The organism is Humitalea sp. 24SJ18S-53, assembly GCF_050632385.1.
Taxonomy (GTDB): domain Bacteria; phylum Pseudomonadota; class Alphaproteobacteria; order Acetobacterales; family Acetobacteraceae; genus Humitalea.
The window spans coordinates 339,902-453,421 of sequence record NZ_CP192599.1 but is presented as its reverse complement, the minus strand read 5'-3'; the positions used below and the strand labels follow the sequence as shown (position 1 = coordinate 453,421).

At 68.3% G+C, this 113,520-nt stretch carries 99 protein-coding genes and 1 tRNA gene (1 of these 100 running past the window's edge); 41 read left to right on the top strand and 59 right to left on the bottom strand.

Features of this window, described 5'->3' with window-relative positions:
* Positions 1-118: 118 nt before the first annotated feature.
* From ACQW02_RS02120 to ACQW02_RS02100, 5 genes are all read right to left on the bottom strand, one after another.
* The gene (locus ACQW02_RS02120) at positions 119-352 is read right to left on the bottom strand and encodes a hypothetical protein (RefSeq protein ID WP_431283631.1); all 234 of its coding nucleotides are present in this window, start codon (positions 350-352) and stop codon (positions 119-121) included.
* A 107-nt stretch (positions 353-459) separates the two neighbouring features.
* Positions 460-1,749: a hypothetical protein gene (locus ACQW02_RS02115; protein WP_431283630.1), complete on the bottom strand. Its 1,290-nt coding sequence runs from the start codon at positions 1,747-1,749 to the stop codon at positions 460-462.
* A gap of 3 nt (positions 1,750-1,752) precedes the next feature.
* On the bottom strand, positions 1,753-6,219 hold the full coding sequence (locus ACQW02_RS02110; protein WP_431283629.1) for a hypothetical protein: 4,467 nt from the start codon (positions 6,217-6,219) through the stop codon (positions 1,753-1,755).
* Position 6,220: 1 nt separating this feature from the next.
* On the bottom strand, positions 6,221-8,968 hold the full coding sequence (locus tag ACQW02_RS02105) for a hypothetical protein (protein WP_431283628.1): 2,748 nt from the start codon (positions 8,966-8,968) through the stop codon (positions 6,221-6,223).
* A gap of 16 nt (positions 8,969-8,984) precedes the next feature.
* On the bottom strand, positions 8,985-12,158 hold the full coding sequence (locus ACQW02_RS02100; RefSeq protein ID WP_431283627.1) for a DUF6603 domain-containing protein: 3,174 nt from the start codon (positions 12,156-12,158) through the stop codon (positions 8,985-8,987).
* Here ACQW02_RS02100 and ACQW02_RS02095 point away from each other — a divergent pair.
* Together ACQW02_RS02095 and ACQW02_RS02090 are read left to right on the top strand one after the other, a co-directional pair.
* A complete protein-coding gene (locus ACQW02_RS02095) occupies positions 12,054-14,879 on the top strand; it encodes a LodA/GoxA family CTQ-dependent oxidase (RefSeq protein ID WP_431283626.1) in 2,826 nt (941 codons plus the stop codon). The two genes, ACQW02_RS02100 and ACQW02_RS02095, sit on opposite strands and share 105 nt — an antisense overlap.
* Positions 14,863-15,948: an NAD(P)/FAD-dependent oxidoreductase gene (locus ACQW02_RS02090; protein WP_431283625.1), complete on the top strand. Its 1,086-nt coding sequence runs from the start codon at positions 14,863-14,865 to the stop codon at positions 15,946-15,948. The genes ACQW02_RS02095 and ACQW02_RS02090 overlap by 17 nt, the downstream gene beginning before the upstream one ends.
* 136 nt (positions 15,949-16,084) lie before the next feature.
* On the opposite strand, the gene ACQW02_RS02085 is transcribed toward ACQW02_RS02090, so the two are convergent.
* Genes ACQW02_RS02085 through ACQW02_RS02060 form a run of 6 tightly spaced genes read right to left on the bottom strand, consistent with a single transcriptional unit; the run spans position 16,085 to position 22,285 of the window.
* Positions 16,085-16,753: an amino acid ABC transporter permease gene (locus ACQW02_RS02085; RefSeq protein WP_431283624.1), complete on the bottom strand. Its 669-nt coding sequence runs from the start codon at positions 16,751-16,753 to the stop codon at positions 16,085-16,087.
* A gap of 4 nt (positions 16,754-16,757) precedes the next feature.
* Positions 16,758-18,419: a class I adenylate-forming enzyme family protein gene (locus tag ACQW02_RS02080; RefSeq protein WP_431283623.1), complete on the bottom strand. Its 1,662-nt coding sequence runs from the start codon at positions 18,417-18,419 to the stop codon at positions 16,758-16,760.
* Positions 18,416-18,826 (bottom strand): Zn-ribbon domain-containing OB-fold protein, encoded by a 411-nt coding sequence (locus ACQW02_RS02075; protein ID WP_431283622.1) that lies wholly within the window; start codon positions 18,824-18,826, stop codon positions 18,416-18,418. The genes ACQW02_RS02080 and ACQW02_RS02075 overlap by 4 nt, the downstream gene beginning before the upstream one ends.
* Entirely contained in the window at positions 18,823-19,971 is a 1,149-nt protein-coding gene (locus tag ACQW02_RS02070) for a thiolase family protein (protein ID WP_431283621.1), read from the bottom strand. The genes ACQW02_RS02075 and ACQW02_RS02070 overlap by 4 nt, the downstream gene beginning before the upstream one ends.
* On the bottom strand, positions 19,971-20,837 hold the full coding sequence (locus tag ACQW02_RS02065; RefSeq protein WP_431283620.1) for a transporter substrate-binding domain-containing protein: 867 nt from the start codon (positions 20,835-20,837) through the stop codon (positions 19,971-19,973). The genes ACQW02_RS02070 and ACQW02_RS02065 overlap by 1 nt, the downstream gene beginning before the upstream one ends.
* Before the next feature lie 26 nt (positions 20,838-20,863).
* Entirely contained in the window at positions 20,864-22,285 is a 1,422-nt protein-coding gene (locus ACQW02_RS02060) for an MmgE/PrpD family protein (protein ID WP_431283619.1), read from the bottom strand.
* A 139-nt stretch (positions 22,286-22,424) separates the two neighbouring features.
* Here ACQW02_RS02060 and ACQW02_RS02055 point away from each other — a divergent pair, with 139 nt between their 5' ends.
* Entirely contained in the window at positions 22,425-23,210 is a 786-nt protein-coding gene (locus ACQW02_RS02055) for a GntR family transcriptional regulator (RefSeq protein ID WP_431283618.1), read from the top strand.
* Positions 23,211-23,213: 3 nt separating this feature from the next.
* On the opposite strand, the gene ACQW02_RS02050 is transcribed toward ACQW02_RS02055, so the two are convergent.
* Positions 23,214-23,900, bottom strand: a complete 687-nt coding sequence (locus tag ACQW02_RS02050; protein WP_431283617.1) for an RraA family protein — start codon at positions 23,898-23,900, stop codon at positions 23,214-23,216.
* A gap of 95 nt (positions 23,901-23,995) precedes the next feature.
* On the opposite strand from ACQW02_RS02050, the gene ACQW02_RS02045 reads away from it, so the two are divergent.
* Positions 23,996-24,967, top strand: a complete 972-nt coding sequence (locus ACQW02_RS02045; protein WP_431283616.1) for a Bug family tripartite tricarboxylate transporter substrate binding protein — start codon at positions 23,996-23,998, stop codon at positions 24,965-24,967.
* Between the two features lie 70 nt (positions 24,968-25,037).
* Here the strand turns inward: ACQW02_RS02045 and ACQW02_RS02040 are convergent, their stop codons facing one another.
* On the bottom strand, positions 25,038-25,982 hold the full coding sequence (locus ACQW02_RS02040) for a LysR family transcriptional regulator (protein WP_431283615.1): 945 nt from the start codon (positions 25,980-25,982) through the stop codon (positions 25,038-25,040).
* 100 nt (positions 25,983-26,082) lie between these two features.
* Here ACQW02_RS02040 and ACQW02_RS02035 point away from each other — a divergent pair, with 100 nt between their 5' ends.
* Both ACQW02_RS02035 and ACQW02_RS02030 read left to right on the top strand, forming a co-directional pair.
* Positions 26,083-26,619, top strand: a complete 537-nt coding sequence (locus ACQW02_RS02035; RefSeq protein WP_431283614.1) for a thiamine pyrophosphate-binding protein — start codon at positions 26,083-26,085, stop codon at positions 26,617-26,619.
* A complete protein-coding gene (locus ACQW02_RS02030) occupies positions 26,616-27,200 on the top strand; it encodes a thiamine pyrophosphate-dependent enzyme (protein WP_431283613.1) in 585 nt (194 codons plus the stop codon). The genes ACQW02_RS02035 and ACQW02_RS02030 overlap by 4 nt, the downstream gene beginning before the upstream one ends.
* A 24-nt stretch (positions 27,201-27,224) precedes the next feature.
* Here the strand turns inward: ACQW02_RS02030 and ACQW02_RS02025 are convergent, their stop codons facing one another.
* The 6 genes from ACQW02_RS02025 to ACQW02_RS02000 are packed head-to-tail and all read right to left on the bottom strand — an operon-like array spanning position 27,225 to position 32,059.
* A complete protein-coding gene (locus ACQW02_RS02025) occupies positions 27,225-28,163 on the bottom strand; it encodes an aminotransferase class IV (protein ID WP_431283612.1) in 939 nt (312 codons plus the stop codon).
* An 11-nt stretch (positions 28,164-28,174) separates the two neighbouring features.
* Positions 28,175-28,960 carry an amino acid ABC transporter ATP-binding protein gene (locus ACQW02_RS02020; protein ID WP_431283611.1) on the bottom strand — a complete coding sequence of 262 codons (786 nt, stop codon included), beginning with the start codon at positions 28,958-28,960 and terminating at the stop codon, positions 28,175-28,177.
* A gap of 10 nt (positions 28,961-28,970) precedes the next feature.
* The gene (locus tag ACQW02_RS02015) at positions 28,971-29,636 is read right to left on the bottom strand and encodes an amino acid ABC transporter permease (RefSeq protein ID WP_431283610.1); all 666 of its coding nucleotides are present in this window, start codon (positions 29,634-29,636) and stop codon (positions 28,971-28,973) included.
* A 3-nt stretch (positions 29,637-29,639) separates the two neighbouring features.
* Entirely contained in the window at positions 29,640-30,305 is a 666-nt protein-coding gene (locus ACQW02_RS02010) for an amino acid ABC transporter permease (protein WP_431283609.1), read from the bottom strand.
* A 10-nt stretch (positions 30,306-30,315) separates the two neighbouring features.
* Positions 30,316-31,155 carry a transporter substrate-binding domain-containing protein gene (locus ACQW02_RS02005; protein ID WP_431283608.1) on the bottom strand — a complete coding sequence of 280 codons (840 nt, stop codon included), beginning with the start codon at positions 31,153-31,155 and terminating at the stop codon, positions 30,316-30,318.
* Positions 31,156-31,207: 52 nt separating this feature from the next.
* A complete protein-coding gene (locus tag ACQW02_RS02000) occupies positions 31,208-32,059 on the bottom strand; it encodes a TauD/TfdA dioxygenase family protein (protein ID WP_431283607.1) in 852 nt (283 codons plus the stop codon).
* 95 nt (positions 32,060-32,154) lie between these two features.
* Between ACQW02_RS02000 and ACQW02_RS01995 the strand changes: the two genes are divergently transcribed.
* Positions 32,155-33,060: a LysR substrate-binding domain-containing protein gene (locus ACQW02_RS01995; protein ID WP_431283606.1), complete on the top strand. Its 906-nt coding sequence runs from the start codon at positions 32,155-32,157 to the stop codon at positions 33,058-33,060.
* Positions 33,061-33,511: 451 nt separating this feature from the next.
* A complete protein-coding gene (locus tag ACQW02_RS01990; RefSeq protein ID WP_431283605.1) occupies positions 33,512-35,227 on the top strand; it encodes a carbohydrate-binding domain-containing protein in 1,716 nt (571 codons plus the stop codon).
* 93 nt (positions 35,228-35,320) lie between these two features.
* Here the strand turns inward: ACQW02_RS01990 and ACQW02_RS01985 are convergent, their stop codons facing one another.
* Positions 35,321-35,980, bottom strand: coding sequence for a GntR family transcriptional regulator (locus ACQW02_RS01985; protein WP_431283604.1), 660 nt, complete (start codon positions 35,978-35,980; stop codon positions 35,321-35,323).
* A gap of 123 nt (positions 35,981-36,103) precedes the next feature.
* On the opposite strand from ACQW02_RS01985, the gene ACQW02_RS01980 reads away from it, so the two are divergent.
* The 7 genes from ACQW02_RS01980 to ACQW02_RS01950 all read left to right on the top strand — a co-directional run bounded on the left by ACQW02_RS01980 (position 36,104) and on the right by ACQW02_RS01950 (position 44,237).
* Entirely contained in the window at positions 36,104-37,105 is a 1,002-nt protein-coding gene (locus ACQW02_RS01980; protein WP_431283603.1) for a 4-hydroxythreonine-4-phosphate dehydrogenase PdxA, read from the top strand.
* Between the two features lie 65 nt (positions 37,106-37,170).
* Positions 37,171-38,172, top strand: a complete 1,002-nt coding sequence (locus tag ACQW02_RS01975; RefSeq protein WP_431283602.1) for a Bug family tripartite tricarboxylate transporter substrate binding protein — start codon at positions 37,171-37,173, stop codon at positions 38,170-38,172.
* A 22-nt stretch (positions 38,173-38,194) separates the two neighbouring features.
* Positions 38,195-38,674: a tripartite tricarboxylate transporter TctB family protein gene (locus ACQW02_RS01970; protein WP_431283601.1), complete on the top strand. Its 480-nt coding sequence runs from the start codon at positions 38,195-38,197 to the stop codon at positions 38,672-38,674.
* Positions 38,674-40,188, top strand: coding sequence for a tripartite tricarboxylate transporter permease (locus ACQW02_RS01965; RefSeq protein ID WP_431283600.1), 1,515 nt, complete (start codon positions 38,674-38,676; stop codon positions 40,186-40,188). Before ACQW02_RS01970 ends, ACQW02_RS01965 begins: the two co-directional genes overlap by 1 nt.
* Positions 40,189-40,247: 59 nt before the next feature.
* Positions 40,248-41,921, top strand: a complete 1,674-nt coding sequence (locus ACQW02_RS01960; protein WP_431285993.1) for an IlvD/Edd family dehydratase — start codon at positions 40,248-40,250, stop codon at positions 41,919-41,921.
* Positions 41,922-41,943: 22 nt separating this feature from the next.
* Entirely contained in the window at positions 41,944-43,323 is a 1,380-nt protein-coding gene (locus ACQW02_RS01955; RefSeq protein ID WP_431283599.1) for an NAD(P)H-dependent oxidoreductase, read from the top strand.
* Complete coding sequence (locus tag ACQW02_RS01950; RefSeq protein ID WP_431283598.1) at positions 43,320-44,237, top strand: dihydrodipicolinate synthase family protein; 918 nt, start codon at positions 43,320-43,322, stop codon at positions 44,235-44,237. The genes ACQW02_RS01955 and ACQW02_RS01950 overlap by 4 nt, the downstream gene beginning before the upstream one ends.
* A gap of 32 nt (positions 44,238-44,269) precedes the next feature.
* Here ACQW02_RS01950 and ACQW02_RS01945 read toward each other — a convergent pair whose 3' ends face one another.
* Genes ACQW02_RS01945 through ACQW02_RS01905 form a run of 9 tightly spaced genes read right to left on the bottom strand, consistent with a single transcriptional unit; the run spans position 44,270 to position 52,871 of the window.
* On the bottom strand, positions 44,270-45,277 hold the full coding sequence (locus ACQW02_RS01945; protein ID WP_431283597.1) for an MBL fold metallo-hydrolase: 1,008 nt from the start codon (positions 45,275-45,277) through the stop codon (positions 44,270-44,272).
* On the bottom strand, positions 45,274-46,779 hold the full coding sequence (locus tag ACQW02_RS01940) for an AMP-binding protein (protein ID WP_431283596.1): 1,506 nt from the start codon (positions 46,777-46,779) through the stop codon (positions 45,274-45,276). The genes ACQW02_RS01945 and ACQW02_RS01940 overlap by 4 nt, the downstream gene beginning before the upstream one ends.
* Positions 46,776-47,783: an NAD(P)H-dependent flavin oxidoreductase gene (locus ACQW02_RS01935; protein ID WP_431283595.1), complete on the bottom strand. Its 1,008-nt coding sequence runs from the start codon at positions 47,781-47,783 to the stop codon at positions 46,776-46,778. Before ACQW02_RS01935 ends, ACQW02_RS01940 begins: the two co-directional genes overlap by 4 nt.
* A gap of 3 nt (positions 47,784-47,786) precedes the next feature.
* Positions 47,787-48,602, bottom strand: coding sequence for an SDR family NAD(P)-dependent oxidoreductase (locus tag ACQW02_RS01930; protein ID WP_431283594.1), 816 nt, complete (start codon positions 48,600-48,602; stop codon positions 47,787-47,789).
* A gap of 9 nt (positions 48,603-48,611) precedes the next feature.
* On the bottom strand, positions 48,612-49,415 hold the full coding sequence (locus tag ACQW02_RS01925; RefSeq protein ID WP_431283593.1) for an enoyl-CoA hydratase/isomerase family protein: 804 nt from the start codon (positions 49,413-49,415) through the stop codon (positions 48,612-48,614).
* 2 nt (positions 49,416-49,417) lie between these two features.
* Complete coding sequence (locus tag ACQW02_RS01920) at positions 49,418-50,563, bottom strand: thiolase family protein (protein ID WP_431283592.1); 1,146 nt, start codon at positions 50,561-50,563, stop codon at positions 49,418-49,420.
* The gene (locus tag ACQW02_RS01915; RefSeq protein ID WP_431283591.1) at positions 50,560-50,937 is read right to left on the bottom strand and encodes an OB-fold domain-containing protein; all 378 of its coding nucleotides are present in this window, start codon (positions 50,935-50,937) and stop codon (positions 50,560-50,562) included. The genes ACQW02_RS01920 and ACQW02_RS01915 overlap by 4 nt, the downstream gene beginning before the upstream one ends.
* A 6-nt stretch (positions 50,938-50,943) precedes the next feature.
* On the bottom strand, positions 50,944-51,900 hold the full coding sequence (locus ACQW02_RS01910) for a Bug family tripartite tricarboxylate transporter substrate binding protein (RefSeq protein ID WP_431283590.1): 957 nt from the start codon (positions 51,898-51,900) through the stop codon (positions 50,944-50,946).
* Complete coding sequence (locus ACQW02_RS01905) at positions 51,897-52,871, bottom strand: Bug family tripartite tricarboxylate transporter substrate binding protein (protein ID WP_431283589.1); 975 nt, start codon at positions 52,869-52,871, stop codon at positions 51,897-51,899. The genes ACQW02_RS01910 and ACQW02_RS01905 overlap by 4 nt, the downstream gene beginning before the upstream one ends.
* A 124-nt stretch (positions 52,872-52,995) precedes the next feature.
* On the opposite strand from ACQW02_RS01905, the gene ACQW02_RS01900 reads away from it, so the two are divergent.
* Positions 52,996-53,649: a TetR/AcrR family transcriptional regulator gene (locus ACQW02_RS01900; protein ID WP_431283588.1), complete on the top strand. Its 654-nt coding sequence runs from the start codon at positions 52,996-52,998 to the stop codon at positions 53,647-53,649.
* Between the two features lie 29 nt (positions 53,650-53,678).
* Positions 53,679-54,680 carry an LLM class flavin-dependent oxidoreductase gene (locus tag ACQW02_RS01895; protein ID WP_431283587.1) on the top strand — a complete coding sequence of 334 codons (1,002 nt, stop codon included), beginning with the start codon at positions 53,679-53,681 and terminating at the stop codon, positions 54,678-54,680.
* An 8-nt stretch (positions 54,681-54,688) separates the two neighbouring features.
* Here ACQW02_RS01895 and ACQW02_RS01890 read toward each other — a convergent pair whose 3' ends face one another.
* From ACQW02_RS01890 to ACQW02_RS01865, 6 genes are read right to left on the bottom strand one after another with little or no spacing between them, the layout of a single operon-like run.
* Entirely contained in the window at positions 54,689-55,756 is a 1,068-nt protein-coding gene (locus tag ACQW02_RS01890; protein ID WP_431283586.1) for an ABC transporter ATP-binding protein, read from the bottom strand.
* 2 nt (positions 55,757-55,758) lie between these two features.
* Positions 55,759-57,498 carry an ABC transporter permease gene (locus ACQW02_RS01885; protein ID WP_431283585.1) on the bottom strand — a complete coding sequence of 580 codons (1,740 nt, stop codon included), beginning with the start codon at positions 57,496-57,498 and terminating at the stop codon, positions 55,759-55,761.
* Positions 57,499-57,510: 12 nt separating this feature from the next.
* Complete coding sequence (locus ACQW02_RS01880) at positions 57,511-58,575, bottom strand: ABC transporter substrate-binding protein (RefSeq protein WP_431283584.1); 1,065 nt, start codon at positions 58,573-58,575, stop codon at positions 57,511-57,513.
* A gap of 33 nt (positions 58,576-58,608) precedes the next feature.
* Complete coding sequence (locus ACQW02_RS01875; RefSeq protein ID WP_431283583.1) at positions 58,609-59,664, bottom strand: ABC transporter substrate-binding protein; 1,056 nt, start codon at positions 59,662-59,664, stop codon at positions 58,609-58,611.
* A 29-nt stretch (positions 59,665-59,693) separates the two neighbouring features.
* Positions 59,694-60,503, bottom strand: a complete 810-nt coding sequence (locus ACQW02_RS01870) for an enoyl-CoA hydratase (RefSeq protein ID WP_431283582.1) — start codon at positions 60,501-60,503, stop codon at positions 59,694-59,696.
* 11 nt (positions 60,504-60,514) lie between these two features.
* Entirely contained in the window at positions 60,515-61,699 is a 1,185-nt protein-coding gene (locus tag ACQW02_RS01865) for a CaiB/BaiF CoA transferase family protein (RefSeq protein ID WP_431283581.1), read from the bottom strand.
* Between the two features lie 142 nt (positions 61,700-61,841).
* On the opposite strand from ACQW02_RS01865, the gene ACQW02_RS01860 reads away from it, so the two are divergent.
* The 4 genes from ACQW02_RS01860 (at position 61,842) to ald (ending at position 65,780) form a co-directional block, all read left to right on the top strand.
* A complete protein-coding gene (locus tag ACQW02_RS01860; protein WP_431283580.1) occupies positions 61,842-62,681 on the top strand; it encodes a GntR family transcriptional regulator in 840 nt (279 codons plus the stop codon).
* Positions 62,678-63,508: a sugar phosphate isomerase/epimerase family protein gene (locus tag ACQW02_RS01855; protein ID WP_431283579.1), complete on the top strand. Its 831-nt coding sequence runs from the start codon at positions 62,678-62,680 to the stop codon at positions 63,506-63,508. The genes ACQW02_RS01860 and ACQW02_RS01855 overlap by 4 nt, the downstream gene beginning before the upstream one ends.
* Positions 63,505-64,584, top strand: coding sequence for a mandelate racemase/muconate lactonizing enzyme family protein (locus ACQW02_RS01850; RefSeq protein ID WP_431283578.1), 1,080 nt, complete (start codon positions 63,505-63,507; stop codon positions 64,582-64,584). Before ACQW02_RS01855 ends, ACQW02_RS01850 begins: the two co-directional genes overlap by 4 nt.
* Positions 64,585-64,664: 80 nt before the next feature.
* The gene (gene ald, locus ACQW02_RS01845; RefSeq protein ID WP_431283577.1) at positions 64,665-65,780 is read left to right on the top strand and encodes an alanine dehydrogenase; all 1,116 of its coding nucleotides are present in this window, start codon (positions 64,665-64,667) and stop codon (positions 65,778-65,780) included.
* 6 nt (positions 65,781-65,786) lie between these two features.
* On the opposite strand, the gene ACQW02_RS01840 is transcribed toward ald, so the two are convergent.
* The 6 genes from ACQW02_RS01840 to ACQW02_RS01815 all read right to left on the bottom strand — a co-directional run bounded on the left by ACQW02_RS01840 (position 65,787) and on the right by ACQW02_RS01815 (position 72,538).
* Positions 65,787-66,752: a tripartite tricarboxylate transporter substrate binding protein gene (locus ACQW02_RS01840; RefSeq protein ID WP_431283576.1), complete on the bottom strand. Its 966-nt coding sequence runs from the start codon at positions 66,750-66,752 to the stop codon at positions 65,787-65,789.
* Positions 66,753-66,802: 50 nt separating this feature from the next.
* Positions 66,803-67,795 (bottom strand): ABC transporter substrate-binding protein, encoded by a 993-nt coding sequence (locus ACQW02_RS01835; protein WP_431283575.1) that lies wholly within the window; start codon positions 67,793-67,795, stop codon positions 66,803-66,805.
* The gene (locus ACQW02_RS01830; RefSeq protein WP_431285992.1) at positions 67,796-70,153 is read right to left on the bottom strand and encodes a xanthine dehydrogenase family protein molybdopterin-binding subunit; all 2,358 of its coding nucleotides are present in this window, start codon (positions 70,151-70,153) and stop codon (positions 67,796-67,798) included.
* The gene (locus ACQW02_RS01825; RefSeq protein ID WP_431283574.1) at positions 70,153-70,623 is read right to left on the bottom strand and encodes a (2Fe-2S)-binding protein; all 471 of its coding nucleotides are present in this window, start codon (positions 70,621-70,623) and stop codon (positions 70,153-70,155) included. The genes ACQW02_RS01830 and ACQW02_RS01825 overlap by 1 nt, the downstream gene beginning before the upstream one ends.
* Positions 70,620-71,486, bottom strand: a complete 867-nt coding sequence (locus tag ACQW02_RS01820; RefSeq protein WP_431283573.1) for an FAD binding domain-containing protein — start codon at positions 71,484-71,486, stop codon at positions 70,620-70,622. The genes ACQW02_RS01825 and ACQW02_RS01820 overlap by 4 nt, the downstream gene beginning before the upstream one ends.
* A 65-nt stretch (positions 71,487-71,551) precedes the next feature.
* Positions 71,552-72,538 carry a PhnD/SsuA/transferrin family substrate-binding protein gene (locus ACQW02_RS01815; protein WP_431283572.1) on the bottom strand — a complete coding sequence of 329 codons (987 nt, stop codon included), beginning with the start codon at positions 72,536-72,538 and terminating at the stop codon, positions 71,552-71,554.
* 149 nt (positions 72,539-72,687) lie between these two features.
* Between ACQW02_RS01815 and ACQW02_RS01810 the strand changes: the two genes are divergently transcribed.
* Genes ACQW02_RS01810 through ACQW02_RS01800 form a run of 3 tightly spaced genes read left to right on the top strand, consistent with a single transcriptional unit; the run spans position 72,688 to position 76,713 of the window.
* Entirely contained in the window at positions 72,688-74,499 is a 1,812-nt protein-coding gene (locus tag ACQW02_RS01810; RefSeq protein WP_431283571.1) for a thiamine pyrophosphate-binding protein, read from the top strand.
* A gap of 53 nt (positions 74,500-74,552) precedes the next feature.
* On the top strand, positions 74,553-75,500 hold the full coding sequence (locus ACQW02_RS01805) for a Bug family tripartite tricarboxylate transporter substrate binding protein (RefSeq protein WP_431283570.1): 948 nt from the start codon (positions 74,553-74,555) through the stop codon (positions 75,498-75,500).
* 10 nt (positions 75,501-75,510) lie between these two features.
* A complete protein-coding gene (locus ACQW02_RS01800) occupies positions 75,511-76,713 on the top strand; it encodes an amidohydrolase family protein (RefSeq protein ID WP_431283569.1) in 1,203 nt (400 codons plus the stop codon).
* Here the strand turns inward: ACQW02_RS01800 and ACQW02_RS01795 are convergent, their stop codons facing one another.
* The 12 genes from ACQW02_RS01795 to gatC form a co-directional block, all read right to left on the bottom strand.
* A complete protein-coding gene (locus ACQW02_RS01795; RefSeq protein ID WP_431283568.1) occupies positions 76,714-77,460 on the bottom strand; it encodes an SH3 domain-containing protein in 747 nt (248 codons plus the stop codon).
* Positions 77,461-77,737: 277 nt separating this feature from the next.
* A complete protein-coding gene (locus ACQW02_RS01790; RefSeq protein ID WP_431283567.1) occupies positions 77,738-78,223 on the bottom strand; it encodes a hypothetical protein in 486 nt (161 codons plus the stop codon).
* An 8-nt stretch (positions 78,224-78,231) separates the two neighbouring features.
* Positions 78,232-79,092, bottom strand: a complete 861-nt coding sequence (locus tag ACQW02_RS01785) for a hypothetical protein (protein ID WP_431283566.1) — start codon at positions 79,090-79,092, stop codon at positions 78,232-78,234.
* 4 nt (positions 79,093-79,096) lie between these two features.
* On the bottom strand, positions 79,097-79,459 hold the full coding sequence (locus ACQW02_RS01780) for a hypothetical protein (RefSeq protein WP_431283565.1): 363 nt from the start codon (positions 79,457-79,459) through the stop codon (positions 79,097-79,099).
* Between the two features lie 85 nt (positions 79,460-79,544).
* Positions 79,545-80,486, bottom strand: a complete 942-nt coding sequence (locus ACQW02_RS01775) for an NAD-dependent epimerase/dehydratase family protein (RefSeq protein WP_431283564.1) — start codon at positions 80,484-80,486, stop codon at positions 79,545-79,547.
* Positions 80,487-80,560: 74 nt separating this feature from the next.
* Positions 80,561-81,397: a GNAT family N-acetyltransferase gene (locus tag ACQW02_RS01770; protein WP_431283563.1), complete on the bottom strand. Its 837-nt coding sequence runs from the start codon at positions 81,395-81,397 to the stop codon at positions 80,561-80,563.
* A gap of 21 nt (positions 81,398-81,418) precedes the next feature.
* Positions 81,419-81,508, bottom strand: a tRNA-Ser gene (locus ACQW02_RS01765).
* A 75-nt stretch (positions 81,509-81,583) separates the two neighbouring features.
* The gene (locus ACQW02_RS01760; protein WP_431283562.1) at positions 81,584-82,213 is read right to left on the bottom strand and encodes a glutathione S-transferase family protein; all 630 of its coding nucleotides are present in this window, start codon (positions 82,211-82,213) and stop codon (positions 81,584-81,586) included.
* Positions 82,210-83,304, bottom strand: coding sequence for an AI-2E family transporter (locus ACQW02_RS01755; RefSeq protein WP_431283561.1), 1,095 nt, complete (start codon positions 83,302-83,304; stop codon positions 82,210-82,212). The genes ACQW02_RS01760 and ACQW02_RS01755 overlap by 4 nt, the downstream gene beginning before the upstream one ends.
* Positions 83,304-84,755, bottom strand: coding sequence for an Asp-tRNA(Asn)/Glu-tRNA(Gln) amidotransferase subunit GatB (gene gatB, locus ACQW02_RS01750; protein ID WP_431283560.1), 1,452 nt, complete (start codon positions 84,753-84,755; stop codon positions 83,304-83,306). Before gatB ends, ACQW02_RS01755 begins: the two co-directional genes overlap by 1 nt.
* Entirely contained in the window at positions 84,752-86,218 is a 1,467-nt protein-coding gene (gene gatA / locus ACQW02_RS01745) for an Asp-tRNA(Asn)/Glu-tRNA(Gln) amidotransferase subunit GatA (protein ID WP_431283559.1), read from the bottom strand. The genes gatB and gatA overlap by 4 nt, the downstream gene beginning before the upstream one ends.
* Positions 86,218-86,505 carry an Asp-tRNA(Asn)/Glu-tRNA(Gln) amidotransferase subunit GatC gene (gene gatC / locus ACQW02_RS01740; protein ID WP_431283558.1) on the bottom strand — a complete coding sequence of 96 codons (288 nt, stop codon included), beginning with the start codon at positions 86,503-86,505 and terminating at the stop codon, positions 86,218-86,220. The genes gatA and gatC overlap by 1 nt, the downstream gene beginning before the upstream one ends.
* A 71-nt stretch (positions 86,506-86,576) precedes the next feature.
* Here gatC and ruvX point away from each other — a divergent pair, with 71 nt between their 5' ends.
* The 9 genes from ruvX (at position 86,577) to rpmG (ending at position 98,216) form a co-directional block, all read left to right on the top strand.
* On the top strand, positions 86,577-87,074 hold the full coding sequence (ruvX, locus tag ACQW02_RS01735) for a Holliday junction resolvase RuvX (RefSeq protein WP_431283557.1): 498 nt from the start codon (positions 86,577-86,579) through the stop codon (positions 87,072-87,074).
* Positions 87,074-88,012: an aspartate carbamoyltransferase catalytic subunit gene (locus ACQW02_RS01730; protein ID WP_431283556.1), complete on the top strand. Its 939-nt coding sequence runs from the start codon at positions 87,074-87,076 to the stop codon at positions 88,010-88,012. Before ruvX ends, ACQW02_RS01730 begins: the two co-directional genes overlap by 1 nt.
* Positions 88,009-89,277 carry a dihydroorotase gene (gene pyrC, locus ACQW02_RS01725; RefSeq protein WP_431283555.1) on the top strand — a complete coding sequence of 423 codons (1,269 nt, stop codon included), beginning with the start codon at positions 88,009-88,011 and terminating at the stop codon, positions 89,275-89,277. The genes ACQW02_RS01730 and pyrC overlap by 4 nt, the downstream gene beginning before the upstream one ends.
* Positions 89,274-89,870 carry a glycerol-3-phosphate 1-O-acyltransferase PlsY gene (gene plsY, locus ACQW02_RS01720; RefSeq protein WP_431283554.1) on the top strand — a complete coding sequence of 199 codons (597 nt, stop codon included), beginning with the start codon at positions 89,274-89,276 and terminating at the stop codon, positions 89,868-89,870. Before pyrC ends, plsY begins: the two co-directional genes overlap by 4 nt.
* 43 nt (positions 89,871-89,913) lie before the next feature.
* A complete protein-coding gene (dprA, locus tag ACQW02_RS01715; protein WP_431283553.1) occupies positions 89,914-91,023 on the top strand; it encodes a DNA-processing protein DprA in 1,110 nt (369 codons plus the stop codon).
* Between the two features lie 56 nt (positions 91,024-91,079).
* On the top strand, positions 91,080-93,824 hold the full coding sequence (gene topA, locus ACQW02_RS01710) for a type I DNA topoisomerase (protein WP_431283552.1): 2,745 nt from the start codon (positions 91,080-91,082) through the stop codon (positions 93,822-93,824).
* Between the two features lies 1 nt (position 93,825).
* Complete coding sequence (gene rnr / locus ACQW02_RS01705; protein ID WP_431283551.1) at positions 93,826-96,336, top strand: ribonuclease R; 2,511 nt, start codon at positions 93,826-93,828, stop codon at positions 96,334-96,336.
* A gap of 92 nt (positions 96,337-96,428) precedes the next feature.
* Entirely contained in the window at positions 96,429-97,859 is a 1,431-nt protein-coding gene (locus ACQW02_RS01700; protein WP_431283550.1) for a S41 family peptidase, read from the top strand.
* 189 nt (positions 97,860-98,048) lie between these two features.
* Entirely contained in the window at positions 98,049-98,216 is a 168-nt protein-coding gene (rpmG, locus tag ACQW02_RS01695) for a 50S ribosomal protein L33 (protein ID WP_431283549.1), read from the top strand.
* Between the two features lie 60 nt (positions 98,217-98,276).
* Here rpmG and ACQW02_RS01690 read toward each other — a convergent pair whose 3' ends face one another.
* The gene (locus tag ACQW02_RS01690) at positions 98,277-99,674 is read right to left on the bottom strand and encodes a PleD family two-component system response regulator (protein WP_431283548.1); all 1,398 of its coding nucleotides are present in this window, start codon (positions 99,672-99,674) and stop codon (positions 98,277-98,279) included.
* A 113-nt stretch (positions 99,675-99,787) separates the two neighbouring features.
* Between ACQW02_RS01690 and ACQW02_RS01685 the strand changes: the two genes are divergently transcribed.
* Positions 99,788-100,393, top strand: coding sequence for a class I SAM-dependent methyltransferase (locus ACQW02_RS01685; RefSeq protein WP_431283547.1), 606 nt, complete (start codon positions 99,788-99,790; stop codon positions 100,391-100,393).
* A 359-nt stretch (positions 100,394-100,752) separates the two neighbouring features.
* Here the strand turns inward: ACQW02_RS01685 and ACQW02_RS01680 are convergent, their stop codons facing one another.
* Both ACQW02_RS01680 and ACQW02_RS01675 read right to left on the bottom strand, forming a co-directional pair.
* Positions 100,753-102,390, bottom strand: coding sequence for an ABC transporter substrate-binding protein (locus ACQW02_RS01680; RefSeq protein ID WP_431283546.1), 1,638 nt, complete (start codon positions 102,388-102,390; stop codon positions 100,753-100,755).
* 55 nt (positions 102,391-102,445) lie between these two features.
* Positions 102,446-103,630 carry a pyridoxal-phosphate-dependent aminotransferase family protein gene (locus ACQW02_RS01675; RefSeq protein ID WP_431283545.1) on the bottom strand — a complete coding sequence of 395 codons (1,185 nt, stop codon included), beginning with the start codon at positions 103,628-103,630 and terminating at the stop codon, positions 102,446-102,448.
* A 124-nt stretch (positions 103,631-103,754) separates the two neighbouring features.
* Here ACQW02_RS01675 and ACQW02_RS01670 point away from each other — a divergent pair, with 124 nt between their 5' ends.
* The 7 genes from ACQW02_RS01670 to ACQW02_RS01640 all read left to right on the top strand — a co-directional run bounded on the left by ACQW02_RS01670 (position 103,755) and on the right by ACQW02_RS01640 (position 111,646).
* Positions 103,755-106,625: an FAD-binding and (Fe-S)-binding domain-containing protein gene (locus ACQW02_RS01670; RefSeq protein WP_431283544.1), complete on the top strand. Its 2,871-nt coding sequence runs from the start codon at positions 103,755-103,757 to the stop codon at positions 106,623-106,625.
* Positions 106,622-107,173 (top strand): DUF924 family protein, encoded by a 552-nt coding sequence (locus ACQW02_RS01665; protein WP_431283543.1) that lies wholly within the window; start codon positions 106,622-106,624, stop codon positions 107,171-107,173. Before ACQW02_RS01670 ends, ACQW02_RS01665 begins: the two co-directional genes overlap by 4 nt.
* Before the next feature lie 100 nt (positions 107,174-107,273).
* Positions 107,274-108,026, top strand: coding sequence for a DUF1194 domain-containing protein (locus ACQW02_RS01660; RefSeq protein WP_431283542.1), 753 nt, complete (start codon positions 107,274-107,276; stop codon positions 108,024-108,026).
* A 38-nt stretch (positions 108,027-108,064) separates the two neighbouring features.
* Complete coding sequence (locus tag ACQW02_RS01655; protein WP_431283541.1) at positions 108,065-109,060, top strand: NAD(P)/FAD-dependent oxidoreductase; 996 nt, start codon at positions 108,065-108,067, stop codon at positions 109,058-109,060.
* Positions 109,050-109,310, top strand: a complete 261-nt coding sequence (locus ACQW02_RS01650; RefSeq protein WP_431283540.1) for a DUF3253 domain-containing protein — start codon at positions 109,050-109,052, stop codon at positions 109,308-109,310. Before ACQW02_RS01655 ends, ACQW02_RS01650 begins: the two co-directional genes overlap by 11 nt.
* Before the next feature lie 3 nt (positions 109,311-109,313).
* A complete protein-coding gene (locus ACQW02_RS01645) occupies positions 109,314-109,766 on the top strand; it encodes a DUF1499 domain-containing protein (RefSeq protein WP_431283539.1) in 453 nt (150 codons plus the stop codon).
* 149 nt (positions 109,767-109,915) lie between these two features.
* Positions 109,916-111,646 carry an ABC transporter ATP-binding protein/permease gene (locus tag ACQW02_RS01640; RefSeq protein WP_431283538.1) on the top strand — a complete coding sequence of 577 codons (1,731 nt, stop codon included), beginning with the start codon at positions 109,916-109,918 and terminating at the stop codon, positions 111,644-111,646.
* Positions 111,647-111,892: 246 nt separating this feature from the next.
* On the opposite strand, the gene ACQW02_RS01635 is transcribed toward ACQW02_RS01640, so the two are convergent.
* The 3 genes in view from ACQW02_RS01635 to copM are tightly spaced (each overlapping or abutting the next) and all read right to left on the bottom strand, a layout consistent with a single transcriptional unit that may run on beyond the window.
* Positions 111,893-112,723, bottom strand: a complete 831-nt coding sequence (locus ACQW02_RS01635; protein ID WP_431283537.1) for an alpha/beta fold hydrolase — start codon at positions 112,721-112,723, stop codon at positions 111,893-111,895.
* Positions 112,710-113,513: an RNA methyltransferase gene (locus tag ACQW02_RS01630; RefSeq protein WP_431283536.1), complete on the bottom strand. Its 804-nt coding sequence runs from the start codon at positions 113,511-113,513 to the stop codon at positions 112,710-112,712. Before ACQW02_RS01630 ends, ACQW02_RS01635 begins: the two co-directional genes overlap by 14 nt.
* Positions 113,510-113,520, bottom strand: the 3' end of a protein-coding gene (gene copM / locus ACQW02_RS01625; protein ID WP_431283535.1) for a CopM family metallochaperone. Its footprint extends 331 nt past the window's final position; 11 of the gene's 342 nt are visible here — the last part of the coding sequence; its start codon lies beyond the right edge, outside the window — the gene reads right to left on this strand; its stop codon occupies positions 113,510-113,512. The genes ACQW02_RS01630 and copM overlap by 4 nt, the downstream gene beginning before the upstream one ends.

The window sequence follows — 113,520 nt, the reverse complement described above, 5'->3', positions numbered from 1 at the left end:
CGGCGGTGAAGCCGCGCGTTCAGGCGGCGCCGGCCTGAACCCGGCACCCCAGCCCAGCGTCGCATCCGGTGCCCATGCGGGGCGCGTTGTCCCGCGCCCGTCCCGGCTGGCCAGCCTGCTATTCCTTCGCTCGCTCCCGCGCCTCAGGCCCCGCCACGGCGACCGGCGCCGGATCTTCGCTCGCCTCTGCGCCCGGGTCATCGGTGCCGGCTGCCTGGGGCTGTTCTCGCCGCTGGCTTTCCGGGCCCGCCACGGCAACGGGCGCCGGATCGCCGTCGGGATGGTGTTTCTTGGACGCCTGTTTCGGGGGCGAGGCGTCGGCTGCCTTCTTGGACTCATGATCGCTTGTCATGCTGGTATCTCCACCTGGAGGACGCCGCACCCAAGGGTGTTCCGGCGCTGGTGCAACGCCCGCCCTGATCCCAGAGTTGCAGGGACACGGCCTTGAACCGGGGCGGTTCAGCCCCGGTCCAGATAATCGAACCGCAGCCCCGGCGTGCCGCTGCCGCGCCCGGCTTCGCGCGCCCGGCCAACCCAGAACCACGGCTTGCCGTCACTGCCGCGGGCGTAGCGTGCCGTGCGGCGCACGCGCAGCCCGGTCTTCGGCACCTCCTCCTCATTCAGGAACTTCGTCTCGCCGACCAGCACGGAATTGAATTGCGGGTTGGCCGCCGAAGCCGTCTCCACCGTGCGGCCGCGACGCAGCCGCACCTCCCGCCCCAGCCCGCCCCGCGCGTCGATCTGCCGCGGCACGTAGGGAATCCAGGCCGGCAATGTGTCGGAGAAGAGCCGGAACTCCCCCTCCGTCCCCGGCGACCGCGCGGTGGGCGCACCGCGCGGCACGCCATCGGCATTCGTCACCCGCGCGCCGTCGGCCGTGTGGTAGAGTTGTTCAAAGGCCCAGACGAGGTTCGCACCCTCGTCGCGCACGAAGCGCACATCTTCCAGCACGTCATTCTCGACAATGTCGATCGCGACATTCGGCGCCATCAGCACGGGGGGCCCGCCCAACGCCGCCCCATCCGTCGCGGCGACGCTGAACACCTGCCAGTCCGCATCGGCGGCGGCCGCGAGTTCCGTGACCACGCCAAAGCTGTCTTCCACCACCAGCCTGGTGATCTGGCGCAGGCTGCCAGCGGGCATCGGCGCCGGGATCAAGTACCAGTTGTTGATGTCCACGTAGAAGAATTCCGGCAGCAGCATGGACAGCACGTTCGGCTCGACATCGGCGGCGGAATCGAAGGCTTCGTCGCCATCCTCGAAACGCCACCAGCGCGGATAGGGGGCGCCGCGAAAGCCCATGCCGTTCGGCACCATCTCGACGGTCGGTTGGTCCAGCCCGGTGACGGTCTGCTGCTTCGCCTGGTCGAAATGGTACCAGTCCAGCGCGCGCCCGCCGTATTCCGTCGCGACGAAGCGCCGCTCCGCGCTGCTGAGGCCAAAGCCGTAGTCGAGTTCGGTGCTGTTCCAGGCGGGTGCCGAATGGTCGGGGCGTTCCGCCTCGACCAGCGCCTCCAGCGGTTCGGCGCCGGTCAACGGCAGGCTGGTGCCGCCCACCACCACCTCCCGGAACGGATCGATGCGGCTGTCGTAGCGCATGGCGACCGGCTTGCCGCCGTTCTCCGCCTCGAACTCGCCCGTCTGCCATTGGCGCGCCAGGAACCACAGCGGGTCCTTGACCCGCGCGCCCAGGGCCTCGGTCAGATTCACGCTGCTGTCGGTGGCGAGGAGTTGCTGTGTCTCGGGCATGCGCTACTCCTTGAGCTGCGAGCCAAAACCGCGTTCGACGATGCCGGCGGCCGCCGTGCCGGCCCGCGCCTGGCCAAGGGCTGCGGAGATGGCGAAGTCACCGCGCGTTTGCAGGATGTCGGTGAAGACCAGCCTGAGCTGGACGGGCGGAATGCGCCGCTTGGCGGGATCGCCGCTTTTCAGCGGCACGCGATTGGCGCCCGGCAGCATGGTCCAGGAGGCTGCGCGCATTTCGCCGGACACCGCGCGCACCTGCATCCAGGTGATGGCTTCGCCCACCATCTCGGCGGCGCCAAGCGGGGTCCATTGCCGCAGCGACGGGTTTGGCGGCACGGCGAGCAGGATGGCGCTGGGCGGCTCGCTCTGCGGCGCATCGTAGTTCACGGCGATCGCCGCCGACTGCACGGAGGAAGGGCGCTGTTCCGCCCATTCGTCCATCACGCTGCCGGCGATCGGGGCGGTCCCGGCCAGGAAGGCGGCCTCACCGATGAACTGCCCAAAGTGCCAGCTTCGTGGTGAGACCGCCTCGCTCTGCGGATCGGGGGTGGTGGCCGGATCCTCGGCCGTTGCCTCCGGCGTTACCGGCAGCAGCCGCGCCTGCTTCCACGCCGCCGCCAGTTGCACGCCATCGGCGATGCGTTCCCGCACCGCGGCCCATTCCGCCAGCGCCGTGGCCGGCAGTTTCGCCGTGCCGAGCGCGGGCAGCAGCGCCGGGCGGTCCCGCGGCAGCGGCGGCAGGACAGGCAGGGCCGCGCCGCCAGCGACGCCCTGTAGTGCCGTGACAAGGGCCGTCAGATCGCCGCGCGCCGCGCTGGCCGTGGTGCGCCCGGCGCTGGCCACGGCTGCGGCGGCGGCCAGTGCCGCGCGCCGGGTCTCCAGCGTGGCCAGCAGCGCCTCGACGCGTTGCCTGGTCTCGGTGCCGGATTCGGCATCCTCCTCCAGCACCAACGGTTCCAGGGCATCGGCTTGACCGGATACGGCGAGGGCGCGCAGCGCGGTGCCCAGGGCGCGGCGGCGCGTCTCCGCGCGGGCGCGTTGCGTGTCGATGGCGGCGGCGGTGCTTGCCGCGGCCTGTAGCCGTGCGAATTCGAGTGTATCGGCAAGGTAGGCGGTCAGCAGGCTCGGCACCGGCTGGACAAGTGCGGCCAGCACGGTGAGCGCGGCACCGGCGCGTTGCTTCAGCGCGGCGATGCCGAATTCCAGGGCGGCGACCTCACCGGCTTCGTCCAGCAGGCCGGCGGTGCCGGGGGCGGCGGCATTCAGGTCCGTCGCTTCCAGCGGCCGGCCGCGTGCGATGACACGGCGCAGCCGTTCGGCCGTCGCCGCCAGGTCGTCCACCGGGGCGGGTCCGACCGTCAGGTCGGCGGTGAAACTGGCCTCGCCGGCCACGAAGGCTTCCGGCGTCGCCGCCGCGGTCAGCCCGGGCAGCGCCGCGGGATCGGCAAGCAAGGTTTCGATCAGCAGGGCACGCGCGCGTTTCTGGACCTCCGGCAGGCCGCCCACGACCAGGTCGATCGGTGTCATGCGCAGGTCGCGCGCCAGTTCAAGGCGGACCGCATCCGTCACGGTGCCGCCCGCCGGTCGCGCCGGGCGCAGCACCAGTGCCGCGGCGTCGAATTTCGGCAGCAGGGTCCTGGCGAGCTGTGCCAGCCCTGGCTCGACGCATTCGCGCAGGGTGCCGAAGGGATCGACCAGCGGGATCGCCATGGCGAGGCGATGCGTCGAACCATGGCCGGAGCGCTGCGTGCGGATGAAGCTGGGCATGCCCGGGATCGGCCCGCCCGACAGCACCTGCAGCCAGGCATTGGCCGCGGGGGCCAGGCCCTGGGCGCGCAGATGCGCGGCCTCCGCCATCACCAGGTCGGCCACGGTGTCCAACTCCTCCCGCAGCATGTTGCGCAGGGCCGCGCGGGCGCCGGTCTCGGCTGCGGATGAGGCGGCGAAGGCCTGGCCATCGAAGACGCGGCGGCCGGCGGTTGCCTCGCCGCTTTCGTCGGGGATGCGGAACTCGCCGCGCAGCGGGAAGATCAGCGCATCCTGGTGCTGTTCATGCAGCCAGCGCTCGCCGAGCATGCCCAGACCCTCACCCAGGCTGTGCCCCTTGGACAGCAGGTCGGTCAGCCGCAGCGCGCGACGGATGCGCGGGCCGCTGAGATTGATGGCGAAGGCGCCCTCCGCGCGATGGCGCCGATAGGCGGAGCGCAGCACCGCCGCGGTCAGCGCCTGGCCCTGCGACGGTGCCTGGATATAGCCATCGCCCGCCGGTTTCGTCGCGGCCGGGCGCAGCCCCGTGAGCATGCCGTAGTAGCCGATGGACAGCCCTGCCCGCCCCCGGCGCCGCGCGCGGGCGAGCCGCGCATAGGCCAGGCCGACGCCGACAGCATCCAGCCGGTGCTGGAACAGGTCGATCGTCTCGAACAGCAGCATCTCGAGTTGCGCGATGCCGCCCGGGCGCAGGGCCACGCCGCGCAGGTGATCCAAGGCCGCGGCGAAGGCGGCGGAGGCACGGCGCAGCTTCAGGATGCCGATGGACGAGACCGACGCGATCTGGTCGGTCGCGAGCGCGGTCAGCGAGCGCGATTCCAACGTGGTCATCAGCACACTCGACGCGGAGACGGTGGCGGTCGGCGTCATGCTGAGCCGCATGACATTCAGCGTGCCGCGCGGCATGGCGGTTTCAAGCCGGACCAGATCCGTCAGGTTGCGGGTCAGCGACAGGCGGGCGAGGCGGTAGAGCAGCGGCCAGGTTGCATCGGTCTCGTCGGGATCGGGCAGGGCTGCGATCGACGTCCGCGCCAGGGCGAAGAGGTAGTCCGCGGCACCCTGCCCCGCCGCCGGATTGCCGGCCTGCACATAGGGGCAGCCGATGCCCCTGGCGCGATCGCTGGGCGCATCATCATCCACGACCTCCAGCCGCTTGGAGACGGGATTGGTCTTCAGGATCTCCGCCAGCTTGTCGGATGCGGCGGGGTCGTCGGGCGCCAGCACCGGCACCACGGCGCGCGCATGCGCCGGCAGGAAGGCGCGCGCCTGCTTCGCGACCATGGCCAGCGTGTCGAAGACCTGGCGTTCCTCGGCGGTCAGCTCGGTCTCGCCGTCGATGTTGAGGTCGTTGACCTTCGTCATCGGCAGCAGGCCATAGGCGGTGTGGCCGACGCGCAGGGGCGGCAGCACGCCGCGCCCCGAGATCACGCTGGCGAGCGTGTCGATGAAGCTGTTCTCGTCCACCTCCGTGCCGGCACCGGGAAAGCGCCAGTTGAAGGAGAAGGTCTGGCCGTCCAGCAACCCGTCGAGCAGGATCGGACCGACCACGCGCAGCATGGCGCGGGCGTCTTCATGCGCCTGGTCGGCGGCGCCCTCGGCCCGGCGCAGGATCGCCTGGTCGATGCCGAGCGCTTCTGCCAGCAATTCGGCGGCGGTGAGTTTTGGCGTGTCGTGCAGCCCGTGCTCATCCTCCGTCGCGGCGACGAGGTAGTCGAGCGGTGCGGTCTGCGCGCGGGTATAGCCGGTGGTGCCGCCGGAGGTCGCGTTGGTCTGCGTATCCTGCTTGAGCACCGCGAAGCCGCCCGTGGCGATGCGGTCGGTCAGCAGGTCGGCGATTTCCGCAGGCCCCGCGCTGCCGGACAGGCCGACCGCGATCACCCATTCCGCCGCCTTGGCGGCATCGACCGAAGCCTTGTCGGTGATCTTGACGCCCATGCCGAGATCGACGGCGCGGGCGAAATTCACCAGCCATCCCTCCGGCTGCTTCAACGCATCCGGCGTGTAGCGCACGGCGGAGGGTGTCGCGCCATTCGCCGGGATGGGCTTGCCGGTGCCCAGCAGCCGCAGCGCACCGCCGGTCATGGCGAAGAGATGGACCTCCGCCGGCAATCCCGCGATGCGGCCGATCCGGGTCGCGGGGTCCGGCACGGGGCCGGCCGTGCCGCGCTTGAGATGCACGGCGCGGACCGCGCCCACCACCTCGACAAAGGACTGCCAGGCGGTCGCCGCGGCGGGGGTTTCATTCGCCCGCCACCATGGTGCCCCGCCGAGGGCGGCATCCAGCGTGGCCAGTGCCGCGATCTCGGTCGCGGTGGGCGGCTGGACGCCGGTGGCGGCGAAATTCTCGTCCGGATACCAGCGCACCCAAAGTTCCTCGGTGCCCGCCGGCACAAGGATGTCGCGGATCGGCGCGGTGGCGAGGTCGGCGCGGCTGATGACGCGGCCGGTCGTGGTGCTGCCGGCAGCCAAGGGTTGGGCCGGACGAGCCGTCGCCATCCGTCGCGTCGCGGCGCCGGCCAGAACCGCGCGGTCGATCACCTGAAGGCCGCGGCCGGTCGCCACCAGGCGATATTCCAGCCGCAGCGGCAGCAAGGCGAGCGGCTGCGCCTCGGGCAGCGGCACGGGGCGGATCGGCTCCAGGACCGGGCGATCGGCCAGGCGCGTGAGGTCGATGGTGGCGCGGGTGACGGTGGGGCGCAGCGTCATGTCACGTCACCCGCGCCAGCGGCATATAGGCGGCCAGCGGCTTCTGCCAGAAGGACCGCGCGAGGCTGGCCGAGGTCCGCGCCGCGTCCCACAGCGGCGGGAGGCCGGCCGGCGACGGCACCGCCAGGCTTTGCCCCACGTCGATGTAGCCGCTTGGGCTGATCCGCATATGCCCCCAGGAGAGGTCGTCCAGTGAGGCCGGCGGCGGTGGCGCGGTCGTGACGGCCAGCGGGCGCAGCAGCGCGCCACGCGGCAGCGGCCGCCAGGCGCGCGCGACGGCGGCGACCGGAAAGGCCAGGTTCAGCGTGGCGGGATCACGCCGCGCATTGCGCGTGGCCGCCGTCGCGACATCCAGCCCGAAGCGGAACAGGCCCATCGGTTCGTAGATGACGAAGAAGCAGCGCTGCCCCGCCGCCTTCACCGCCGCCTGCGAGACATTGAAGCCCCAATAGGCGATGTCGGCGCCGAGCGTGCCGTGGAACGTCGCCTCATGCCGTTCACCGCCATAGGGCACGAAGGTATTGGCGGCGGCGGCGAAGTTGATCTCCATGATCGGTGTCCGCAGCTTGCGCACGATGTCGCCGCGGATAACCACGATCAGGTTGGGTTGCTGGTCGTCCCCCGCCGGATAATGGGACCCGAGCGTGCCGCGCCAGCGATGGAGTTCGGGAATGTCCACCGCCAGGGGATCCGCCTTGTCCCAGAAGCGGGCAAGCACGGTGCCGCGCATGTCGGTCGGGAATTCGCGCCAGCGGAGTTCGTTGTTCATCTCATGATTGGCGCCGGTCATGAAGGCCTCGATGAAGGGCCGGTTCTCGACGAAGAAGGCCAGCGTGTTCTCCGGCAGGGCGGAAGCGTTGGACAGGATGGCCGCCGGATCGGCCTGGCGCAGCCATTCCACCAGCGGGAAGGGCAGCGACGGGGCGCGCCAGATCGGCCGGATCGCCTCCGCTTCCGGCGGGGTGAGGCCGGTGAGCGTGGCACGCACCTTCGCGCCCGGCAGGGCACGGACCATGTCCACCAGCGGCTTGGTGATGCTGATGCCTTCGAAGGGTTGCACCGCGACGCGTCCGGCGATCGGGCGGTTCTGCGCCAGGAGCGCGCGCGTCGGCGCGACGCCGGACAAGCCGTCGCTGAAGGCCAGCAAGGTCCGTGTCATGGAGCCCTGGATGATCTCGAGGTTCGGCACGTAGCGCCGCTCCGCACGCAATCGTGGGGAGAGCATTGTGTCGCCGGGCAGGCCGGGCATCGGCACGGCCTTGGCGCCGCCGATGGAGGCGGATGCGACGGGGCGCTTGGCCGCGACATGCCGCAGCGCGCGGCTGGCGAAGCTGACGGGCACGCCGCTGCGGCGCAGCGTATCCACCACGGCAAAACCGCCGGCGGCGCGCGCATAGGGTTGGATCGGCTCCGCCAACGCGACGGCCACTTCATCCGGCAGGCGCGCGAAATGCCGTTCGGCCAGGCGCGCGGCGAGATGCTTCGCCAGTTCCGCCCGGGCGAGGGCGGCGTTGGCGGCCTCGATCTCGTCGTATTGCAGCCAGGCGTGGTGCATGAACAATTCCTGCCCACGGCGCACCGCATCCGCCCCCAGCCCGGCGGCGAGGCGGAACTTCAGGTCCAGGTTGATGCGGTGGAACCAGTGGTTGGCCCTGGCGGAGGCTTTGGAGACGCTGTCCTCCGGCCGGAAGCGAAAGCCATGCGGCGGGAAGGCGACGAGCGGATCTTCATCGTCCTCGTCCGCATTCTCCCCGGCGATCACCTGGCCCAGGGTGACCACCATGGCGTCCATCAGCGGTTCGTCGGTTTCGAAGGGGGCGGCGGGCTGGTCGGGCTGCCGCATCGCGCATTCGATGGTGAACTGGGCACCGGGCTTTCTGTACAGCGGATAGCCCGGCTTCGCGGCGGAGGCGCGGCCCGGGGCGCCGGGTTCATTCGCCTCATCCGCGCGCAATGCGCGCAGGCGGCGCATCAGGACTTCCAGATCCTCCAGCGCATCGGTGATGAAACGCCATTGGCCATAGACGGGCAGATCGACCGGATCGGTGGAGGCAGCCTGCCAGGCGGGGGCGCGGAAGGCGTTGGCGGCCGCGCCGGGCGCCAGTGCGGGTTGGCCGAGCCCGACCCGGCGCCCCGTCTCGTAGGCCGGCACCAGGAAGGTGAAGTAGGCGGTGTTCGGCTCCAACTTCCGCAGGCAGAGCAGCCGGGCAAAACTATCCTCCTCCCGCTCCCGCAGCACCTGGGCGGCGGTGCCGGCGGCCTCACCGAGGTTGAGTTGCACATGCGCCGTGGCCCAGCTTTGCGCGAGGTCGGGCAGGCTGTCGCGCGGCGAGAGGACCTTGATGCGCGCAAGGGGTCCGCTGCCGCGGTTGATGGATTCGAACTCCGCCGCCTTCAGCGCAATCAGGGCGAGCCAGGGTTTGCGGCGGTCGTTGGCATCGGCCTGTTCGATCGCGTAGCGCCAGGGAAAGTCGGCGTCGCGGAATTCGACGAAGGGCATGTAGTTCGGCTCGAAGCCGCGCAGCCCGGGTGCGGGTTCGACGCGGGCGATCATGGCATCCGCGATGCCGATGACATCGGCCGGGCCGCGCAGCGCACCGGCGACGCCCACACGCGGCGCGGTGGCAGTGCCGTTCGCCAGGACGTCGACGGACATGTCGAGGCGCAGTCGCGTCTCACCCGCGGCGGGGTTCGCCGCGAGGGCGCCGAGGCCCGTCGCGGCGTGGGGCAACAGGGCGAAGCGGGCCATGCGGCGGTTCCTCCCTTCAGGCGGCCATGGCCATGGCGATGTAGTCCTTGACCACCGGATTGCCCTCCTGCGGGCGCCGCATGGCGTGCATCGCATCCTCCGCGACGGTCAGCCCGGAAAAGACCACGCCGGCGGCGACGGCGGCGGGAATGTCGCCGACGGTGCGCAGCGGCGCCGCGGCCATCATCGCCTGATCGACATAGACCGATGCATGCAGCGACACCGGGCGCGGCGCGTCCAATCGCACGCCGCGCAGATCCCTGGGCAGGGTGATCTGGTCGAGACTGCTGCGCAGGTGCTGCCCGACGAAGGCGGCACTGGCCGCATGCAGCCCGATGGAGGGCTTGCCCCAGCCGGCATTGTCATCCTCCATCGGGATCGGGATGAACTCATAGGCATAGACATCTTCGATCACGCGGGCGATCGGTCCGGTCAGGCCCTGGTCGGCGAAGTCGAAGCCGGCGTCGAAGGATTCGAAGGCGGTGGCGCGCAGGCGCTCGGCTTCGGACAGGCGGAAGAAATGGCCGCGCACGAAATCCTGCCGCACCGGGCTGGTCGTGACCTGCACCCCGTTGCGGTCGAAGGCCCTGAGGGTGAGCATATTGGCGGTGCCGACCACCTGCGCCTCACCGATCTTCTGGATGGCGATGCCGAGCGGCACCGCCTTCTGCGTCACGCGCAACCCGCCGAGCGGGTCGAGCACGACGCCATCGCCCGCCACATCGACGAAGGTGACGCCGGAGGAGCGCGTGCCGGAGGCCACGGATTCGACCGAGCGGCGTTCCGCGATGGCCGCGCGCAGCACCGCCGCGGCATCGGCGCCCGGCGTGTCCAGTTTACGGGCCGAACCCCATTCGTGATGGATGTCGAAGCCGCAGTCGATGCCGCAGATGGTCACCCAGACGCTGCCGTCGATGATGAAGCGGTTGGGCCCCCGCAGGCGCAGGTCGAAGCCCAGCCCGGCGATGACATCGCCATCGACCAGGACCTGCAACCCGCCACCGAGCGCCACGTCGAAGGCAAAGGGGTCGAAGTAGATCAGCGCGTCGAAATAGACCCAACCCTTGGCGGCGAGCTGGCCGACCAGCCAGATGTCCGGCCCCTTGGCATAGAGTTCCGCCCGCGCGCCGAACTGCACGGAATTGGAGGTGATGGCGCTATAGGCGGTCAGCGTGATGCGTGGATTGTTGGTGCCGAAGCTGATCGACAGGCGCCGCAGATCCGGCAGGTTCGCCGGCTTGGGGAATTGCGGATGCAGCCCGCCGATCGACACGACGTGTTCGATACGCGGCCCCCAGCCCGTGCGGACCGCCGCATCGCCACCGATCGCGAAGGTCAGCACGCGGGAATTCACCAAGGTCGCGTCGAAGCTGATGGTACCGGCCGAGAAGTCGATCTCGCCAAAGAAGGTGATGTTCAGCGCGACGATGGCGGCATCCTTGGTCGGCAGGTTGATGCCCAGGGAGCCGAGGATCACGATCCGCACATCGGCGCCGACTTCCAGCACCAGGCCAAGCTTCACCTCGATCAGCACCGGCTGGCCCCAGCCGATCCGCGCGACGGGGCCGAAGACGTGCTGCCCTTCCCGCACCGGCAGGATGGCCCCCATGTCGTCCAGGATGGTCTTGGCATTGCGGATGGGGTCGGCGGGAAACAGGATGTTGTCGAGGCGTCCTTCATAGAGGACCGCGCGCAACGCGTCGGTATCCACCGTGCGGTTGATGCCGATGACGCCACCGATGCCGGTGAGGAAGAAGCCGAACCCCAGCGGCACGGTGAACTCGCCGAAGATAGAGGCGGCGAAGCTGAAGCCGTCGCGGCCATCCGGCATCCGGGTGTTGAGGAGTCCGAAGGCGGAGAAGCCGAAGGTCTGGAACTTCAGCGCCAGCGCGCCGCGGTATTCATGGTCCCCGATGGACAGCAGCCCACCGCCTTCGATCGGCGCGGCGTCGAGCGCGATGGCGTAGCCGCTCGGCGGCACGAAGCCGAAGCGGAGATCATGCTTGCCGAAGCGGCCGTTCGCATCCTCGAGCAGCGTGGCCTTCAGCCCAATCTTCTCGGCATAGGCGTAGAGCGGGCCGAGGGTGAGGTCGAGCGAGGTGGTGACGGTGATGGAGACCGGCCGTGCGAGACCCAGCGCCAGGCCGAATTCGTGGATGTGGATCGGCCCCAGGTCGAGATCCACGGGGACAGTGATCTCGATGGCGGTCCCGCCCTCGAAATAGATGCCCTTGCCGCTACGCCAGCCGATGACCAGGTCGCCGCCGGAGATGATGATGGGCGCGCTGATGACGGCCGACAGCAGGCCATCGTCGCCGGGATCGATGATCGCGGTCAGTCCCTTCACGCCCGCGGCGAGGTGAAAATCCACCGCGACATTGCTGGCGGAACCGCCAATCCGCGCGATGACGGCATCCGCCTGAACGCGGGTGCTGTCGGCATCGCCGAAGAAGATCAGTTTCTGGGCGGGATCATCCGGCCCGACCAGCAGTTCGACGCCGAAATCGCCATCATAGGCGGTGGCGCCAATGCCCTTGCGCACCGTCGCGGTGCCGGGTTGGAACTGGAAGACGACGCCGCCGACAGCACCGACGGACCCCTGGATGGTGATCTTGAATCCATCCGCCGGCGTCAGCGTCTGCGCGATGGTGCCTTCCGCATAGGGCGCGATGCCCAGCCCCTTGGAGGCCGGCGATCCGCTTGAGACCGGCAGCGCGGCGATGCCGAATTCCGCCGCGACCGGCGCCCCCGCCGCCTTGATGATCGGCGCCTTCATCATGGCTATGGCGAAGGGCGAATTGGCGAGATGCGGGACAAAGGCCTGGATCTGCGGCTCCGTCAGGTCCTCCAGATAGGCCGTGCCGCCGATGAAGCGCAGCGCTTCCCCGATGCGGTGCAGCGCCTTGTCACTGTCGAAATCGATGCCCCAGCCATAGGATTCGCGCGCCCATGCATCGGCATCGGAGAACAACAGGCCGATGCGCGACCAGTCGTAGAGATGGCGCGTATAGGCGATGCCACGGGATGCCGGATCGCCCGTGGCGGGCACGCCGAAGGGGCGATAGACGTCGATCAGGGCAAGGCCGTGCAGCGCGAAAGGCAGCCGCGCGCTGAGCCAGTCCGTCAGCAGCAGATCGACCAACTCCTCCGGCAAGGTCTGCAACCCGCTGGCGTAGGCCTGCGCGCCCATGCCCTGCGGGACAATGCCCTGGAAGGGTTGTGCGATGGTGGAGACCTGTTGGAAGACAGGCTTGGCGGCCGAGACGAGATCGGCGATATCGGATTTCTTGAAGCCGTTGTCGACCACGCGGCCGGCGATATCCACCAGCGCCTCCGCACCATTGCGCAGCGGACCGAGGGTGTTGATGGCGGCGGCGAGTTCCGCGCCCTGGAAAGGAAATCCGAAGCGGCGCATCAGGATGGCGAAACGCTGCGGCGTCTGCAGCGCAGCGATGGTCGGCGCGAAGAAAAACCCGAGTTCCGCGAGCCCGCGTTCGGCCGCACCTGGCATCGCAACGGCCTTTCCGAAGGAGGGCGGCGTGAGGCTGCAGTACGGAAACGATTACTTGCAATGCGCATCGAGTCAATAAAAGAATGCGCGCGTGAAGCAAGGAATGAACCGATGCGACACATCCAGTTCCGCGTTCATCCGGCGGTCGGAATCGCGCGCATGGGGAACAGCCCTGCGGCGTTTCATATCTCGAATGAGTTTCCGATTTTTCTCCAGGAGAAATTTTCGAGACTTCGCCCCAACCCCACGCCGCGCACGCATCCATGGGACTTTGTCGCCAATGTCTCAAAAGACGTGAAGGCCGCGGGATTCGCGATTCTGAACACAACCGATGCGGCGACGAATAAGTACAAGGACAATGCCGGGCGCGTGATGCCGCAGGCCGCGCGCTTTCGCATCTTCGCCTATGTCTACGGCAGCGCCGAGCCGACCGCGGAACCGCTGCGCGTCGTCGAGGTATCGGCCGAGATCGCAGAGATCGAATGGCAGGTTTGGCTGGGCAATGTGAAATCCATCACCAGCACAGGCGGCCGCAAGAACGCGTTCAATCGCTCCGCGGCGCCGCTCAGCGTCAGCACCGCCGGCGGTGCGAAAGCCGCGGTGCTGGTGAAGAATGCGGCGCTGCCGGCGCTCGGCACGCTGCTGCTGGAACAGACGAGCGCCGACAAGGCCAAGGTCACGGGCCGGCTGCTCGTCATCGGCAATAGCGGCGACACGCAGGGTACGACGCGACCGTCCGGCCTGTGGTCGGACAACTGGTTCGACAGCGCCGCCGATGGGCCCGTCACGGCCGTGATCAAGCCGGACATGGCGAAGCTGCGCCTGGCCGCCGGGATCGCCGCCGGGGAGGCGCTGCATTACCTGGATCACGGCGTTGCCGCACCGAAGGCGGCGGCGGCGGGCCAGGCGATCAACGCGCTTGGCGGCTGGTGCGTGGTGGGGTTGCCCGACTATTCACCGGACATGGGGCATTTCGTCTCCGTCCACGACATCGGCCTGGAGGGCGGCTACGCGACGCTGGAGGCAACCGACGTCGCACTGAAGGCGAGGGCCGAGCCCGGCCAGCACAGGCGGGTGGACGATAAGGCGGTGACGGACAGCTACCGCCGCTGGGATTACGACGTGCACATCCTGCCGCATCTCTGCCTTTTCACTGACGTCAACAACGTCTCCTCCTACGCCAATGCCAAGCATGCGGATGCGGCGGGCGACAAGCTTGGGCACAACAAGCCGGCCGCGCCCGCGCGGCTGATGATCAGGCCGCGCGATGCGGCGGATGACGCCGACCTGCGCGCCAATGGCAAGATGACCAAGCCGGCCAATTCCACGGCGACGCCGCGCGATTGGCTGAAGCAGGGATTGTTGGGACGGCTGCGCAAGCCCGGCACGCTGTACCGGAACACGCGCAATTTCATCAAGAGCCGCAGCAACCTGGCCAGCGACAGCACGACCTATGACACGCAGAAGGTGTTCCCGCGTCGCCTGGGTCGGCGCATCCAGTTCGACAACGGCACGCGCTATCCGACCGATGGCGCGGCCGTCAAGGCCACGGAAGCGGGACTGCCATTTCCGCATGAGGTCACGCAGCCGGCGAACCTGAAGGAGTTCTATCCGAAGATCGACCGCACCACCCGGCTCTGCGGTGCGGAAAAGAGCTTCAAGCAGAAGGGCGGCGCGGCGGCGACCGACACGCAGCGCCTGATCGACGACCTCTACTGGCCGGCGACGCCCGCCGACATGCCGCTGTTGCGGGAACTCGCCTATACGCACGAGCAGTACGATCATTTCACCGACTGGGCATCCGCGGCACCGACCAAGAACGACGCCTTCTATGCCACCATCGTCGGCGCGGCGCTGACGACGTATTTCCAGGCCGCGCACACGCAGGACGAATATTTTGACGAACTGCTGAAGCAGGCGGAGGCCTTCGCGCCGGCGATGCTCGACCTCGCGCATCTGGGGTCGATGCTCGGCGGATCCTTCCTGCCCGGCATCGAGGTTGGGCGGGAGGCCGGCATTCCGCAGAACTGGTCGCTCTACCACGGTGCGTCGCGGCGATTCCTGGACGTGCGTTTCCAGCCCTGCAACGGCGCTGCGCCGCATCCGCCGGGCATGCTGGGCAAGGACCTCGCGATCCCCTGGCAGAAGGACTACACCGCCTGCAACGAGACCTATTGGCCGACGTCCCGCGCCGGACAGGTGGTGCGGGAGACGGCGCCGGGCACCTTCATCGACGGGCGTGAATGGATGATGGCCGAAGCGGCACTGCCGACCGTCGCGGGTGAGTCGGCGGTGGATCGGAGCGTGCGCTTCTACAAATCCTACTGGCACATGCTGGGCTTCGTCCGGCGCGAGGGGACGGACCGCTTCGTCGAGCGAGAGCGTGCCCCCGGAATCTGAGCCGATTGTCTGCGACGCCCTGGTGCTGGGCGGCGGGCCGGCCGGCGCGGGTTTCGCGCTGCGCGCAACAGAACTTGGCCTGCGCGTCGTGCTGGTCGAGCGGCACGGCTACGACACGGCGCGACCGGGTGAGCACATCGCGGGCTCGGCGCGTGCGCGCCTGGCCGCACTCGGCGTGCCGGCGGGGCTCTGCCGGTTCAGCCCGGGCGTGCTGTCCTTCTGGCACGGCGCGGTGCCGTCGTTCCGCAGCTATGCCGGCGGACCAGGTCCGCCCGGTTTCAACGCCGACCGCGCGCGCCTGGACGCGGCACTCTTCGCCGCCGCGGGCCTGCGCGGCGCGCGAACGATTCTTGGTGCGATGGAGCACATCGCGCAGCAGGGCACGCAGTGGCACGCCGTGGTGCGGCGCACGGCCGACGCGCGGGTGTGTCGCATCCGCGCCATGCTCGTGATCGATGCGACTGGCCGGCGCGCGGCCTTCCTGCACAGCATCGGCGTGGCACGATGCAGGATCGGCGATCAATTCGCCCTGGTGACATGGATCGCCCCGTCGCCGGGATTGATGGAGGCGGGGTCACCGCTGATGATCGGTGCCACGCGGGACAGTTGGTGGAGCCTGACCGACGCCGGGGATGGGATGCTCTCGCTGACCGTCCACGCCTCCCGCGGCGCGCTGCGAGCGGCGGGGGCCACGATCGCGGAGGCCCTGCCCCTCACCCTGCGGCAGGCACCGTATTTGCGGGAGCGCCTGCGGCGCTTGGGCGCGCAGATCGTTGGCCAGGCCGCCTACGCGGTGTTTCCCAGCCGTGCCGAGGCGATGGCGGGCGAAGGCTGGCTGGCGGTGGGCGACGCGGCCATCGCCTTCGATCCGATCTCCGGCCTCGGCTTCACCAAGGCGCTGGAGACCGCGGAGCGGGCAGCCGAATTGGCGGCGGCGGGACCTGGCGCTTCGGCGCTGCGCGCCCTGTATGCGGATGCGCTGGCGGATCAGTTCGAGACGCATCTGCGCCGCCGCGCCGATGCCTATGCCGAGGCGAATGACGCGCTGGCCCGTACGATCGCGGCCTAGTGTCCCGAATCTGAAATTCGCCGCACTGCGGCGAATTTCAGATTCGGGACACTAGGCTTGTTTGTCAGTGACCTGCTTATCCCCGAACTTCGCCGCGAAGAACGACAAACTTCGGGGGCAGGACACTTGGATCGCATCAACGCTTGGCGGCAAGCCGCCTTTCGTACCATTGGACCGCGCGGGTGGCCGGAAACAGCAGGCAGAAATAGACCAGCGCGATGACCGTATAGACCTCAAGCGGCCGATAGGTTTCCGCCGTGATCAGCGACCCGTTGTAGAGCAAGTCCGGCACCGCGATGGTCGATACCAGCGACGTCGTCTTCAGTTGGATGACCGACTGGTTCATGAAGGGCGGCACCATGCGCCGGATCGCCTGCGGCAGGATGACTTTCCACATCATCGACCAGGGCCGCAGGCCGAGCGCGCGCGCCGCCTCCCACTGGCCCTTTTCGATGGAGATGATGCCGCCGCGAAAAATCTCCGAATAAAAGGCGCCCACGTAGAAGGACAGCACCAGGGTCGCCGCCAGCGTGCCTGGTATCTGCACGTCGATCAGCACCGGCAGCGCGTAGTAGAACCACACCAACTGCACCAGTGGCGGCGTGCAGCGGAACACTTCGGTCAGCAGGATCAGCGGCGCATTCACGATCCACAGACGAGACAGCCGCGCCATGCCGATCGCCAGGCCGATGATCAGCCCCAGCACGATCGTGCCGAGGGTGAAGGCCAAGGTCACCATGATGCCATGGCCCAGCAGCGGCAGGTAGTTCAGCAGCAGCCCGAAATTCCACTGATAGGCCATCATGCGTTCACCGCCACACGCCGTCGGCGGCGTCGAAGCAATCGAGGCGCAGGTCGGCCCCCGGCGGGCGCAGTTGCTGCTTGGCGATCTTGCCCGATGGAGTCTTCGGCAATTCGGGCAGGTAGGCGATGTAGCGCGGCAGCTTGAAGCGGGCCAGGCGGTCGCGGCAGAAGGCCAGGATCTCCGCTGGCGGCAGGTCGCCGGGCGACAGGCCCGGACGCAGGGTCAGGCAGACCTTCACCTCCTCACCACGCAGCGCATCGGGCACCGGGATGGCCGCGGCCTCGACGATGGCGGGCATGGTGCAGAGCACGCTTTCCACCTCGATCGCCGAGACATTCTCGCCACTGCGGCGGATCACGTCCTTGATGCGGCCGAGCACGGTGTAGAAGCCATAGGCATCGCGCCGGAACAGGTCACCCGTGCGGAACCATTTGCCGCGAAAGGCGTCGGCATTGGCAGCATCGTTGCGGTAGTAGCCTTGCATCACGCCGGCGCCGGCGATCCAAAGTTCGCCGATCTCGCCGGAAGGCGTGTCTTGGCCATCGGAATCGACGATACGCAGATCGCGGAACGGCACCGACAGGCCACAGGCACCGCTGCCGACCATCCAATCCACCGCCACGGGCATGGCCAGCGCGGCGCCGGTCTCGGTCAGCCCATACATCTCGCGGACCGGCGCATCGTTCAGCCGTGCTTCAAGCGGCGCATGCAGGTCGCGCGGCAGGGCCATGGTGCCGGCCCAGGTCAGGGCCAGGTCCCCGCGGCGCGGATCCGGATCCTGCTTGGCCAGGGCCGGCGTGACGGAACAGAACTGGATGCGGTGCGTGATCAGGCGGTCCAGAAGCCGCGCCAGGCTCTGCTGCCCTGCGACGAAGGCGGTGGCGCCGAGGTAGAGCGCCATCAGGAAGCGCCACTGCCCGCCCATGTAGTGGAACGGCATGTCGATCAGCATGCGTTCGACCGGCGGGCCCTGGATCGAGCGGATACGGCCGATGGTGACCCAGTAGCGATGGGTCAGCATGCAACCCTTGGGCGCGCCGGTGGAGCCGGAGGTGAATTGCAAGGTCATCAACTCATCCGGCTCGATCGCCGGCAGGGTCGGGACGGGACCGGCGGCGGCCAGCAGCGCGTGCCATTCGCCGGCGCGGCCGCCCGTGGCACCGCCATGCACCACGATGCGGTCGCGCGGCAGCGGCGGGATGCTGCCATCCTCGCGCGCCTCCAGCAGCGCCCGATGCGCCTGGTCGATGACGAGCAGCGCGACCTCACCCTCCCGCAGGACGTGGTCGAGTTCGCGCGCCGTGTAGCGCGTGTTGATCGGCAGCATCACCGCGCCCAGCTTCGCCAGCGCAATCCAGGTGATCGCCAGCGCGGGGACGCTGGGCAGCATCAGCCCGACATGGGTGCCGCGCCGCACGCCCAAGCCGTGCAGCGCCGCGGTGCAGCGGCCGACCTCGGCCGCAAAACCGGCGTAGGTCAGCGTCGCGCCGCCATCGACCGGGACCCAGAGCGGGCGGTCGGCGTAACGCGCGACGGCGGCGTCGAACAGGGCACCGATGTTCGGCGGCAGCGCTTCCGCCTCCACGGCGGCGCGATGCAGGGCGAGGGCGTCGAGCACATCGGCGGGACGGCGTGCCGAGGCCGATACGGTGAAGGGCTGGATCACGCGGGTTCGAAGGTCGGCAAGGGGTAGCGCAGGGCGTCCCGCGGCGACACCAGGCGTACCGCCATGCCCGCATGCACCTCACCGGACGTGATGACGCGCGCGATCATCAGGCTGCCCTCGGCCAGGGCGATTTCCGCCAGCACGATGGGGGCATCCGCCCGGAACACCGGCGGCAGGCCGCGATGGATGCGGCTGTAGGAGACGATGCGCCCGGTGCCGGATGCGCGCGTCCAGACCAGCCGCATTGCGTGGCAATGCGGGCACATCGGGCGCGGGTAGAACACCGTGCGTTCGCAGGCCTCGCAGCGCTGCAGGGCGAGCGCGCCTTCATCGCGCCAGGCCGCGAGCATCGGCGCGTTGATCGGTGATTCCTGCGGCTGCGGCAGGTCGGCGGCCAGGGTTGTCACGCGCCCTCCAGGATCATCGCGGTGGCGGACAGGCCGTGGCCGTAGGCGACCATGCCGTAGCCCGAGACCAGCGCGCGCCGGGCCTGCGGCACCTGGCGGGGGCCGCCTTCGCGCCGCAACTGGCGCACCGCCTCGGTGATGCCGATCATGCCACCGCCGCCGCCGGTCTGGCCGCAGGAGAGTTGGCCGCCGCCGGTATTGAGCGGGAAGTCGCCATCCCAGGTCATGCGGTGCGCCGCCAGGAAAGGGCCGATCTCGCCCTTGGCGCAGAAGCCGAGGTCCTCAAGCTGGATCGCCACCATGATGGGGTAGTCGTCATAGGCTTCGACCAAATCGATCTCGGCGGGGCCGGTGCCGGCCTCGGCGTAGAGTGCGCCGCGAAAGGTTTCCCAGCCGCCGCGCAGCGGTGCGACCTCACCCACCGGGTGGTTGTGGCGTTCGCGCCCGGCGCGCAGATGCACGCGCTTGCCGGCAGGCACGCGGTCGAGCGGACCGACCAGGATCGCCTCGGCGCCGGAACAGGGCATCACGCAATCGAACAGGCCGAGGGGGTCGGCGATCACCGGCGCGTTCAGGTAGTCATCGATGGTCATGGCGCCACGCAGCAGGGCGTTGTCGTTGTCCCGCGCATTGGCACGCTGGTCCACCGCGATGCGGCCGAGTTGCGCGCGTGTCGTGCCGTAGGTGTCCATGTGCTTGCGCTGGACGATGCCGAACAGCCCGTTCATGCCGCCAAAGCCATGCGGCGCCAGCCAGTCGCCGACGGCGTTGTTGAAGCGGGCGACGCGGTCGCGGAAATAGGTGCTGTCCTGCGCGGCGCCGGCGAGGCACAGCACATGCGTGGCGCGACCGGCCTCGATCGCCCGCACCGCGTCCAGCACATTGACCACGGCGCCGGCGCCGCCGGCGTTGGACACGCTGGCCCAGGTGATGGACAGGCCGAATTGTTCGGCCGTGGTCACCGCATTGTCCGGCTGGATCGTGGTGGAACTGGTGGACAGGCCGTCGATCACATCCCAGCCGAGCCCGGCGCTGGTCAGCGCCGCCTGGGCGGCATCGACGAAGTAGGACAATTCGGCCCGGGGCGCCCCCTTTTCATAGGCGGAACTGCCGTAGCCGATGATGCCGATGCCGCTGGACGCCATCAGAATTCAAGATCCGGTGGCAGGTCGGATTGCTCGATGCCCATGTCACCGAGCGAGGCCAGGATCCATTCGCGCACCTGGCCGGTGCCGCGGTTGAAATCGACCCAGGCATTGATGAACTGCCGGAAGCGCCCGTCCCGATCGTATTGGATGGCGGCCGTGGTGGTGGTCCGCACCATCGGCGTCGGCATGATGAACTCGCCAAGGTTCGGGTTCTGCTTGCGTGCCGCGAGGCCGAGGAAGACCGAACAGGCAAACACATCGGACCGCCCGCTGGCGACCGAGAGCACGCATTCGGGCGAGGTACGGTAGCCGACATGCGTCGCGCGCGGGGCGAAACGGCGGACGATGGTTTCGCGTGAGGTGCCGACGTCGAAGGCGATCCTCACCTCGGGCTTGTTCAGATCCGCCCAGGTGCGCGGCGAGAAGCCGCGTTTGGCCACCAGCGAGGAGATGTTGAAGAACATCGCATTGGGGAAATCGATGACCAGCGCGCGCCGCGCGGTCGGGTTCAACCCAAAGGCCATGTCGATCTTGTTGGATTGCAGGTCGAGCACCGAATTGCCCCAAGTGCTTTCCAGCAACTCCAACTCGACGCCCAACTGCTCCGCGATGTCGCGCGCCATGGAGAGGCAGAAGCCGGTCCATTGGCCGGTTTGCAGGTTCTTGCGGAAATAGGGTTCCTGGTTCGCCACCACGGCAATGCGCAGTTTCTTCGACGCCAGGATGCGTTCCAGCGTGGAGGGACCCGTGGGGGCAGGTGCCACGGGAATGGGCGCGGGGGCCTGGGCGATGGCCGGTGCGCCCTGCACCAGCAGCGCGCCCCCCAGGCCGAGCGTTCCGTAGACTTGACGGCGGTTCAGCATCTTCGTGGTCTCCAACAGCGTGTTCGCTAGTTGCGCAGGCCCTTGGTGATCGCGGCCATCAGCGATGCCACGCCGGTCGCGCGGTCCAGCCCGTTCACCAGCGCGATCACCTGGTTCGCGGCGTCCGGGGTGATGGCGACATGGGCCAGGTCGCGGAACTTCGTCTCCACTTCGGCCTGGGTCATCGGTGCTTCCGGCTCACCCTTGGGATAGGGCACGAGGCGGGAGAAGCCGCGTCCGTCGCGCAACGCCACCTGGACCTCGGCCGGCCATTCGCGCGGGAAGGCCGCGGACATCGCGGCATCGGCCTCGACCCGCACCTGGCCGGCGAAATCCTGCAGACTGGTGTCGGCCAGAAGGTCCTCGGTGAAATCATGTTCGGCCAGGGCGCCCTTGCGCGCGGCGACGGCCAGGCTGAAGGGGATGCTCATCTTGGCATCGAACAAGGTGTGCGGCTGCACGCGATGCGGCCGGTTGGTCACGGCGATGTCGTAGGTACGCACGGTGATGCCGGCGATATCGCCAGCCGTGATGGCCTCGGCCTGCATGATGTCGAGCATGCCGTCGATCGCCGCGTGGTTGTAGCGGCAGCAGGAATAGGGCTTCAGGCTGGTGCGGGTGACTTCCCAGACCTTCCCGAGATCGGCGGTGATGCGCGAAATGTCGTAGTCATCGGCGAAGGATTCACAGAAACCCTTGCGCTGTTCGAAAATGTTGCGGCTGCCCGTAAAGCCGCGCTCGGCCAGCAGGGCGGATACGATGCCCGTGCCGGCGGCATGGCCGGGGCAGAGGCGCTTGCCCATGTCGCCCTCGCCATAGATGCTGCTGTTCAAGCCGCCCGCCTGGATGCCGGCGAGGCCGAGCGCATCCGCCAGCCGGTCGGCATCCAACCGCAAGAGATGTGCCGATGCAGCAGCCGCACCGAAGGTGCCGCAGGTGCCCATGCTGAGGAAGCCACGACGCCAGTGCGACGGCTGCACCGCATTGGCGACGCGCAGACAGGCCTCGTAGCCCACGACGACGGACATCAGGAATTCGAGACCGCTGGCCCCGCCCCGTTCGGCCATCGCCAGCGCCGCCGGGATGACGGGGGAGCCGACATGGGTGATGGAATCCCGGTGCGTGTCGTCCAGTTCGATGACATGCGAGGTGACGCCATTGAGATAGGCGGCATTCTGGCAGGATGTGCGGAAGCGGAAGCCGATCGCGGTGCAGTCGGGCGTGCCGCCCAGGGCCTCCATCACGCCGGCGGCCATCGCCACTTCCGGCGTGCGCATGGCGCCCAGCATGCAGCCAAGCAGGTCGAGCACCATCACCTTGGCCGCGTCGATCGCCGCTGGGGGCACCGCCTCCGGCACCAGGCCGGCCAGGAAACCCGCCAGTTCACGCGTCGAGCCCAGCGGGGGTTGGGGCGTTGTCGTGGCGACGGTCGGCACCTGTTGCAGCACGCGATGGCTCCTCAAACAGCGATGGTGGAGGTCTTGGCCTTCCAACGAGATACAAACATACGTACAATTGGACAGCAAGAGCTTCGCACCCGCCTCTCGTGCTTGACGCCGGGAGCGAAACATCCGGATTAGCGGACGCATGGACAGGTTTCACGGCAACGGCGCGGCCACCCGCGACCCGACGCCCGCCTACTACCGGATTTCCCAGACGCTCCGACGGCGCATCGCCGGCGGCAGCTATCCCGTGGGCGCGCAATTGCCGACCGAGGACCTGCTGCTGCGGGAATTCGGCGTCAGCCGGCACACCATCCGCGCGGCGGTGCAGCAGTTGGTCAGCCAGGGGCTGGTGCGGCGCCAGGCCGGCAAGGGCACCTTCGTGCTGGACCCGGAAGCCGAGAGCCAGCACTGGGTGGCACAGTCGCTGGAGGATATGGTGGATCGCGGCTTCCGCGGCCGCATGGAAGACCCGACCCTGGACCTGCTGCCCGCCGGCAGCCATCCCGAGATCGCGGCGAAACTGCAACTGGCGCCGGGATCGCGCCTCGCCCAGTTCGGCTGGCTGCGCGTGGGCGAGCCAGGCCCCTATGCGTATGCGCGGATCTACATCGCCGGCGCCTTCGCCGAGCGCTTTCCCGAGGATTGGGCGGCGCAGTTGCACAGCAACCGGCTGCTGCACCTGGTGGAGCGGTATTGCGGCGTGCAGGCGTATCGCGCGCGGCAAGTGTCCTCGGCCGAGGCGGCGGATGCCGATCTCGCGCGGCGGTTGCAGGTGCCGGTCGGCACCGCGTTGCTGCGGCTGGAACGCACCTATTTCGCGCGCAGCGGCGGCGCGCTGGAATATGCCTGCATCCACGGCCGCCCGGATCGCTACCAGCAGACGGTGGAGTTGTTCCGCGCCGCGCCCCGCATGCCGGACGGGGATTAGCCGTCAGTGGCCGGCGGACAGCTTCTCCCAGGCGCGGATCAGCGCTTCGGCATCGAAGGCTGGGTCGCGGGTCAGGGCGATGATCTCACGTTCCCGCGCCAGAAGCGCTTCGACCGCTTCGGGCAGGCGTGGCAGCAGGTCGGGCGGGATGGTCTGCGCGCCGTGGCGATCCATCTGGACAAGTGCGCCTGGCGCGATGTCCAGGCCAAAGACCGTGACCGGGACACCGATCTCCACGATATGCGCCTGCGCGCTGCTGACGCGGATATGGCCCGCCAGGATGGGCAGGCCGGTGCCCAAGGCATCCAGGTCGCGCACGGCGCCGTCGGTCAGCACGCCGGACACGCCGAGGCCGCGATGGACGGAGACATTCACCTCACCCCACAACGCGCCCGCGCCCGGCTCCGCGCCGATATCCTGCACCACGACGATGGCAGGGCGCGGCGCGGCGGCCACGGCGCGGTAATGCGCGTAGCGGATGTCGCGGAGTGCCGCGTCCGACAGGCGCGGCGTTTCGGAGGTCACGATCCGCATGGTGATCGCATAGCCCGCGACGGGTGCCGCACCAGGGTCGGTCGCGATCGGCCGGCCGCGCGTATAGCCCGCGGTGGTCTTGCCCCGCAGCATGTTCAGCGCGTTGGAGATGGTGGGCGTGTCGTGGCGCGACAGCATGTCCAGCGGACCCGTCATTGGGCGAAATCTCCATTGGCTTCGTGCACGACGGTAGGTCCGTCGTCGCGGGATTGCCAACCGGCCTGTCGGATTTTCAACAAGGAGTTGCGACTATGCAGAGACGGACATTGCTGTCGGCCGGCGTCGCCGGAACCCTGGTAGCACCCGCGGTCTTCGCACAGGGCAGGCCCTGGCCGAACCGGCCCATTCGCCTTGTCGTGCCCTATGCACCCGGGGGTGCGACCGATGCGATGGCGCGGCTCGCCGCCCAGAAGTTGCAGGACAAGCTGGGCGTCACGGTGGTCGTCGACAACCGGGCCGGGGCGAACGGGACCATCGGCGCCGATCTCGTCCGGCAGGCGGCGCCGGATGGCTACACGCTGCTCGGTTCCGATGCCACGCATCCGACGTCACGCCTGGTGATGCGCAACGTGCCTTACGATCCGGTCGCGGATTTCGTGCTGATCGCGCGCACGGCGCGGGCGCCGGTGCTGCTGAGCATCGATCCGCGCCTGCCGGTGCGCAGCGTCGAGGAGATGGTGGCGGCGGTGCGCGCCGCGCCGGACCGCTGGAGTTTTGCCGTCAGTTCGATGGGCGCCCCGGCGACCATGGCGAGCATCGAATTCAACCGCCGCTTCGGCACCCAGATGGAACTGGTGCTCTACCGCGGCGCGGCACCGGCGGTGGCGGATGTGGTGGGCGGCAGCGTGCCGGCGATCTTTGCGGTGATCCCTTCGGTGCTGCCGCTGGTGCGCAGCGGGCAGTTGCGTGCCCTTGCCATCGCCGCCACGGAACGGTCGCCGCTGGCGCCCGATATCCTGCCGACGGGAGAACTCGGGCTGCCGGATTTCGAATTCAGTTCCTGGTATGGCGTCTGGGGGCCGCGCGGATTGCCGGCGGAGATCGCCGAGCAGTTGAACCGCGCCCTGACCGAGGCGATGGCCGAGCCGGATATGGTGCGGCAGCTTGCCGGCATGGGGTTCGAGCCGGTTGTGCAAAGTGTCGCCGACGCGCAGCGATTCATCGAAGTGGATCTGGCGCGGAATGCGGCGCTGCTGCGAAGCGCCAATTTCGAACCGCAGTAGGGCAGGTTCCGCCAGGTTTCGGCACCCGGCGGCGTAAGAGCCTCGCCAAGCGACGATCGCGGCATTTCCGCTATGCCGGATTGTTATCGCTGGCCAGAAGCTGCCCGTCCCAGACGCCGCTGCGGACCATGTCCTCCACCTCCTGCCGCAGCATCGCGGCGAAGGCACGCACCGCATTGGATGCCTGGCGCCCCAGGGGCTCCGCGACCACCAGTTTGCGCGACAGATGCGGGTCGATGATCGGCGCCACCGCCAGCCGGCCCGCCAGCACCTCCGCATGCACCGCCGCCTGCGGCAGCACGGTCGCGCAGAGCCGCTTCAACGCCAGGTCCTTCAGCACCTGGAGGTCGTCGGCCTCGACCACGATGTTGAGGCTGAGGCCACGTCGACGCGCCTCCGCCTCGATCAACTGCCGCAGCCCATGTTGCGGGCCGGGCAGCACCAGGCGTTCGCGCGCGACATCGGCGAAGCTGACGGCGTGGTGTGCCGGGCGGGCGTCGCCGGCGGCGGTGACGAAGGCCAGGTTCTCCACCAGCAAGGGTGCGAAGCGCACGCTGACCGCCGACGCACCGCCATAGACGACGGCCAGATCGAGTTCGCCGCTGTGCAGCCATTCCAGCAAATAGCCGCTGAAGGCCTGCACGACGCGCAAGGTCACGTCGGGATAGGTGGTCAGGAAGCGCTCGATCAACCGCGTCGCCATGATCCCGCCGACGGTCGGCGGCATGCCGAAGACCACGCGGCCGCGCACCGCCCCGGCCTCCTCCGCCAGGTCGGCCCGTGTCTCCTCCAACTGGCGCAGGATGTTGCTCACCCGCGTGCGCAGCAATTCGCCGGCGGGGGTTGGCACCATGCCCCGGCCGTGCCGGGTGAAGAGAGGGATTTTCAGCTCATCCTCGAGCATGCGTATCTGCCGGCTGAGGGCGGGTTGGGCGATGCGCAGCCGGTCCGCCGCCTTGCTGAGGCTGCCGAGGTCGGCGACCTGGAGGAAGGTGTTGAGCTGTCGCAGGTCCATTCCAGCAATATAAATTCGGCATATCTCAATGCGCAACCTTCTCATTCATCGAAGCCAGGTCATGGCGTAGCACTCCGGCTCGGAACGAGAGGAACCCGGGGTGAACGACATCGCAGGCGCGGACGCGCAATCGTGGCGGCAGGACGTGTTCGACGTCCTGAAGGCCGCCAACGTCAGGCATGTGGTCTATGTGCCCGATGCCGGGCATTCCACCGCCATCCGGCTGGCCGAGGCGGATGAGGAGATCACGGCGGTGGTGCTGACCACCGAGGAAGAAGGCATCGGCTACCTGGCCGGCGCCTGGCTGGGTGGTGAGCGCGGTGCGCTGCTGATGCAATCCTCCGGCGCCGGCAATTGCATCAACACGCTGGGGCTGGCGGCCTGCGCCCGTTTCCCGTTGCTGATGGTCGTGACGATGCGCGGCGACTGGGCCGAGTTCAACCAGTGGCAGAACCCGATGGGCCAGGCGACCGAGGCGGCCTTGCGCCTGATGGGCGTCATGACCTGGCGGGCGGATGAGTCGCACCATGTGGCGCCGCTGCTGCGCGGCGCGGCGACCATGGCCTTCGAGGGCGACAGCGCCTGCGCGCTGCTGCTGGGCCAAAGACTGATCGGCGAGAAGGAGTGGGTGAAGTGATCGGTGGCACCCTGGACCGGCGCGTCGTCGTCGCCGACCTGCTGCGCGAGCGCGGCGCGTTGATGGTGGTGAGCGGGCTTGGCTCGCCCTCCTACGACCTCATGGCCGCGGGCGACCATGACCTGAACTACTACCTCTGGGCGGCGATGGGCAGCGCGATGACGGTGGGCCTCGGCCTGGCGATGGCCCAGCCCTCCCGCCCCGTGATGGTATTGACCGGCGATGGCGAGGCGTTGATGGGCTTTGGCGCGCTGGCGACGATTTCCCTGAAACGGCCGCCGAACCTCAGCATCGTCATCCTCGACAACGGGCATTTCGGCGAGACCGGGATGCAGCCGAGCCACGCCGGCCAGGGCATCGAATTCACCAAGGTCGCCACGGCCTGCGGCTTCCCCGTCGTGGACCTGGTGACGGAGCGCCAGGGCGTGGAGCCACTGCGCCGGCGCATCCATGCACGGGCAAGCCTGAACCTGGCGGTGGTGAAGATCGAGGCGGTGAACCTGCCACGCGCGCTGCCGCCGCGGGATGGCGTGCATGTGAAGAACCGCTTCCGCGCCGCGCTCGGCTTTCAGCCGGCTTGAAGGCAGGCGGAGCGCTGCCCGGCGCTAAACCCCTTCCTGCACCCAGGCCTCGTAGATGGCCGACAGGCGCCGGGTCAGGGGCCCGGCGCCGCCGGCACCGATGCGGCGGCCATCGATCCGGGTCACCGGCGTGATCCCGCCCAGCGTGCCGGTGGCGAAGGCTTCCTCGGCGCCATAGGTCTCGCCCAGGGTGAAGTCCGTCTCCCGCACGGTCACCCCATGCTCCCGTGCCAGCCGCATGATCGTGGCATGGGTGATGCCCCGAAAATTGTAACGGCCAGTGGAGGTCCAGAGTTCGCCGCCGCGCACGATGAAGAAGTTTGTCGAGTTGCAGCTTGCCACGAAGCCCATGGGGTCCAGCATCAGCGCCTCATCCGCGCCGGCCGCGATGGCCTGGATCAGCGCCTGGATCAGGTTCAACCGGCTGTGCGAATTCAGCCGCAGGTCGAAGACGTCGGGCGTGCTGCAACGGATCGCGGAGGTGAAGAGGGCGAGGCCCCGCGCCTTGGCCTCCGGCTTCGGCTTCTTGTATTCGGCGATGATCACCATGGTCGGCTTGCCGATGGCGAAACGCGGGTCCTGGTTCGGCGTCGTCTTGCGGCCGCGGGTGATCATCATGCGGATATGCACGCCGTCGGTCATGCCGTTGCGGTCCAGCGTGGCGCGGATGGCAGCGACCACCTCCTCCCGCGTCATGCGCAGGTCCATGGCGATGGCATTGGCGCCCTGGAACAACCGGTCCAGATGCGCGTCCAGCGACAGCAGGCGGCCCTTCACCAGGCGCAGGCCTTCCCACACGCCGTCACCCAGCACGAAGCCGGCATCGAAGACCGAGACCACCGCCTTGTCGCGGGTGACGAAATCGCCATCGACATAGAGCAGCACATCGGCATTGCGCGGGTCGTCGGCATAGCCCTGGGCACTGTCGCCGGCGGCGGTGGGGACAGACACTGTGTCGGTCATGGGGGACTCCGTCAGAAGGTGAATTCGGCGTGGCTGGCCAGGAAGGCGCGGGTGCGGTCCTGCTGCGGATGGCGCAGCACCTGCTCCGGCGTGCCGGTTTCGTGGAAGACGCCATCGGCCAGGAAGATGACGCGGGTGGCGACGTGGAAGGCGAAGCCCAACTCGTGCGTCACCAGCAGCATGGTGGTGCCATCCTCGGCCAGCGCGCGGATGCTGCGCAGGACTTCGCCGACGAGTTCGGGATCCAGGGAGGAGGTCGGCTCGTCGAAGAGCATCACCTCCGGCTCCATCGCCAGCGCCCTGGCGATGGCGACGCGCTGCTGCTGGCCGCCGGACAGGCGGGCGGGATAGGCGTCCAGCTTGTCCGCCAGGCCGACGCGCTGCAACTGCGCCAGCGCCATCTGCCGTGCGGTCGCGCGGGGCAGGCCCTTGACCGTGCGCGGCCCCTCCATGACGTTTTCGATCACCGTCATATGCGGAAACAGGTTGAACTGCTGGAAGACCATGCCGACTCTTTGCCGCACGTTGCACAGCAGCGCCGGCGGGTAATGGGTGCTGACCTGGCCGTCGCGGTGGCGGCTTGTCACGCCGATCGGCGTGCCGTCGAGCAGGATTTCGCCCTCGCTCGGCATCTCCATGAAGTTCAGGCAGCGCAGCAGCGTGCTCTTGCCCGAGCCGCTGCCGCCGATGATGGCGATGCGTTCCCCGGCGCGCACTTGCAGGTCGATCCCGCGCAGCACCTCCAGCGGGCCGAAGCGCTTGCGCAGGCCGCGTGTTTCCAGGACCACCTGCGACATGCTGCCTCCTTCAACCATGACGCGCGAGCCGGCGTTCCAGCCAGGCGGAGAGCAGGCTGCCAGGCCAGATCACGACAAAATAGATCAGCGCGACGGCGGTGAGGATTTCCATCGGCCGGTAGTAGGTCGCGCTGAGCAGCCGGCCTTGATACATCAATTCATGCACCGCCAGTACCGAGGCGAGGGAGGTGGTCTTGGCCAGTTCGATCGCGCGGTTGGTGAAGGCGGGCAGCATCATTCGCAGCACCTGCGGCAGGATGATCCGGCGCAGCAGGGCGGCCTGCGTCATGCCGAGCGCGCGGGCGCCCTCCCACTGGCCGCGCGGCACCGCCTGCATTCCGCCGCGGTAGATTTCCGCGCCATAGGCCGAGGTATTGAGCGATAGCCCGATCACCGCCGCCGTGAAGGGGGTGAGTTGCACGCCCATGATGATGGGGAAGGCATAGTAGAACCAGATCAGTTGGATCAGCGCCGGGGTGTTGCGGAACAGTTCCACATAGCCGCGTGCCAGGAGCCGCACCGGCGCCGCCGTCGCCATCCGCCCCAGAGCCACGACAAACCCCAGCGCCAGCCCGATCGACAGCGACACGAGCCAAAGCTGGAGCATGACCCCGACCCCGCGCATCAGCACCGGCAGGTTGTCCAGGACGACGGCAAAATCCCATTCGTAGTCCATGGTCTAGCGAAACGCCGTCAGGCGGCGTTCGGCCATGGCGGCGCCGCTGCTGAAGGTGAAAAGCAGCAGGACATACATGCCGGCGAGCACCGTATAGGTCTCCAGCGGGCGGAAGGTGATGCTGTTCACCTGGGCGGCCCGGAACAGCAGATCACCATAGGCCAGGGTGGAGGCCAGCGATGTGGTCTTGAGCAATTCGAAGGAGCGTTCGACGAAGGGGGCCACCATCCGCGCCATGGCCTGCGGCAGGATAATGCGGCGCATCGCCGCGGCCTCGGTCATGCCGAGTGCGCGCCCGGCCTCCCACTGCCCCGTGCCCAGCGAACGGATGCCGCCACGAAACACCTCCGCGTAGAAGGCGCCCGACTGGGTGGCCAGCGCCAGGGTGGCGGCGGCGAAGGCGGTCAGGCTGATATCCAGCACCACCGGCATGGCGAAGTAGAACCAGAAGAAATGCACCAGCGCCGGGGTGTTGCGATAGAATTCGACAAAGACCGTCCCCGGCCAGCGCAGCAGGCGGCGCGGCGACAGGCGCATCAGCGCCAGCACAAGCCCCAGCGCCACCCCAAGCCCGATGGCCGTCCCGGCAAGGCGCAAGGTACCGAGCAGGCCATCGAGCAGCAGCGGCGCCTGCGCGAAGACGGCACCGAAATCCCATTCGTAGCGCAATGGCGGGGGCCTACAGGCTCCAGGTTTCCCGCGTGATGCCGGGGGTAGTTGCGGGGTCGATGTTGCGGCTGCGCAGATAGGCCTCGAACAGCGAACGGGTGGTGCCGTTGTCGTAGAATTCGGTGAAGCGGGCGGTCAGCCAGTCCTTCCACTGCCTGTCCGGTTCCTTGCGGATGCCGGCGCTGGTGGGCACGGCATTGACCGGCTTGGGCAGCGAGATGGTGCCCATGCGCAGCCGCGCCTTTTGCGCGATCAGCGCCGGGTGGAACTGCATCACCACATCGACCCGCCGCGCGGCGAAGGCCGCCACCGTCTCGTCATTGGAGGCGAAGCGTTCGATCGTGGCCAGCGGCAGGTTCTCGGTGGCAAAGCGGTCGATGGTGGTGCCGAGGGAGAGGCCGATGCGCACGCCGGCGCGGTTGAGTTCAGACCAATCGGCCACCTGCGCGGGGCCACGGGTCATGGCGCCCAGGGCGTAGTAAAGTAGCGGGCTGTCCGGAAAATCGATCGCCTGGCGGCGCTGGTCGGTCGGGTCCAGCACGAACATGATGTCGATCTGGTTGGCCTGGATCGCGGCGATGGAATTGCCCCAGGTCGTCTCGACCGGGACCATCCGCACGCCCAGCACCTCGGCCAGCTTTTCGCCATAGGCGGTGGCCGCACCACTCCAGCGTTCCGACGCCGGGTCCTTGTAGAACCAGGGTTCGGCGGCGGTGACGCCGATCCGCAGCGTGCCACGCGTGCGGATCTGCGCCCAGGTCGAGGCATCCTGCGCCCGGGCAGGGCGAAGCAAGGGGGCCGAGAGCAGAACCCCGCCCCCGGCGAGCAGCAGATCACGTCGCTTGAGCATGCGCATGCGCCTCCTAAAAATCCCGATCGTGCAAGCAAGTCCCGCGCCGCGCTCAGGCGGGGGGCGTGCCCTTTACCGTCACACGATGCATCTCGCGCCGCCAGCCGTGGTAGTCATTGGCGGCGTAATGCATGGTCGAGCGATTGTCCCAGAAGGCGACCGACCCCGCCTGCCAGCGGAAGCGCACCTGGTTTTCCACCTTGATCGCATGGTCCCAGAGGAAGCGCAGCAGCGGCAGGGATTCCTCCCGCGTCCAGCCCTCAAAGCACCAGGTGAAGGTTTCCGAGACAAACAGGCAGGGCAGGCCGCTGCCCTCATGCACGCGCACGACGGGGTGGACCGCCTCGCGCACCTTGGCGAAGGCGCTGGCCTGCACGGTGGTCGAGACATCACCCGCGCGCGCCGCGGCGCGTTCCAGCTGGCCACGGTTGTTGTGCACGGCATTCAGGCCAAGCAGCGTGGCTTTCAGCCCTTCCGACAGCGTCTCATAGGCGCGATTCATGTCGCACCACAGGGTATCGCCGCCGGCGGGCGGCACCTGGCGGGCGTAGAGAATGGAGCCCATCGGCGGCACGGGCGCGAAGCTCATGTCGGAGTGCCATATCTCCCCGATATTGAACTTGTCGCCTTCTTCCTTGACCAGCAGCATGACCTCGGGGTGCCCCGGGACATGGCCGAAGATCGGGTTGACGTCGATCGCACCAAAGCGGCGGGCGAAGTCCAATTGCTGTTCCGGCGTGATGTCCTGGTCACGGAAGAAGACGACCTTGTAGCGATGCAGCGCCTCGCGCACCGCTGCGACCTGGGCCGTGGTCAGCGGTTGCGCCAGGTCGATGCCGTGCAGCTCGGCGCCGATCGTGGGGTTGAGGGGGCGGATATCGATGCCGTCCAGCGTCTGCAGCATGGTCATCTCCGTCTTTGTCACGCGACGGTCGCATTGCCCGCGGCGCGGCGTCCAATACCCCTTTGCTTTTCGCGCGATACGTCGAAGATATGGCGATGGAGCTTCGACACCTACGCTATTTCGTCGCCTTGGCCGAGGAATTGCACTTCGGCCGCGCCGCCGCCCGGCTGGGCATGGCCCAGCCGCCCCTATCGGTGCAGATCCGCGCCCTGGAGTCCGAGATCGGCACCTTGCTGGTGGAACGCCATCCGCGCGGCGTCAGGCTGACGGCGGCGGGGGCGGCCTTCCTGGCCAAGGCGCGCGAGGTGCTGGAGGGCGCCGCCGAGGCCGCCGTCTCGGCGCGGGATGCGGCGGCCGGGCGCGGGGGGCGGCTGGTGCTCGGCTACATGCACAGCCTGGCCCTGGGGGCGCTGCCGCGGTTGCTGCCCGTATTCCGTGCCGCTTGCCCCGGGGCGGACCTGGCCTTGCGGGAACTCGATGCCTCGACCAACGAAGCGGCGGTGATCGAGGGCATCGTCACCGCCGGCCTGTGCCGCCCCCCGGTGCGCCACCGGGATGTCACGACGGAGGTCCTGGCGCCGGAGCGGCTGATCCTGGCCATGCCGGAGGACCACCCGCTCGCGCGGCACGGCCGGGTGCATGTCGCGGCCCTGGCGGACCAGGTGCTGCTGGGCATGCCGCGGGATTCGGCCGAGACCGGGCTGGCCGCCACCATCGCGGACTTCCTGGAACGTCATGCGGTGCGCCCGCGCTCACGCCAGTCCTTCCGCACCGTGCAGACCGCGCTGGGGCTGGTGCTGGCTGGGGAGGGGGTGGCCATCCTGCCGGAAACGGCGGCGCTGATGGCGGTGCGCGGCATCGCCTTCCGGCGGTTCGCCGAGGATGAGCTCTGGACCGAGACCGCCCTGTGCTGGCGAAGCGATACGCGCAACCCGCTGATCGGCCCCTTGTTGGAGGCGGCGCGGCAAACCTTGGGCGAAGCACCAACTGCGCCGGAATGAGATTTCCGGCTGATCCGCCACCTGCGATTCGGCCAGAATCACCACCCGTCGTTGCCCCGGGCCCTGGCCTCACCCATTCCGCATGACCGTCAGATCAGGGCGGGACGTCTGCGCCGCGGCGCGCGGGGCGCCCCGAAGGGCTGACGTCGCCGGCAGGCCAGGTCCGGGCGCGGTGGCCGCACTGTCCTTTGTCCTGACATGTGTCCGTGTTTCTGCCTGGGGCCGCAGTCACGCCCACAAGAAGCAGAAAAGCAGGAAATCAAACCCCCTTCCAATATAAGTAACACCTATTATTACTTAATTAAATAGGTTGCGCAGAGCGTAAATTTTTGCAAATCCCGTGATCGCTATGACGGATAGCGAGCATTTCGTTGCCTTATTAGCAAAAAACGCAAACGAGCTGCGGACATGATTCCGGAGCTTCCTTGTAATATTCGAAGGAGTGGATGTTTTGACGACTCTGACCATTGGACAAGGCAAACAGTTCTCGACCATCGCCGCCGCGGTCGCCGCATCGCGCGATGGTGACGTGCTGGCCGTGGATGCCGGCACCTATACAAACGACTTCGCGACGATCAACACCAAGATCACGCTCCAGGGCGTGGGCGGCATGGTGAAGATGGTCGCCACCGTGGCGCCCCCGAACGGCAAGGGGATCCTGGTCACCAACACCGACGTCACCATCGATCACTTCGAGTTTTCCGGCGCCACGGTGCCCGACGGGAACGGGGCCGGCATCCGCTACCAGGGCGGCAACCTCACGATCACCAACAGCTACTTCCACGACAACCAGAACGGCCTGCTGGCCAACGCCGCGCCGACGGGCAGCATCACGATCCGCAATTCCGAGTTCAGCCGGAACGGTACGGGCGACGGCTACACCCACAACCTTTACGTGGGCGAGGTCGGCAGCCTCACCGTGGCCGACAGCTATTTCCATGACGCGCTCGTGGGCCATCAGATCAAGAGCCGCGCCTACGCGACCACCATCACCAACAGCCGCATCGCGGATGGCGAGAACGGCACCGGAAGCTACAGCATCGACCTACCGAATGGCGGCGTCGCCGTCCTTAGCGGCAACGTCATCGAGCAGGGCGCGCGGTCCGGCAACCCGACGATCGTCGCCTATGGCGAGGAGGGCAACGTGCACAGTGGCTCCAGCCTGGCGATGAATGGCAACACCTTCCTGAACGACATGGCCTCGTCCAGCGCCAAGCTGCTGTGGAACGCGACCTCGGTCTCCGCCGTGCTGACGACGAACAGCGTCTTTGGCCTGACGTCGTCGCAGAACGGCACCGGCCCCATGACCGTCACCGGCATGACCACGCTGGGTTCCGATCCGGGCGTGAACACCTCCTCGCCATGGGCCTCCAGCACGCCGGTGGTTCCGGCGCCCGCTCCCGCGCCCAGCCCTGCACCTGACCCCGCAGTGGGCGCCGTGCCGCTGGCCATCAAGCTCGGCGCCGACTCTTGGCAAGGTGACCCGATCGCCATCGTCACGGTCGATGGCAAGGTGATCTTCAACGGCAGCATCTCCGCGCAGCACGCCACGGGTGGGCAGCTTGTCGCGCTGGGCAGTGTGGACCCCAGCAAGCCGCACCAGGTTTCGGTGCAGTTCACCAATGACGCTTGGGGCGGCAGTGCCACCGCCGACCGGAACCTCCATGTCGAGGCGATCCTGGTGAACGGCACAGCCACCGGCCAGTCGCAGGCCCTGACGTCGAACGGCACGGCCACCTTCACGGTGGATGCCACGAAACTGGCAGCGCCCGCTCCGGTGGCCGGCATCACGCGCACGGGCACCAACGGGAACGACAATCTCGTCGGCACGGCGGGCAATGACCAGCTTTCGGGCGGTCGGGGCAATGACGTCCTGACCGGCGGGGCGGGCAATGATATCCTGACTGGCGGAGCGGGTGCCGACAAATTCAGCTTCGGCCCCAGCTTCGGCCGGGACACCATCACGGATTTTCGGGCCGGCACGAATGGCAGCGACGTTCTGTCCTTCGACCGCACATTGTTCAGCAGCGCGGCGGATGTCCTGGCGCACACCGACGACCTGGGCGCCGGCGGCTTCGCACGCATTGTCTTTGACGCGGACAACTACGTTACCCTGACGGGCGTCCACAAGGCAGACCTGCACTGGGGCGACCTGACGTTCATCTGAACACCACCACCTGAACACTACCACCCTGGGGGATCATGGATCCCTCAGGGTGACCCCGTGATGGGCGACCGCATGCCAGGTCGCCCGCGCGCGCTACAACAGCCCGCGCACACGCTCCAACGTCCGGTCCAGATGCAGGGCCAGCACCGTGGCCAGCGCCTCGCCATCGCGCGCTTTCAAACTCCGCACCATCTCCTCATGCTCGGCAACGGCCGCCGCCCATTTGTCGGGGCCGGCGTTGCCGATGAAGCGGATGTGCTTCATGCGCGCCTGGATCGCATCATGGGCCCAGATCAGGGTGGCATTGCCTGGCAAGGCCACGATCGCGGAATGGATCGCCTGGTTCAGCTTGAAATACGACAGGCGATCGCGCGCGGCGTAACGCTCCATCATCGCGTCGTGCAGGGCCGCCACCCGCGCCACCGCTTCGTCGGAGGCGGTTTCGCAGGCCAGGCGGCCGGCCAGCATCTCCAGCGACTTCAGCACCGTCAGGCTGTCCGCGACGTCCTTGACGCTGAGCCGCCGCACAACCGCGCCGCGGCCTGGCACCAGTTCCACTAGCCCTTCGCCCGCCAGCACGCGCACGGCCTCTCGCAAGGGCGTGCGCGATAGGCCGAATTGGGCGCAGAGGGCCAGTTCGTTCAGCCGCGCACCGGCGGGGATGACCCCTTGGGTGATCAGGTCGCGCAGCGTCGTCGCCACCTCCTCCTGCAAGGGGCGTTGCAGGTCGATCCGCAGATCCCGGTCGTTCATCTGATCTATCGCCGCCCTTTCCGCGCCCAAAGTGCCTTGACGGCGCCTCGCTGGCATTTAAGCATGCACGAACTGCATGCAGTGTAACAGAGGTCGCAAAGACCCTGATGTCGGGAGCGTCCCATGACTGACCCAAACCGTCCGCGGATCGCCCTGGCCATGGGGGATGCCGCCGGTGTTTCCGCCGAACTGGCCGCCAGGGTGCTGGCGGATCCCGCTGTGCGTGCCGCCGCCGATATCACCGTGATCGGTGACGCCAGGGTGCTGGCCGAAGGTGCCAGGGTGGCCGGCGTGGAACTGGATATCGCGACCGGGCCGGAGAACAGCGCGCGCCCCCGCCTGATCGACCTGGGCAACTGCGACCCCGCGACGATCCCGATGGGCCAGGTCAGCGAGGCCAGCGGCCGCTTCGCGACCGAGAATTTCCGCCGCGCCCTGGCCATGGCCGCGGGCGGACAGGCTGATGCGGTCTGCTTCACCCCCTTCAACAAGGCGGCGATGCGCCTGGTCACGCCAGGCTACGATGATGAGATCGGCTTCACGGCGGAGGCGATCGGCTTCCACGGCGTGGCCAAGGAATTCAACGTGCTGGAGGGGCTGTGGAATGCCCGCGTCACCTCCCACGTGCCGCTGAGCGAAGTCGCTTCGCTGCTGAACAAGGCGGCCATCCTCGACAATCTGCGGCTGACCGACCAGGCGCTGCGCGCGTCCGGCATCGCGCGGCCGCGCATCGCGGTGGCGGGGCTGAACCCCCATGCCGGCGACAGCGGGAATTTCGGGCGCGAGGAGATCGACATCATCGGCCCCGCCGTGGAGGCCGGGAAGGCCGAGCAGATCGGCTGCGATGGCCCCTACCCCGCCGATACCGTCTTCGTTCGCGCCAAGCGCGGCGACTTCGATGCGGTGCTGACGATGTACCACGACCAGGGGCAGATCGCGATGAAGCTGATCGGCTTCGATGCCGGCGTGACGCTGATGGGCGGCTTCCCCTTCCCGATCTGCACGGCGGCGCATGGCACCGCCTATGACATCGCCGGCCAGGGCATCGCCCATCCCGGCGCCATGCGGAACGCCATCCTGCTCGCCGCCCGCATGGCGGCGCGGGAGAATGCCGCCGCCGCCTGACCCACAACCCCGCGCGCAGACCCCCAAGAAGCGGGCGCGCGTCGTTTTCCCGGAGGAGAATGTCCATGAGTTTCCTGACCAAGACCGCGGCCCTGTTCGGCACCGCGCTGGCGCTTGCCACGCCGGCCATGGCGCAATCCACCTGGGCACCGACGCGCCCGGTGGAATTCGTCGTCACCTCTGGCGCGGGCGGCGGCACGGATGTCTTCGCGCGGACCGTCCAGGCCGCGATCACGCGGCACAATCTGGTGCCGACCTCCGTCATCGTCAGCAACAAGGGCGGCGGTTCGGGCGTCGAGGGCTTCGTCTACGGGCGCGGTGCGCAGAATGATCCGCACAAGGTCATCTTCGCCACCAACAATGCCTGGACCCTGCCGATGGTCGTCCGCACCAATTGGCAGCTGCGGGATCTGACGCCGGTCGCGATCATGGCCTTCGATGAATTCATGCTGTGGGTGAAGCAGGATTCGCCCTTCACCTCGGCCGCCGACCTGATCGCGGCGGCGCGCGCCCGGCCGGGCGATGTGCGCATGGGCGGCAGCCAGACGCGCGACACCGACCAGACGCTGACCGTGCTGATCCAGCGCGCGAGCAATGTGCGCTTCAACTACATCCCCTTCCGTGGGGGTGGCGAGGCCGGCGTGCAACTCGCTGGCGGGCATATCGAGGCGAATACCAACAACCCCTCCGAGAGCATCGGCGGCTGGCGCGGTGGCCAGGTGCGGCCGCTTTGCGTCTTCCGGCGCGAACCGCTGCCGGCTGGCGCGCGGGTGACCGAGGCGCAGGCCTGGTCCGATGTGGCGACCTGCGCGAGCCAGGGCATTCCGCTGGAGGAATTCCGCATGCCGCGCACCATCTTCCTGCCGCCCGGCGTGCCCGCCGCCGCCCAGGCCTATTGGGTCGGCGTCATGCGCCGGGTCAGCGAGACGCCGGAATGGCAGGACTACATCCTGCGCACCAGCCAGAGCGGCCAGTTCATCACCGGCGACGCGATGGTCCAGGCCATGGCGCAGGAGGAGCGCGAGACCCGCGCGATCTTCGCCGCCGAAGGCTGGGTCGCGAACTAAAGCCCGATCGGGGAGACGCCGCATGCCATCGCGCCTGCAACTTGAGCTGGGTTTCGCCGCGCTGATCTTCCTGATCGGCGTCGGCGGGTTGATCGGCTCGCAAGAGTTGGACACTGGCTGGCAATCCAACGGGCCGCAGGCGGGCTTCTTTCCCTTTCGCGTCGCGCTGATCCTGATGGCGGCGTCGGTGCTGGTGGCGTTGCAGGCCTGGCGCGCCAGGGCGGCCCATAGCGTCGCCATCACCGATCAGGCGGGGGCCCGGCGCGTGCTGTCCTTCGCGCTGCCGATCATCGGGCTGGTCGCGCTGTCGCAGTGGATCGGCCTTTACCTCGGCATGCTGGTCTATCTGATCGGCACGATCCGCTGGCAGGGTGGCCGGCCCTGGATGACGAGCATCGCGATCGGCGTGGTGTTCACCGTCGTTGTCTTCCTCGTCTTCGAAAAGTGGTTCCAGGTTCCTTTGCTGAAGGGTCCGCTCGAAATCATGCTGGGCCTCGGCTGATGCTGTCCAATATCGATGCGCTGATTCATGGGTTTTCTGTCGCGCTCACATTCCATCATATCGCGCTGATGGTGGCGGGGGTTTTGCTGGGCATCCTGGTGGGCGTGCTGCCGGGGCTGGGTGCACCAAATGGCGTGACCTTGCTGTTGCCACTGACCTTCTCGATGGATCCCGTGTCGGCGATCATCCTGCTGACGAGCCTGTATTGGGGCGCGCTGTTTGGTGGGTCCACGACGTCGATCCTGTTCAATATTCCGGGCGAGCCGTCGTCCGTCGCCACGACATTCGACGGCTATCCGATGGCCCGGCAGGGGCGCGCGACCGAGGCGCTGACCTATGCCTTCCTCTCGGCCGGTTTTGGTGCGCTGGTGGGCATCGTGGTCATCACATTGCTCGCCGGGGCGGTTGCGAACTTCGCGCTGCGGTTTGGGCCGCCCGAGTATTTCGCGGTGTATTTCCTCGCCTTCTCCTCCTTCATCGCCTTCGGCGGCGGTGCGCCGCTCAAGACGGTGATCTCGCTCGGCCTCGGCTTCGGCTTCGGCATGATGGGGATGGATACGGTCTCGGGCTCGATGCGCCTGACCTTCGACCTGCCGGAGTTGATCCGCGGTGTCTCCTTCCTTGTCGTCGTCATTGGGTTGTTCGGCCTGGGCGAACTGCTGCTGACCATTGAGGAGGGGCCTGAGTTCAAAGGCGCCAGCGGTCGCCTCAGCCCGACCGAGATGCTGCGCGCCGCGGCACGCATGCCCCGCTATGCCGTGGCCATGCTGCGCGGCAGCGCGGTCGGTGTCTGGATGGGGATCACGCCAGGTGGCCCGACGGCGGCGTCCTTCATGTCCTATGGCCTGGCCCGCCGGATGTCGCGCAACGGTGCCAATTTCGGCAAGGGCGAGCCGGAGGGTGTGATCGCGCCGGAGACGGCGGATCATGCGGCTGGCACATCCGCCATGCTGCCCATGCTGGCGCTGGGGATACCAGGCTCGGCGACATCAGCCGTCATGCTCGGCGGGTTGATGATCTGGGGGCTGAATCCCGGGCCGATGCTGTTCATCGAACAGCGGGATTTCGTCTGGGGCATGATCGCGTCGATGTACCTGGGCAATGTGATCGGCGTCGTGCTGGTCCTGGCGACGGTCCCGCTTTTCGCCGCGATGCTGTCCGTGTCCTTCGCCGTCATCGGGCCGATCATCGTCGCCGTCTGCGTGATCGGTGCCTATACGGTCGCGAGTTCACCCTTCGATCTTTGGTTGGCGCTGATCTTCGGGGGCTTCGGCTACGTGATGAAGAAGCTGGACTACCCCTTGGCGCCGCTCGTGCTTGCGATGGTGATCGGCGACAAGGCCGAGGATGCCTTCCGGCAATCCATGTTGCTGTCGCACGGTTCGCTGGGCGTGTTGTGGTCGAATTGGTTGGTGGGGACGATGTCCACGATCGCCGTGCTCTTCCTGCTGTTTCCGGCAGTCGCGGCGCTGCGCGGGTGGCGCGCGAAGAGTGGGAAGGATCAGCCAGCGTGACCGACGAGACCCCGAAGGGCGGGCTCCGCTCCCGCGCCTGGTTCGCGCGGCAGGACAAGATGGGATTCTACTACCGGTCCTGGCTGCGCAATCGCGGCCTGCCGAATGACCAGTTCGACGGCCGCCCCGTCGTCGGGATCTGCAACACCTGGTCCGAGTTGACGCCCTGCAACGGGCATTTCCGCACCATCGCGGAACACGTGCGCTACGGCATCCTGGAGGCCGGGGGCTATCCGCTGGAATTCCCTGTGCTGTCGTTGGGCGAGACGCAGATGCGTCCCAGTGCGATGCTCTACCGCAACCTCGCCTCGATGGATGTCGAGGAAGCGCTGCGGGCCAATCCGCTGGATGGCGTCGTGTTGCTGATGGGCTGCGACAAGACCACGCCCGCGCTGCTGATGGGTGCGGCCAGCGTGGACCTTCCGACCATCGGCGTCTCCGGTGGGCCGATGCTGAACGGGCACTATCGCGGCGAGCAGATCGGCTCCGGCACCAATACCATTTCCATGAGTGAGCAACTTCGCGCCGGCGAGATCACGCTGCGCGATTTCCACGAGGCGGAGGCCGCGATGTCGCGCTCCGCCGGCAGTTGCATGACCATGGGCACGGCCTCCACCATGGCGTCGATGGTGGAGGCGCTGGGCGTTGGCCTGCCCGGCAATGCGGCGATCCCGGCGGTGGATGCGCGGCGCAATGAGTTGGCGCGCCTGGCGGGACGACGCATCGTGGCGATGGTGCGCGAGGATCTGCGCCTGTCGAAGATCCTGACGCGCCAGGCGTTTGAGAACGCCATCCGTACCCTGGCCGCGATCGGCGGGTCCACCAACGCCGTCGTGCATCTGCTGGCCATCGCCGGGCGGATGGGCGTGCCGCTGACCTTGGAAGATTTCGATCGCCTGGCCAGCGAGGTGAACTGCCTCGTGAACCTGAAACCCTCCGGCGAGCATCTGATGGAGGATTTCTACTACGCCGGCGGCCTTCCCGTGGTGCTGCGGCAACTCGTTGAACGCGGGCTGCTGCATGCCGAGGCGCTGACCGCCAACGGCCTGACCCTGGCCGAGAATGTCGCGGAGGCGCAGTGCTGGAACCGCGATGTCATCCACACCTACGACGCGCCCTTCAAGCCGCAGGCCGGTATCGCGATCCTGCACGGCAATCTTTGCCCCAATGGCGCGGTGATCAAGCCGTCGGCTGCCTCGCCACACCTGCTGCAGCACACCGGCCGGGCCGTGGTCTTCGAGAGTATCGAGGACCTGCACGAACGCATCAACGACGAGGCTTTGGACATTGATGCCGACAGCATCATGGTGCTGAAATACTGCGGACCGAAGGGCTATCCGGGCATGGCGGAGGTCGGCAACATGCCGCTGCCGCCAAAACTGCTGCGCCAGGGCGTGCGCGACATGATCCGCATTTCCGATGCCCGCATGTCCGGCACCGCCTATGGCACCGTGGTGCTGCATGTGGCACCGGAGGCCATGGCGGGTGGGGCGCTCGCACTGGTGCAGAATGGCGACAGCATCACCTTGGATGTCGCCGCGCGACGACTGCATCTGCATGTCGATGACGCGACCCTGGCCGCGCGTCGTGCGGCCTGGGTGCCGCCCCCCGCCATGGCGACCCGCGGCTACACCAAGATGTACATCGACCATGTGCTGCAGGCCGATCAGGGCGTCGATCTGGATTTCCTGCGCGGGGGCAGTGGATCGCCGGTCGCGCGCGACAACCACTAGTTCCTCCGAACGAGGTTTCCCCATGAACTACGACATCCTGTTCCGCGACCTTGGCGACCGCCGATTCCGCGTCGCGCTGGCCGGGGCGAAGGGCAGTTTCAGCCGCACTTTGCTGGCACAGATCCGTGCCATTCCGCGGCTGACGGTGGCGGCACTCTGCGACCTTGATGCCGAAGGCGTTCTGCAATTGCTGCGCGAGCTTGGCTTTCCCGCCGATGCCGCGCGTCTCTGCGATGATCCCGCCAGTGTCGCATCGGCCGCACGTGATGGCCGCATCGCCGTGGTGCGCGACCACGCGCTGCTGGCGGCGCTGCCACTCGACATCGTCGTCGAGGCGACCGGCCAGCCCGAGATCGGCGCACGCATCGCCGTCGATGCGATCACCCGCGGCGTGCATGTCGCCATGGTGACGAAGGAGACGGATTCCGTCGTCGGCCCGCACCTCAACGCGCTCGCGAAGAAACATGGCGTCGTCTACACGACCGCCGACGGCGACCAGCCGAGCAATCTGATCGGCCTGGTCACCTGGGCGCGCCTGCTGGGCTTCGATGTGGTCGCCGCCGGCAAGTCCAGCGAATATGACTTCGTCTTCGACCATGCCACGGGCCAGGTCACCTGCACCGACCGCGCATGCACCGCCCCGCGCATCGCCGGCTTGTGGGAATTGGGTGTCGATGTGCCCGCAAGCCTGGCCGCACGGGCCGAGGCGCTGGCGGCCCTGCCGCAGCGGACCACGCCCGATTATTGCGAGATGAATGTCGTCGCCAATTCCACCGGGCTGCTGCCGTCCTCCGATATCCTCAGCAACCCGGTCTGCCGTATCACCGAACTCGCCGACATCTTCGTGCCGCGTGAGGATGGCGGCATCCTCGACCGCATCGGTGTCGTCGATGTCTTCAACTGCCTGCGCCGGCCGGAGGAAGTCAGTTTCGGCGGCGGCGTCTTCGTCATCATCCGTTGCCATGACGACGTCGTCTGGGAATTGCTGCGCGGCAAGGGTCATGTGGTCAGCCGCAATGGGCGCTACGCCTGCGTCTTCCTGCCCTATCATCTGATGGGGCTGGAGACGCCGCTCACTCTGCTTTCGGCCGTGGGCCATGGCCGGGCCTCGGGCAGTGACACGCAGCGCGTCCATGCGGTGATGGTGGCGCGCGCCGATCGCGATTTCGTGGCCGGCGAGATGCTGCACATGGGCGGGCATCATCATGTGATGACCGACACGACGGCGATGCTGCTACCGGCCGGCGAAGCGCGTGGCCTAGCCCCCTTCTACCTCGCCGCCAACAAGCGGCTGGTCGCCGATGTGAAGCGCGGCGACATCCTGCCGGAATCGGCCATCGATCTGACCGGATCGCTGCTGCAATCGCTTCGAAACGAGTATGGCGCAGGAGTCCAGGCATGACCCCCCGTTATCGCGGCGTCTTCCCCGTGGTGCCCACCATCTTCGACGAAGCAGGCGCGCTCGACCTCCCGGGCCAAAAACGCTGCGTGGATTTCATGATCGATGCGGGCTCGGACGGGCTCTGCATCCTCGCGAATTTCTCCGAGCAGTTCGTGCTGACGGATCGCGAACGCGAGGTGCTGATGACCGCGATCCTCGACCATGTCGCGGGGCGCGTGCCGGTGATCGTCACCACCACCCATACCAGCACCCTGGCCTGCGCCGAACGCAGCCGCGCCGCCGAAGCGGCCGGCGCCTGCATGGTGATGGTCATGCCGCCCTACCACGGCGCGACGATCCGGATGCCGGAGGCCGCGATCTTCGACTTCTACCAGGGCGTCTCGGATGCCATCGGCATCCCCATCATGATCCAGGATGCGCCGGTCAGCGGCACCCCCCTCTCCGCCCCTTTCCTGGCCCGCATGGCGAAGGAGATCGCCCAGGTCTCCTACTTCAAGATCGAGGTCCCCTTCGCCGCCGCCAAGCTGCGCGAGTTGCTGGCTTTGGGCGGCGAGGCGATCGAAGGCCCCTGGGATGGCGAGGAAGCCATCACCCTGATGGCCGACCTCGACGCCGGGGCGACCGGTGCCATGACCGGCGGCGGCTACCCCGACGGTATCCAGCAGATCATGCGCCCCTGGGCCGCAGGCAAGCGCGCGGAAGCTTTTGATGCCTATGAACGCTGGTTGCCGCTGATCAACTACGAGAACCGCCAATGCGGCCTGCTGGCGGCCAAGAGCCTGATGAAGGCGGGCGGCATCATCGCCTGCGACGCCCCGCGCGCGCCGATCCGGCCCCTGCATCCCGCGACCGTGGCGGGGCTGCTGGAGGTGGCGAAGCGGACGTCGCCGATGGTGCTCACCTGGGGGCGGTGAGCCCCCCCTGCGCGACACAGGCCCTGGATGCGTTATTCCGCCGCCGCCAGGGCGGGGCGCCAGACCCGGGGCGATCCCTGCCCCCCGTCGCTGCGCAGCCGCCCGGTGGCCACCAGATGTCGTAGATGCGCCACCGCCTCCGTCAGCGCGAAGCCGAGCGCCATGTCGCGCGGCGGGCGGCGGAACAGGATCGGCAGGGCCTCCATGGCCGTCAGCGTCCCTGCCACCGCCAATTGGTCGAGCCGCAGGGCGTGATGCGCCGCGATCGCCGTGATCCGCGCATGCAGCCCGTGCCAGGGCGCGCCATGCGACGGCAGCACCAGCCCGCCATCCGGCACCGCCCGCAAGGCATCCAATGAGGCGAGGAAGCCGCCCAGCGGATCCTCCCGCGGGTCATCGATGTTGATGCCGACATGCGGCGTGATGCCGGGCAGCACCTGGTCGGCGGCGATCAGCACGCCGGTGTCGGGGGCGTGCAGCATCACCTGTTCGGGCGAATGGCCCTGGCCGGTGCGGATGTGCCAGGGGCGGCCACCAATGGTCAGCGTATCACCGGCGCGCAGGATTGTGGCCTCGGCGGGCAAGGGCAGCACGATTCGGCGATAGCGCGCGCGGCGGCCGAGCAGCGGCGTGTATTGCTCCGGCGTGCAGCCACAGTCCTGGAAGAAGGCGCGCTCGGTCGCCACGGCCTCCTCCAGCCCTGGCCCCAGCAGGCGGGTCGCGCGCGCGAATTCCGCGGCGCTCATCAGCAAGGGCGCGTTCCAGCGATCGCAGAGCCAGCCCGCCAGCCCGATATGGTCGGGATGGAAATGCGTCGCCAGCACGCGGGTGATGGGGCGGCCGCGCAGCACCGTGGCGAAGATCGCTTCCCAATGGTCGCGCAAGTCGGGGTAGTCGCCGGCGGCATCGATGGCAAACCAACCGTCGCCATCCTCCAGCAACCACAGGTTCACATGGCTGGGGGGGAAGGGCAGCGGCATGCGCAGCCACAATAGGCCGGGCAGGACCTCGGTCGCGGTTCCGGGCGGCGGTGCAATCATGGGGGCACGAAGCCTTCGCGCAGGCGGCGCTTGAAGATCTTGCCCATGCTGTCGCGCGGCAATTCGGGCAGGAACCAGATGATGCGCGGCACCTTGTAGCCGGCGAGGCGCTCGCGCAGCCAGGCACGCATCGCATCGGCCTCCGGCGCCTGCCCCGGGCGCGGCTGCACGACGGCAACCAGCGCTTCGCCATACTCCGCGTCGGGCACACCAAAGACGGCGCAATCCAGCACGGCGGGATGCATGATCAGGGCGGCCTCGATTTCGGCCGGGTAGATGTTCACCCCGCCGGAAATCACCATGTCGCGCTTGCGGTCGGTGATGAAGAGAAAGCCGTCGTCGTTCAGATAGCCGACATCGCCGTTGGTGACATGGCCATCGCGTTCGACGCGCTGCCGTTCCCCGTCAATGTTGTGGTAGGTGAAGGGCAAGGAATTCGGCCCGGAATCGACGTGGATTTCGCCCACCTCGCCGGGCGGCAAGATCTTCCCCTCCTCGTCCAGGATGCGGATCGAGGTGCCGGGCAAGGCGCGGCCGACGGTGCCAGGAAAGCGCAGCCAATCGGCGGAACTGCTGGAGGCGATGAGGCTCACTTCAGTCGATCCGTAGGTTTCGGCCAGGATCGGCCCCCACCAGTCGATCATGCCACGCTTCACGTCCGGCGCGCAGGCGGAGCCGCCATGCGTGACGCCTTCCAGCGAGGACAAATCGTAGCGCGTCCGAACCTCCATCGGCAGTTTTAGCAGCCGCACCAGCATGATCGGCACCAGGGCCAGGTGGGTCAACCGGTGGCGCTCGATCGCCTGCAGCATCGCTTCGGCATCGAAGCGCGGCATCACCACGATCAATTCGGCCTGCGACAGCGCGACCCGCGCGTTGGCGGCGGGTCCGGCGTGGTAGAGCGGCCCGGCGATGGCCGTCCGCATCCCCGGCCGCGCGCCACCGATCAAGGTGCGAATGCGACGGATCGCGTCATGCTGTTCCGGCGTGCCGGGCAGGCGACGGACCCCTTTGGCCCGGCCCGTGGTGCCGGAGGTGTAGAGCATCATGCCCAGCGCCGGCACCGGCGGCGCCGTCCAGGGCGTCTGGGCATCGCGCCAGGTGGCCCAGTCCTGCGTCGCCCCAGGCACATCGCGCAGCCCATAGGCGGCGACAATTTCTGGCGGTGTCGGCACCACCAGCACCGGTAGGCCTTCAGGTATCAATGCCGCGATCTGCGGCAACAGGTCGGCATGCACCACGAGAACGCGCGCGCCACTGTCGATCAGGATGTGCCCGGCCTCATCAGCACGGAAATGCCAGTTGATTGCGACGCAGGCGGCACCGAGGCGGTCGGAGGCGAGGAGCACCTCCAGGTAGACCGGCTCGTTGCGCATCATCACCGCGATACGGTCGCCTGGTCCGATGCCCAATGCGGAAAAACCGCCAGCGGCACGGGCGGCGTTGTCGCGCAGCAGTGCGCCGTCGATCTCCTGGTCGCCAAAGATGATCTTCTGGGTCATGCCTCGACCGCCAGCCCGTCGATACGCCGCCGCGCCGCGCCCGCCTCGTCGATCAACTGGTCGATGATCGCTTCCAACGGCTCGACCGCCTCGGTGAAGACGGCTGCGGCGCCGAGTGACAGCATACCGCGTTCCGGGTCGCCGCCGCGATAGCAGCCGTCGCGCGATTCCGTGCCGCGGATGATGTCGGCGAAGGCGTCATGCGTCGCCGCACCCGCGGCTTCGCGCCGCCGCACCTCCCGCGCGGTCGCGTTGTCCATCACGCGCCAGGCGCCTCCCATCGGCGTATTGCCGCCGAAGGCGACGACCGAGGCGCGTTCATCCGCCGCCACGACACGCGCCTTATAGGCCGGGTGCGCCCAGACCTCCTGGGCCGCCAGGAAGCGCGACCCGATGACCACCGCATCGGCGCCGACGGCCAGCGCCGCCAGGATCTGCCCGCCCGTGCCGATGCCGCCGCCGATCGCGAGCGGCACGCGCAGCCGCCGCGCGGCCAGGGCGCCGGCCAGCATCGTCGGCAGTTCGGCCGGGCCAGGGTGGCCACCGGCCTCCATGCCGACGATCGCGACGGCATCCGCGCCTTCGCGTTCCGCGTTCAGCGCGTGACGCAGCAGCGGGCATTTGTGGATCACCACGCCGCCGCCGGCATGGATGCGCGCGATCATGTCGCCAGGCGCGTTACCGGCGGTCTCGAAATGACGCACCCCGGCCCGCAAGGCGAGGTCGAGCCATTCGATCACGCTGCGGTTGGAAGCCGCGACCTTGGAGATATTGAGGTTCACGCCAAAGGGCTTACCCCCGGTCAAAGCGCGGCAGCGTTCCAACTCGGCCGCGAAGGCGCCATCCTCCGGGAAACTGCGCGGCGTCAGGAAGGCCATGCCGCCGGCATTGACGATGCCGGCGACATAGGCGGCGTCGGACAGCCACATCAGCCCCCCGCCCAGGATCGGGTGGCGGATGCCGAATAATTCGGTGATGCGGGTGCGGAAGATGGGATCGCGCATGGTTCAGGGCATCGCGTAGCCGCCGCTCGCGCCGATATGCTGCCCCGTGATGAACACGGCACGATCGGAGGCGAGGAAGGCGACGATGCCGCTGACATCATCCGGCCGCGACAAACGGCCCAGGCCGCGCGACACCGGATAGGCGTTCAGCATCTTCTTCAGGCGTTCGTTGGTCTCGGGCGTGGCATCGGCGCTGGTGGCATTGCCGGGTGCGATCCCCTCATGCGCCACCGCACCCAGGACCACGACGTTCACGTTGATGCAGTCGCGGCCATGTTCCTTGGCCAGCGCCTTTGACAGGCCGATGATCGCGGCCTTGGCGCCGGAATAGGCCGCCAGGCGCGGTTCACCGACGCGTCCGGCCTCGGAGGCGATGGAGATGATCTTGCCCCATCGCTGCGCGACCATGCCGGGCAGCACGGCGCGGCAGCAATACATCGTGCCATAGACGTTCAATTCGACCGTCTGCTGCAACTCCCGGTCGCCTGTCTCGATAAAGGTTGGTGGCATACCACCCTTGGCACGGCGTTCCGGCGTCACGCCCGCATTGTTCACCAGGATCCCGATCGGGCCGAAGGCAGCGCTGCCGGTCGCGACCATGGCCGCGACCTGCGCCGGATCGGTGATATCGGCGGGGGCCGCGATGGCGTCACCGCCGTCCGCGCGAATCTCGGCGGCCACCGCCTCGGCACGTTCGGAAAGCAGGTCGTTGACCACCACCTTCACGCCTTCCGCCGCGAGTTCCCGACAGATCGCGCGTCCCACGCCCTGGCCGCCGCCGGTGACTAGCGCGACCTTGCCCTGCAGACCCAGTTCCATTGTGTTTCCTCAGCGTCCCGTAAAGACCGGTTTGCGTTTCTCGACGAATGCGCGAAAGCCCTCGCGCCGGTCCTCGCTGTCGGTCAGCATGCCGGCCGCGTAGCGTTCGTATTCCAGACCGGCCTCGATACCGCCCTGCATGCCGGTGTTGACCGTGCGCTTGGCGAAGGCGACGGCCAGCGGCGGCATTTCCGCGATTTTTCGGGCGGTTGCCATGGCGGCTTCCAGCACCGTGCCGTCGCGCACGACGCGGCTGACAAGGCCGATGGCCAGGGCCTCATCAGCGGTCAGGTGGGCCGCGGTGAACAGCAATTCCTTCGCCACGCTAGCACCAACCAGGCGCGGCAGGCGCTGCGTACCGCCGGCGCCGGGGATGGCGCCAAGCTTGACCTCCGGCAGGCCGAGCTTCGCATGGGCGGCCGCGTAGCGGATGTCGGCGCAGAGCGCGATTTCCAACCCGCCCCCCAGCGCCACACCGTTGATCGCGGCGATCACCGGGCGCTCGAAATCCTCCATCCCGCGGAACAGCGCGTGGGTCGCCGCCTGCTGCGCGAAATACTCCGTGGCGCTGCGTCGCGGACCCTCCGCGCGTTCCTTGATATCGGCGCCGGCGCAAAAGGCACGCTCGCCCGAACCAGTCAGGATGACGCAGCGGATGCTGGTGTCGGTCCGTGCCAGGGTGAAGAAGGCGGTGGACAGATCGGCCTTCATGCTGCCGCCGATGGCATTCATCCGATCGGGCCGGTTCAGCGTGATGGTGGCGACGCCATCACTCGCTTCGTAGAGCAGGGTTTCGAAGTCTTCGCGCATCATGCTCAATCCCGCCGCAACACATGGCCGACGGCGACGGAGCCGAGGCCGATCATATGCGCCATCGCCGTGCGGGCGCCGGGCTGCTGGCGGCCCGTCGCTTCGCCGCGCAACTGCCGCACGATTTCGGCGACCTGGCCGATGCCGGTCGGGCCGATCGGATGCCCCATGCCGATCAACCCGCCCGATGGATTCACCGCGCAGCGGCCACCGATTTCCCAGGCGCCATCGCGCAGCCGCGCCGCACCGTCGCCGCGCGGACATAGGCCGAGGGCCTCGGCGTAGACGATTTCCTCGATGGTGAAGGCATCGTGCAATTCCACGATGTCCAGATCCTCCATGCCAATGCCGGCCTGGCGCAGTGTTTCCAGGCCGGAACGCTGCACCATCTCGACCAGGCTCCAGGCTTCCTCCGGCACCGCGTGTTCGCTGGAGGAGGTGGAGGCGATCACGCGGATCGCGCGTGAGCGGTCCAGCTTCAGCCGGGCGATGCCCTCCTCGCTGGCGACGATGACGGCGGCGGCGCCCTCGCCGCGCGGGCAGCATTGCAGGGCGGTCAGGTCGCCCGCGACCTTGGATGACCCCAGTACCTGTTCCAGCGTGCGCGGCTTGCGGAACTGGGCGTAGGGGTTGCGCGAGGCATTGCCGTGGTTCTTCACCGCGACCCGCGCCATGTCCTCCGGTGTCACGCCATACTGGTCGCGCCAGGCACGGGTCATCAGGGCGAATTTCACGCTCGGGATTTCGGCGGTGGGGGTCAGCCGGGCCAACCCATCCTTGTTCGCCGCACGCTGCGCGCCGCCGAACTTGTCGACGCCAAGCGCCAGCACCACGTCGCGTTCGCCGGATGCGACCTGCATGCAGGCCATGCGGAAGGCGCTGGAGCCGGAGGCGGAGGCGTTTTCCACCTGCATCACCTCCAACCCGGTCGATCCCATGTGCCGCAGCATCACCCGCCCCGCCGCCATGCCGATGGCGCCGGTGCCGATCATCGCGGCTTGGATGTCCGGCCAGGTCAGACCGGCATCGTCCAGCGCCGCGCGCAGCGCCGTCAGGCCGAGGGTGATGTAGGGCGTCTCGGTCGGGAATTGGTAGGGATGCATGCCGATGCCGACGACATGCACCGGGCGATGCGCCAAAAAACCGGTCATGCCGCGACCGGGCGGAAGCGGCAGGCACCATCCTGCACCAGCACGGCCTGCACCTGGGTGCCGGGCGGCACAGCGGCCTCGTCGCTGCCTTCCACCACGCCATCCAGCACCGGCCCTTCGTCCAGTTGCAGCCGCGCCACCAGCAGCGGCGTCACCATTCCGGGCGCCAGGGGCTGATGCACCGTGATGCAGGTCAGAACGCGGGCGCGGCCGGTCAGGGTGATGGGCTCCAGCGCCGCCGTGGGCAGGCCTGTGGTGGTGCAGCCATAGGGCGAGCGGGGGAATGTGATCGCCCCGCTGCCGGGTTCACGCATCGCCAGCAGCACGGCATCGTCGCCCTGTCCGGATGGCGCATAGAGGGTGGGGTCACGCAAGGCGGGCTACTCCAGACGGATATTGGCGCGGCGCACGACATCGGCGGCGCGCTGGCGTTCGGCGGCAAGGTGCGCGGCAAAGGCCTGCGGCCCGGCCCAGAACGCCTGGCTGCCCAATTCCCGCAACCGCCCGGCAAAGGCCGGGCTGGCGACGGCCGCCTGCAGACTGGTGGACAGCCGTTCCAGCACCGGCACCGGCAGCCCGGCCGGCCCCACCAGGCCCAGCCAAGTGGTCAGCACCACCCCCGGCACCAGGCTGTTCAGCGGCACCGCATCGGGGAAATCGGCATACGGCTGGTCGCCGGTCACGGCCAGGACACGCAACACGCCGCTGCGGATATGCGATGTGGTGGTGGACACGCTGTCGATCATGAAATCGACTTTTCCCGCCACCAGATCGGTCACCGCGGGGCCGCTGCCGCGATAGGGCACGTGTTCGATCTGCAACGCGCCATAGGCCTTCAGCATTTCGCCCGCGACATGCATGGAGCTGCCGACGCCGGCGGATGCGTAGTTCATCGCGCCTGGACGTGCCCGCGCCGCCGCCAGCAATTCCGCCGCGGTCGTGAACGGCGATCCGGCGGGCACCACCAGCAGGAGAGGCCCCGTGGTCATCTGGCCGATCGCGGTGATGTCGCGCGCGGCATCGAAGGTCGAGGCACGGTCCAGCAACGGGTTCACCACCATCTGGCCGGGCGTGGCCACCATCAAGGTGGTGCCATCGGGTTCGGCGCGGATCAGCAGGTCGGTCGCGACATTGCCGCCGCCGCCCGATCGGTTTTCCACCACGATCGGCTGGCCCAGCGAGGCCGTCATCAGCGGTTGCAGCAGCCTGGCCGCGATATCCGTGGCCCCGCCCGGGGCGAAGCCGACCAGCAGGCGGATCGGACGGGCCTGGGCACGCGCGTCCCCGCTGGCGAAGAGCGCGGCACCGGCCAGCACGGCGCGGCGGGACGCGATCATTGCGCGACGATCCGCGCGATCGCCACGCTGCGCGCCGCCCGCGCCCGTTCGGCGGCATAGAAGCCGATGAAATCATCGGGGCCGAGGTAGGCGGGGCCATTGCCCACCATGCGCAATCGCGCCGTCACCTCCGGATCCAGCAAGGTCGCGCGGGTCGCGTCATCCAGCCGCTGCACGATCGGCGCCGGCAGGGCGGAAGGCCCGGCCAACGCGGTCCAGCTCTGCACCACCACATCCGGCCAGGTGTCCGACAGGGTCGGCAGGGCGGGATAGACGGGGTCCGGCACCGAGCCGCCATTGGCGATCAGCCGCAGCGTGCCGGCCTGCAACTGCGCGACCAGGGGGCCGCGGCTGTCGAAGATGAAATCCACCTCGCCGGCGATCAGCCCCTGCACGGCCGCGGCACTGCCGCGATAGGGCACATGGGTCGCGGTGACGCCGGTGGCGGAGAGGAACATCTCCGACCCGACATGCTGCGCGAAGCCGACCCCAGGGGTCCCGTAATTCGCCGCATCGCCTTTCTGCCGCAGCCGCGCCAGCAATCCGGCCACATCGGTGATGCCCGATGCCGTGGAGACGGTGAGCAGGAAGCCGCCATTGGTCAGCCGCGTGATCAGCTTGATGTCGCGCACCGGGTCGAACGGCATGTCGCGATACAGATACTGGTTCAGCGTCATGATGCCGCCGGACAGCACCATCAGCGTATAGCCATCCGCCGGCGCCTGGGCGACGAAGCCCGTCGCGATATTCCCGCCCGCACCGGGCCGGTTGTCCACGATCATCGGCTGGCCGAGCCGCTCGCCCAAGCCCGGTTGAACGATCCGGGCGATCAGATCGGTGATGCTGCCGGGCGAGGAGCCGGAGATGAGCCGGATCGGCCGGCTCGGCCAGGCCTGGGCGGCGGCACCGCGATGGAGCAGCAGGGCCGGCAGGGCGACGAGGCCCAGGGCCTGGCGACGTGGGAGGGGCACAGCGTTCTTCCCGATCTGGGCGGCACTGGCTGCCGCTCCGCTTGTTGGTGACTTCAGAGTATATCAGGTTACTCTGACGTCAACCGCTTTGGCAAAGGCCAGTGGCTGTGGCACAGAGGCACCCATGGATGATGCGCAGACCCTGAAGAAGCCGCCACGCTGGGCGGATGCCGTGCCGGACCGGGAGGCGCAGTTCGACACCAAGCGCCGCGCCGTCGTGCGGGCCGCCGCCCGCGCCTTCGGCCGCAGCGGCTTTCACAACACCTCGCTGGATGAGGTGGCGGAGGCGCTGGGCGTCACCAAGCCGGCGCTCTACCGCTACGTCCGGACCAAGCACGAGATCCTGTACGAGGCGAAGTGCATCGCCTTCGAGGCCGGGTTGAAGGCGCGCACCATGGCCTTTGCCGCGACCCCGGACCCGGTCCAGCGCATCAGGCTGTATGTCGTGGCCTATATCGAATTGGTGACGGGCGAACTCGGCTCCTTCGCCGTGCTGGCGGAGCCGGTGACGACCCTGCCCCCCGAATACCGCGACCTGATCATGGCGCGGATGCGTGAGGCTGACCGCGCGCTGCGCGACATGGTGCAGGCGGGCATGGATGCGGGGGGCCTGGCGCCTGGCGACCCGAAGCTGGCCGTCGCCTTTCTGATGGGCGCGATCAACCATATCGCGCGCTGGTATTCGCCCGATGGCCCGCTGACCGGCCGGCAGATCGGCGAGGCCTTTGCCGGTTTCATTTTGAATGGGCTGGTGGGGATGGATCGGCCGCGGCTTTAACCGGGCAACCGCCGGCCCATATCACGCCGATGCTTCCCCTCTCCGTTCTCGACCTCTCCCCCATTCCCGAAGGCGGCACGGCCGGCCAGGCGCTGCGCCATTCGGCCGAGTTGGCCCGCCATGCGGAGGCGCTTGGCTACCGGCGCTTCTGGATGGCCGAACACCACAACATGACCGGCATCGCCAGTGCCGCGACCGCGGTGGCCCTGGCCCATGTCGCGGCCGGCACGCGCAGCATACGCATCGGCGCCGGGGGCATCATGCTGCCGAACCATGCGCCGCTGATGGTGGCCGAGCAGTTCGGGACGCTGGCGGCGCTGCACCCGGGGCGCGTCGATCTTGGACTCGGCCGGGCGCCCGGCTCCGACCAGGTCACCGCCCGCGCCCTGCGGCGGAACCTGGCATCTGGCGCCGATGAATTCCCGCAGGATGTCGTGGAGCTTCTGGGCTATTTCCAACCCGCGGTCCCCGGGCAGGCCGTGCAGGCGGTGCCGGGCGCGGGGCTGGCGATCGAGGCATGGATCCTCGGCTCCAGCACCTTTGGTGCCCAATTGGCCGCGATGCTGGGGCTGCCCTTCGCCTTCGCGTCGCATTTCGCACCGACGCAGATGATGGAGGCGGTCGCGATCTATCGTGACCGGTTCCGTCCATCGGAGCGGCTGGCGGCGCCGCATGTGATGCTGGGGGTGAATGTCTTCGCCGCCGATACCGATGCGGAGGCGCGGCGCTTGTTCACCTCCCTGCAGCAGGCTTTCCTGAACCTGCGGCAGGGACGGCCGGGCAAGCTGCCGCCGCCCGTGGATGGGCTGGATGCGCGGCTTGACCCGCATGGCCGCGCGATGCTGGCCAACGCGCTGGCCTGTTCGGTCGTGGGCGATCCGGAGACGGTGCGCCGCGGCCTGGACGATTTCGCGGCCAGGACCGGGGCCGATGAACTGATGGTCACGGCCCAGATCTTCGACCATGCCGCGCGGCTGCGGTCGTTCGAGATCCTGGCGCATGTCCAGGCCGAGGCCAGCATGGCGTCGTAGGCTTCCGCCTACACCACCATCGCCATCTGCTGCGGGTCGAATTCCATCCAGACGGCCTCCCCGACCTCATGGATCTGCAGTGGCGGCGCCGTTGCGCGCAGCCGCAGGGCGCTGTTCCCCGCGCTCACGACATAGTCCCAGGTCTCGCCCAGGAAGGTGCGCTGCGCCACGACGCCCTCCATCATCGGGCCGGCGCCGGGCGGGCGGGCGCGATGCAGGCCGATGCTCTGCGGCCGCACGGAGACCAGGATGTCGCCACCCGCCGCCGTGCCCGCGCCAGGCACCTCACCCGCCTGCATCGACATGCCACCAAAACCGATCTGGCCGTTGCGCAGTTCCGCCTTGAGCAGGTTGGTGCGGCCGATGAAGCCGGCGACGAAGCGCGTGCGTGGCCGCGTGTAGAGCATATGCGGCGCATCCACCTGTTCGATGCGCCCGGCATTCATCACCGCGATCCGGTCGGAGGTCGCCATCGCCTCCGACTGGTCATGCGTCACATAGACGGTGGTAATGCGGAATTCGTCGTGCAGGCGACGGATTTCGAAGCGCATTTCCTCGCGCAGATTGGCGTCGAGGTTGGACAGTGGTTCGTCCAGCAGCAGCACCGCCGGCTTGACCACGATGGCGCGCGCCAGGGCGACGCGCTGTTGCTGGCCGCCCGACAATTCGGCCGGGTAGCGGCCCGCCAGGTGGCCCATCTGCACGACCTCCAGGATTTCGCCCACGCGGCGGCGGATCTCCTCGCTGGAGAGTTTGCGCAGCTTCAGCCCGAAGCCGACATTCTCCGCGACCGTCATGTTCGGCCATACGGCATAGCTTTGGAAAATCATCGACATGCCGCGCTTTTCCGGCGGCAGCACCGCGCCATGGGCGGAAATCACCTCCCCATTGAGCGAGATGGTGCCCTCGTTCGGATCGACGAAGCCGGCGATCATGCGCAAGGTGGTGGTCTTGCCGCAGCCGGAGGGGCCGAGGAGGGAGACGAACTCCCCTTCCTCCAAGGTCAGGTCGATATTGTCGACCACGCGGTTGGTGCCATAGGCCTTGGTCAGTCCCTGAATCGAAAGACGCGACATTCTCAGTTTCTCCGCAGCATGAAGTCGCGCCCGGCCAGCTTCATGCCGATGCCCACGAACACCAAAGTCACCAGCAGCAACAGGCCGCCGAACGCAGCAAGCACTTCGAAATTCCCCGCCTCGCTGAGGTCGTAGAGCAGCACGGACATCGTCCGTGTGCGCGGCCCCACCAGGAAGATCGCCGCCGACAATTCGCGCGAGGCGACGATGAAGACGATCAGCCAGCCGCCCAGCAGCGATTTGCGCACCAGCGGTGCGGTGATCATCCGGATGGCATGCAGCCGCCCGCTGCCGAGGATGCGCGCCGCCTCCTCCATTTCAGGATGCACGGCCCTGATGGCGGAGGAGGAATTGGCATAGGCAATGGGCAGGAAGCGCGCCGTGAAGGCCAGGATGATGATCGCCGCCGTGCCATAGAGCGCGAAGGGCGGCGCGGCATAGGCCGCATAGAAGCCGATCGCCATGACGATGCCCGGAATGACGAAGGGCGCCATCGCAAGGAACCCCAGCGCATCGCCAAAAGGCACCAGCTTGCGGTTCACGATATAGGCGATCAGCAAGGCCAGGAACACCGCCATGCTCGCCGCCGTGGCGGAGAACCAGAGCGTATTCCAGATCGATGGCATCGCCATCTCATGTTCGAAGATCAGCAGGCGGTAGTTGGCGAGGGTCAAATTGTCGAAACTTAACCCACGCCCCCAGGCCTTGGCGAAGGATGCCTGCAACAGCACGAACAAGGGTGCCACCACTGCCATCAGCCCGACCATCGCGCACCAGCCGAACGCCAGCCAGCGCCAGGGGCCGAGCTTGATCGGCCGGCGTTCACCGCCCTTGCCGGTCTGGGAGACGAAGCCCTTGCGTGCCAAAAGCAGCCGCTGCACCACGATCATCAACGCGGTGATCAGCAGCAGCGGCATGGCATAGGCTGCCGCGACCTCGACCCGCACAGGATACTCGAAGAATTGCCATAGCTGCGTCGTGACCACGTTGATGCGCGCCGGGATGCCGATGATGGCCGGCGTGCCGAACAGCGCGATGGCTTCCAGGAAGACGATGATGAAGCCCGCCATGATCGCCGGCCAGACCAGCGGCAGCGAGACTTTGCGCATCGCCGTCCAGGTGCCGGCGCCAAGGATATTGGCGGCGTCCTCCATCTCCGAGGACACGAGGTCCAGCGCCGATTTCACGAAAATGAAGACCAGCGGAAAGGCATTCAGCGCGATGACCATCGCCATGCCGGTAAAGCTGTAGATGTTGAACAGCCCGGACTCGGCCCCCGTCGCCCAGCGCCAGGCCACGTTGAGGAAGCCCGAATTCGGCCCCGCGAGCAGGATCCAGCCGACCGCGCTGAGGTAGGGCGGCAGGATGAAGGCACCCAGCACCACGGCCCAGGTCAGGCCCTTGAACGGCATATCGGTGCGCGACACCGCCCAGGCCATCGGCACCGCCATGATGACGGCCAGGGTGGCCGAGATGGTGCCCAACAACAGCGAATTGCGCAGCGCGTCGACATAACGCGCCCTTCCATAGGCCGAGACATAATTCGACAGGGTGAAGGCGCCGGTCCCGCGCGTTTCGAAGCTGACGACCAGCAACTTGCCAAGCGGGAAGGCGACCAGGAACAACAGGATCGCGATCAGCGCGATCCACAGCAGCATCACCGGCTCGATCCGCGCGAGCCGGCGGGCGATGCGGCCGCGCGGCGGCGCCACGCTGCGGGGGAGTGCGGGCGCCTCGCTCATCGTGCCGTCCTATCAAACGCCAAAGGTGTCACGCCAAAGCTCCTTAACATCGGTCATCTCAGTCTCGATCTGGCGCGGCGTGGGCGTGATCAGGTTCAGTTCGTCGAGCGGGCGGGAGCCTTCGGGCGGCGGCACCTCCGGCCGCAGCGATTCCGCGTAGTATTCGCGGATCGTGCGCGAATAGGCGGGGCCGGTCATGAACTCCATGAACAGTTTTGCCGCATTCGGCTTCGGCGCATTGACGATGGCACCGCTCGGCGAGGGCACCATCAAGGTGCCATCACTCGGGTAGATCAGCGTCAAGGGATTGCCGCGGGACGCGCTGAACAAGGTCGCGGCAGAGGGGATGCAGACGCCGACGAGGCGTTCGCCCGAATTGAGCGTGGTCACCGGATCGCCCGCCGAACGGCCGATCTGCGGCCGGTTGCGTTCCAGCCCCTTGAAGTAGTCCACGCCATAGGCCTGACGCATCAGGATGGCCCAGTTGCCGATCGCGCCGCTGAAGCCGGGATGGCCCACGGCCAGCTTGTCGCGCCACTTCGGATCGGTCAGTTCGCGCCAGGACTTGGGCGCATCCGCCTCGGTCACCCGGTCGCTGCGGCGGGCCAGCATGTAGAGCGCCAGGTAGGTGATCTGGAAATGCCCATCCGGATCGGCGGCATCGCGCGCGCCCTTCACCATGCCGGCCGCGTTCACCGGCTTGTAGGGCATCAGCCGCCCTTCGCCCTTCAGGAAGGTGAAGTGGCTGTAGTCGGTGGAGCTGAAGACATCGCATTGCGCGACGCGCGCACGCGCATCCTGCGACAGCCGCTGGAAGGCGACCTGGGACGTCGTGCGCACCACGTTGCAGCGCACGCCCGGGTAGCGCGCGACGAAGGCGCGGCCCACGGCCTCCGAGGGTTCCGCCTGCAACTGGCCGGTGTACCAGGTCAATTCGCCCTCACGCTGCGCCGCCTGGTACAGCGCCTGCTCATGCGCCGGCATGTCCTGCGCCGCGGCGTTGCGCGACGGCAGGATGGTGGCCGCCGCGAGGGCCGCCGAGCCGCCCAGCACGCCGCGCCTGGAAATGTCGATCATGTCGTCCTCCGATTTAGTATCAAGTTTCTTGTCTTACACACGAAACGTCTCGCGCCAGGTTTCCAGCACTTCGGGCACGCCCGATTCCTGTTCCGCCAGGCTCGGCGCCAGCAGGGTGAGTCCGGTGAGCGCGCGGGCACCGGCCGGCGGCGGCACATCCGCGCGCAGCGGTTCGTTGAAGCTCAGGCGCACGGTTTCCGAAAGCTGCTTGCCTGTCTGGAATTCCATGAACAGCTTGGCCGCATTGGGATGCGGCGCGTTGGAGGGAATCGCCGACGGCGAGATCGTCGCCAGCACGCCCTCGGTCGGATAGATCAGCTTCAGCGGATTGCCGCGGGAGATGGCGAGCGCCGTCGTGCCCACCGGCACGCAGAGCCCGACCGAACGCTCACCCGCGTTCATGGTCGTCACCGGATCCTGGCTGGATCGGCCGATCTGCGGATTGTTGCGCTCCAGCCGCGTGAAATAGTCCCAGCCATACATCTTGCGCATCTGCACAGCCCAGACGCCGATGGCGCCGCTGAAGCCCGGATGCCCGACGGCCAGCTTGTCCTTCCACCGCGGATCGAGCGCATCGGTCCAGCTTCTCGGCGCATCGGCCTCACTGACCAGGCGCGTGTTATGCGCCATCAGGTAGAGGCCGAGGTAGCTGGTGTGGAAGAAATTATCGGGGTCGATGTTCTGGAGTGCCGGCAGCATCCCCTTGGAATTTTCCGGCAGGAAGCGCGTCAGCTTCCCCTCCCGCTTCAGCAGCGTGTAGTGGCCCGAATTCGTCGAGCTGAACACGTCGCATTGCGCGGCATTGGCACGGGTGTCCTGCGACAACCGCTGGAAGGCGACCTGGGATGTGCTGCGCACCACGTTGCAGCGCACGCCAGGGAAGCGTTCGTTGAAGGCGCGACCGACGGCTTCCGAGGTTTCGGCGTTGTACTGGCCGGAATACCAGGTGATCTGCCCCTCACGCCGCGCCGCGTCATAGAGCTGTCGCTCATGCGCCGGCATGTCCTGCGCCACCGCGCGGGTGCTGGCCCCGATGATGGCGAAGCCGGTGGTGAGGGTCAGGAGTTGGCGCCTGTTCAAGCTGCTCATTTTTTTACCTCCCTGGTTGGCGCGATCGGTCAGCGCCCCGTGAAGACCGGCGGTCGCTTGGCCATGAAGGCGGCGCGCCCCTCAGCGAAGTCGGCACTGTCGAAGCAGGCGCGATAAAGCGCATCGAAACTGGCCTGGTCGGCCTGTGCCGGGTCGCCGGCGATCTGGTCGATCCCCTCCTTCGAGGCACGGATCGACAGCGGTGCGTTGCGCGCCATGGTCATCGCCATCTCGGTCACCACCGATTCAAGCTCCGCCGCTGGCACCACGCGATTGACCAGGCCGACGCGCAGCGCTTCCTGCGCATCCAGGAAGCGGCCGGTGAACATGATCTCCTTGGCCACCGCCGGCCCCACCAGCGCCACCAGGCGCCGCAGTTGATGGTAGGCATAGGCGACGCCGAGTTTCGCCGCGGGAATGCCGAAGCGGCCATCCTCCGCCGTGATGCGGATGTCGGCCACCATCGCCGTGGCGCAGCCGCCGCCGATGCAGAAGCCGTTGATCATCGCGATCAACGGCTTGTCCAGCGCCTCCAGCCGCTTGCGCGCGGAAGAGGAGACGGCGGAGTATTTCGCCTCCGCCTCGGCGCTGTCGCGCAGCTTCTCGAACTGGCTGATATCCGCGCCGGAGGCGAAGGCCTTGCCGCCCGCGCCCGACATCACCACCACGCGCACGTTCGGGTCGTTGGCGAAGCGCTCGGCCACCTCGGCCACGGCCTCCCACATATCCAGCGAGATCGCGTTGCGTTTCTCTGGCTGGTTGAAGGTCAGCCAGCCGATGCCATCCTGGATTCGGGCCAGGATTTTGGGTGTGTTCAGCGTGATCGTCATGCCATCCATGGCCCTGTCTCCTATTGAACCACGCGCGCGGCGCGCAGCCCGGCGATGTCGTCGGCGGTCATGCCCAGCTCGGCCAGGACCGCATCCGTGTGCTGATTCGAGTCGGGCGTTGCCGAGCGGATGCCCCAGGGCGTGCCGCTCATGTTGATGGGCGTCCGCACGAGTTGCTGATCGCCCAGGCGCGGATGCGCCACCCCCTTGGCAAGGGCCAGATGCTGCACCTGCGGGTCGGCAAAAACCTGGTCGATGGTGTTGATATGGCCGCAGGGAATGCCCGCGGTGTCCAGCACCTCGATCCAATGCAGGCTCGGCTTGGTGGTTGTGATGGCGGCGATCGCGGCATTGATCGCGACGCGGTCATCCGACCGCCCGTCGCGCGTATCCCACCCCGCGCGCGTCTTCCAATCCGGCTGGCCCAGCGCGTCGCAGAAGCGTCCCCACATGCGTGGCGAGGGTGCGGCCAGGGTGATCGGCTGGTCCGCGGTCGGGTAGACGCCGGTCGGGATGGCGGTCGGGTGGTCGTTGCCCGCCTGCCCCGCCACCTGCTGCGCCAACAGCCAGCGCGACGCCTGGAAGTCCAGCATGAACACCATCGCTTCCAGCAGGCTGGTATGCACCCAGCGCCCCTGCCCGGTCTTCACCCGGTCGAACAGCGCCATCATCACGGCCAGCGCCAGCAAATTGCCGGCGGTCAGGTCGGCGATCGGGATGCCGACGCGCACCAGGCCTTTGCCCGGCACGCCGGTGATGCTCATCAACCCGCCCATGCCCTGCGCGATCTGGTCCACGCCGGCACGATGGCCATAGGGCCCGTCCTGCCCAAAGCCGGAGATCGAGCCATAGACGATGCGCGGATTGACCGCCCGCACGCTGGCGTAATCCACGCCAAGCCGGAATTTTACGGCGGCGCGCATATTCTCGATGACGACATCGGCGGTTTCGGCAAGGCGGAAGAAGATCGCCTTGCCCTCGGCGGTCTTCAGGTCGATCTGCATCGCGCGCTTGTTGCGATGCAGGTTCTGGTAGTCGAAGCCGTCCTGGTCGCCGGTGATGTCACCGCCCTCCGCCGTCGGCGGTGCGATGCGAATGACCTCGGCACCCCAGTCGGCCAGGTGCCGGACGCAGGTGGGCCCAGCGCGCGCGACGGTCAGGTCGAGCACGCGTAGCCCGGCAAGTGGCAGTCCGTTGGTCGTCATGCGCGCGATGGGCCAGCAAGCCGGCACGCTTCGCGGTCCATGCGACACCGCTTGGCGGTGGTCATTGTCGACGTCCTCCCGAACGTTCTTTCCGTCTCAAATGCCACCTTGCCGGGACAACGCAGAACTGTAAACATTTTCAGTGACGGCTGAAGCACCTTCCCTGCCGAACCGCCCCGATCCCAGCTCTCCGCTGCGAAAGAGCCAAGAAAATGCTGCACCGCAAGATAAAGGCAGCACCGTGAAAGCCCCCAGCCAAGTGTCGACACTTGCCCGCCGTCCCGCGCCGAAGCGCCGCACGCGCGCGACGGAAGCGCTGGGGATCGACATCGCGCGGCGGATCGAACAGCTCATCACCGAGGGCACGCTGCGGGCGGGGGAGAGGCTGAACGAGGCGACCCTGGCCCGCAGCCTCGGCGTCAGCCGCGGCCCGGTGCGGGAGGCCGCACGGGCGCTGGAAAAGATCGGCCTGGTCACCGTCATCATGAACCGGGGCGCCTTCGTGCGCAGCCTCGACCTCGATGAGGCGATGGAGGTCTACGAGATCAACGGCGTGCTTTTCGGCCTTGCCTCCGGCCACGCCGCCATTGCCGTCACGGCGCAACAGGCGCTCACCCTGCGCGGCATGGTGGAGGCGATGGATGCCGCGATCGCGCGCGACGACCGCGATGAATTTTTCGCGGTCAATTCCGACTTCCATGCCGCGATCATGACCTATGGCCGCAACCGCGAGGCACAGGCCCTCTACGACCAGTTCACCCGAAAGCTGCGTCTGCTGCGCCGGCGTTCCTTCGAAGCGTCGGGGAACATGCAGGCGGCGAACCGCGAGCATCGGGACCTGATGGAAGCGATCCTCGCGGGCGATGGCGTGCGTGCGCGCGATCTTGCCGAAGCCCATGCCCGGCTGGGCAGGGCCCGCTTTCTCGACGCCATCGGCCATGCATCCGAGGCCGACAACAAGACAAGGAAGGAGCCATCATGAACCTGCTCGAAAGAATCGGCGTCGATGTCGGTCGCCGCTTGCCACTGGAGGAGGCCATCGCCTGGGCCGGGGCGCATGGCGTGCGCCACATCGATATCCAGTTGGACACCGGCGCGAATGCCGTGACCCGCTTCGATGCCGAGCGCGCGCGCGGCATCCGGGCGGCGCTGGACAAGCACCAGGTTCACCTGGGCCTGCACACGCTTTCGGCCGTGAATGTCGCGGAATACTCGCCCTTCCTTTCGGAGGCGGTGGATGCCTACCTCAAGGCCTATATCGAGGCGATGCCGCTGCTGGGCGCAAGTTCCATCGTCGTGCATGCCGGCTACCACTTCACCGCCGATGTCGAGATGCGGATGAAGGCCGGGCTCGCCCGCCTGCAGAAGATGGTCGAGTACGCCGAGAAGAAAGGCGCCCTGCTGCTGCTGGAAAACCTGAACCCGGAACCGGAGAAGGCGGAGGTCCACTACCTCGCCCATACGCCCGAGGAATGGCGCTACTACTACGACGCCATCGACAGCCCCGCCTTCGCGCTGAGTTTCACCGCCAACCACGCGCATCTGCTGCCCGAGGGGGTCGAAGGCTTCCTCGCGCAGATCCCGCTGGATCGCGTCGTCGAGGTCCGACTGGCGGATTGCTGGCGCAACGGCCACGAACAGCACCTGATCCCCGGCGAGGGCGACTTCGACTTCGGCGACATGTTCCGGCGGATCGAGGGCATGGGCTTCAAGGGCCACTACATGAACGCCTTCGGCACGCTGGACGACATGAACCAGGCCCGCACGCGCCAGGTCGCGGCGGCCCAGGCCGCCGGCGCCGCCGCATGACGCGCATCGTTTCCGTCACCGCCGCCGTCGAGCGACTGGCGCCGGTGGATGCCGCGCGCGGCTATGCGGGGTTGGACACCCCGGCCTTCGTGCGCTGCCGCGTGGAGACGGAGGATGGGCTGGTCGGCACCGGCGTCACCGGCCGTTTCCTGGGGCCGGAAGTGGCGGCCCTGCTTGGGCAGGGTTTCGATGAGGCGTTGCGTGGCGCCGATGCCCGGATGATCGAGGCCATCGGCCCGCGCCTGACGGCGCGCTTCAACCCGCGCAACGCGACGGGCGCCTTCGTCTCGGCGCTATCGGCGCTGGATATGGCGCTGTGGGATCTGCGCGCGCGGGCGCTGGGGGAGCCGCTGTGGCGGTTGCTCGGCGGCGCGCGCACATCGGTGCGCTGCTACGCCACGGTCGGCCTGCCAGGGTATGAGGAGGACAAGCTGGCGGCGGTCTGCAAAGCCTCGGTGGAGGCGGGCTTCGTCGGCGTGAAGATGCTGGTCGCGGCGGGTGGCCGTGGCGTGGAGGAGGATGCCAGCCGGGTGCGGGCGGTGCGCCAGGCCATCGGCCCCCGCGCACTGCTGATGCTGGACGCGAATTGCGGGATGAACGTCGCGACAGCCCGGCGCCTGGCGCTGATGGTGGAGGATTGCGACATCGCCTGGTTCGAGGAACCTCTGCTGGGCAATGACCTGGAGCAACTCGCGACCCTGCGCCGCGCCATCCGCATCCCGATCGCCGCCGGGCAGATGGTGCAATCCCTCGGCTGGTTCCGCGAGGCGCTGAGCCGCGGCGCGGTGGATTGGCTGCAGCCCAACGCCGCCTTCTGCGGCGGCATCAGCGCCATGCTGCGTATCCTAGCCATGGCGGAGGCCTATGGCACCCCTGTCGCCCATGCCGGGGGCTGGGACATCGCCAATGCGGCGGTGATGGCGGGGCATGCGGGGGGCGGGTTGCTGGAGATGCACGGCGCGCAACTCGCGCTGCGGGCGCGGCTGACGGAGGACCTGCTGCCGGACGCAGGGGTGATCCACATGCCCGACCGGCCGGGGATCGGCTTCGCGTTCCGGGAGGCTGCGGCGGGCTAGCCGCCCGGCGCCTGGGGCACCGCGCTGGTGGCAGCGGACGCCAGCCCCGGACTATGCTCGGCCCAAACGGGAGACGGGCCATGCGCATCGGGGTGCCGAAGGAGATCAAGGTCCACGAATACCGGGTAGGCTTGGTGCCCGGTTCGGTGCGGGACCTGGTGGCCCAGGGGCATGAGGTGCTGGTGGAGCACGCGGCCGGGGCCGCCATCGGCTTCCCGGACGCTGCCTATCTCGCCGCCGGGGCCACCATCGCCCCCGATGCCGCCAGCGTTTTTGCCACGGCGCAGTTGCTGGTGAAGGTGAAGGAACCGCAGCCGGTGGAATGGGTCCGCCTGCGGCCGAACCACATTCTCTTCACCTACCTGCATCTCGCGCCCGACCCGGCGCAGACGCGCGCGCTGATGGCCAGCGGCTGCACCGCCATCGCCTATGAGACCGTGACCGACGCACAGAATGGCCTGCCGCTGCTGGCGCCGATGAGCGAGGTCGCCGGCCGCATGGCGGTGCAGGTGGGCGCGACCTGCCTGGAGAAGGAGAAGGGTGGCGCCGGCATCCTCCTGTCCGGCGTGCCGGGTGTGGCGCCGGGGCGCATCGTCATCATCGGCGGCGGCGTTGTCGGCGCCAATGCCGCGCGCATCGCCACCGGCATGCGGGCGCGGGTGACGGTGCTGGACAAGAACCTGCGCGTGCTGGACGCGCTGGATCGCGAGTTCAACGGCGGCATCGCCACGCTCTACGCCACGACGGAGACGATCACGGAGGCGGTGCTGGAGGCCGACCTGGTCATCGGCGCCGTGCTGGTGCCCGGCGCGGCGGCACCGAAGCTGGTCAGTCGCGCCCTGCTGCGCCGGATGCGCCCGGGCAGCGTGCTGGTGGACGTGGCGATCGACCAGGGCGGCTGCTTCGAAACATCCCGCCCCACCACGCATGCCGAGCCGACCTATGTCGAGGAAGGGGTGGTGCATTACTGCGTCACCAACATGCCCGGCGCGGTGGCGCGCACCAGCGCGGTCGCGCTGAACAACGCGACACTGCCCTTCACGCAGCAGATCGCCGGCAAGGGCTGGCTGCGCGCCTGCCGGGAAAACCCCCATCTGGCGCGCGGGCTGAATGTGCACGACGGCCAGGTGCTCTACCCGGCGGTCGCCGAGGCGCTGGGCCTGCCGCTGACGCGGCTGGAGGATGTCCTGGCCTGAGCGCCGCTATTCCGGCGTCATGCGCGCCAGGCGCACCAGCGTCGGGTTGCGCGCCTCCTCCCGCGCGATCACCACCGGCATCTGGTCCATCGGCTCGTTGATCGGCGTGCAGCCCAGGGCGAGGATGCGGCGTACGCTGTCGGGTTCGTTCGTCGCGGTGGTCACGGCGGCATGCACGCGGGCCGCGATGTCCTGCGGCAAGCCGCGCGGTCCCCACATGCCCGTCCAGCTTTCGAAGACCAGTTCCGGGAAGCCGCTTTCGGCCAAGGTCGGCACATCCGGCAAGGCAGCGATCCGCTGCGGCGAACACACCGCCAGCGCGCGCAACTGGCCATCGCGGATCAGCGGCAAGACGCCGCCTGCTGGCGAGATCATCAGCTTCACCGCGCCCGCGAGGATATCGCTCACCGCCGGCGCGGTGCCGCGATAGGGCACGATGGTCACGTCCACGCCCAGGGAATGGCCCAGGGCCGCGGCGCCGAACTGCCCGAGCGATCCCAGGGTCGGCGTGGCGAAGGTGAAGTCCGACGGGGTCTTGCGGATCGCTTCCAGCAGGGCCGGCAACGTCTCCTCGGTGGTGTGGCGCGGGCTGCCGACCAGGATCTGCGGCACGATCGCGGTGCGCACGATCGGGGACAAATCCTGCACCGCATTGAATGGCACGTTGCGCTGCACGTGGCGCAGCATCAGCAGCACCTCGTTGGAATACAGCAATGTCAGCCCGTCGGGCGCCGCACGCACCACCACATCGGCGCCGATGGCACCATTGGCGCCCGACCGGCTTTCGATCACCCAATTCTGCTGCAGGATTTCCGCCGCCCGCGCGCCGATGAAGCGCGCGGTGGCATCGACCGTACCGCCGGGGGGGTATGGCACCACGATCCGCACGTTCGGCCGGCCCTGGGCATGGGCGAGTGCCGGCAGGGCGGCCAGGCCCCCCAAGAGGCTGCGACGAAGCAACGGGCGGTCCATGGCATGTCTCCGGATCGATGGTGTCCCTGTCAGAGCAATCCGCGTGCCGATCAGATGCGGGAGATATCCATGACCTGCGGCGCGAAGAGGTCGGCCGCGTGCAAGCGGCGCACGGACAGGCCCTGGTCGAAGGAGTAACGCGTGATCGCCTCGATATCCGCGGCACTTTCCTTCACGCCATAGGGCCAATAGTCGGGGCCCATCAGGGCGACGCTGTCGGCGGCCTCCGCCTCGACCCAAGGCAGGGTGATGTTCAGCGCGGTGACATCGCGAACTTCCTGCATCGCGATGTGCTTCGCCTCGACAAAGGCCTTGTAGACGCTGGTCGCGAGCCAGGGATGTTTTTCGACCAAGGTCTTCTTGATGCCGATCAGGTGCATGATCGGGAACAGGCCGGTCTTCTTGTAATAGGCCTGTTCCACAGGCCGATAGTTCGGGAACAGCCGGCCGATGTTCGGTGCCCCCTGCAGGTAGCAGGACGGCGCGCGCGCGGTGAACAGTGCGTCGAGTTCGCCCTTGGCCAGCATATCCACCAGCGTGCGGTCGGACGGGATGGGGGCCAGGTCCAGGCCCGGGATCGGCGCAATCGGCGTCCGCTCGTCACGGCCTGGCTGTTCCTGGCCGCCGCTGCGCCAGATGACGTCCTCCGGCCGGACGCCGTATTCCTCCTGCATCATGCCGCGCATCCAGACCGGCGCGGTCATCTGGTATTCCGGCAGGCCGATGCGCTTGCCGCGCAGATCCTCGGGCTTGGTGATGCCGCGATCGGTGCGGATGTAGATGCCGGAATGGCGGAAGATGCGCGAGACGAAGGCAGGAATGCCGATATACGGGCAATCGCCGCGCGCGGTCTGGATCAGGAAGCTGCTGAAGGAGAGTTCGGTCACATCGAACTCGGCGCTGCGGAAGGCGCGGAAGAAGACTTCCTCGGCGGCCAGGGGCAGGAAGTTGACGTCGCAGCCTTCGATCGGCACGCGGCCGTCCTTGATGGCGCGGACGCGGTCGTAGTCGCCGCAGGCGACGGTGATGGACAGCTTGGACATTCAGATGTGTTCCTTTGGCTGGGCGGCGCGGATGGCACGCAACAGGTCTTCGGGGCGGATGGGGATTGAACGGATGTCGATGTCCAGGCCACGCATGGCGTCGGCCACGGCATTCACCAGGACGGGGACGGCGCCGATGGTGCCGCCCTCGGCGACGCCCTTGACGCCACCGAGCGTGTCGATGGCATGGGTTTCGATATGGTCCATCGCCATGTCCGGCACGTCGAGCATGGTCGGCAGGGTGTAGTCGAGCAAGGTCGTCGTCAGCAATTGCCCATCGGCGTCATGCATCAGGCGTTCCATCAGCACCGGCCCGAGCCCCTGCAACACCGCGCCATGGGTCTGCCCATCCACGATCATCGGATTCACCATGCGCCCGCAATCATGGACGATGCTGTAGCGATCGACACGGACCTGGCCGGTGCGGCGATCGATGGACACCTCCGCGACATGGCAGGCGGCGGAGACGCTGCTGTAGGGCTGGTCCCAGTGCTGCGTCGTGTCCAGGCCAAAGGTTTCGCCAGGCGGCATGCCGCGCGGGCGCATGGCATGGGCGGTCCGGGCGATGTCCTCGATGGTGACGAACAGGCCGGGGACACCGGTGACCTCGGCGCGGCCGTCGTGAAGCACAATATCAGCCTCATCGGCCTCCATCAGGTGCCCGGCGATGCGCTTCATCTTCTGCGCGATGACGCGGGCCGCGGTAATGACGGCGCCACCACCTGCGACGACGCCACGGCTGGCAAATGTGCCCGATCCGAAAGGCGAAAGCGCTGTATCGCCTTCCATGACCGAAATGCGCTCGGCCGGAATCCCGAGGCTTTCGGCAGCCATCTGGGCAAAGGTGGTCAGGTGCCCCTGCCCCTGCGTCGCCTGGCTGACGAAGAGCACCGCACTGCCGTCCGGCTCAACCTTCAGCCTTGCGCCCTCGATCCCAGGAATCCGCAGCAGCCCACGGGCACGGTAGCGCGCACTGCCCTGCCCGGTCTGTTCGGTGATGCAGACGATGCCGATGCCGCGCAGCCGGTCCGGATCGTCGCGCCGCGCCGGAAAGCCCGCGTAATCCGACAGCGCCAGCGCGCGATCCAGCAGCGTCAGGTGCGGACCATTGTCGTAGCGGATGCCGCTGGCGTTGACGTAGGGATAATCCTCGTCCCGCAGCAAATTGCGCCGGCGGATTTCGACACGATCCAGTCCTAGCGCCAGCGCGGCGCGATCCATCATCCCTTCCAACGCCATGAAGGCGATGGGCGCCGCGACGCCGCGATAGGGGCCGGAGGGGGTGGTGTTGGTCGCCACCGCCCGCGTGCGGAAGGCATAGTGGTGGAAACGGTAGGGACCAGGGAAGGTGCGCGGCCCGCCGCCAGCCTCGATGCTGCTGCCGAAGGGAATGCCGGGATAGGCACCCGCATTGGCGATCATGTCGAGCCGGAATCCGACCAGCGTGCCATCGGCCTGCATCACCATCTCGACACCGAAGCGGATATCGCGCGCGTGGCTGCTGGCCAGGAAATCATCCTGCCGGTCGCCGACCCATTTGATCGGGCGGCGCAGCAGGCGCGCGGCGGCGACGGCCAGGATGTCCTCGGGGTAGACCGAGGCCTTCATGCCGAAACCGCCGCCCACATCGGGGGCGATCACGCGCAGGTCGGATTCCCGCAAGCCCAGCGCCTCGGCCAGCGTGTTGCGCAGCAGATGCGGCACCTGGGTCGAGGACCACAGGATCGTCTCGCCAAGCCCCGCATCGTGCCGCGCAAGGCAGCCGCGCGGTTCCAGCGAAACGGTGGCGACACGCGCGCTGGAAAAGGTCTCGCGGAAGACATGTGCGGCGCCGGCAAAGGCGTCATCGAAGCCGTCAGTGGCGGTGACGTTCTGGAACAACGTGTTGTCCGGCGCGGCGGGGTGGACGGCGGGTGCGCCATCGGCCAGGGCCTGTTCCAGGGTGACGATGGCGGGCAGCGGATCGTAGTCGACCAGCACGCATTCCGCGGCGTCCTCCGCCAAATACGGATCATCGGCCAGCACGATCGCCACCAGGTCGCCGACGAAGCGCACCGTGTCGGTGCAGATGATCGGCCGTTGCACAGGGCAAAAGCCCTTGATCGGCAGGTCGGGCGACAGCGGTTGCAGGTCGGGAAAATCCGCGGCGGTCAACACCACCACCCCCGGCATCGCACGCGCGGCATCCGCGTCGATGCCCAGGATGCGCGCATGGGCGTGCGGGCTGCGCAGGTACACCGCGTGCAGGGTGCCGGCGGGGATTTCGATATCGTCGAGGAAACACGCCTGCCCACGCAGCAGGCGGTGGTCCTCCTTGCGCAGCATATTGGCGCCGAAGCCGCTGGCGGGGGCGTCCATCACGCCGCCCGCATCAGGGCGGCGGCGCGGCGGACGGCCTTCACGATGTTCACATAGCCGGTGCAGCGGCAGATGTTGCCGTGCAGCGCCTCGCGGATTTCGGCATCGGTGGGGTCGGGTGTCTCGCGCAGCAATTCGATCGCCGCAGCCAGGAAACCCGGTGTGCAGAAACCGCATTGCAGCGCGTGTTCCTCATGGAACGCCTGTTGCACCGGATGCAGGGCGGTGGCAGTGCCAAGGCCCTCGACCGTGGTGATTGCCGCTCCATCCGCCTGCACCGCCAGCAGCAGGCAGGCGCGGGCCGTCTGCCCATCCAGCAGGATCGTGCAGGCACCGCAGACGCCATGGCCGCAGCCGACATGCGTGCCGGTCAGGCGCAGCGTCTGACGCAAAAAATCCGACAGCAGCAGGCGCATCGGCACGCTGTGCGTGTGGGGCGTGCCGTTCACGGTGACGGTGATCTCGGTCATGCGGCGATGCGGTCCGGTGCCAGGGCGTCAAGGACCGCGCGCTCCAACAGCCCCTCCAGCACGGAAAGGCGGTGGGGCGCCTGGGCGATCAGGTCGCTTGGCGCATCGGCATCGGCCAGCGCCGCGCGGGCGGCGTCGCGCAACAGGCGTGGCGTGGGGCGGGCGCCGAGCAACGCCGCCTCCGCACCCGCCAGTCGCGTGGGCCGGTTGGCGGCGCCAATGGCGGCGATGCGGATGCGCGTGATGCGGCCATCATCAGTTGTGAGATCGACGGCGATGCCCGCCATGGCAAGGTCCGCCTGGCGCACCCCGGCCTCGGTGAAGGCGGTGCGGCCGCTGGTCGCCGGGATACGCACCTCGACCAGCATCTCATCGGCGGCGATCGCGGTAACCAGCGCATCGACGAAAAAATCGCGCGCCGTGACCTGACGCTGCCCACGGCGGCTGGCCAGCACCATCACCGCATCCAGGCAGAGTGCCGCGGCAGGCGCCTCCGCACTCGGGTCGGCATGGGCCATGCTGCCACCAAACGTGCCGCGGTTGCGCACGGTGCGCGGCCCGGCAAAGTGCAGCGCCTGGGCCAGCAGGGGGGCGGCCTGCGCGACCTCGGGCGCGCGCTGCACGTCGATCTGGCGTGCCATGGCGCCGATGCGCAGCACGCCATCGGCCAGGATGATATGCGACAGCCCGGCGCAGCGGTTCAGGTCCAGCAGCACGGCCGGGCGCGCCATGCGCATGACCAGCAGCGGCATCAGGCTCTGCCCGCCAGCCAGCACGCGCGCGGCATCGCCATGCTCGGCCAGCAGGTCGAGGGCCGCGTCCACGGTGACGGGCGTCGCGTGCAGGAAAGGCGGGGGCTTCATCCGCGCGGGATCCCTTTGGAATAGGGGGTATGCTGCATAGTTTCGCGCGAGCCTGTCAATCACGCCTACACTTTGGAAATCTCCAGCGTGCCCGGATGGAACAGTTCCTCCACCGACAGGTGCCGCTGCGACAGGCCCTGGGTGAAGGAATAGCGCGCCATCGCCTCGATCGCCGAACGATTGGCCTCGATGCCATAGCTCCAGTAATCGCGCGCCAAGAACGCCTGCGCTTCGAGCACTTCTTCGTTCACCCAGGGCAAGGTGACGAAATTGACGCCAGCGTCCGACAACTCGTGGATCGCGATCGCCTTGGCCTGCACGAAGGCCTTGTAGACGCTGACGGCCAGCCAGGGGTGCTTCTCCAGCAAGGTCCGGCGGATGCCGATCATGTGCATCAGGGGAAAGATGCCGGTCTTACGGAAATACGCCTGTTCCGTCGCACGCGGGTTCGGAAACAGGCGGCGCAGCAAGGGGTTTGTGCCGATCCCGCGCGGCACGCGCGCCGTCACCAACCCGTCCAACTCGCCGGATTCGAACATTTCGGTCAGCGTGCGATCATGCGGGATCGGCGTGATGGACACCGACGGATCGACCGACAGGGCGGCACGTTCGCGCCGCCCCGCCTCGTCCTGGCCGCCAGTGAACCATTTGATGTCGCGCGGACGGACGCCGTATTCATCCTCCAGGATACCGCGCGCCCAAAGGCATGCCGTCATCTGGTATTCCGGCAGGCCGATGCGGCGGCCGACCAGGTCCTGCGGCGTTTCGATGCCGCGGTCGGCGCGCACATAGATGGCCGAATGGCGGAACACCTTGGAGACGAAGGCGGGCACCGCGATATACGGCTGCTCACCACGCGACAGCGTCATCATGTAGCTGCTGCAGGACAATTCGGTCACGTCGAACTCGGCACCGTTGAAGGCGCGGTGAAACGCCTCCTCCGCCCGCAGCACGACCGGGGTCACCTCACACCCCTCGATCCGCACACGGCCGTCAAAAATGGCCTGCACGCGGTCGTAGCGTTCGCAGGCCAGGCTGATCTGCACTGTCATCGTGGGCTCCTGAATCTCCGGACCGGACGCTAAGACATGCGGCTGGCGCGTGGAACACGCGAAATGTCAGGACCATCTTGCGGAGGCGAAAAAAAGCGGGGTACGCTGCATTTCCGCGGTGCAACAACGACGGGATGATGTCGCGCGACATGACCAGCCGCAATGAGCAGACCGGACCAGCGGATGTCGAACAACCGGTGCCGCATGCGGTGGCGCCCGCCGGCTGGGGCAGCGATTGCGTCGCGGAGATGCTGCGCCTGCTGGACACGCGCTACGTCGCGCTCAACCCCGGAGCCTCCTTCCGCGGGCTGCACGACAGCCTGGTGAACCACCTCGGCAACCGTGATCCGCAGATGCTGCTGTGCCTGCATGAAGGCCACGCGGTCGGCATCGCGCATGGCTGGGCCAAGGTGTGCGCAAAGCCGATGGCGGTGGTCCTGCACAGCAATGTCGGGCTGATGCATGGCACCATGGCGATCTTCAACGCCTGGTGCGACCGCGTGCCGGTGATCATCCTCGGCGCCACCGGACCGGTGGACGCATCGCTGCGCCGTCCCTGGATCGACTGGATCCACACGGCGCGCGACCAGGGCGCGCTGGTACGGAATTTCGTGAAGTTCGACGACCAGCCGGCCAGCGTGGCGGCTGCGGCGGAGGGCATGCTGCGCGCGGCGCGCATCGCCATGACGCCGCCCCATGGGCCGGTGTATATCAACCTCGACGTGTCGTTGCAGGAGGCGAAGCTCGCGGAGCCCTTCCGCCTGCCGGACGCATCGCGCTTTCGTCCGCCCCCGGTGCCGGTGCCGCCCGTGGATGCGTTGGCGGACGCGGCGGCTCTGCTGCGGGGCGCCGCCCGGCCCGCGATCCTGATGGGCCGCACGGGCAAGTCCGAAACGTGCTGGGGCCAGCGTGTCGCCCTGGCCGAACACCTGGGTGCCGCGGTCTTCACCGACCTCAAGGCCGGGGCCGCCTTCCCGACCGACCATCCGCTGCACGCGGCCCCGCCGGCGCAGTTGTTTTCCGCGACGACCAATGCGCGGCTGCGCGACGCCGATGTGGTGCTGTCGCTCGACTGGATCGACCTCGGCGGCACCCTGCGCGCGGCCTGGAACGGCGCGGATGTCACCGCCCGCGTCATCCAGGTGTCGCCCGACCAATACGTGCACAATGGCTGGAGCATGGACCACCAGGCCCTGCCGCCCAGCGACGTCCACCTGCTGTCCACGACCGAGGCGGTAATGCCACTGCTGCTGGACGCCCTGGGCGCCGACGCCACCCCCGCGCCCCGGCCAGCGGCACCGCCGGTCACCGCCAGCCTGCCGCGCAACCCCGCGCCGGAAATCGAAATCCCGCTGCTGGCGGAGGCGATGCAGATCGCCCTGGCCGGGCGCGACGCCTGCGTCGTGCGGCTGCCGATCGGCTGGGGCGGGCCGCTGTGGCACTTCCGCCATCCGCTCGACAATCTGGGCGGCGATGGCGGCGGCGGCATCGGTGCCGGCCCCGGCCTCGTGGTCGGCGCGGCGCTGGCGTTGCGGGAGGCGGGGGCCGGGCGCATCGCCGTGGCGGTGCTGGGCGACGGTGACTTCCTGATGGGCGTGACCGCCATCTGGACGGCGGCGCGCTACCGCCTGCCCTTGCTGATCGTGGTCGCGAACAATCGCTCCAACTTCAACGATGAATTGCATCAGGAACGCGTCGCGCTGGAACGCGGCCGCCCCGTCGCCAATCGCTGGATCGGCCAGGCGATCACCGACCCCGATGTGGACATCGCCGCGATGGCGCGCGCACAGGGCGCCGTCGGCATCGGCCCGGTGTCCTGCCCCAGCCAGATCGATGCCGCGATGGCCGAAGCGGTGGCCGCGGTGCTCGACGGGCAATGCGTCGTCGTCGATGTGCGTATCAAGCCTGGTTACGACGCCGGAACCGCGGCGGCGATGATGAAAAGAAGCCCCAAGGGCTGACGAAAACAAGTGAGGATCGCCACAGCATTTCCCAAAAGAAAGAGGTGGTTCGCATGATCAGATTGACCCGATCGCAGTTCCTGGCCGGTGCTGCCGCGTCGCTGCTGGGCACCCAGGCTCGCGCCCAGAATTTTCCGACGCGGCCGATCCGGATGGTGATCGGCTTCGCCCCCGGCGGCATCGTGGATTTCACGGCCCGCAGCATCACCCAGGCGCTCGGCGACCTGGCGGGGCAATCGGTCGTGGCGGAAAATCGGACGGGCGGCGGTGGTGTCGTCGGCACCGACTATGTCGCGAAGGCGGCGCCGGATGGCTACACCTTGCTGATCTCGGACCCCTCCATCACGGTCAATCCGTCGCTGCAGCCGAACCTGCCGTATGATCTGCTGCGCGATATCCGGGCGGTGGCGATCGTCAGCTCGTCGCCGCTGGTCGCGGTGGTGCCCGCGGCGCTGCCGATCAACACGCTGGCCGAGCTCGCGGCCTATGGCCGCGCCACCCCGGGCGGGCTGACCTATGTCTCGCCAGGCGCCGGCACGATGACCCACAAATCCGCCGAGATCTTTGGCCAGCGTGCCGGGATGGAAGCGACGGCCGTGGTCTATCGCGGCGTCGGCGCCGCCTTCCCCGACCTGCTGGCCGGGCGCGTGCACTACGTGTTCAGCGGCATCCCCGGCGTGTCGGCGATGATCGAGGCCGGGCAGTTGCGCCCGCTGGCCACCACGGGCGAAACGCGCTCGGCCAGCCTGCCGAATGTGCCGACGGCGCTGGAGGCGGGGTTCCCCGATTTCGTCTTCGACCTGTGGACCGGCGTCTTCGCGCCTGCCGCCACGCCCGATGCGATCGTCAACCGCATCGCCAGCCTGCTGCAGGAGTCATTGCAGCGCCCCGACACCATCGCCGCCCTTGCCCGGGCCGGTGCCGCGCCCCGTTTCCGAGGCCCCGCGGAAGCCCAGGCCTTCTTCCGCGCCGAAACCGAGCGCTGGTCGCGACCAGCCTGAAAGTGACGCCATGCGCCTGATCATCCGCAACATCGGTGAATTCTTCACGGGGCGCATCGATGCCCCCACCGCGCCCGTCACCTCGCTGTTGATCGAGGACGGGCGCATCGCCAGCCTGAACGCTGGCGATGCGACGGCCGACCGGATCATCGACGCAGCCGGCGGCGCGGTGCTGCCGGGGCTGATCGACGGGCATGTGCATCCCGTCTTTGGCGAATGGACGCCGGCGCAGGATGCCATCGGCTGGATCGGCAACTACCTGCATGGCGGCACGACCAGCATGGTCTCGGCCGGGGAACTGCATATCCCGGGCCTCGACTACAACGCGCTGACGCCGGAACTCGTCACCTCCATCGCCGTTGTCGCGCGGGCGACCACCGGCCGCGTGCGCTGGAGCGGCGTGAAGGTCATCGCCGGCACGGTGCTGCTGGTGCCCGGCATGACGGAGGCGCATTTCGACCGCCTGAAGGATGCCGGCGTGCGCTTCGCCAAGTTCCTGTTCTTTCCCTTCGCGGGGCGCGAGGCGGAGGCGCGGGACTACGTCGCCTGGTGCCACGCGCGCGGCATCCTCGTGAAAGTGCATACCGGCGGCGTCTCCCGCTCCGGCGCCAGCGCGGTCTGTGGCTTCGATGTGCTGTCCTGGTTGCAGCCGGATGTCGCGGCGCATGTCAGCGGCGGGCCGATCCCGATGTCGGACGAGGACATCGATTCCGTCGTGGACCACACGGCTTTCGCGCTGGAGGTCTGTTCATCGGGCAATTACCGCTCGACCCAGCGGCTGATCGAACGGCTGGTGGCCAAGGGCGGGTTGCACCGGCTTGTGCTTGGCACCGACACGCCGGGCGGCACCGGGGTCATCCCGCGCGGGATGCTGCGGAACATCCTTTTCGCGTCGTCCATCTGCGGGCTGACCCCGGGGCAGGCGATCGCCGCGGCGACGGGCAGCGTCGGCTTCGCGCATGGCTTGCAGGAAGGCGTGCTGGAGGCGGGGCGCCCAGCCGACCTGCTGATCTGCGGGCCGGTGACGGGGTCGGCCGGGACCACCCTGTCGGATGCCATCGCCCATGGCGACCTGCCCGGCATTTCGCATGTGCTGGTGGATGGCGCGCTGCTGGTCAGCGGCGGCAGCCGGCAGACCCCGCCGCCGACACGCCCGGCGTTCTTTTCCTGCTGTGGCGAGGCGCCGTCGCGCTTTGCCTGCACACCCGCCTGATTACTGCGGAGGCGGCGAACCGGCCGCGCTGACCAGGCTGCTGTGCAGCCAGCCGAAGGGCTGCGTTTCCCCAACCTGGAGCCAGCCACCGGGGGCGGTGCTGAACACCCGCACCGTATTGCCGCGGGGGATGACGCGCAGCACCTCACCACCGCCGCTGGGATGCATCCGCACATTGCCGGCCTGGCGCAGAATCACCGCCTGTTCGCCAGGGCCGGGCTGGAAGCCGCCGACGGGTTGCAGCACGGCCGCGGCTTCGGCGACCGGGCTGGGCGCCGGCCTTGTCGCATGCGGCAGGTCGGCGGGGATGGGCGGCAGGGGCGGCGGTGCGCCGCGGCGGGTGGCGGACGGGCCGCCATTGTCCAGGCAGCGCGACAGCCCTTCGACATAGACGCGCGTCGCCTCGCTGCTGGTCATCGCCACCATGGGGTCGATGCGGACGCCCGCGGGGTTGGCGGTGTTCGCCGCCTCCTCCGGGTAGGTGACGACGGCGACGAAGGGCACGAAGGCCTGGCCCGGCCCGCGCACATTCAACTGGCCGCAGATGGCGACCGTGTGGGCGATGGTCTGGCGATAGGCCTGCACGCCGCGGAATTCGATGGCGGAGGGGCCTCGCACCTGCACGCGCAACGCGGTCTCGGCCAATGTCTTCGCCTGGACCATGCGATCGGACGCGGCGGTATTCGCCCGCTCGGCCGCCGCGCTCGTGTCCTTGCGCATGTCACAGCCGGCCAGGGCGAGTGTCATACCCACCGCCAGTGCGCCTTGCCATCGCATCGTCGCCATCCCGCAAGTCATTGGATGTAACCACGACACGCGCAGGGGTGACAGGTTTTTCGGTCGCCACGGTCCATGGCAGTCATGCCGCCAGGTTGCGTCGTCCGGGCTTGACCATCGTGGGCGTGCGCATGGTCTGACACGTCCACGATTTCTCTCGTTCGTTATGCATCGGGATCGCGGGGCCGGGCCGGCGCCACATGCAGGGGTAAAGCGCGGAGCGGCCCGAAGTTGCGTGCCGACCCCATCATTTGAACGGCAGCACATCCTGCCCCATGCGCACATACCGGCCCATCACGCGCCGCACCACGACCCCGGCGACCTTGCGGCGCACCCGCCTGAAGCCCGCGAGACCACCCGCCCATAGGCATAGACTGGCGAATTCGGACGCCAGGCGCAGCCCGGCGACCTCGATCGGCTGCGTCAGCCAGAGCACCACGAAGGGCAGCCCGGGAATCATCACAACGATTCCGGCCAGCAGGTTGGCGACGCCGACCAACACCAGGTGCATTCGCCGCAGGCCGGCCAAGGCGGCCTTGGCGGCCTTCGCATGGTCCGCCACCAGCGCCGCGGCGGTCGATACGCCGAGTTGTGGGTCCACGAAGACCAGCACATCGCCACTGAGGCCGATCCGCGTCATCAGCAAATGCCCACCGCCCGGGCCAGCCCCGGTCACGATCTGCAATTGCCCGGTGCGCAGCAGGGCCTCCATCGGTCCCGGTAGCCATCGCATGACGGGCCTCAGCGCTTCGACGAGCCGAGCAGCGCACCCGCGGCAACGGTGGCCAGGGTGACCGCGGCATTCATCAGGTCGCGCCAATAGCCGGTGGACATCGACACCGCGTCGCGATGGATATCCAGCAGGCCGCGATATTCCGGCGTCATCAGCAGCGGCGACACCCGCATCAGCACATCGCCGCTGAGGGAGATACTTGTCTGGGCCACGATCTCCTCGGTCCCCACATCCCAGACCTTGCGCAGCCGCATCAACTGCGTCGGGCTGATGTCATAGGGCCCCAGCCGCAACGGGCTGGCGCCACCGCGATCATCCCCCTGCAACTGCGCCCGCGTCAGGCGCAGATGGCCCCAGAGCAGCCCGTCGCGCGGCAGCCGCTTGATGATGTCGAGGATGATCTCGCAGTTCTGCACCATGCGGCTGGTGGTGACCTCATCGACAGAGGGCAAGGTCGCCGCGATCGTGCCTTCCCGGCCCGGCGACGCCAGGCGCGCCTGTTCCTTGCGCTGCAGCAGGGTCCGCGCGAGCCCGCGGATCGCGATGAAGCGGTCGAAGGTCGGTGACAATTGCTCGCGTATCTCCAGCGAACTGCGCGGGGTGTCGGGGTCCTCGGCGAACAAGCCGCGCGCCAGTTCCACCTGCGAGAGGCCGAAGGATTCGAGCTTGCTGCAATATTCCTCGGCGATGTCGAGCAGCGCGATCGGCAGCGGCGGCATCGGCTCGCCGGTCATGTTGCTCTTGAGGATGGTGTTGATTTCCAGGCGAAGGAGCGACTGGCCGATCAGCTTGCCGGTCGAATCCGGGGGTGGCGCCACCGGCTCGGGCGGCGGAGCCGCGCGGCCGAACAGCCGCGCCCACAAGCCCATGGCCTCAGCCCGGCCCGGAGCGTTGCTTGTCGATCAGTTGCAGAAGGGTCTTGGTCAGCAGGTCGACATTGAACCGGAAGGTCTCGGTGCCGAGTTTCACGGCCTCATCATGCAACTGCTTGATCTGGTCGACCGAGGTCACGTTGTCGGAGAAACAGACGACGATATCGCCGGTCGCCATGTTGCAGGCGGTATAGGCGCCCTGGGTGCCGTCCAGGACCTCGACCCCGTTCGCCTCGCTGGCAATCTTGGCCAGGGCGGCGTTGCCGAGCAGCGTCCGCACCTTGACCGTCAAAAGACCCTCGGCGGCTTTCGCGAGCTTGTCCGTTAAGGCAGCGATCGTGGACTGCAGGGAGTCATCCGCCATGACCGGTTCCTTTTCACAGGAATTCTGGTCGGCAGTTTCAAGTATTCCCCGAAACCGTGCCAGTGAAATTTGGTCCAAAATCTGGTCAGGGTGCCATCGCCGCCAAATCGTCGAAGGTCAGCCGCAGCCCCTCCGCCAGCGCGGTTTTCGCCGCGATGCCCAGCGTCGCCACCGCCAGGGAGGGATCGCCCAGCGACATGCGGATATCGCCCAGCCGCGCCGGGCCATGGGTGATCGGCACGTCATGCCCGGCGATGGCGACCAGCGTGCGCGCCAGGTCGATGATCGACGTGGACCGCCCGGTGCAGACGTTCAGCACCGCGGCCGGCCGCGACGGTTCCGCCCGCAGCAGCGCGAGCCCCGCCAGCAGATGCGCCACGACATCGGCGACGAAGACGAAATCGCGCGTCTGCCCGCCGTCGCCATCCACCCGCACCCCCTGCCCCGCGCCGATCCGCGCGGCAAAGATGCTGATGACGCCGGAATAGGGCGATGCCGGGTCCTGGCGCGGCCCGTAGATGTTGAAGAAGCGGAAGCCCATCGTCGGCACGCCATGCACGCCGGTCGCGACACCGGCGTGGAATTCGCTGCCGAGCTTGTCGGCGCCATAGGCGCTGCTTGGGGCGGCACGGGCATCCTCACGGATCGCGGCCATCCCTTGGTCGCCATAGATCGCGGCCGAGGAGGCATAGACCACCGGGATCCGCCCCGCCTGGCGCGCCGCGTCCAGCGCGCTGACCGTGCCGGTCTGGTTGGCGCGATGGGTGCCGAGCCAATCCTCGTTCGACCGCGCGACCGAGGCGATGGCCGCCAGATGGATGATGCCGTCCATGCCCCGCGCCGCATCGCGCATCAGGGGGCCATCGGCGACATCGCCCTCGATCAGGGTGACGCGGGGGTCGAGGTTGTCGCGCTTGCCGGTCGAAAGATCATCCACCACCCGCACATCATGGTTGGCGCGCAGCAGCGCATCGGCGACATGCGAACCGATGAAGCCGGCGCCGCCGGTGATCAGGAAACGCGCCATGGCAGCCTCTTTCGCTTTGGGCGGGGCGATGTCGTTTTAGTAACGTTCCGTAGGGATGTTGAGAAGCCCCAGGCCTAGCCGAGTTCCAGGCTGGCGATGCCGAACATGCGATCCATCCGCAGATCCGGCAGCGGCCCCTTGTACATGCGGGCGGTTTCGAACCCGGGGACAAGGCCGACGGCCTCGGCCAGTCGCATCGCGTCGGCATGCGGTTGCGGCACGTCCCAGAACACCGGGCCTGGGGGAATGCGGGCGAGCAGGGCGGCAAGCAGCGCCTCCGCCACCTTGGGGGTCTGGGCGGTCAGCGGGCCGATCTTGTGGCCCTCGCGGCTGGGGCGGATGACGCCAAAGCCCGTCACCTCACCATCCGCCACCGCGGCCAGGGCGATGTGGCCGGGGGTGGCGATCCAGGTGCGGAGGAAGGCGTCGCGGGGTCCGGGAAAGACAGTGCGATCGAATGCCGCGACGGCGGCGAAAGGCACGCTGCCGGCGTCGACGACCCCATTGGCCGGCGCATCGCGCCGCGTCGGCGTGCCGCCAAAACGAATGTTGTTCCAGGCGAGCGCAAAACCCGATTTGCGGTAGTTGTCCTGCTGCGCCACCACGCCATCCAGCCCGACCAGGCGCCCGGCCAACTGCGCCATCCCCGCCCGCCAGATCGCGATTCCAAAACCCCGCCCGCGCGCCTCGGGCCGGGCGATGTAGCAGCCGATGAAGCCGAAATCCGCGCCGTAGCGGGTGGCGGCGATGACGGATTGCAGGACGCCATCTTCTTCCAGACCCAGGAACAGGCCGGAATCCTGGGCGAGGAAGGCATCGAGGTCGGCCATGCCCGGGTTCCAGCCCTCGGCGGCGGCCCAGTCGATGACGGATTGCGATTCGGTGGGGGTGAGGGTGCGGATATTGGGCATGTCAGGGCGCCCTATGGACTAAGGAGGGGATGGGATTCGAACCCACGGTAGGGGTTGACCCCCTACAACAGTTTAGCAAACTGCCGCCTTCAGCCACTCGGCCACCCCTCCAGAGGCGATGCCAGGCACACGACATATGCGACCGGGGATGTAGCCGTAGCGCGGCCCCCGGTCAAACCGTCTCATTCAGGCCAGTGCGACGTCAAACCCGCGCTGCGTCGCCGGGCGCGCCATCATCGCCGCATACCAGCGCTTCACGTTGGGGAATTGGGCCAGGTCGACCTTGTGCCGTTCATGCCGCCAGGCCCAGCCCAGGATGGCGAAATCGGCGATGCTGGGCTCGCCTTCGGTCGCGACGAAGTCGCGGCCCTCAAGCCGCCGATCCAGCACGCCATAGAGGCGCAGGGTTTCCTTGGAGTAGCGGGAGAGGCCGTAGCGCTGGTCGGCCGGGTCCTTGACCATCAGGAAGTGGTGCACCTGGCCGGGCATCGGGCCGAAGCCGCCCATCTGCCACATCAGCCATTCGGCGACGGCGATCTTTTCCCGCAGGTTGGCGCCGCCGAACCGGCCGGTCTTTTCCGCCAGGTAGAGCAAGATCGCGCCGCTTTCGAACACGCTGATGGGGGCGCCATCCGGCCCCTCGTCGTCCACGATCGCGGGGATACGGTTGTTCGGGCTGATCGCCAGGAAGGCCGGGTCGAACTGCTGGTCCTTGGTGATGTCGACCACCTTCACCGCATAGGGCAGGCCCATCTCCTCCAGCGCCACGCTGATCTTGCGGCCGTTCGGGGTGCCCCAGGTGTGAAGGGTGATCATGTATTGGGCTCCGTCAGTTTGGATGGGCGGGCGCGGCGCCAGGCCTGCAACAGGCTGAAGGCGACGGCCAGAAGGGTGGGGCCGATGAACAGGCCCAAGAAGCCAAAGGCGACGAAACCGCCGAAGACCCCGACCAGCACCAGCGACAGCGGCATGTCCATGCCGCGGCTGATCAGCATCGGGCGCACGATATTGTCGGCGGTGGACACGAAGACGGCGCCCCAGAGCGCCATGAAGATGGCCCAGCCCAGGCTGCCCTGGTCATACAGCCACCAGGCGGCCCCGCCCCAGATCGCGACATTCAGCGGCCCCAGGATCTGGCTGACCGAAAACAGCATGGTCAGGAAGCCGAGCGCCGCCGCCCCCGGGATGCCGGCGATGGCCAACCCGATCGCCATCAGCACGCCCTGCAGCGCCGCCGTGCCCACGACGCCATAGGCGACGCCGCGCACCGCGCCCCCGGCCAGGGCGATGGCGCCGGCCGCGACCGGGCCGCCCAGGCGGTCGGCGGCGTCGGTCACCGCCGCGACGATCTCCTCGCCATTCACCCAGAACATGCCGGCCACGGTCAGCGCGATCAGCAGTTGCACGATGCTGCCGGCGAGGCCTGATGCGACCGACAGCAAGGTCGTCGAAATCGTCTGGCGATAGGGTGCGATCAGTGCGGTCAGATGCCCGTCGCCCGCCATGATATCGGCCCAGTATTGCGCGATCCGCGGCCCCACGAAGGGGATATCGCCGACCCATCCGGGCGGCGCGGCCGGTGCCGAGGCCAGCAATTCGCGCAGCCTGGTCACGCTGTCGGTGATCTGGTCGGACAGCGCGGGCGCGATGGCCAGCACCGGCAGCAGCACGACGCAGATGGACCCCACCACCAGCACCCCCGCGACCCAGCCCCGTTGCCAGCCGCGCGCCACCAGCATCTGGCGCAAGGGCCAGGCGGCGATGGCCATGATCGTGCCGAACATGATGCCCGTCGCGAAGGGCAGCAGCACATAGACCACCCCCAGGATCAACCCCGCGAAAAGCGCCAGCACGATCGAACGTTCGATCAGCAGGCCGGTTCCCTGGTGCGGGGTCGGATCTTCCATCAGTCGAGCCTTTTTTTCAGGACCTCATTGACCAGGGCCGGGTTTCCCTTGCCCTGCATGGCCTTCATCGTCTGGCCGACGAAGAAGCCGAACAGGGTGACCTTGCCGGCCTTGTACTGGGCGATCTTGTCGGCATTGGCCGCCAGGATGGCATCCACCGCGGCCTCGATCGCGCCGGTGTCGGTGACCTGGCGCAACCCGCGTGCCTCGACGATGGCGGCGGCGTCATTGCCGGTTTCGAACATGATCTCCAGGACGTCCTTGGCGATCTTGCCGTTGATCACCTGGTCCCTGATCAGGTCGAGCAACCCGCCCAGCCCATCCGCGCCCACCGGGCTTTCGGCGATGCCGATGCCCAGGCGGTTCAGATGGGCGAAGAAATCCCCCGTCAGCCAGTTCGCGACGATTTTTGGGTCACGCCCCTTTGCCACTTTCTCGAAGAAGGCGGCGGTTTCCTTCTCCAGCACCAGGACATGCGCGTCATAGGGCGACAGGCCGAAGTCGCCGATGTAGCGGGCGCGGCGGGCATCCGGCAGTTCCGGCAGGGCGGCGCGCAATGTTTCGACCCAGGCCTCGTCCAACACCAGCGGGGGCAGGTCGGGGTCGGGGAAGTAGCGGTAGTCGTGCGCATCCTCCTTCGACCGCATCGACCGGGTGACGCCGCGGGCGGTGTCGAACAGGCGGGTTTCCTGGCGCACCTCGCCCCCGGATTCCCAAACCTCGATCTGGCGCTTGGCCTCGGCTTCGACCGCCTGCATCACGTAGCGGATGGAATTGACGTTCTTCACCTCGCAGCGCGTACGGAATTCCTCGCCGGCCTTGCGGACCGAGACGTTCACGTCGGCACGGAGGGAGCCTTCCTCCATATTGCCGTCGCAGGTGCCAAGGTAGCGCAGGATCTGCCGCAGCTTGGTGAGGTAGGCGCCAGCGTCCTCGGGTGAGCGCATGTCGGGTTCCGACACGATCTCCATCAGCGCGACACCCGACCGGTTCAGGTCGATGTAGGATTTTGTCGCATGCTGGTCGTGCAGCGACTTGCCCGCATCCTGCTCCAGGTGCAGCCGGGTGATGCCGATATCCTTGGTGCTGCCATCGGCCAGCTCGATATTCAGCACGCCCTTGCCGACGATGGGAAAGGCGAACTGGCTGATCTGATAGCCCTGCGGCAGGTCGGCATAGAAATAGTTCTTCCGGTCGAAGCGGGACCAGAGGTTGATCTGGGCATTCAGCCCCGCGCCCGTGCGAACCGCCTGGGCGACGCATTCGGCGTTGATCACCGGCAGCATGCCGGGGAAACCGGCATCGACGAAGGACACCTGCGTGTTCGGCTCGGCGCCGAAGCCGGTGGCGGCGCCGGAAAAAAGTTTCGACTCGCTCGTCACCTGGGCATGGACTTCCAGCCCGACGACGATTTCCCAGGGGCCGGTCGTGCCCTCCAGAAGATAGGTCATGCCATCACCTGCGGCAGCGCGGTGAAGCCCGCCGCGCGCTCGATCGCCGCGGCCACGGAAAACACCGTCTGCTCGTCAAAGCCACGCCCGATCACCTGCAACCCCAGCGGCAAGCCCTGGCTGTTCAGCCCGGCCGGCACGCTCATCGCCGGCAACCCGGCCAGGTTCGCGGTAACCGTAAAAACGTCGTTCAGATACATCGCCACCGGATCGTCCTGGCTTTCGCCCTCGGCGAAGGCCGCGGTCGGGGTCGATGGCGTCAGGATCGCGTCGCAATCGGCCCAGGCGTTTTCGAAATCGCGCCGGATCAGCGCCCGCACCTGCTGCGCCTTCACATAATAGGCGTCGTAGTAGCCGGCCGAGAGCACATAGGTCCCGATCATGATGCGCCGCTTCACCTCGGCGCCGAACCCCGCGGCGCGGGTGCGTTCGTACAGGTCCTGCAGATCCTCACCCGGCACCCGCGTGCCGAAGCGCACACCGTCGTAGCGCGCGAGGTTGGACGACGCCTCGGCGGGGGCCACGATGTAATAGGTCGGCAGCGCGAACTTGGCATGCGGCAGGCTGATCGGCACGATGCTGGCCCCGGCATCGCGCAGCCAGGCGATGCCCTGTTCCCACAGGGCCTGCGCTTCTCCGGCCAGGGCGTATTCGGCCGGGACACCGATCCGCATGCCCTTGACGGATGCATGGCAGGCGGCTGCGAAATCGGGCACCGCGCGATCGGCGCTGGTGCTGTCCTTGGGGTCGAAGCCGGCCATGCTGCGCAACAGGATGGCGCAATCCTCGACCGTGCGCGCCACCGGGCCGGCCTGATCCAGCGACGATGCATAGGCCACGATGCCGAAGCGCGAGCAGCGCCCATAGGTCGGCTTGATCCCGGCGATGCCGCAAAACGCTGCCGGCTGGCGGATCGACCCGCCGGTATCGGTCGCCGTCGCCGCCAGCGCGATCCGCGCCGCGACCGCCGCGGCCGATCCACCGGAGGACCCGCCGGGCACCAGCCGCGCCTCGGGCTCGTCGCGCCGCTGCCAAGGGTTCAGCACGCCACCGAAGGCGGATGACGCGTTGGACGACCCCATGGCGAACTCGTCCAGGTTCACCTTGCCCAGGAACACCGCCCCGTCGCGCAGCAACTGCGTCGTCACGGTGCTTTCATACGGCGGGACGAAATCGCCCAAGATCTTGCTGCCGGCGGTGGTCCGGACGCCGGCGGTGCAGAACAGGTCCTTGATCGCGATCGGCGCGCCCGTCAGCGGCCCGGCATCGCCCCGCGCGCGGCGTTCATCGGCCGCCCGGGCGGCATCCATCGCGCGATCGGCGGTGACGGTGATGTAGGCGTTGAGCGTCGGGTTCAGCGTGTCGATGGCGCGAAGATGCGCCTCGGTCAGTTCGACCGAGGAGACCACACCCTCCTCCATCGCCGAAAGCGCCCCGGCCAGGGTGAAGTGAACGGGTTCCATCACTCGACAACCTTTGGCACGGCAAAGAAGGATCCGGCGCGATCGGGGGCGTTTGCCAGCACCGCCTCCGCCTGGCCGCCATCGGTGACCGCATCGGGGCGCAGCGGCAGCACGGTATCGCCGCCGCCGGCCAATGGTTCGACCCCGGTGGTGTCCACCGACTGCAATTGTTCGATCCACCCCAGGATGCCGTTCAATTCGGCCTGCAGGCGGGGGACATCGGCCTCCTCGACCCTCAATCGGGCCAGGGAGGCGACACGGCGTATGGTGGTGGCATCGAGCGACATGCGGGTTCCCTACCAGCGCGCCCGAAGCGCGACAACTTGCGCCCCCTTCCTGGCGCCCGCATACCCCCGCCGTGCCCCTCCTTTCCCTTGCCGACCTGCGCCAAACCCTGCCCCGGCAGGCCTGCCTGATCGGGCTCGACCCCGGCACGGTGCGCGTCGGGCTGGCCGTCAGCGATGTCGGGCTGGTCCTGGCGACCCCTGCGGGGACCATGCTGCGCGGCAAACTGGCGGCGAATGCGCGGGACATCGCGGCGCTGGTGAAAAAGACCGGCGCCGGCGGGCTGGTCGTCGGACTGCCTCTGGAAATGGACGGGCGTTTTGGCCCGGCCGCCCAGGCGGCCAAGGACTGGGCGCGGGCCGTGGCGGATGCCGTCGGCCTGCCGGTCGCGACCTGGGACGAACGGCTGTCCTCGGCCGCCGTGAACCGGATGCTGATTTCAGAGGGCGACCTGACCCGCGCCAAGCGGGCCAAGGCGGTCGATGGCGCGGCCGCGGCCTATATGCTGCAAGCCGCCTTGGACGCGACCCGGCCGCCCGCTACCCTGCCACCGCCCGCCGAGGACTCGTGATGGTCGCTTTTCCGATGAAACACCTCCTCGCGATCGAGGGGCTGCACCCGCCCGAGATCACCGACCTGCTGGATCTGGCGGAATCCTACGTGCTGCTGAACCGTAGCGGGAAGACGCAGCGCGACCTGTTGCGCGGCCGCACGCTGATCAACCTGTTCTTTGAAGATTCGACCCGCACCCGCACCAGCTTCGAACTGGCCGGCAAGCGGTTGGGCGCCGACGTGATCAACATGTCCGTGTCCAACAGCAGCGTGAACAAGGGCGAGACCCTGCTGGACACGGCCAGCACGCTGAACGCCATGAACACCGATTTGCTGGTGATCCGCCACGCCCAGTCGGGCGCCCCGGCCCTGCTGGCCCAAAAGGTGGGTGCCGCAGTGATCAACGCCGGCGACGGCACCCATGAACACCCGACCCAGGCCCTGCTGGACGCGCTGACCATCCGCCGCCGTAAAGGCCGGATCGAGGGCCTGACCGTCGCCATCTGCGGCGACGTGCTCCACAGCCGCGTCGCCCGCAGCAACATCCACCTGTTGCTGACCCTGAACGCCCGCGTCCGCATCGTCGGCCCACCTACCCTGATCCCGGCGGAAGCCGCGCGACTGGGGGTGGAGGTGCATCACGACATGCGCTCCGGCCTCGCGGGCGCCGATGTCGTCATGATGCTGCGGTTGCAGCGCGAACGGATGACCGGCGGCCAGGTGCCCTCGGCGCGGGAGTTCTTCCGCTTCTACGGCCTGGATGAGCAGAAACTGGCGCATGCCGCGCCCGATGCGATGGTGATGCACCCGGGGCCGATGAACCGGGGGGTGGAGATCGCGAGCTCCGTCGCCGACGACCCCCTTCGCAGCGTGATCGGGGAACAGGTGGAAATGGGCGTGGCCTGCCGCATGGCGGTGCTGGACGTGCTGTCGCGGCGGCTGCCGAGGAACCGATGACCGACATCCTCATCACCAACGCCCGCCTTCTGGACCCCGCGACCGGGCTGGACGCGCTGGGCGCCCTGCTGGTCCGCGACGGCCGTATCCTGGACCACGGCGCCAACCTCGGCCGCCCCGACGGGGTGGCGGTGCTGGATGCCGCCGGCGCCTGCCTGGCCCCAGGGCTCGTGGATCTGCGCGCCTCGCTCGGCGAACCCGGTGCCGAGCACCGTGAAACGATCGCTACGGGTGCCCTGGCTGCCGCCGCCGGGGGCATCACCACCCTCTGCGTCGTCGCCGAGCACCCGCTGGATGACCCGGCCCTGGTCGAATTTCTGGCGAGGCGCGGCGATGCGACCGGCAGCCTGACCATCCTGCCCTATGCCGCCGCCACGCGCGGCGGCGCCGGTAAGGATTTGGCGGAATACGGGCTGCTGCGCGAAGCCGGGGCCATCGGCTTCTCCGATGGCATGGCGGCCATCGCCGATGCCCGGACCATGCGCCTGGCGCTCTCCTACGCTCGCGCCTTCGGCGCCTTCATCGCCCAGGCGCCCCAGGAACCCAGCCTTTCGGCCGGCGGCGCCGCGACCGAGGGTGAACGCGCGACCCGCATGGGCCTGCCCGGCATCCCCGCGGCGGCCGAGGCCATCCTGGTCGGACGCGACATCGCCCTGGCCCGGCTGACCGGCGGTCATGTGCATTTCTGCAATGTCTCGACCGGCGCCGCCCTGGCGCTGATCCGGGCGGCCAAGGACGAAGGGCTGGACGTCACCGCCGATACCGCCCCGCCCTATTTCGACCTGAACGAAACGGCGATCGGCGATTATCGCACCTATGCGAAATTGAGCCCGCCCCTGCGGGCCGAATCCGACCGGCTGGCCGTGGTCGCGGCGCTGGCGGATGGCACGATCGACGCCATCGCCTCCGACCACCAGCCGCAGGATGCGGATGACAAGCGCCTGCCCTTCGCCCAGGCGGCCGCTGGCGGCGCTGGATTGGCGACGCTTCTGGCCGTGACCCTGGCGCAGGTGCATGGCGGCAAGCTGCCGATGCTGGCCGCCCTGGGGCTGATGACCGACCGGCCGGCGAAACTGCTCGGCATCGCGGCCGGCAGCCTGACGCGGGGGGCGCCCGCCGACTTGCTGCTGTTCGACCCGGAAAGCGCCTGGCAGGTCACCGCCGGCAAGATGCCGGGCAAGGCGCAGAACACACCTTTTGACGGCCGCCCGGTCGAAGGCCGCGTCATCGCCACCTTCAAATCCGGCCGGCGCGTGTTTGGATGAGCCCCCTGGTCTCCGCCCTGGCCGCCGCGGTCCTGGGTCTCGCCCTGGGGTCCATCCCCTTTGGCCTGTTGCTGACCCGCGCGGCGGGGTTGGGCGACATACGCAGCATCGGCAGCGGCAATATCGGCGCGACCAATGTGCTGCGCACCGGGCGGCGTGGGCTGGCGGCGGCGACCCTGCTGCTGGATGGGCTGAAGGGGGCCGTCGCGGTCTGGATCGCGGCCTGGGCCTTTGGGCCGGTTTTTGCGGGTCTGGCGGCGGTCGGCGCAGTGGTCGGGCATTGCCATCCGCCCTGGCTGGGTTTTCGCGGAGGCAAGGGGGTGGCGACCGCCCTCGGCACCTGGCTGGCGCTGGCCTGGCCGGTCTTCGCCATCGCCGCGACGGCCTGGATCATCGTGGCGCGGGCCAGCCGGATTTCCTCGGCCGGGGCGCTGTCGGCGATGGTGGTGGCGCCCTTCGCCGCCTTCTGGTTCGGCGGCACCATCCTGATGCTGCCGATCGGCGCCATCGCGATCTATGTCGCGGCACGGCACCGGGCGAATATCGAACGGCTGATGACCGGGACCGAGCCCCGTATCGGCCAAGGCAAATAGCCGTCGCTTTCTTTTCACACCCGGCATGCTACCGGCGTTACGCATGCGTGATGTGACCCTCGACCGTCTTCGCCTGGCCCGTAGCGAAGGCGTCGGGCCGCAGACCTGGCACCGGCTGATGGCGCGGTTCGGTGGCGACGCGGGCGCCGCCCTGGCCGCCATGCCCGGCTTTCCCGCCAGCGGCCGGCCACTGGTTCCGGCATCGGTCAGCGCGACCGAACGCGAACGCGACGCCCTTCTTGCCAATGGCGCCCACCTGATCTTCGCGGGCGACCCGGGCTATCCGCCCCTTCTGGCCCTGCTGCCCAATGCCCCCGCCATGCTGGCGGTTCTCGGCGACCCTGCATTGCTGTCCGCGCGGGGCGCCGCCGTGGTCGGGGCGCGCGCGGCCTCGGCTGGCGGTCGCCGCATCGCCGAAAGCCTGTCGCAGGCCCTGTCCGAGGCCGGGGTCACAATCGTGTCCGGCCTCGCGCGGGGGATCGACGCCGCGGCCCATACCGGCGCGCTGCGCGGCCCGGCCCGCACGATCGCGGTGGTGCCGGGGGGGCTCGATACCCCCTACCCGCCGGAAAATGCCTATCTGCAAGACCGGATCGCGGCCGAGGGCGGTGCCGTGGTGGCCGAGGCCCCCCTGGGCATGGCCCCGCTGGCCCGCCACTTCCCCGCCCGCAACCGCATCGTCGCGGGCCTGGCCCTGGGCGTGGTGGTGGTGGAGGCAGCCCGCAGTTCCGGCACCCTGATCACTGCCCGCCTGGCCCTGGAAGCCGGGCGGGAGATCTTTGCCGTCCCCGGCAGCCCGCTCGACCCCCGTTCCGCCGGCGCCAATGACCTGATCCGCCAGGGCGCCCATCTGACCGAAACGGCGGAGGATGTGCTCGAACATCTGCCAGAGGTGCCGCATGACGGCCCGCTGTTCGCCCCTCGGACGGAGGCGCCACCGCCCTGGGCCGCCCCACCCCCCGCCCCGGCGGCCTCGGTCGAGGCCGCACAACTCCTTGAACTGCTTGGTGACACACCCTTGCCGGTTGACGAGGTGCTGCGGCGCTGCCACCTGTCCGCCCCGGTGGCAAGGGCTTTGCTGCTGGATCTGGAGCTGGAAGGCCGGATCGAGACCCAGCCCGGGAACCGCGTTTCGCTTGTCAGACCAGGGTAAGGCACCCGTCCGCCATCGGCGATCGGCCTGACATCAAAAGGATCAGACCACCCAAAATGACCGCCGTCCTCGTCGTCGAAAGCCCCGCCAAGGCGAAAACCATCGAGAAGTATCTCGGCAGCGGCTTCCGCGTGCTGGCCTCCTTCGGCCATGTGCGCGACCTGCCCTCCAAGGACGGCAGCGTCCGCCCGGACCAGGATTTTGCGATGGACTGGGAGGCGGATGAGCGCGGCGACAAGCAGGTCCGCGCCATCGCGGCCGCGCTGAAAGGCGCCGACACATTGTACCTCGCAACCGACCCTGACCGGGAAGGCGAGGCGATTTCCTGGCACGTCCAGGACATGCTGGCCCGCAAGGGCGCCCTGAAGGGACTGAAGGTCCACCGCATCACCTTCAACGAAATCACCAAGCGCGCCGTGCAATACGCCGTGGCCCATCCGCGCAAGCTGGATACGCCGCTGATCGACGCCTACCTGGCGCGGCGGGCGCTGGACTACCTGGTGGGCTTCACCCTCTCCCCGGTGCTGTGGCGCAAGCTGCCTGGCAGCAAGAGCGCCGGTCGCGTCCAATCCGTCGCCCTGCGGCTGATCTGCGAACGCGAAGCCGAGATCGAGGTGTTCAAGCCGCGCGAATACTGGACGGTGGAGGCCAAGTTCCTGACCCCGCCCGGCGCGCCCTTCACGGCGCGGCTGACGCATCTGGATGGCAAGAAACTCGACCAGTTCGACCTGAACGACGAGAAAAAGGCCCTGGCGGCTAAGGCCGCGGTCGAGGCTGGCAATTTCAGCGTCGGCGCGGTCGAAAAGAAGCGCACCCGCCGCAACCCGCCGCCGCCCTTCACCACCAGCACCATCCAGCAGGAAGCCAGCCGCAAGCTGGGCTTTGGCGCGCAGCGCACGATGCGGGTCGCGCAGGGGCTCTATGAAGGTGTGGCGATCGGCGGTGAGACCGTCGGCCTGATCACCTATATGCGAACCGATGGCGTGCAGATGGGGCGGGAGGCGATCATGGCCATCCGCGACCACGTCAAATCCGATTTTGGGCCCGACTACATGCCGGCCCAGCCGCGCGAATACACCACCAAGGCGAAGAACGCGCAGGAAGCGCATGAGGCGATCCGCCCGACCGATGTGGAGCGCACGCCGGACTCCGTCGCCGGCTACCTGAACGACGACCAGCGCCGCTTGTATGAGCTGGTGTGGAAGCGCGCGGTCGCCTCGCAGATGGCATCGGCCGAAATCGACCAGACGGCGGTCGAGATAGCCGATGCCAAGGGCCGCGCCACCCTGCGCGCCACCGGCAGCGTCATTGCCTTCGACGGGTTCCTGAAACTGTATCGCGAAGATACGGATGATTCGGACAAGTCGGCGGACGACGAAAACCGCATGCTGCCGCCGATGAACGCCAAGGATCCGCTGCGGCTGACCGACGCCAGCGCGGCAGGCAAGCCCGGCACCGGCGTTTCGGCCGACCAGCATTTCACCCAGCCGCCGCCGCGCTTTTCGGAAGCCTCGCTGGTGAAGAAAATGGAGGAACTCGGCATCGGCCGCCCCTCCACCTATGCCTCCATCCTGCAGGTCTTGCAGGACCGCGACTACGTGACCCTGGATGCGAAACGCTTCGTGCCGCAGGACCGCGGGCGGCTGGTGACGCAGTTCCTGGTGTCCTTCTTCGAACGCTACGTGGACACCAATTTTACCGCCGCGCTGGAAGAACAGCTCGACACCATCAGCGACGGCCGGGCCGATTGGCGCGCGGTGATGCGCGCCTTCTGGGATGATTTTTCCGCCGCCGTGGCGGAGACGAAGGACCTGAAGATCAGCGACGTCATCGACGTGCTGGACGAAGCCCTGGGGCCGCATTTCTTTCCCCAGAAGGCCGAGGGCGGCGATCCGCGGCTCTGCCCGAATTGCCAGAAGGGCCGGCTGGGGCTGCGGCTGGGCCGGACCGGGGCCTTCATCGGCTGTTCCGCCTATCCGGAATGCCGCTACACGCGGCCGCTGGCGGTGCCGGGGGCCGAAGGCGAGGATGCGTCGGGCGGCTTCAAGGTCTTGGGGACGGACGTGACATCCGGGCTGGAGGTCACGCTGCGGCGTGGCCCCTATGGACTCTATGTGCAACTGGGCGAAGGCGGCACCGACGAAAAGGGCAAGCCCACAAAACCCCGGCGATCCAGCCTGACCAAGGGGATGGACCCGGACACGGTCGATCTGGAACGGGCGCTGGCGCTGCTGTCGCTGCCGCGGCTGATCGGCGTCGATCCGGAAACCAAGGAAGAGATCAGCGCCGGCGTCGGCCGCTTCGGCCCCTATATCCGTGCCGGCAGCATCTTCCAGTCGCTGGAGGCCGGCGACGACGTCCTGGCGCTGGGGATGAACCGCGCCATGGAGCTGTTGGCCAAGGGGCGGGCGAAAATCCGGCCGCTGGGCCTGCACCCGAAGGACGCCGTCAGCGTCGATGTCCGTAAGGGGCGTTTTGGCCCCTATGTCCAGCACGGCAGCACGGTCGCGAACCTGCCGCGCGGGGTGGAGATGGAGAGCATCACGCTGGATGAGGCGCTGACCCTGCTGGTCGAAAAGGGCAAGGTCTTGGCGCCGAAGAAGGGCGCCAAGGCCAAGGGCCGCGCACCGGCGAAGAAGGCGGCGGCCCCCAAGGCCGAAGCCGCGCCGAAAACCGCCAAGGCACCGGCCGTGAAGAAGGCGGCCGTGAAGAAGCCTGCGGCGAAGAAGGCCCCGGCCAAGAAGCCCGCAGCGAAAAAAGCGCCCGCAAAGAAGCCGCCCGTGCCCGGCAAGGCAGTCTGAGATGGCGCGCCGTCCCCCAACTGGCGGCGGTGCGCCAAAGCCCAAGGGCGCCAAATCCGCCATCAAGGCCTGGCGTCACCGCACGCCCGTGGCCGCGAAGGAGGCCCCTCCACCACCAGAGGCCGAGGCGGAAACCGCCCCGGTCCGACGCCCGAAAAAGCCAGTCGAAAAGCCCCGCCGCCGCCTGGGCGCGCTGGAACTTCCGGCCGAAGGCCCGCCCGAGCCCCTGGCCGAACGCCCCGCGCGCCGCGCCCGCCAGGAGGACGGCAGCAATCCGTTGCCGAGCCGCGCGGAACTGCGCGCCTTCCTCGCCAGCCGCACCGGGCGCGTGGACAAGAGCACCATCGCCCGCCACTTCGGGCTGAACGCCGACCAGCGTCCTGCCTTGCGCGACCTGATGCTGGGGCTGAAGACCGACGGCACCGCCATCCCCGCCGGCCGCCGCGGCATCGCCGCCGTGCCGCCGCCCGCCCCCGCGCGCCGCGCACCGGACCCCGTCGTGCGCCGCGCGCCGGAAGCCGTCCCGCAATCCGCCCCCCTGGCCCCTGGCCGCCTGCCGGAAATGACCGTGGTGGAGGTCACCGGCAGCGACGCCGATGGCGAAACCATCGCCAAGCCCGTCGGCCACCCGCCAGGCAGCCGCCCACCGATCATTTTCATGCGGCCCGAGGCGGCTGGTCAGCCCGCGCTCGGCCCCGGTGAAAAGGTGCTGGCGAAACTGCGCTGGCTGGGTGGCGACAAGTATGAAGGCCGCACCTTCAAGCGCATCGCCACGCGCGCGCCGCAGCGCGTGCTCGGCGTCTTCGACGGCCGCCGCATCCAGCCCAGCGACCGCCGGCACAAGGCCGAATGGCACGTGGACGACGAACACCGCATGGGCGCACGCCCGGACGAGTTGGTCCTGGCCGAGCCCATGCCCTCCTCGGTCCTCGGCCCCCGCGCGGCAAAGATCGTGGAACGCCTGGGGCCGATGGGTGAAGCCGGGTCGATCAGCCTGCTCTGCGTCCACATGCACGGCATCCCCGACGTCTTCCCAGCCGAAACGGTGGCCGAGGCGGAACGCGCCAAGGCCGTGCCGCTCGGCAGCCGCGAGGATCTGCGGGGCGTGCCGCTGATCACCATCGACGGCGAGGACGCGCGCGACTTCGACGACGCGGTTTTTGCCGAACCAGATGGGGCCGGCTGGCGCTTGATCGTCGCCATCGCCGATGTCGCGCATTACGTCCAACCAGGCTCACCGCTGGACCAGGAAGCCTGGACGCGCGGCAACAGCGTCTACTTCCCGGACCGCGTCGTGCCGATGCTGCCGGAAGCGCTGTCGAACGGCTGGTGCAGCCTGAAGCCGCATGAGGAACGCGGCTGCCTCTTCGTCGAAATGCGGATCGGCGCCGATGGCAAGAAGCATCGCCACCGCTTTGGCCGCGGGCTGATGCGCAGCGCCGCGCGCCTGACCTATGACCAGGTGCAGGATGCGGAGGACGCGGGCGAGGACCTGCCCGGCGGCACGCGCCCGCACCTCTACGGCGCCTTCCGCTCGTTGCTGGAAGCGCGGCAAAAACGCGGGACCTTGGAACTCGACATCCCCGAGCGGAAGGTCCTGCTCGACGATGCGGGCAATGTCGCCGACGTCGTGCCCCGCCCGCGCCGCGACAGCCACAAGCTGATCGAGGAATTCATGGTCCTCGCCAATGTCTGCGCGGCCGAGGAATTGGAACGCCTGCACCAACCCTGCGTCTATCGCATCCACGACCGCCCATCGGATGTTAAGCTGGAGGCGCTGCGCCTGTTCCTCGGCACGCTGGACCTGCGGCTACCCCCTTCCAACGTCCTGCATCCGCGCGATTTTTCGCACGTCCTGGCCAAAGTCGCCGGCAAGCCGGAGGAGCGGGTGGTGAACGAGGCCGTTCTGCGCGGCCAGTCCCAGGCCGCCTATGCGCCGGAGAACATCGGGCATTTCGGCCTGGCGCTGTCGCGCTACGCGCATTTCACCAGCCCGATTCGCCGCTACGCCGATCTTTGCGTGCATCGTGCCCTGGTGACCGGCCTCGCACTCGGTTCGGACGGCTTGCCGCCCGAGGATGCGGCCCGCCTGCCCGACACCACCGAACACATCACCGCGACCGAACGCCGTGCCGCATTGGCCGAACGCGATGCGGTGGACCGTTATCTGGCCGCCTTCATGGCGTCACGTATCGGTGAGACATTTGATGTGCGAATCAGCGGGGTGACGGGCTTCGGCCTCTTCGTCACCATCCAATCGAACGGCGCGAGCGGACTCGTGCCCCTGACGAGTTTACCTGACGACCGATGGCTGCACGAAGACGCCGCCCACCGCCTGATCGGCGCCAGAACGCGCCTGGTCTTCACGCTTGGGGACGCCGTGGAGGCGCAACTGGTGACGGCCGATGCCCGCACCGGCAGCCTGCAATTCCGGCTGATGCAGGGCGATCCGCGGGCCGCGGCTCCCAAGGGCGCCACGCGAGGTGGTCGGGGTCGCCCGAAACGGCGCTGATCCGCCTTCTACCCGTCCTGCTATGGCTGGTCCTGCTGCTGGCCGGACCGCCGCCGGCCCGCGCACAGGATGCCGGCGGTTACCCCCGCGCGATGATCGAGGCGGTCTGGACGACCGCCCTGACCGCCATCCTGGAACGCCATGTTGAGGCCGCCAGCGTCGGCGACATCGGGCTATGGACCCTGCGCGGCCTGTCCGTGCTGGACCCTGTGCTGACCGCCGACCGGCAGGAAGCGGGGCTGCGGCTGCTGGCCAATGGCCAGGTGCTGGCGACGCGCCCCCTGCCGCCCCCCGGCCTGCCCCCGGCCGCCACGGCCGCGCGGCTGGCCGAGGCGCTGGCGGCGCTGGACCAGGCGGGCTGGAACGCGTCGCTGCCGCTGCGCCGGGCCGGCAGCGACCGCATGCTGGCCAGCGGCTTCGATGAATTGTTCAACCACATGGACCCCTACAGCCGCTACTGGCCAGCCGATGAGGCGCAGCGCGCGCGCGACCGCCGCGTCGGCCAGGCGGGGCTGGGGCTGCGACTGGCGGCCGGGCGGGGCAACCAGGTGGTGCTGACGGCCCTGGCGGTCGGCGGCCCCGCCGCCGAGGCCGGGTTGCGCGACGGCGACCGCGTGCTGTCGATCGATGGCGTGGCCGTCTCGACCCGCGACCTGGGTGCCGCGGCGGCACTGCTGGAGGGGCCGGCCGGGACCTCGACCGAATTGACCGTGATGCGGGCCGGGCGGCGGCGCAGCGTGCTGCTGGTCCGCCGCCCGGTGCCACCCGAAACCGTGCGCGTGGAATGGCGCGACGGCGTGCTGTGGCTGCGCGTGGCGGCGTTTTCCGCGGCCAGCGGCGAACAGGTGGCCAATGCGCTGCGCGAGGCCTTTGGCCGCGCCACGCCCCCCATCGGCGTCGTGCTGGATTTGCGCGGCAATCGCGGCGGGGTGCTGACCCAGGCCGTGGCGATGGCCGATGCCTTCCTGGATGGCGGGGTGGTCGCCCGCACCGCCGGGCGCCACCCGGAGGCCGTGCGCGCCTGGCCGTCCGACCGCATCGACCTGGCCGATGGCAAGCCGGTGGTGGTGCTGGTGGACGGGCGCAGCGCCTCGGCGGCCGAGGTGGTGGCCGCTGCCCTGGGCGACCGCGGACGGGCGGCGATCGTCGGCAGCACCACCATGGGCAAGGGGCTGATCCAGCTTCTGGTGCCGTTGCCGAACGGTGCGGAGATGTCGCTGTCCTGGTCGCGGATCCTGGCGCCCTCCGGCTGGCCCATCCAGGGCATCGGCGTCATTCCGGGGCTGTGCACCTCGCTGGGCGAAGAGGTACAGGCGACGCAGCTTGCAACCCTGGCCACCGGGGTCGCACCCATGGCGGCTGTGCTGGCGCGGCAACGCCAGGCGCGCGATCCGGTGCCGGCCACACAGGCCCAGGCGCTGCGCGCCGCCTGCCCGCCGGCCGAGGGACGGGCCGGTGACGTGGGGGCCGCGACCGCCCTGATCGCCAATCCGGACGCGTTTCGTGCGGCCACACGGCGCTAGGATCAGTGGACATTTGGTTCGGGATGCGGTCGGCGGCGCATGCGCGCCTACGGGCATCACGCTCTAAACGATGAATTTGCCGGTTGACCCCTGGCGCGGCGCCGCTAGGTTGCGGCCCGCAGTCATCACCACCCTGGTGATGCGATCACTCGTGCGCGGCCTGCCGCGCGGATAACCGGAAGCCGGACCATGGCCAAGTCGAATACCATCCTGATCAAGCTCGTGAGCACGGCCGACACCGGCTACTTCTACGTGACCAAGAAGAACACCCGGAACATGACCGGCAAGATGGAAATGCGGAAGTACGACCCCGTCGCCCGCAAGCACGTCGCGTTCAAGGAATCCAAGATCAAGTAACCCTCGGCCGCCTTCCGGCGGCGGGGTTACCGGCGCTGCCGTCGCGGCAGCGCCCCAGCACTACAGGGTGGCGGGGTTCGCGGCGCGGATCGTCGCCGACGCCCAATCGCTCGGCACCGAGACTTCCACCCGGTTGCGGCCATTCTCCTTGGCCCGGTACAGCGCGGCATCGGCCGCGGCGACCAGCGCTTCCGGCGTCGATCCGGCCCCGGCCATCGCCACGCCGACGCTGATCGTGATCGGCAGCAGGTTGGCGCCGACCCCCATGGGTTCGCACGCGATCGCGGCGCGCAGGCGTTCGGCGACGACGGCCGAATCCTCCTCCGGCGGGCTGGCCAGGACGATCAGGAATTCCTCCCCGCCCCAACGCGCGACGACGTCCACGGCGCGCAACTGCCCGGACAGGCGGCGCGCCACTTCCTTCAGCACCACGTCGCCAAAGGGATGGCCATAGGTGTCGTTGACCCGCTTGAAGCGGTCGACGTCCATCAACAACACCCCCGCCCCGGCCGAACGCAGCAGCCCCTCCATATGCCGTTGCACATAGCGGCGGTTGCGCAACCCGGTCAGGCTGTCGGTCACGGCCATCTCCAGCGACCTGTCCAGGTCGGAGCGCAGCCGTTCCTGGAACCGCTTGCGCCGCACTTGGTTGCGGGCGCGGGCGCGCAGTTCATTGGCATCCACCGGACGCAGCACATTGTCATTGGCGCCCAGGTCGAAGCCACGCAGCACCGCCTGCTTCTGGCTGGAATCCGCCAGCAACACGATCGGCAGGTCGCGCGTCGCCGCCTGCGCCCGCAAGCGTGAGGCGAAGCGCAGCGCCTCCATCTCCCCCCCCAGCGACAGCGACAGCACGGCCAGGTCGAAGCTGCCATCATGCAGCCGGGCCATGGCATCGGTGGGGTCGGCGGTGACCAGCACGTCCAGCCCATCGGTCGCCAGCACCCGCTGCAGCGCCTCGCCCTCGTTGCGGTCCTCGGTCAGGATCAGGGCGCGGGCGCCGTCCACCGATTCATTCGGCCCCTGCGGTTCGGCGAAGCCCAGCCCGCGCGCGGTTTCCGCCCGCAGGCGCCAGGCATCCAGCACCTGCTTCATCCGCAGCAGCGCGCGCAGCCGCGCGAAAAGCGTCGCGTCATCGACCGGCTTGGACAGGAAGTCGTCGGCCCCGGCCTCCAGCCCCCGCACCCGTTCGGCCGGGTCCACCAGGGCGGTGATCATCACGACGGGCATATGCGCGGTCGATGGATTGGCCTTCAGCCGCCGGCAGACCTCATAGCCATCCATGCCCGGCATCATGACATCCAGCAGGATGACATCCGGCACCCAGGACGTGGCGAGCGCCAGCGCCTCCGGCCCCGAGGTTGCCGTAGCGACCTCGTAATATTCCGCATTCAGCTTGGCTTCGAGCAGCCGCACATTCGCGTTGATGTCATCGACGACGAGGACGCGGGCCGTCATCCGCGGCTCCAGGGCCCACGCGCGGCCTGGGCCTTCCTGTCGCGCGGCCGATGGCGTAGGGATACGCCCGTTGTAAGTTCTTGATATGTCATCGTTTTGTCATGGAGCAGCGAATGAGCGACATCACCATGGGGCCGCAGCGCGCCGCAGGCAACGTTACCAACGCAGGGTTGTTCTTTCGCCGCTGGTTGAAGAACCCGTTGCAGATGGGATCCGTCATTCCCTCCAGCCCCTCCCTGTGTCGGCGTATCGCGCGGTTGACCGAGCATGGACCGGATCGCGTCGTGGTTGAACTGGGTGCCGGCACCGGCGTCATAACACGCGCACTGCTGGCCGCCGGGGTTCCGGCGGAGCGTCTTTACGTGGTCGAGATCGTTCCTGAAATGGCCGAACACCTTCGCCAGGCCCTGCCCGGCGTGAATGTTCTCTGCGGCGACGCCTTCGATCTCGCCCGCGTGCTGCCAGCGGCGCTGCACGGCCGGGTCGGGACCGCCATCTGCGGCATTCCGCTGGTGCTGCTGCCGATCGAACAGCAGCGCCGCTTCGTCGCGGCGGTGGACGCGGTGGCCCCCGGCCTGGGCTTCCTGCTCTATAGCTACTGCATCACCTCGCCACTGCCATGGCAGGCGCTTGGCCTGGCGGCGAAGCGAGAGGCCTGGACGCCGCTCAACCTGCCGCCGGCCAGCGTCTGGCGCTATCGCCCGGCAGAGCAACGATAGGGACCGGGCGGTATCTGATATCATTTTGGTATCATACCGATTATAGTATTGAACCACAATACACAGGTTCGGTAGCGGGCGTCGGCACCGCGGGGTCTCGCCCGCCTATCGGTCCCCTTTATCTGGCGGCGTAAGGGGTTTCACCAAACAAATTCTCGCGCAGTCCCGCGCTCAGGCAGGTCCTGCGCTGGTGGTCCGACAGCACCGCAACCCGGCGCCACACGGCCGGCGGCGACGGCCACCTGCCAGCACCCGGCCGCGGGGTGGTCAGCCAGGTCCAGACGTCGATGGGCATGCTCGGCTCCGCCAGGTTGCTTGCCGGAAGGTGGGCGGGGCCACACCCTCCGGCAAGCTGTACCTCACGAAAGCGTGGTCAGGTCCTGGAACCAATGTTGTGCCTGGGTGTAGCCGCGCACGTTGCGGCCCAATGCCCGTGGGTTGGTGTCATGGGCGACGAAGACCAGCAGCGCCTGGTCCACCACCCGCTCATGCACCCGCGCCATCAACCGGTCCTGTTCGGCCACGTCGAAGGATTTCAGCGCGGCATCGATCAGCGCGTCCGTCTCTGGGTCGTTGTAATGGCTCCAATTGACCCCGGTCGGGGCGACCTGGTTGGAGTGGAAAAAGCGGATGAAGGCGTAGAGCGGGTCCGAGGTGACGTAGGCCACGTTGTTGGCGGTGATGTTGCCGGACCGCGCGATCTCGCCGGTCGCACCCTGGCGCCAGCATGTGTAGAGCACCTCCAGTTCCACCGCCTGGAACTCGACCTCGATCCCGACCTCACGCCACGCGGCCTGGATGTATTCGTTCATCGGCAACGACAACATTTGTCCTGACCCGCCGGTGGCGATCAGGAACTTGGTGCGCAAGGGGCGGGCGCGGGAAAACCCCGCCTCGGTCACCAGGCGCCGGGCGCGGTCCGGGTCGTAGGTGATGCGGAAGGACGGATTGCCGAACCAGGGCGAGGACGGATCGACCACCCCGACCGCGGGCTTGGCCAGCCCGTTCATCAGCGCCACCACGTCGTCGCGGTTGATCGCCAGATTGGCCGCCTGGCGCAGCCGCAGGTCGCGCCAGGGCGAGCCCTCCAGCAGCGACAGATGGTAGTTCCAGACATGCGGGGTGACGTTTTCCATGATCCGGTTGCCGCCGGCTTGCAGGCGCGGCAGCAGGTCCGGGGCCGGGGTTTCGATCAGATCGACCTGGCCGGATAGCAGGGCGTTGGTGCGGGTGGTGGCTTCGGGTGCGCAGACCAGCACGATGCGGTCCGTCTTGGGCATCCGCGCGGGATTCCAATAGGTCGGGTTCTTGACCAGTTCGGCACGTTCGCGCGGCACCAGCCGGGCAAGGCGGAAGGGGCCGGTGCCGGACGGTTCCGACGAAAACCGTTCCCAGGACCGGCCAAGCTTCTCGTATTGCGCGGGCGAGGAGATCAGGAACCACAGCATCTGATACGGAAAAATGCTGTCGACGGCGCGGGTCGTGACCTCGACCGTCATTGGGTCGATCTTCCGGTAGGAGGCGACCGACGGCAGCCGCGGGCGCACCTGCGCCGCCTGGCGCTGGTCGAAATGCGGCGCCTGGTTGTTCAGGACCTTCTCGAAATTCCAGATGACGGCATCGGCGTCGAAGGCGCTGCCGTCATGGAAGGTCACGCCGGGGCGGAGGCGGAAAATCCATTTGGTGCGATCGGCCGGATCGGCCTCCCACGCCGTCGCGAGGCCGGGGACGAGCTTGCCCGGCCGGTCGGCGACATCCATCTCCCACGCCACGAGCGGGTCATAGAGCGTATAGCCGGTGAACTGATAGGCGCCGGCGCCGCGATCCGGCTGGCCGGTGGTCTGCGGGATATCGGCCATCGAGATGCCGTAGCGCAGCACACGCTCGCCCGGGGCGGCCTGGGCCAGCGCGTCGGGCGCATCGAAGAAAGGCAGAGTGACCAGCCCGGTGGCACCGGCGGCAAGCAGGGAACGGCGGGTCGGGCCGGAAAACGGCATAGGTCTGCATCCCAGGAAGGTTTCCCGGGATGCAGAGCAAGCCCCACGCCAAAGGTCAGGTATTGCCGGAAAGGTAGTCCATCGCCGCCTGCACGCCTTCGGGCTTATGCGGCACGCCAGCGGCGCGCAGCCCCATCTCGACACCCGACAAGGTGCCCATCAGCGACAGATCGTTGAAATCGCCAAGGTGGCCGATGCGGAACACCCGGTCCTTCAACTGCCCGAGACCATTGCCCAGGCTCATGTTGAACTTTTGGAGGATCGTCGCGCGCAGCCCATCGGCGGAATGGCCTTCCGGCACCCGCACGGCGGTCAGCGCGGAAGAATAATGCCGCGGGTCATCACACTGGACCTCAAGCCCCCAGGCGCGGACGGCGCGGCGGGTGGCCTCGGCATGCCGGTCGTGGCGGGCATAGACGTTCTGCAGCCCTTCCTCGTTCAGCATGTCCAGTGCGGTATCCAGCGCGTAGAGCATGTTCGTCGCGGGCGTGTAGGGGAAATACCCGGTCGCGTTGCTGGCCAGCATCGGCCGCCAATCCCAGAAGGACCGCGCGCATTTGGCGGTTTCCGCCGCCGCCAGGGCTTTTTGGCTGATCGCGTTGAACGACAGGCCAGGCGGCAGCATCAGCCCCTTCTGGCTGCCGGACACGGTGACATCCACGCCCCAGGCATCGTGCTTGAACTCGATGGAGCCCAGCGAGGAGATCGTGTCCACCAGCAGCAGCGCCGGGTGGCCAGCCGCATCCATGGCGCGGCGGACCTCATCCACGCGGCTGGTGGCACCCGTGCTGGTTTCATTGTGGACGACGCAGACGGCCTTGATCGCATGGGCGGTATCGGCGCGCAGCCGGGCCTCGATCCCCGGCACATCCGCACCCCGGCGCCAGTCGGTGCCCAAAAGTTCGGAGGTGATGCCGAGGCGCCCGGCCATCTCCTCCCACAAATGCGCGAACCAGCCGGTTTCGCACATCAGCACGCGATCGCCCGGCGACAACGTGTTCACCAACGCCGCTTCCCAGGCCCCGGTGCCGCTGGCGGGGAAGATGATCACCGGCTGTTCGGTGCCGAACACCGGCTGGACCTTGGCCAGGATGCGCGCCCCCAAGAGGCCGAAATCGGGGCCGCGATGGTCCATGGTCGGATTGTCCAGCGCCCGCAGCACGCGGTCGGGCACGTTGGTCGGCCCGGGGATCTGCAGGAAATGGCGGCCCGAGCTGGGTTTTGATTGGAAATAAGCCATGGATCGTCTCCGGTGTCGGGCCGCTTCTACGGCGGCTTGTCGGTTCCGGCCAATGAGTTCGGCCGCTGCGATGCATGAGCATGACTGATGCGACAGGACGGCGCGAGGCGGCTAGGCTGCGCCCATGAATGCCATCACCCAATCGCGCGTCGCCCCGGGCGACCCCCGCCTTGCCGCGCGCCTAAAGCGCGAAACCAATGCCGAGGTGCTGTTCGGCGCCGGCGATCGCGGCCGCTACAGCACCGATGCCAGCATCTACCAGATGGCGCCCATCGGCGTGGTGGTGCCGCGCAGCATCGCCGATGTGGAAGCCGCGATGCAGATCGCGCGGGAGGAGGGAGTGCCCGTCCTGCCGCGCGGCGGCGGCACCAGCCAATGCGGCCAGACGGTGAACCATGCGCTGGTGCTGGACTGCACCAAATACCTGCGCAATGTGATCTCGGTCGAAGGCGACCGCGCCACGGTGCAGCCCGGCATCACCCTGGGGGCGTTGAACGAGGCGTTGAAGCCGGCCGGAAAATTCTTTCCGGTCGATCCCTCGACCTGGCAGCGCTGCACCATCGGCGGGATGGCGGCGAACAACTCCTGCGGCAGCAAGTCGATCCGCTACGGGCTGATGGCCGACAATGTCACCGCTATCGACGCGATTTTGGCCGATGGCAGCAACGCGCGCTTCGACGCCTATGGCCCGCAGAACGAGTTGACGGCACGGCTTTTCGCGCTGGGTGAGACCGAGGCCGCCGAGATCGCCGAGCGCTTTCCCAAGCAGTTGCGGCGGGTCGGCGGCTATAATCTGGAAACCCTGGCGGCGCACGGCAATCTGGCGCGGCTGCTGGTCGGCAGCGAGGGGACGCTGGCCTTTTCCGCGTCGCTGGACCTCCGCCTATGGCCGATCAAGCCGCGCAAGGTTTTGGGCATCTGCCAATTCCCGACCTTCCGCGCCGCCATGGATGCGGCCAGACATCTGGTGACCCTGGACCCCGAGGCGGTGGAACTGGTCGATCGCACCATGATCGACCTCGGCCGCTCCATCGCGATCTATCGCAGCACGATCGACCGCATCGTGATCGGCGAACCCGACAGCATCCTCATCGTGGAATTCCACGGGCATGAGGAGGGGCCGCTGCTGCAAAAGCTCGCGCTGCTGGACGAGATGATGGCCGACCTTGGCCTGCCGGGTGCCGTGGTGCGCGCGACCGATGCCGGTTTCCAGGCCGAGATCGCGGAGGTGCGCGAGGCTGGGCTGAACATCATGATGAGCATGAAGGGCGACGGCAAACCCGTGTCCTTCATCGAGGATTGTGCCGTCGGGCTCGACGACCTCGGCGATTTCACCGAACGGCTGAACGACGTTTTTGCGCGGCACGGCACCAAGGGCACCTGGTACGCCCATGCCTCGGTCGGCTGCCTGCATGTGCGGCCGGTGCTCAACATGAAGGACCCGACCGATGTACGGACCATGCGCGCGGTGGCCGAGGAATGCTTTGCCCTGGTGCGCGAATACAAGGGCAGCCACAGCGGCGAACACGGCGACGGCATCGTCCGCAGCGAATTCCACGAGAGCATGTTCGGGCCGCGGATCGTGCGCGCTTTCGAACAGGTCAAGGACGCCTTCGACCCGACCGGGCTGCTGAACCCCGGCAAGATCGTGCGCGCGCCGAAAATGGATGACCGGACGCTGTTCCGCTACGGGCCGGACTATGCCGCCGATACCGCGATCAAGCCTGTGCTGGACTGGTCGGTGTATCCCGGCCCACTCGGCGGCCTGCTGGGCGCGGTCGAGATGTGCAACAATAACGGCACCTGCCGGAAATTCGACGCTGGCGGCATGTGCCCGTCCTACCGCGCCACGCGGGACGAGGCGCATCTGACGCGCGGCCGCGCCAATACCCTGCGGCTGGCGCTGACGGGCCAACTCGGCCCCGATGCGCTGGCGTCGGATGATGTCGCCGAAGCGCTGTCGCTCTGCGTGTCGTGCAAGGCCTGCAAGCGCGAATGCCCGACCGGCGTCGACATGGCCAAGATGAAGATCGAGGCGCAGGTCGCCCGCGCGAAAAAGCATGGCGTGCCGCTGCGCGATCGCGTGGTCGCGCATCTGCCGCGCTGGGCACGCTTCGCCGCTATGGCGCCGGTCCTGGCCAATCTGCGCGAATGGCTGCCGGGCGGGCGCTGGCTGGCGGAACGCGCACTCGGCATCGCCGCGAGCCGTCCCCTGCCCCGCTTCGTCTGGGGCGCCTTCCATGATGCCGAGGCTTCCGGCGACGTGGCAGGCGAAAAGGGCGACGTGCTGCTGCTGGCCGATACCTTCAACCGCTACTACGAGCCTGAGAACCTGCGCGCCGCCCGCCGCGTGCTGCGCGCCGCCGGCTATCGCGCCATCATCGCCCAGGCGCCGACGGGCGCCCGCCCGCTATGCTGTGGCCGCACCTATTTGGCGGCCGGCATGGTGGACCAGGCGCGGGCCGAGGCGCGGCGCACCCTCGCGGCGCTCGCACTTCACCCGGACCTGCCGGTGCTCGGGCTCGAACCCTCCTGCCTGCTGACCTTGCGGGATGAGTTCCCATCCCTGCTCCCAGGGCCGGAGACCGAGGCCCTGGCCGCCCGCGCCTTCCTGCTGTCCGAATGGCTGGCCAAGGCCGCACCCGACATCGCCTTCCGCGACATGCCGGCGACCGCCCATGTCCATGGCCATTGCCACCAGAAGGCCTTTGGTGCTTTCCCGGCGGCGCTGGCTGCCTTGCAGAGGATTCCCGGATTGCGCGCGAAACCCATCACCTCCGCCTGCTGCGGCATGGCCGGGGCCTTTGGCTACGCGGCGGAAAAGCAGGATGCCTCCCGCGCCATGGCCGGTCTGTCGCTGATTCCGGCCGTGAAGGCCGCCGGGGCCGACGACCTGATCATCGCCGATGGCACATCCTGCCGACACCAGATCGCCGATCTGGCGGGCCGCCCCGCCGTCCATTCGGTGCGCGTGCTGGACGCGGCCCTGCGATGAAGGCGCTACTGGATTTCTGGTTCGCGGACGGCCCGGATACCTGGCGCAAGGCCTGGTTTCTGCGCGACGACGCGTTCGACGCGGAACTCCGCGCCCGCTTCGGCGATCTGGCGCCGCCGGATGACTGGGCGGAAACGCCGCATGGCGCCCTGGCGCTGTGCCTGCTGCTGGACCAGTTGCCGCGCAACCTCAATCGCGGCAGCCCCGCCGCCTTCGCCAGCGACGCCCGCGCCCGCGATATCGCGCGCCGGGCCGTGCTGGCCCGTCGCTTCGATTTGGCGCTGACCCCAGCCGAACGGGTCTTCCTCTACCTGCCGTTCGAGCATAGTGAAGCCCTGGCCGACCAGGATGTGTCGGTCGCGCTGTTTGAAGGGCTGCGGGACATCCCCCTGCATGCCGACCCCAAGACCGGGACGATCGCCTACGCGTGGCGCCATCGTGATGTGATCCGGCGCTTTGGCCGTTTTCCGCATCGAAATCAGGTGCTTGGCCGGCAAAGCACCAGCGCGGAAGAAACCTATCTGGCGCAGCCAGGGTCGGGATTCTGATATTTCAGCGAAAACTATGTTGCACCGCACAATAACCTTGCCCTAAGGAGAGGGCGGGAAGACTCGCTGCATCACGGCCTTCACTTAGGAGGTTTATTCGATGCGCTGGAGCGCTGTATCGCGCCGTAATTTGTTCACGGCTGGGCTCGTTCTCGCCGCGCCGGCGCTCATCCGCCCGGCACGCGCGATGGAGCCGGTCGATGTCGAGCTGGTGCTGGCCGTCGACGTCTCGCGCTCGATCGATCCTGAAGAACAGGAAATGCAGTTCCGCGGCTATGCCGCCGCCTTCCGCGACCCGACCCTGGTCGCGGGGATCGAGCGTGGCGCGATCGGGTCCATCGGCGTCACCCTGTTCACCTGGTCCGACTGGAACATGCAGGAAACCCTGGTGCCCTGGATGCGCATCGGCGATCAGCGCGAAGCCAATCGCGTGGCCGATGCGATCGACAATATCCCGCGCCGCGTCTGGCTCTATACCTCGATCAGCGGCGCCATGGAGTATGCGGCGCGGCAGTTCGGCCAAGTCTATGAAGGCACCCGCCAGGTCGTCGATATCTCCGGCGACGGGGTCAACAATTCCGGCCGCCCGGTCGCGGTCTCGCGTGAGGCGGTGCTGGAGGCCGGCATCGTGGTGAATGGCCTGGCCGTGCTGGACCGCACGCCGCCGCCGACGCAATTCGCCGCGATGGGGCCGCCGCTCGACGACTATTACCGCGATGAGGTGATCGGCGGCCCGGGCTCCTTCCTGATGGTGGCCGAGGGGTTCGAGGCCTTCGAACAGGCGGTGAAGCGCAAGATCATCCGGGAGGTCGCGGGCCTGTCCGGTCCGTCGGTGGAACGCGCCTTCGCCTGAGGGCTTGCGCCGGGGACGAGCGAGGCCATACCGGTTGCATGAGCCTCCCCATCGCCGTCATCGGCGCCGGCCTTGCCGGCATCGCCTGCGCCCGTAGCCTACGGGCCGCGGGCTACGCGCCCGTGCTGTTCGACAAGGGGCGTGGCCCGGGGGGTCGCGTCGCCACCCGGCGCGGCAAGGCGCCGGATGGCACGGCGCTGCAATGGGACCATGGCGCGCAGTATTTTTCGGCGCGCGATCCGGGCTTTGCCGCCGCCCTGGCCGCCGCCGGCGCCGTGCCCTGGCCCGATCCGCGGCGCTTTACCGGCACGCCGGGCATCTCCTCCATCGGGCGCATCCTGGCCGATGGCCTGACCATCCACACGGCCCGCCATGTCACGCGGTTGGAAGGCGGACCCGGGGCCTGGGTGGTGCACCACGCCGACCGTGCCCTGCTCCACCCGCTGCCGCCCGAAACGCCCGCCGGTCCCTTCGCCGCCGTCGCCATCGCCCTGCCCGCCCCGCAGGCCGCCCCGATCGCCGATCCCTTCATCCCGGCCCTGGCCGCGCGCTGCGCCGAGGCTGTCTATGCCCCATGCTGGACGGTGATGGCGGCGTTTGGCGAACTCCTTCCCCTGCCGGACACGTGGCGTTCGACCGCCGGGCCGGTCGCCTGGGCCGCACGGGAATCCGCCAAGCCCGGCCGCCCCTCCACCGAGGCCTGGACCATCCAGGCCGCCCCCGCCTGGAGCCGCGAGCACCTGGAAGACGCGCCCGAGACCATCGTGGCCCCTCTCCTCGCCGCCCTGGGCATGCCGGCGCCACTGGTCGCGACCGCGCATCGCTGGCGCTATTCGTTGGTCGAACACGCCATCGGCACGCCCTGCCTGTTCGATGCCGACCAGGGGCTTGGGCTGGCCGGGGACTGGTGCCTGGGCGGGCGGGGCGAGGCCGCCTGGCAAAGCGGCACGGCCTTGGCCGAGGCGATCATCGCGCGCGGTTTTGCTGGACCGACGGCGGGGTTTCCGCGACATGGCTCATCCCATGACAGATGACGCTTCCATCACCGCCGAGATCCTCCGCCAGACCGGCGACCTCGGCCCCAAGAAATCGATCACGCCGGAGGAGGTCGCCCGCGCCCTGGCGCCGGATGAAGCCACCTGGCGGCCACTGATGCATCGCGTTCGCATCGCCGCGCTCGCGCTGCAGGCGACCGGGCAGATCGAGATCCTGCGCAAGGGCAAGCCTGTCCCGCGTGAGGAAGTCCGCGGCGTCATTCGCCTGCGCACCTGCGGCGGGGGCTGAACCATGGGCACGCCGATCACCGCCCTGTTCGGCCGCGGCGCCAATGGGCTGCCACCGGCCGAACCGCTGGACCTGGCCAGCCTGGTGCTGCCGCCATCGCCCAATACCTGCCTGGCGGCCCCGCCCGGCGCGCCGGGGCCGGTGCCGCATCGCGTGCTGCCGCCCTTTGCCGCGACGCCGGCCGCCCTTTGGGCCGCGGTGCAGCAGGCAGCGGGCGCCCAGCCGCGCACCACCCTGTTGGCCGCCTGGCCCGAACATTTGCAAGCGCAATGGGTCGAACGCAGCGCCATCATGAACTACCCGGACATCATCGTGGCGCTGCTGCTGCCGGATGGGGACAGGACCGGGCTGGTGCTCTATTCGCGCAGCCTGTTCGGCTGGTCGGACCTCGGCGTGAATGCCAAGCGGGTCGATCGCTGGATCGCCGCCATCGAAAGCGCCCTGCCGCGCGGCTGAACTGTCACGAAACGCAAGCGCCGGGCGCCGGAACATGACGCCCCGCCAGGGATCGCGCCCCGCCCCGCCACATTGCGTGACACGGACAGGCCTTGCGGCCCCCCGCGCCGGCGGCGGAAAGTAACAGTTCCTTTGACGGGACATCCACCTTGCGCGCTTCCACCAATTGGCTTGCCGATGCCTTCGCCCTTGCCCGGCCCTATTGGAGCGGCGACGAACGCTGGCGCGCCCGCGGGCTGCTGGCCGTGGTCATCGCCCTGAACCTGGCGCTGGTGGGCATGAGCGTGCTGCTGACCTTCTGGCAGAACGCCTTCTACAACGCGCTGCAAAACAAGGATCAGGACGCCTTCATGGGCCTGCTGTTCCTGGGCCGCACCACGGCCGAGGGCACGTTTCCCGGCTTCACCGTCGTCGCCTTCGCCTACATCTTCATCGCGGTCTATGGGCTGTATCTGCGCCAGGCGCTGGAAATCCGCTGGCGCCGCTGGCTGACGCATCGGCTGATGGAAGACTGGCTGGGTGGCCGGGCGCATTACCGGCTGTCGCTGACCGCCAATGGCTTCGACAATCCCGACCAGCGCATCGCCGAGGACAGCAAGCTCTTCGTCGCCAATACGCTGACCCTGGGCTTGGGGCTGATGAACGCGGTGGTGACGCTGTTCTCCTTCATCTTCGTGCTCTGGGGCCTGTCGGGCAGCATCGAGGTTTTGGGCATCACCATCCCCGGCTACATGGTCTGGGTCGCGCTGATCTATTCGCTGATCGGCACATGGCTGGCCCATATCATCGGCCGGCCGCTGATCCAGTTGAACTACAACCAGGAAAAGGTCGAAGCCGACTTCCGCTACGCCCTGGTGCGCGTGCGCGACGGCAGCGAAGGCATCGCCCTGCATGGTGGCGAAGCGGATGAACGCCGTGGCCTGGAGGGCCGGTTCGACGCGCTGCGCGACAATTGGTGGTCGATCATGACCGCGACCAAGCGGCTGACCTTCTTCACCGCGGGGTTCGGCCAGGTCGCCAGCATCTTCCCCATCGTCGTGGCGGCCCCGGCCTATTTCGCCGGGGCGATCCAATTGGGCGGGCTGATCCAGACATCCAGCGCCTTTGGCCAGGTGCAGGGCAGCCTGTCCTGGTTCGTGGACAGCTACTCCCGCCTGACCGACTGGCGCGCGACGGTGCTGCGCCTGTCGGGCTTTGGGCGTGCGATCGAGGCGGCACGGGCAGCCGAGGGCGGGCCAGATTTCGTCGCGGGCCAGACGGTGGGCCTGCATGGGCTGAAACTCTCCCTGCCCGATGGGCGAGTGCTGGTCGAGGGTGCGGAAGCCAGCATTGCTGCCGGTGAGCGCGTGTTGCTGACCGGCGCCTCCGGCAGCGGCAAATCCACCTTGTTCCGTGCCCTGGCCGGCATCTGGCCCTTCGGCGCCGGCAAGATCGAACACCCCATCACCGGCCGCGCGCTGTTCCTGCCGCAGCGTCCCTACATCCCCCTGGGCAGCCTGAAGCGCGTGGTCTGCTATCCGGATGACGCGGCGGCGCATGCCGATGCCGAGGTCGCGGCGGCACTGGAACTGGTCGGGCTGGGCGCGCTGGTGCCACGCCTGAACGAGGAGGATTCCTGGGAACGCCGCCTGTCCGGCGGCGAACAACAGCGCCTGGCGATGGCCCGCGCGCTGCTGCTGAAGCCGGAATGGCTGTTCCTGGACGAAGCCACCGCCAGCCTGGATTCGGAGGCCGAGGCGATGCTCTACGGGCTGCTGCGCGAACGGCTGCCGAAGACGGCGATCATCTCCATCGCGCATCGCCCAGCCGTGGCGCAATACCACGAACGCGCGCTGCGCCTGGCGGGTGGGCGGCTGACGGAAGGGCCACTGCCGGCGTGACAGGCTGGGGAGGTTGCGCCGTGGAAGGGGCTGTTCGCCCCCTCCACACCTCCCCCAACCAGGGGCCGCCGCCCCTGGACCGGCGGGGTTATTGGCGAAAGTAAGGGAGGGGCGCCACGCGTGCTCCCTTGATCAAGGGTGCATCATGCCCCTCCCTTACTTTCGCCAAGTCCCGTGGGTTCCAAGGGGCCACGGCCCCTTGGTGGCGAGAGATTGAGAGGGGCAAAGCCCCTCTCAAAGCGCGCCCTACCCGATCCGCAGATGCCCCCGCAGCAGGCCGATGGTGAGTGCGGGTGCCTCGAGCTCCGGCAAGTGTCCGACGCCTTCTGGTGACACGAAGGCTGCGCCCGCGATGGCGGCGGCGATGGAAGCGCCCACGTCCGGCGGGTTCACGCGGTCTTCGGTCCCGGTGACGACCAGGGTCGGTGCGTGGATGGCGGGTGCGAAATCGGCAATGACATCGACGGCGTCGGTGCAGCGCGCGGCGGGCATCAGGCCGCGAACGTCGGTCGCGGAGACCATGGTGCGCACGAGATCGCCCACGACCTCACCCGTGCCGGGTGCCACCAGCGCCTGCCAGCGGGTGCGCGCCAGAGCGACACCGCCCTTGGCGATACTGGCCGTCCGCATGGCGAGCATCTGGGCGCGCCCCTCCGCGCCCTTCCAGCGCTGGCCACGGCTGGTGCCGAGCAGCGTGAGGGTCGCAACGCGGTGGGGATGCCGCGCCGCCAGCGCGGCGCCCAGCATCGATCCGAAGGACGACCCCACGATATGCGTGGGCGCCGAGACGCCCAGCGCATCCAACAACCAGATAGCCGCATCGGCATAGTCTTCGGCCGAGGGCGCTTCATCAGCGAAGGGGTCGCTGAGCATGTAGCCCGGCGCATTCCAGGCGATGACGCGCGCATCCAGCGCGGGCAGGACAAAGCGCCAGCCGGTGCTGTTCGCGCCGATGCCATGCATCAGCAGGACGGGCGCGCCGCTGCCGGCCTCCATCCAGGACATGCGCCGCCCCGCGACCTCGGTGAAGCGCAGGTCCGGCAAGGTCGGGATCGGCGTGCCGTCAGGATGCGTCATCGGGAATCCTTCCACGCCGCATGCGGCCCTTCGACAATTCGCTGACCACGCCATGCAGGGTGCGAACCTCCTGCACCGTCACCTCGCCGCGCTGGAACCAGTGCGACAGGTTGCGGACCATGCCGGGGCGCTTGGCGGTATTGTCCAGGAACCCGGAGGCATCGAGTTCGCTGATCAACCGCCCCATCAACCCATCGATCTCGCCCTTGGTCGCGACCGCGGTCTCGTTGGTCATGAGGTAACGCGGCGGCGTGGTTTCGACCGCGGTCCACCATTCATAAGCCAGGATCATCACCGCCTGCGCCAGGTTCAGCGACATATGCGCGGGGTTCAGCGGATAGCGCACCAGCGTGTCGGCGCGCGCCATGTCGTCATTCTCCAACCCGGCGCGTTCCGGCCCGAAGAGCACGGCGGTGCGCAGGCCACGTCCGTTGATCTCGCGCAGGTCCTCGGCCGCCGCGCGGGCGGTTCGGACGGGGATGACGATGTGGCGCGGCCGCGGGCAGGTCGCGAAAACACGGTGGCAATCGGCGACGGCATCGGCGACGGTCGGGTGGATCGTCGCGTGGTCCAGGATCTTGTCGGCACCGCTGGCGGCACGCCAGGCATAGGGCTGCGGCCAGCCGTCGCGCGGAGCCACGATGCGCATATGAAATAGCCCGCCATTGGCCATGGCGCGGGCGGCGGTGCCGATGTTCTCACCCAGTTGCGGGCGGACCAGCACGATGATCGGGCTTTCGCCGGGCGGTGGCGCGAGGTCCGCGCCGCCTTCGTCACGCCCGCCGGTCAACGCGACA

What these genes read in the sequence shown, in the direction of transcription:
- ACQW02_RS02015 (WP_431283610.1), bottom strand. Translation starts at nt 29,636, where the DNA reads ATGGACTACGAATGGGATTTTGCCGTCGTCCTGGACAACCTGCCGGTG.
- rpmG (WP_431283549.1), top strand. Translation starts at nt 98,049, where the DNA reads ATGGCCAAGTCGAATACCATCCTGATCAAGCTCGTGAGCACGGCCGAC.
- gatC (WP_431283558.1), bottom strand. Translation starts at nt 86,505, where the DNA reads ATGTCGCTCGATGCCACCACCATACGCCGTGTCGCCTCCCTGGCCCGA.
- ACQW02_RS01675 (WP_431283545.1), bottom strand. Translation starts at nt 103,630, where the DNA reads ATGGCTTATTTCCAATCAAAACCCAGCTCGGGCCGCCATTTCCTGCAG.
- ACQW02_RS01985 (WP_431283604.1), bottom strand. Translation starts at nt 35,980, where the DNA reads ATGAACGACCGGGATCTGCGGATCGACCTGCAACGCCCCTTGCAGGAG.
- ACQW02_RS02055 (WP_431283618.1), top strand. Translation starts at nt 22,425, where the DNA reads ATGGACAGGTTTCACGGCAACGGCGCGGCCACCCGCGACCCGACGCCC.
- ACQW02_RS02065 (WP_431283620.1), bottom strand. Translation starts at nt 20,837, where the DNA reads ATGCTGAACCGCCGTCAAGTCTACGGAACGCTCGGCCTGGGGGGCGCG.
- ACQW02_RS01780 (WP_431283565.1), bottom strand. Translation starts at nt 79,459, where the DNA reads ATGGCGGATGACTCCCTGCAGTCCACGATCGCTGCCTTAACGGACAAG.
- topA (WP_431283552.1), top strand. Translation starts at nt 91,080, where the DNA reads ATGACCGCCGTCCTCGTCGTCGAAAGCCCCGCCAAGGCGAAAACCATC.
- ACQW02_RS01810 (WP_431283571.1), top strand. Translation starts at nt 72,688, where the DNA reads ATGACCAGCCGCAATGAGCAGACCGGACCAGCGGATGTCGAACAACCG.
- pyrC (WP_431283555.1), top strand. Translation starts at nt 88,009, where the DNA reads ATGACCGACATCCTCATCACCAACGCCCGCCTTCTGGACCCCGCGACC.
- ACQW02_RS02005 (WP_431283608.1), bottom strand. Translation starts at nt 31,155, where the DNA reads ATGCTCAAGCGACGTGATCTGCTGCTCGCCGGGGGCGGGGTTCTGCTC.
- ACQW02_RS01835 (WP_431283575.1), bottom strand. Translation starts at nt 67,795, where the DNA reads ATGTCCAAGCTGTCCATCACCGTCGCCTGCGGCGACTACGACCGCGTC.
- ACQW02_RS01935 (WP_431283595.1), bottom strand. Translation starts at nt 47,783, where the DNA reads ATGCGCGATCCCATCTTCCGCACCCGCATCACCGAATTATTCGGCATC.
- ACQW02_RS01925 (WP_431283593.1), bottom strand. Translation starts at nt 49,415, where the DNA reads ATGATGCGCGAAGACTTCGAAACCCTGCTCTACGAAGCGAGTGATGGC.
- ACQW02_RS01940 (WP_431283596.1), bottom strand. Translation starts at nt 46,779, where the DNA reads ATGACCCAGAAGATCATCTTTGGCGACCAGGAGATCGACGGCGCACTG.
- ACQW02_RS01955 (WP_431283599.1), top strand. Translation starts at nt 41,944, where the DNA reads ATGAACTACGACATCCTGTTCCGCGACCTTGGCGACCGCCGATTCCGC.
- ACQW02_RS01665 (WP_431283543.1), top strand. Translation starts at nt 106,622, where the DNA reads ATGAAGGCGCTACTGGATTTCTGGTTCGCGGACGGCCCGGATACCTGG.
- ACQW02_RS01970 (WP_431283601.1), top strand. Translation starts at nt 38,195, where the DNA reads ATGCCATCGCGCCTGCAACTTGAGCTGGGTTTCGCCGCGCTGATCTTC.
- dprA (WP_431283553.1), top strand. Translation starts at nt 89,914, where the DNA reads ATGCGTGATGTGACCCTCGACCGTCTTCGCCTGGCCCGTAGCGAAGGC.
- ACQW02_RS02085 (WP_431283624.1), bottom strand. Translation starts at nt 16,753, where the DNA reads ATGATGGCCTATCAGTGGAATTTCGGGCTGCTGCTGAACTACCTGCCG.
- ACQW02_RS02045 (WP_431283616.1), top strand. Translation starts at nt 23,996, where the DNA reads ATGCAGAGACGGACATTGCTGTCGGCCGGCGTCGCCGGAACCCTGGTA.
- ACQW02_RS01850 (WP_431283578.1), top strand. Translation starts at nt 63,505, where the DNA reads ATGACGCGCATCGTTTCCGTCACCGCCGCCGTCGAGCGACTGGCGCCG.
- gatB (WP_431283560.1), bottom strand. Translation starts at nt 84,755, where the DNA reads ATGACCTATCTTCTGGAGGGCACGACCGGCCCCTGGGAAATCGTCGTC.
- ACQW02_RS01825 (WP_431283574.1), bottom strand. Translation starts at nt 70,623, where the DNA reads ATGACCGAGATCACCGTCACCGTGAACGGCACGCCCCACACGCACAGC.
- ACQW02_RS01910 (WP_431283590.1), bottom strand. Translation starts at nt 51,900, where the DNA reads ATGATCGCGTCCCGCCGCGCCGTGCTGGCCGGTGCCGCGCTCTTCGCC.
- ACQW02_RS01830 (WP_431285992.1), bottom strand. Translation starts at nt 70,153, where the DNA reads ATGGACGCCCCCGCCAGCGGCTTCGGCGCCAATATGCTGCGCAAGGAG.
- ACQW02_RS01885 (WP_431283585.1), bottom strand. Translation starts at nt 57,498, where the DNA reads ATGAGCGAGGCGCCCGCACTCCCCCGCAGCGTGGCGCCGCCGCGCGGC.
- ACQW02_RS01890 (WP_431283586.1), bottom strand. Translation starts at nt 55,756, where the DNA reads ATGTCGCGTCTTTCGATTCAGGGACTGACCAAGGCCTATGGCACCAAC.
- ACQW02_RS02110 (WP_431283629.1), bottom strand. Translation starts at nt 6,219, where the DNA reads ATGACGCTGCGCCCCACCGTCACCCGCGCCACCATCGACCTCACGCGC.
- ACQW02_RS01880 (WP_431283584.1), bottom strand. Translation starts at nt 58,575, where the DNA reads ATGATCGACATTTCCAGGCGCGGCGTGCTGGGCGGCTCGGCGGCCCTC.
- ACQW02_RS01815 (WP_431283572.1), bottom strand. Translation starts at nt 72,538, where the DNA reads ATGACAGTGCAGATCAGCCTGGCCTGCGAACGCTACGACCGCGTGCAG.
- ACQW02_RS01820 (WP_431283573.1), bottom strand. Translation starts at nt 71,486, where the DNA reads ATGAAGCCCCCGCCTTTCCTGCACGCGACGCCCGTCACCGTGGACGCG.
- ACQW02_RS01680 (WP_431283546.1), bottom strand. Translation starts at nt 102,390, where the DNA reads ATGCCGTTTTCCGGCCCGACCCGCCGTTCCCTGCTTGCCGCCGGTGCC.
- ACQW02_RS01790 (WP_431283567.1), bottom strand. Translation starts at nt 78,223, where the DNA reads ATGCGATGGCTACCGGGACCGATGGAGGCCCTGCTGCGCACCGGGCAA.
- ACQW02_RS01945 (WP_431283597.1), bottom strand. Translation starts at nt 45,277, where the DNA reads ATGATTGCACCGCCGCCCGGAACCGCGACCGAGGTCCTGCCCGGCCTA.
- ACQW02_RS01950 (WP_431283598.1), top strand. Translation starts at nt 43,320, where the DNA reads ATGACCCCCCGTTATCGCGGCGTCTTCCCCGTGGTGCCCACCATCTTC.
- ACQW02_RS01785 (WP_431283566.1), bottom strand. Translation starts at nt 79,092, where the DNA reads ATGGGCTTGTGGGCGCGGCTGTTCGGCCGCGCGGCTCCGCCGCCCGAG.
- ACQW02_RS01960 (WP_431285993.1), top strand. Translation starts at nt 40,248, where the DNA reads ATGGGATTCTACTACCGGTCCTGGCTGCGCAATCGCGGCCTGCCGAAT.
- ACQW02_RS01840 (WP_431283576.1), bottom strand. Translation starts at nt 66,752, where the DNA reads ATGGACCGCCCGTTGCTTCGTCGCAGCCTCTTGGGGGGCCTGGCCGCC.
- ACQW02_RS01700 (WP_431283550.1), top strand. Translation starts at nt 96,429, where the DNA reads ATGATCGAGGCGGTCTGGACGACCGCCCTGACCGCCATCCTGGAACGC.
- ACQW02_RS02000 (WP_431283607.1), bottom strand. Translation starts at nt 32,059, where the DNA reads ATGCTGCAGACGCTGGACGGCATCGATATCCGCCCCCTCAACCCCACG.
- ACQW02_RS02040 (WP_431283615.1), bottom strand. Translation starts at nt 25,982, where the DNA reads ATGGACCTGCGACAGCTCAACACCTTCCTCCAGGTCGCCGACCTCGGC.
- ACQW02_RS01670 (WP_431283544.1), top strand. Translation starts at nt 103,755, where the DNA reads ATGAATGCCATCACCCAATCGCGCGTCGCCCCGGGCGACCCCCGCCTT.
- ACQW02_RS01755 (WP_431283561.1), bottom strand. Translation starts at nt 83,304, where the DNA reads ATGGAAGATCCGACCCCGCACCAGGGAACCGGCCTGCTGATCGAACGT.
- ACQW02_RS01980 (WP_431283603.1), top strand. Translation starts at nt 36,104, where the DNA reads ATGACTGACCCAAACCGTCCGCGGATCGCCCTGGCCATGGGGGATGCC.
- ACQW02_RS01895 (WP_431283587.1), top strand. Translation starts at nt 53,679, where the DNA reads ATGCTTCCCCTCTCCGTTCTCGACCTCTCCCCCATTCCCGAAGGCGGC.
- ACQW02_RS02115 (WP_431283630.1), bottom strand. Translation starts at nt 1,749, where the DNA reads ATGCCCGAGACACAGCAACTCCTCGCCACCGACAGCAGCGTGAATCTG.
- ACQW02_RS01690 (WP_431283548.1), bottom strand. Translation starts at nt 99,674, where the DNA reads ATGACGGCCCGCGTCCTCGTCGTCGATGACATCAACGCGAATGTGCGG.
- ACQW02_RS01770 (WP_431283563.1), bottom strand. Translation starts at nt 81,397, where the DNA reads ATGCCCAATATCCGCACCCTCACCCCCACCGAATCGCAATCCGTCATC.
- ACQW02_RS01875 (WP_431283583.1), bottom strand. Translation starts at nt 59,664, where the DNA reads ATGAGCAGCTTGAACAGGCGCCAACTCCTGACCCTCACCACCGGCTTC.
- ACQW02_RS02120 (WP_431283631.1), bottom strand. Translation starts at nt 352, where the DNA reads ATGACAAGCGATCATGAGTCCAAGAAGGCAGCCGACGCCTCGCCCCCG.
- ACQW02_RS01655 (WP_431283541.1), top strand. Translation starts at nt 108,065, where the DNA reads ATGAGCCTCCCCATCGCCGTCATCGGCGCCGGCCTTGCCGGCATCGCC.
- ACQW02_RS02100 (WP_431283627.1), bottom strand. Translation starts at nt 12,158, where the DNA reads ATGGGCGCGCAGGCCTACGCCAGCGGGTTGCAGACCTTGCCGGAGGAG.
- ACQW02_RS01965 (WP_431283600.1), top strand. Translation starts at nt 38,674, where the DNA reads ATGCTGTCCAATATCGATGCGCTGATTCATGGGTTTTCTGTCGCGCTC.
- ACQW02_RS02025 (WP_431283612.1), bottom strand. Translation starts at nt 28,163, where the DNA reads ATGACCGACACAGTGTCTGTCCCCACCGCCGCCGGCGACAGTGCCCAG.
- ACQW02_RS01805 (WP_431283570.1), top strand. Translation starts at nt 74,553, where the DNA reads ATGATCAGATTGACCCGATCGCAGTTCCTGGCCGGTGCTGCCGCGTCG.
- gatA (WP_431283559.1), bottom strand. Translation starts at nt 86,218, where the DNA reads ATGGAACCCGTTCACTTCACCCTGGCCGGGGCGCTTTCGGCGATGGAG.
- ACQW02_RS01730 (WP_431283556.1), top strand. Translation starts at nt 87,074, where the DNA reads ATGGTCGCTTTTCCGATGAAACACCTCCTCGCGATCGAGGGGCTGCAC.
- ACQW02_RS01795 (WP_431283568.1), bottom strand. Translation starts at nt 77,460, where the DNA reads ATGACACTCGCCCTGGCCGGCTGTGACATGCGCAAGGACACGAGCGCG.
- ACQW02_RS01660 (WP_431283542.1), top strand. Translation starts at nt 107,274, where the DNA reads ATGCGCTGGAGCGCTGTATCGCGCCGTAATTTGTTCACGGCTGGGCTC.
- ACQW02_RS01635 (WP_431283537.1), bottom strand. Translation starts at nt 112,723, where the DNA reads ATGACGCATCCTGACGGCACGCCGATCCCGACCTTGCCGGACCTGCGC.
- ACQW02_RS01645 (WP_431283539.1), top strand. Translation starts at nt 109,314, where the DNA reads ATGGGCACGCCGATCACCGCCCTGTTCGGCCGCGGCGCCAATGGGCTG.
- ACQW02_RS01975 (WP_431283602.1), top strand. Translation starts at nt 37,171, where the DNA reads ATGAGTTTCCTGACCAAGACCGCGGCCCTGTTCGGCACCGCGCTGGCG.
- ACQW02_RS02105 (WP_431283628.1), bottom strand. Translation starts at nt 8,968, where the DNA reads ATGGCCCGCTTCGCCCTGTTGCCCCACGCCGCGACGGGCCTCGGCGCC.
- ACQW02_RS01930 (WP_431283594.1), bottom strand. Translation starts at nt 48,602, where the DNA reads ATGGAACTGGGTCTGCAGGGCAAGGTCGCGCTAGTCACCGGCGGCGGC.
- ACQW02_RS01685 (WP_431283547.1), top strand. Translation starts at nt 99,788, where the DNA reads ATGAGCGACATCACCATGGGGCCGCAGCGCGCCGCAGGCAACGTTACC.
- rnr (WP_431283551.1), top strand. Translation starts at nt 93,826, where the DNA reads ATGGCGCGCCGTCCCCCAACTGGCGGCGGTGCGCCAAAGCCCAAGGGC.
- ACQW02_RS01900 (WP_431283588.1), top strand. Translation starts at nt 52,996, where the DNA reads ATGGATGATGCGCAGACCCTGAAGAAGCCGCCACGCTGGGCGGATGCC.
- ACQW02_RS01855 (WP_431283579.1), top strand. Translation starts at nt 62,678, where the DNA reads ATGAACCTGCTCGAAAGAATCGGCGTCGATGTCGGTCGCCGCTTGCCA.
- ACQW02_RS02070 (WP_431283621.1), bottom strand. Translation starts at nt 19,971, where the DNA reads ATGGCGTCCAGCGGCATCGGCATCATCGGCTACGGCAGTTCCGCCTAT.
- ald (WP_431283577.1), top strand. Translation starts at nt 64,665, where the DNA reads ATGCGCATCGGGGTGCCGAAGGAGATCAAGGTCCACGAATACCGGGTA.
- ACQW02_RS01995 (WP_431283606.1), top strand. Translation starts at nt 32,155, where the DNA reads ATGGAGCTTCGACACCTACGCTATTTCGTCGCCTTGGCCGAGGAATTG.
- ACQW02_RS01870 (WP_431283582.1), bottom strand. Translation starts at nt 60,503, where the DNA reads ATGGATGGCATGACGATCACGCTGAACACACCCAAAATCCTGGCCCGA.
- ACQW02_RS01775 (WP_431283564.1), bottom strand. Translation starts at nt 80,486, where the DNA reads ATGGCGCGTTTCCTGATCACCGGCGGCGCCGGCTTCATCGGTTCGCAT.
- ACQW02_RS02050 (WP_431283617.1), bottom strand. Translation starts at nt 23,900, where the DNA reads ATGACGGGTCCGCTGGACATGCTGTCGCGCCACGACACGCCCACCATC.
- ACQW02_RS01800 (WP_431283569.1), top strand. Translation starts at nt 75,511, where the DNA reads ATGCGCCTGATCATCCGCAACATCGGTGAATTCTTCACGGGGCGCATC.
- ACQW02_RS01920 (WP_431283592.1), bottom strand. Translation starts at nt 50,563, where the DNA reads ATGACCGGTTTTTTGGCGCATCGCCCGGTGCATGTCGTCGGCATCGGC.
- plsY (WP_431283554.1), top strand. Translation starts at nt 89,274, where the DNA reads ATGAGCCCCCTGGTCTCCGCCCTGGCCGCCGCGGTCCTGGGTCTCGCC.
- ACQW02_RS01760 (WP_431283562.1), bottom strand. Translation starts at nt 82,213, where the DNA reads ATGATCACCCTTCACACCTGGGGCACCCCGAACGGCCGCAAGATCAGC.
- ACQW02_RS01650 (WP_431283540.1), top strand. Translation starts at nt 109,050, where the DNA reads ATGACAGATGACGCTTCCATCACCGCCGAGATCCTCCGCCAGACCGGC.
- ACQW02_RS01865 (WP_431283581.1), bottom strand. Translation starts at nt 61,699, where the DNA reads ATGACGACCAACGGACTGCCACTTGCCGGGCTACGCGTGCTCGACCTG.
- ACQW02_RS02020 (WP_431283611.1), bottom strand. Translation starts at nt 28,960, where the DNA reads ATGTCGCAGGTGGTCCTGGAAACACGCGGCCTGCGCAAGCGCTTCGGC.